This is a genomic window from Mesorhizobium onobrychidis (assembly GCF_024707545.1).
Taxonomy (GTDB): domain Bacteria; phylum Pseudomonadota; class Alphaproteobacteria; order Rhizobiales; family Rhizobiaceae; genus Mesorhizobium; species Mesorhizobium onobrychidis.
In genome coordinates, this window is the sequence record NZ_CP062229.1 from 3,152,140 (window position 1) to 3,261,929 (window position 109,790).

The following is a 109,790-nucleotide window of genomic DNA, read 5'->3' on the forward strand; positions in this document are numbered from 1 at the left end:
CCGCTGGAGGGCGGCATCACGCCGGACAGGATCTTGAGCAGCGTCGACTTGCCGGCGCCGTTCTCGCCGAGCAGGCCGAGGATTTCGCCGGGCCGAACCTCGAGCGAGACATCGCTCAGCGCGGTCACGCCGGCGAAGCGCTTGGTCACGCCCTCGACGGCGAGGAGGGCGGGGGATGGCGATGGCGCAGTGGCTTCGGCTGGCAAAGGATGCTCCTTCGATGCAGTTGTTCACGCCGCGCTTGAACACCCCCCTCTGTCCTGCCGGACATCTCCCCCTCAAGGGGGGAGATTGGATGTCATGGCCGCTTTCGCTAATCTTCGGCGTTGAAGAGAGGGCGGCGCGTTGAAACTGCCAATCTCCCCCCTTGAGGGGGAGATGGCCGGCAGGCCAGAGGGGGGTGCTGTCCCGCCGGCTTCGCAGTCTACTTCGTCTCGCCGAGCCGCTCGGCTTTGTCGAGATTGTCCTTGCCGATGACGATCGGCGTCAGCAGCACGAGTTTTTCCTTCGGCTCGGTCTTGTCCTTGGCATAGGCGACGGCGATCTGCACCGCAGTGCGCGACTGCTCTCCGGGGAACTGTTCGACGGTGCCGGCCAGCTTGCCGTCGCGCACGGCGACCAGCGCTTCGGGAAGCGCATCGAAGCCGTAGATCTTGACGTCGGTGAAGTTGCGCGCCGCGCAGGCTTCAACCGCGCCAAGCGCCATGTCGTCATTGGCGCAGATGATCGCGTCGGGCTTGCCGTTGGCGGCAAGGCCGGCCTCGGTGACGGACAGCGCCTCGGCGCGGGCGAAGTTGGCGGTCTGCTCGAAGACGATCTGGTATTTGTCCTTCAGCGGATCGAGCACGTTGTGCACGCCCTTGTTGCGGTCGATCGCCGGGCCGGCGCCGGGCTGGCCCTGCAGATGGAAGATCTTGGCGCCGTTCGGGAACGCCGCCACCATGGCCTGCGCCTCGGCCTCGCCGCCCTTGACATTGTCGGCGCCGACATGGGCGAGGATGCCTTCCACGCCGTCGACGCGGCGGTCGATTGTGACGACGGGAATGCCGGCCTGGACCGCCTGCTCGATGGCCGGCGCCAGCGCGTTGACGTCAAGCGGCGAGATGACGATGGCGTCGACCTTCTGCACGAGCGCCGCCTCGATGTCGGCGGTCTGCTTGGGCGCCGAGTTCTGGCCGTCGCTCTCGGTCAGGTTGACGCCTTGCGCCTGCGCCTCCGCCTTGATCTGGTTCAGCATGTGAACGAAGAACGGAAAGCCGAGGCTCGGCACCGAACCCAGAATGGTCAGCTTGTCCTGGGCGAAAGCCAGTTGCGGAGCGGCCAGCGCCATTGTGCCGATCGCCACGGACGACAGCAGGAATTCACGTCTGTTGATCAATTTAGTCTCCTCCACATGAGCGCATGACCCCGAAACCGGAATGGGTCTTTGGCAGGTTCATGCGTCGATCCAGAAATGGAGTGTCCTTTGAGCGCCCAAGGGGACGCAACGGCGCTCCAGCCGGTCCACCGCGACGTTCTCCTCCGCTCGGCGCCGGCGCGCGGATGCTAGCCAAGGCCGGAGGTTTGCGCAAGAACGCCCAACGCCGCCGGTGCGGCTCTCAGGCCTTTGATCTTGATGGCGGTGGGTCCGCGCGCTTCACGTCGCCAGCGCGCGGTTGATCACGCTGACGCGTATGGCGCAGAGGTTGCGCCCCGACAATCTCTCAGTTTGCCACCGCCGGCTTGCTGATTTTGTCGGTCGTCAGCGACAGCAAGGTGATTGATCCAAATACGACCGCAGCACCGACTGCTCCGACCGGCGACAGCCGCTCGCCCAAAAATATGGCAGCGCCAATCGCTCCGAACACGCTCTCCGCGCTGACGATCACCGCGGCATGGCTGGCGGATGTGAAGCGTTGAGCGACCGTCTGGATGCCGAAGGCGGCCCCGGTCGAGAAGATGCCGAGCACGGCGAGTTCCGGGCCTGCATCGCTGATGGCTGCCAGCGACAGATTACCCTGGAGGGCGCCGAGCGGCAGGGTGAGCACGGCGGCGCCGAGAAATTGCGCGGCAGCCGCCGCGACCGGCGCGCCGTGGGTCTGCATGTGGCGACCAAGCTCCACCATCCAAAGCGCGTAGCACGCGGCCGAAAGTATCGCAGCGACATCGCCCTGGCTGAAGCTGGTGGTCAAGCCTCCGGACAGCAGCAGGACACCGGCCACTGTCATGGCAGCCGCAAGCCCGCCAACAGCAGTCGGGCGCTCGCCAATCAGCAACCAGGCCGCGAGCGGTGTCATCACCGTTGCGGTGCTCACCAGGAAGCTCGCATTGGTAACCGAGGTGTCGAGATAGGAGACCTGCTGGATGATGATCGAAATTGAAAACAGAACGCTGACTTTGGCGAGGCTCATCCAGTAGCCGGGCCCGGATTTCCTTCCCCATTCGAGCATCGTCAGCGGCGCGACCATGAGCCCCGCGATCAGGCAGCGCATGCCCACGGCGCTGAGCGGATCGAGATGATCCAGCACAGTCTTCTGCGCAACATTACCGAAGCCCCAAAAGGCAGCAGCAAGCAGAAGCAGACAGTTAGCCTGCACCTTCGACATATCGATGTCTCGACAAAGCTTGCGCCGCAAAGGGCGGATCGCTGGTTGCTAGCGGGCGGCGAGCTTGTCCCACCGTTTGCAATAAAGGCGGACGCCGACGGGGACGATCTCATAGCCGGCGTCGTTCAACTGGAGCTTCATCTCCTCGAAATGCCGCTTTGAGCCGCTGACGATCGATTCAGGCGTGTAGTCCCAGCCGTTGTGGGCGGCGTTGGCCAGAACGTCGGCATAGACGCGCATGCTCGTGATTTTCACATCCGATTCCAGCACCTGCCTGCATCCTCTTGCGAACAACGGCGACTGGACGGCGGAAAGACTCAAGATCGTGCATGCCAGCATTATCGAAACAGGACGCATGAAAACCTCCCCTGATAGCAGCTTGTTGCCGCAAGCGAGCTTGCAATTTGTGCGCCTGCGGCGGGATCGGGCAGATGCAGTATTCGGCCTCCTGCATTTGTAGTATTCTGTCCTGGGACGGGTTCCACCATGACGGTCAACGACGCCTCGAAAGCGCAGACGCTCGATGCCTTGTCGGGTCGCGAGCGCGCGGTCGCGGAAAAATTCGCAACCGGAATGACCTATCGCGAAATCGGCAATGCACTTTTCATTGCCCCAACCACTGTTCGCACCCACCTTGCGGCCATCTACGAAAAACTTGGCGTGCGTACCAAGATCGGGCTCGCGGCGTATTTTGCCGGCGCTTCCGGCGCTCGGCCGGACGGGCTGTCACCCCTGCCGGACGCTCCGCCGGTGCTCGCCATATTTCCGATCGAATGCCTGAATTCCGAAGAGCGCTGGCGCCGCTTTGCCGACGGCCTGTCGTCGGACATCACCATCGACCTGGCGCGATACGCGGGCTTGCCTGTCATCGCCTTCCACACGATGAAATCACTGGGCAGCAAGCCGGCCGATTTCGCGGCGGACGGCAAGGCGCTCGGCGTCACCTATTTCGTATCGGGCCAGTTGCGTGCGGACGACCAGAGGATTCGCTTGACGATAGAGCTTGCTGATGCCCGTAGCGGCGTCAGCCTGTGGAGGGAGCGCTACGATCGCCGGGTCGAGGACATTTTCGCGCTGCAGGACAGCCTGACCGAAAGCATCATCAATGTGTTCGCCGGCAGTTACGGAACGCTGGCCACGGTCGGCCGCAATGCTGTTCGCCGCAAGCCGCCGGCCAGCTTGCGGGCCTATGATTTTTATCTGCTTGCCCTCGAACAGCACACTACGTTCAGCCGCGCCGGGAATGTCGAGGCGATCCGCCTATTTTCACGCGCGCTGGAGCTTGATCCTACCTTCGCCAACTGCTGGGCCGAACTCGCTTACGCCTATTCGATCGAGGCCTGCAACGGCTTTGGCGACGACGTGCTGACGTCGATCGAGAGCTGGCGGACGGCGGCCGAAAACGCTTTGCGCCTCGACCCGACGGACAGCTGCGCTCACGCATGCCTTGGCAATGTCAGGGCATGCCTTGGCGATCTCGAAGGAGCGGAGCGCGCGCACCGGCACGCTCTCGAATACGGCTCCAACCACGCCGGCATACTGCCGCTGCTGGCCGGCAGCAAGGCGCTTGTCGTCGGCGATCCGGCCGAGGCGATCCCGCTCATCGAGCGTGCCATGCGCCTCAATCCATTGGCCCCGCCCTGGTATTTCGGCATGCAAGGCCGCATCCTGTTCGTCGCCGGCAGACACGGGCAGGCCATTGCGGCGCTCCACAGGAGTTCGCCGGAGTCGCCGGACGTGCTGATGTTCCTGGCGCTTTCGCATGCGGCCATGGGCGAGGCCGGCGAGGCGGCGCGCCCCGCGGCCCGCTTGAGAGCCGAATTTCCAGGCTTTTCGGTCGAACGCTTCATCACAGGCTATCCGGTGACCAACCGGGACGCGTTGCTTGCCATCCGCCACGCTGCCGAACTGGCGAAGCTGCCGTAGATGCCACCTACCGGTCGATCGTCACCATGACGCGCTCGTTGTAGCGCTCACCCGCGACCTTGCCCGGCGCCAGCGCGTCGTCGAGCGCCTGCATTGCGACGGCGTCGAGCTTGATCGCGGCAGCGGCGACATTCTCCTCGAGGTACTTTCTGCGCTTGGTGCCGGGGATCGGCACGATGTCGAGCCCGAAATCGCTGCCCTTGTGCAGCAGCCAGGCCAGCGCGATCTGGCCCGGCTTGACGCCCTTGGCCGCCGCGATGTCGCGGACAATTCCGGCCGCCTGCACATTGGCGTCGTAGTTGGCGCCCTGGTAGCGCGGATCGCCGCGGCGGAAGTCGCCTTCCGGATAGTCTTCGGCGCGCTTGACGTCGCCGGTGAGAAAGCCGCGGCCAAGCGGCGCGAACGGCACCAGGCCAATGCCGAGTTCGCTGAGCAACGGGATGATTTCCGGTTCCAGATTGCGTTCCCACAGCGAATATTCGCTCTGCACCGCCGACACCGGATGCACGGCATGCGCCCGGCGGATGTTGGCGGCACCCGCCTCCGACAGGCCGAAGAAGCGCACCTTGCCTTCGGTGATTAGTTTGCTGACAGCACCCGCCACATCCTCGATCGGCACCGCCGGGTCAACGCGGTGCTGGTAGAGCAGGTCGATATGGTCGGTGGCGAGCCGGCTGAGCGAGCCGTCCACCGCCTCACGGATATGCTCGGGCCGGCTGTTGCGGTCAGTGCCGATCTGCTTGCCGTTTTCGATACGGAAGCCGAATTTGGTGGCGATCGTCACCTCGTGGCGCCGGCCCTTCAGGGCGTGGCCGAGCAGTGCCTCATTGGTGTGCGGGCCATAGACTTCCGCCGTATCGAGGAAGGTGCAGCCGAGCTCGATGGCGCGGTGTAGGGTGGCGATCGATTCAGCTTCGTCGGCCGGACCGTAGGACTGGCTCATGCCCATGCAGCCGAGGCCAATCACCGATACCTGCAGCCCCTGGCTGCCCAGCTTGCGTGTGCTCAAGGTCATGGATGAGATCTCCGGATAAGCGACAGGGTTCGTGGGCGTCAGGGCTATTGCGTCAGCATCATATAGAGCTCCCGCTCGGTTTCCACAGTCACTCGGCTCTGGGCCGGCCGCACGATCGCGTGAGCGTCGGAGGGAGGAGGATCGAATGGTGAATGGTGAATGGTGAGTGGTGAGTAGTGAGTAGTGAGTAGTGAGTAGTGATTTCGTCACGTCTTGTGTGCAATCTTCACCATTCACCACTTACCTCTCGCGAGTCGCCGGGTGCTGCGCGCCGGCGGCTGTCTCTCAAGCGTTGCCAAAGACCTGCCTGTAGATCGCCTCGATTCGTTCGGCCTCTTCATCGGTCAGCGCGGCGAAGTCCTTTTCCCGGGCACGATTCGACAGGCGGCCGCCATTTTGATGCAGGAAGTGGAAGAGGAGATTGATCAGCTGCTCCGGCATGTCGATGAAGGCGTCGACCTGCTGCCGGAACTGATCGTAGCGGCGCAGGAACTCGGTTTCGTTGGGAAGGTCCTGCTCGATCGTTCTCTGGACGCAGGCATAGAGAAATTCGGCGTGCGGTGTTGCGTCAAAGAACCGATAATAATCGCCGGTGTCGTTCAGGACACGGACGTTGAATTGCGGCGTCGGCTCCCATTCGACCAGTGGTAGCAGGCGCTGCGAATAGCTCTTGAGCACCCGCCGGTACTCGTCGATTTGTTCAAGTATCGCGGCGGAGACGGGAAATACGACGCCAGGTGGGTTGAAACCGCGCGCGGCAAGGACGTGGTGGATCAGGTAGCGATGGATGCGGCCGTTCCCGTCTTCGAACGGGTGGATATAGATAAAGCCGAAGGCGAGGATCGCGGCGGCGATCACCGCATCGATGCCTTGCGCCCGACCGCGGTCGAATGCAACCATTCCATCGACCAGCGATGCCAAGTCTTCGGGCCGGGCGCTGATGTGATCTGGCAGCGGCATGCGGTTGTCGCGATCATGCTCGCCGATGAAACCGCCCTCCTGCCGAAAGCCGAGCTTCACAAAACGGGCGTCGCCGAGAACAATCCTTTGCAGGCGCAGCAACTCATCGCGATCGAGCGGCTGACGGCCGGCCTCGCCAATAGCGCGGCCCCAGCGCTGAATGCGGTCTTGTGGCGGCCGCTCACCCTCGATTGCGTAGCTGGACCGCGAGTCCTTGAGCAGGAGGAACGCTGCGGTTCTTGCGAGAAGATCGCGCGACACGCCCGCAATGATGTCTTGCGCACGCCTGGGCAGGTCGAGGCCAATGAATTGATCGAGAACCTCGGTGCGAAACACCAGAGGACAGAAATCCGGCGTTCCAGGCAAATTGTCTTTCACGCGGTAGCGTGGAGCGGTCTTCTCCTGCGCTGCCCACTGCAGCCCGGGATCGACGACCGGGATGTAGCGTCCGGCGGTCGCGTCGGGGAGATCCAGTCGGGTACCCTTCAGCCACTCATAGAGGAACCAGATGCGGCGGGCGTAACTGCCGGTCGGACTTTTGCGCACGAGCGCTTCGATGGCGGCGGGACCTGTCTCCAGGAACAGCCGCTTGAGGACAGCAAGGTCGAGGCCCTCATATTTCAGAGCGAAAGTAAGGTGGCCTTCGAGTGTCGGTTGGGGGGCGTGGCGCGGCGTCATGATGCGCCAGCCGTCCTTCTCGGTGATACGGTGATGCTCGCCGGTCGCGGAAAGCATGCGGGGCAGCGGGACAGCGAGCTTGTAAGCGTCAATCAACGCGCTGTACCCGGCCGGGGTTGCCGTTTCAGGAAGGCGCATTTCCTGAAAAACGGTCACCGGCCCTGAAAATCGATGCTCACTCAGTTCGGTCATGAAATTTGGGTCTCGGATCTGAAAAGTTGAGCCGCAGATCACATTCTGTGAAAAATGATACTATCATATGAAAATTGATCCCATGAAGTAGATTTCGTGAAATATGAGAAAATTGCAATGATCTGATTACTGCCCGGCCGTCAATCACAGTAGATGATCCGTCTCGCCATCCGATCATGCGCGAAATTGACACGACACCCGGTCTCGGCCATCCTTAGACAGCCGCCTTTTCTGCGGCGGCGTGTGTATGAGCGAGTCCATGGCCAGTTCCGTCACCAGCCAGAATTCCAAGCGTGCCGCGGTGCGCAAGGCGCTCGACCGCCACAAGGTCTATATCACCGCACAGAGCTTTTCCGCCGGCGCCTACAAGGCGCGTGTCCTCGTCGATGGCGAGGCCTACTGGGTCGACGAATTCCGGCTGAGCCAGCTCCAGCAGGGTCTGTCGCCGGCCGAGCTCGAACTGACGCCGGCCACCGACGATTGAGCCCGTGACATCCATCCCTTCGTCATCCCAGGGCGGAGCAGGAGCGAAGCGACGTCGCGGAGACCCTGGGATCCATGCCGTGACATCGGAGCGCCGCTGCGATCGAATTTTGATGCTGGCGGGACAGCGCCCCCCTCTGTCCTGCCGGACATCTCCCCCACATGGGGGGAGATCGGATGTCGCGACGCTTTCGCCAATCCCCGACGTTGCAAAGAGGGTGCCCACAGTGACACTGCCAATCTCCCCCCTCGTGGGGGAGATGTCCGGCAGGACAGAGGGGGGCGCGAAGGAATGAGACGCCGGTTCCTGACTGCCGCGCGCTTCGGTCTTTGACATGCCAGCTCCCTCCAAACTCAGGGCCTATCGCGCCAAGCGCGAATTCAGCAAGACGCCGGAACCCGCCGGCGGGCTGGTTGCCGGAGAAGGCAACCGCTTCGTCGTGCACAAACACCATGCCACTGCCGACCACTACGACCTTCGCCTGCAGGTCGGCGATGTGCTGAAGAGCTGGGCGGTGCCTCGCGGCCCGTCGCTCAACCCCGCCGACAAGCGGCTGGCGGTCGAGACCGAGGACCACCCGCTCGAATATATCGACTTCGAAGGCGTCATTCCCGAGGGCGAATATGGCGGCGGGCCGATGATCGTCTGGGACACCGGCGTCTGGGCGCCGATGGACGACGTCGAAAAGAGTTTGCGCACCGGCTCCTTCAAGTTCCGTCTCGCCGGCGAGAAGCTGAATGGCGGCTGGATGCTGGCGCGGCTGAAGGGCAAGCCCGGGGAGGATGAGGGCAAGAAGAACTGGCTGCTGTTCAAGGAGCGCGACCTCGCCGCCGATCCAGGGCTCGACATACTTGCCGAGCGGCCGGAAAGCGTCAAATCGGGACGGCGCATCGAGGAACTGGTCGAAGCGCCGAAGCCAGTCCCCAAACCTGCGAAAGCGGTCGTGCTGAAGCCTGGCGCTTTGCCGGGTGCGATCAAGGCGCCGCCGCCTTCCCGCATCGAGCCGCAACTGGCGACGACCGTGGCAAAGCCGCCGGGCGGCGGCGGCCCCGCGGACCGTACGGGCGAAATCTGGCTGCACGAAATCAAGTTCGACGGCTATCGCACCATGGCGCATGTGGCTGAGGGCGAGGTGCGGCTGATCACACGCGCCGGCCTCGACTGGACCAGGCGCTATGGCGACCTGCCGCATGCCTTCGCCAGGTTGCCATGCCGTGAGGCTGTCATCGACGGCGAGATCGTCGTGCTCGACGCCAAGGGCATCAGCCGCTTTGCCCTTTTGCAGGATGCGCTGGCCGAAGGCGCCGGCAACAAGCTCCACTTCTATGCCTTCGATCTCTTGCATCTCGACGGCTGGGACCTGAGAAAAGCGCCGCTCGGCCGGCGCAAGGCGCTGCTGTCGCAATTGCTGTCCGGGCTGGGCGCCAACTCCGCCATCCAGTTCAGCGACCACGTCGAAGGCGATGGCCAGGCGCTCTACGACCAGGCCTCCGAGATGGGCCTGGAAGGCGTCGTCTCCAAGCGCGCCACGGCAATCTACCAGAGCGGCCGCACCAAGACCTGGACCAAGATCAAGGCGCTGAACACCGGCGACTTCGTCATCGCCGGCTACACCACCTCCGCTGCAGCCGAGGGATTGGCCGCGCTCGGGCTCGGTGAATTCGAGGATGGCGAACTGCACTATCGCGGCAAGGTCGGCACCGGCTTCGATGCCGCCACCGCCACCGACTTGCTGGCCCGGCTGGAGCCCTTGCGCGCCGGCGCGTCTGCACCCGAAGGGGTTCCGCGCGAGATCATGCGCGAGATGAACTGGGTGCGGCCGCTGCTCTCGGCCCATATCCACTATGCCAACCGGACAACCGATAATGCGCTGCGCCATGCGGTGTTCCGCGGACTGCGCGACGTCGGCCTGTCGACGCCGGTGTCGGCCAAGCGCAAGCGGCTGATCGCCGAGGCCGACCTCGCCACGATCTGGGTGACCAATCCGACGCGACGGCTGTTCGGCAAGACCGGCCCGACCAAGCTCGATATCGCCGTCTACTACGCGCTGGTCGGCGACTTCATGCTGCCCCACATCCTCGGCCGCCCGGTGTCGCTGGTGCGCTGCCCGACCGGCAAACCGCAGGACTGCTTCTTCCAGCGCCATGCCTTCACCGGCATGCCTTCATCGGTGGCGACCTTCGAGGCGACCAACTCCGAGGGCGAGACCAAATCCTATCTGTCGGTCGAGGACGCCAAGGGCTATCTGGCGCTGGCGCAGTTCGGCGTCGTCGAGTTCCACACCTGGGGCACCCATCGCACGCGGCTCGACAAGCCCGACCTGATCGTCTTCGACCTCGACCCGGGCGAGGGGGTTAGCTGGCGCGAGGTGGTCGAGGCGGCGGTGCATATCCGCGCCGAGCTGGAGGCGATGGGGCTTGTGCCGTTCGCCAAAACCTCGGGCGGCAAGGGTATCCACATATCAGTGCCGGTGACGCAAAAACAGAACTGGAAGAAACTGCACCAGGCGACCAGCGCCATCTCCTCGGCGTTGGCCGCCACGGCGCCCGACACCTTCACCACCACCATGGGCAAGGACAACCGCAAGCGGCGCATCTTCATCGATTATCACCGCAATGCGCGCGGCCACACCTCGGCGGCACCTTACTCGCTGCGCGCCCGTACAAACCTGCCGGCCTCGACACCAGTGAGCTGGTCCGATCTGGAATCCATCGACGCTCCGGAAGATTTGAATTATTCTTCGCTGCCGGGCCTTCTGGCCACCTCCGGCGATCCCTGGGCCGACATGGAAGATTTCGCTAGGGATTTGCCGGTATTGTAAGGGCGATGTAGGTTTTGCGCAGCGCCGTTCGTCCTTTGGACGAAGCGCTGCGAACGGTTCGACAGTGCACGGCCGCGTAGGAGAGTTTCATGGCGCCCAGGGCAAGTTGGAAAGGTTACCTCAAGCTCAGTCTCGTCAGCTGTCCGGTCCGGCTGTATCCGGCGACGAGCGCCAGCGAGCGGATCAGCTTCAATCAGCTGCACAAGGACACCCACAACCGCATCAACATGAAGCCGGTCGATCCCGAACTCGGGTTGGTCGAGCGCTCGGACCTGGTCAAGGGCTACGAATACGAAGACAAGCAGTACATCATCATCGACGATGCCGACCTCGAGGCGGTGCGCATCGAATCCAACCACACGATGAACATCGAGGCCTTTGTCGACGAGCGTTCGGTCGACGTGATCTACCAGGACGCGCCGTACTACCTGGCGCCGGATGGCGCGATGGCGGAGGAAACCTTCGCCGTGCTGCGCGAAGCCATGCGCAAGTCCGGCAAGCTGGCGATCGCCCGGCTGGTGCTGTCCAGCCGCGAGCGCGTGGTGACGATCGGCGCGCGTGAGAACGGCATGTTCGTCTGCACCTTGAGGAACCCGAACGAAGTGCGCGGCACGGCGGAGTATTTCGGCAACATCCCGGCCGGCAAGCCCGAGCCGGAAATGCTGCAGCTCGCCGAAGCGCTGATCAAGCAGAAGGAAACCACCTTCGATCCGAAGAACTACGAGGATCGCTACGAGATCGCGCTGATGGCGATGATCCGCGAGAAGCTCAAGGGCCACAAGCCGATCATCGCCGCCGCCCCCGAGCGCGGCAACGTCATCAATCTGATGGATGCGCTGAAGGCCAGCCTGTCGCAGTCGGCCAAGCCGCCGGCCAAGAGCAAGAGCAAGGCCGATGAAGGGGCGAAACCGGCGGCCAAGGGCAAGGCCGCAGCGGCCAAGGAAAATCCGCTCAAGGCCAACCTGCTCAAGGCCGTCGGCAAGAGCAAAGGGTGACAGCGCCTACCGGTATAACCTCCGGCACCGTCTTCGGCACCATCGGTGCGCTGGCGGCGTTTCCGCTTCGGCTGGCGGCGCGTGAGGTCGAGCGCCAGCAGGGCCAGTTGCGGCGCGGCGTCACCAGGCGCACCAACCATGTCGTGTTTGGTCGCACGCTTCTGGCCAAGGCAGGCGATGCCGAGATCGAGCGCCGTGCCGATGCCGAGCGCCGGGCAGGGCGCACCCTTCTCAGCGAAAACGGATTTCTGCGCCTCTTGGGCTTGATGAAGGCGCCGGAGGCCTCGGCGCTGTCACGGCAGTCGCTCATCGACCAGTCGCGGCTAGCCGCCGTCGATCTCGATCTTTTGTCGCTGTTCGATGCCTTTGAGCATGATCGCGAGCCTTATTCCTTCCGCGACCTTATCCTGGCTCGCAAATATGCGGGCCTGATCGCCGGCGGCGCTTCCTGGGGGGCGATCGCCCGCTCCGTCCACCGTTCCGGTCCGGTCGCCTCGCTCACCGCCAAGTCGCTCGCCGTCGGCTCGCAACACGGCCGTCCTGACGCGATCTACCTGGAGGAGGGGCAGAGCGATCTCGACGGGCAATTGCTGTTCGATCTGGACGCGCCTGATGACGACACGCTGGAAGAGTTGTTCGCCGAGGCCGAGGCGGCGGAAGAGGAGGGCCGGCACGACGATGCCGTCGCCCTTTACCAGCGCTGTCTTTCCATCGATCCAAGCGATGCCATCGCCGCCTTCAACCGCGCCAACTGCCTGCGCGGCGCCGGTCGAGTGAACGAGGCCGCACATGACTATGCCCGCGCCATAAAGCTCGATCCGGGTTTCGTCGAAGCCTGGTTCAATCTGGCCGGACTGATGAGCGATGAGGGCCGCGTGGCTTCGGCGCGAAGGCATCTCGTCAAGGCGATCGCGCTGGATGCGAAGTACGCCGATGCGGTGTTCAACCTTGCCAGGCTGGAGTTCGACGCCGGCAATCTCGCCGAGGCGCGGTTGCGCTGGGTGCGGTATCTTGAGCTCGACGCGGAGTCCGAATGGGCGCGCATCGCGGCCAAGGGAATACAATTCGTCGATTTGCAACTCGCGCGCACGGCGGGGTGAGACCAATCATGGCGCTCGACGCAAAGACCATTCGAGCGCGAGTTGTCGAAGAGCTCCATACGCGGGTTGGTGAGAGATGGTTCAGGCCAGATAGCGCCAAGCTTGTTGTCACGTCTGTCGGTAACCTCACCGATTTCGGTATCGAGCTTGATTGCTATACGGACCGCCGATATGGCGAATACGACTGCTCGGTCGCAGCTGTCTTCAAGTGGAAGAAATTTGCCAAGCTATGGAAGGATTTTGACGCCTGGTACGAGGTCAAGGATCCGAGTTCGGCGCAGTTCAAGACCCGAAGCTCGCGACAGCTGAACCGACAATTTCTCAGGGTAGGGTTCGATGCTATTGACGGGAATTTTATCAGCGGTCGTGGCCCGTTCTGGGTAGCAAATGAAGGTGATTTGGATGCCTTCATAAGCCAGTGCGCCGCCGATCTCGATGGCAGGGTTGGCGAATGGATCAGGAGATGGTTCACATGGGCGTCGGCGCTGGATGTGATGGATGGCAATTCGCAATTATGCGGGTCATGGCGAGACACCGCATACTTCTGCCTGCTGGAACAAGTTCACGGTCGTGAGGTTGCTTGCAAATGGGCAGGTGACATTGATGCGACTGGCTGGCCCGGATTGCTGGCCGCTCAGGTCGAGTATCTCCAGTCACAGGTTTGCGGTGGGGCCTCTGTATAAAGGATCGCAATGGTCGCGCTTGAACACCCCCCTCTGGCCTGCCGGCCATCTCCCCCGCAAGGGGGGAGATTGGATGTCGCCATCGTTTTCGCCAATCACCAACGTTGGAAGCTGGGCGGGTCAGAGCTGCTAATCTCCCCCCTTGCGGGGGAGATGGCCGGCAGGCCAGAGGGGGGTGGGGCGGAATGCGGCTTCCGCGGGAAGGCCGCTCCATGACGACCTTCCTCTTCGACGGACCCGACGCCGCCCCCATCACCATCCTTCTCGCTCACGGCGCCGGGGCGCCGATGGACTCGGCTTCGATGGCTGCGACAACCAAAGCGCTGGCTGCCGCCGGCTTCCGCGTTGCGCGCTTCGAATTCCACTACATGGCCGCCCGCCGCTACGGCCACCGCAAGCCGCCGCCGCGGGCCGAGACGGTGAACCCCGAATATATCAAGGCGATCGCCGACCTCAGGGCGAAGGGCGTGAAGGGGCCGCTCGTCATCGGCGGCAAGTCGATGGGCGGGCGCGTCGCCTCGATGATCGCCGACGAGATGTTTGCCAAGGGCGAGATTTCGGGCCTCGTCTGTCTCGGCTATCCCTTTCACCCACCGGCCAAGCCCGAGCAACTGCGGACCAAACATCTCGCCGATCTCAGGACGCCGAGCCTGATCGTCCAAGGCACGCGCGACGAGTTCGGCACCAGGGAAGAGGTCGCGACTTACGGTCTTTCCGATGCCATCGAGGTGATCTGGCTTGAGGACGGCGACCACGACCTGAGGCCGCGTAAGGCGATCTCCGGCTTTTCAACGGCCGATCATCTGAAGACGCTGGCCGAGACGGTGAAGGCGTGGACCGGGCGCATCGTTTGCTGACGCCGGCATGAAGATCGCCTCCTTCAACATCAACAACATCAACAGCCGGCTGCAAAACCTGCTGGCCTGGCTGGCTGTCGCCAAGCCCGACATCGTCTGCCTGCAGGAGCTGAAGGCAAGGGAGACACAGTTTCCGCGCACAGCACTCGCCGCCGCCGGCTATGGCGCGGTCTGGGTGGGGCAGCCGACCTGGAACGGCGTCGCCATACTCGCGCGGGGTTCAGAACCCGTTCTGACCCGCGAGGCGCTGCCCGGCGACGACAGCGACCAGCAGGCCCGCTACATCGAGGCGGCGGTCAACGGCATCGTCGTCGCCTGCCTCTATGCGCCGAACGGCAACCCGCAGCCCGGCCCGAAATTCACCTATAAGCTGGCCTGGCACGAGCGCCTGAACGCGCATGCCGCAGAACTGTTCGACACCGGCCTGCCGGTGGTACTGGCCGGCGACTACAACATCGTGCCCGAGCCGCGCGACATCTACCCGACCCGCTCCTATGACGACAATGCGCTGGTGCAGCCGGAAAGCCGCGCCGCCTTCGCAGCACTGCTCGACCAGGGCTGGACCGACGCGCTGCGCAAGAAGCACCCTAAGGACACGCTCTACACATTCTGGGATTATCGCCGCAACCGCTGGCAGCGCGACGCCGGCCTGCGGCTCGACCATATATTGCTCAGCAAAAAGCTGGCGCGCCGGCTGGCCGGTGCCGGCATCGACCGCGACGTGCGCGGCGAGACCGGCGCCAGCGACCACGCGCCGGTGTGGGTGGAATTGCGGTGAGGGTGGAGCCAATCTCCCCCCAAGTTGTGGGGGAGATTGGCTCCTATCAGACGGGCATCGACAAGCCCGGGGCTGACCGGCATCATTGCGGGCGAAGCGGAAAGCGGCCCGAGGGGGGAGCCCAATGAACAGGTTTGTCGACAGGCTGCTCGCGGTGCTGCTGCTGGCGATCGGCATGCTCTGCTTCACACGTGTGTATTTCGTGGTGGGCGGCGAGGGCGCCGGCGACGCTTTCGCCTCCATGCGCCTGGCTTTTTTCGGAGCGGCGGGCGCTGTCTCAGCCCTTGCAGCCCTGCTGTTCTGGGCCGGCCTGTTGCCGGGCCGATCGACGCTCGATCCGAAGACGCCGCTGTTCGGCAGAGGCGCCGAAACGCAACCCGGCGGACGACCACGCCTGCGGCAGCTCTTCGTCGTCGTTCCGTTCCTTGCCGTACTCGCTCTGGTGGCCGACCAGCTCGGCCCTTGGTCGCGACAGCCACAGGACGCCGGCAAAAGCCTGACCGCCGAGCAACCCGCGCCGGGGCCGCCGAAGGGCGAAGACGTCGCCAGCGCGGAACCGGCACAGCCGCCGGCTCCTGCCTCGCCATCAGAGGTCGCGCTTGCCCCACCACTCTCACCGCCGGAGGCTGCTCCAGCCCCGGCTCCGCCACCGCAGACTGTTGCGCCGCTGCCCCAGGCGCTGCCGCCGCAGCCGACGCAGCCCGACGGCCACCGCGAGCCCGTCGTCTGGCTGGCGGTGGCGCCCGACGGGCACTCGATCCTAAGCGCCAGTACCGACCGCACGATCAAGCTCTGGGATATCGACGGCAAGCGCCTGCTCCGCACTCTCGGCGTCCACAAGGACATGGCGCGGACAGCGCTTTTCCTGCCCGATGGGGCGCGGGCGCTGACGGCCGGCGACGGATGGCGAGATCGTGCTGCGCCAGCTCTCCGATGGCGCTGTGCTGCATGTATTCTCGTCAGGCCAGAACGGTGGTGTCAACAAGCTCGCGATCAGTCCCGACGGCAAACGTGCGGTCAGCGGGCACGACACCGGCAGGGTCATCGTCTGGGATATCGAGAAAGGCTCGGTGCTGCATGTGATGCCGGGGCACGACTGGTCGATCAGCGGGATCGCCGTCTCGCCCGACGGCACACGCGCGATCAGCGGCAGTATCGAGGGCACGCTGAAGCTATGGGACATCGGCACCGGCAAGCAGCTGCGCAGCTGGCACGGGCATGAGCGCGGCCCCTATGGGATCGTGTTCATGGCCGACGGGCGCCATCTGATCACCGGCAGCGGCGATTATACGATCAAGCTCTGGGACCTCGACAGCGGCCGCGAAGTCCGCCGCCTCGAGGGCCATTCGGGTACGGTCTATGCGCTGGCGCTGTCGGCCGACGGCAAGCGGCTGCTGTCCGGCTCGCTCGACGGCACGGCACGGCTGTGGGACATGGAAACCGGCAGTGAGACCGCGCTGTTCGACAGCCGGTCCGGTCCAGTCTACGCCGTGGCGTTCGCCGCCGACGGCACGGTGCTGACCGGCGGCTACGACCGCACCATCCGGGACTGGCCGGCCGGCGGCGGTGATGCGGTGGCGCTGTTCCCGGGCGCGCCGGAGTGATGTGCGAAGGTGGCGCGCGACGCTCGACGTTACAGAAAGGAGCGCCGCCGCCGACGCTGCCAATCTCCCCCCTCGTGGGGGAGATGCCCGGCAGGGCAGAGGGGGGCGCGAAGGATCGCCAGCCTTTGCTCTAACTCATTCTCAACCAGGAACCAGTCTGCGGGCGTTGCTACGAATGGTTGACAGGCCGGCGGGACAGCGCCCCCCTCTGTCCTGCCGGACATCTCCCCCACAAGGGGGGAGATCGGCTGTCACGGCCGCCTCGCCGAAACCCCTTTACGGCATCGGTTTTCGAGGCCAATACCGCCTGAAGACCAAGCGTTGGGGACACCATGACCAATCTCCACATCGTCGAGGCGTCGATCGAACAGCTGCGGCGGGCGCTGGAGGCTGGCACGGTCACTAGCGTCGAGCTGGTCGGCGCCTGTCTGCGCAGGATCGCCAGATATGACCGGCATGGCATCGCCCTCAATGCCGTTCCCGTGCTCAATCCCAAGATGTTCGAGGAGGCCGCCGCGTCCGACCGGCGCCGCAGGAATGGTGCGACGCTCGGGCCGTTGGATGGCATCCCCTATACCGCCAAGGACAGCTACAAGGTGGCGGGCTTGTCGGTGGCCGCCGGCTCGCCGGCCTTCGAGCATCTCACGGCCAACGAGGACGCCTTCACCATTGCGCGGCTGCGGGCCGGCGGCGCGGTGCTGATCGGGCTGACCAACATGCCGCCGATGGCCAATGGCGGCATGCAGCGCGGCGTCTACGGCCGGGCGGAAAGCCCCTACAATGCCGAATACCTGACCGCGGCCTTCGCGTCGGGCTCGTCGAATGGTTCCGGCACCGCGACCGCCGCCAGCTTCGCCGCCTTCGGGCTCGGCGAGGAGACATGGTCGTCCGGCCGGGCGCCGGCGTCGAACAATGCGCTGGTCGCCTACACGCCGTCGCGCGGCATCATTTCCGTGCGCGGCAACTGGCCGCTGGTGCCGACGATGGACGTGGTGGTGCCGCATACGCGCAGCGTGGCCGACATGCTCGAACTGCTCGACGTGATCGTCGCCGACGACCCCGACACAAGAGGCGATTTCTGGCGCGCGCAGCCCTGGGTGGCGCTGCCGAAGAGCTCGGCCGTGCGGCCGCCGCGCTACACCGGGCTCGAGCTGGAGGGGGCGCTGCAAGGCGTGCGGCTCGGCGTGCCCCGCATGTATATCGGCCGCGATATGGAGGCCGACGTTCCGATCCGCGCGTCGGTGCTCGACCTGTGGGAGCAGGCGGCGGCTGATCTGCGGCGGCTCGGCGCTGATGTGGTCGAGGTCGATTTTCCCGTCGTCTCCAACTACGAGCGCGACCGGCCGGGCACCAAAAACATGGTCGATCGCGGGCTGGTTCCGGAAGGATTCGCCGAGCGCGAGATCTGGGACCTGTGCGTCTTCGCCTGGGACGATTTCCTGCGCGCCAATGCCGACCCGGCCATCCCCGATCTCGCCTCGGTCGACGGCGCAAAAATCTTTCCGCAGCCGCCGGGCACGCTGCCGGACCGCTACCAAGACAGCTTCGATGTGGCGGAATATGTCGAACGGGCCAAGCGCGGCGTCACGCCATTCCTGGCCATTCCCGAGCTGGAGGCCGGCCTGAAAGGCCTGGAGGCGACGCGGCGCATCGACTTCGAGGATTGGCTCGACGCACAAGGGCTCGACGCAGTGGTGTTTCCCGCCGTCGCCGATGTCGGTCCGGCCGATGCGGATGTAAACGAGACTTCCGCAGCGCTGGCGTGGCGCAACGGCACCTGGGTCGCCAATGGCAATCTGGTGTGGCGCCATCTCGGTATTCCGACCGTCACCGTGCCGATGGGCACGATGGCCGATATCGGCATGCCGGTCGGCCTCACCTTCGCCGGCAAGGCCTATAACGACACCAAGCTGCTGCGGCTGGCCGGAGACTTCGAGCGTTTTGGCCAGCGCCGCAACCGCCCGCCGCGCACGCCGGAGCTTCCCGACGATGTTTTTTCCGCCCGGCCTTTCGCCCGCCGGCCCGCCGAGGCGCTGCCGCTCACCGTCGCGCTTGCCGCCGAGACGCGCCATGCGGGTGATCAGGACGAGATAACCATCACGCTTGATGTGCATGGCGAGGCCAGAGCCGAGATCAGCGTGAAAGTCCATGTCAACGGCGAGCCCATTCGCATGCAGCGGACCGGCGCGCGCTTCGCCGGGCGTGCGGTCGTACCGGCCAACGAGCATGAGAGGATCCACAGCGTCTGGCGCGGCTCATACGGCTCGATCGTCACTGCTATCGTGCGGCTAGCGGGCGGGAGCGCGGCCGGCGCCTACGCGGTGACCGGTGGAATTGGATGACCACCGCGCTTCGCCTTGTGCTGCGGCATGCAGCACGTCTGCGGCCAGTCCCTCAATCCGCGTCAGTCCGGGTTGCAGGGGTCGGCCTTGGCCGCCGCTGTCTTTTCACCCTCCTGCTGCGCCTCGACATCCTGCTGCGAAGTGGCAAGGTTTTTATCGCCACCGGCTTCCTGGTTGGCAAGCGGCATGGTGTTGGCGTCCTTATTGGCCGGGCCGCCCTCTACCCTGTTACCGGTATTCGCGTCGGTTTCGAGCGGCGCACGCGTTGCGTCTTTTGCGATGCCCGATTGAGCTTCGATCGATGCGGTCGTCTCATGGCAGGTGGCGCTTGCCGTGCCGGCACTCAGGCCGATCATAGAGGTGGCGAGCAAAATAGCGGTAAGCGTCTTCATCTCATGTTTGAGGCTGTCTTTCTAAACTGCCGGCACTATCTGAGGTTCCGCTAATTCGGTTCGAACCTCGAAACGGAACGATCAGCGGGTCCTTCCGGACCGGGAGCCAAGTAATTCGTAAACCAAAAGTTGTGCCGGCGCAGCCGTTACTCGACATGGTACTTGCGTCACCCCTAAAATAATGAGATGCTGGTTTTGGGTTATTGGGTAACGAGTGTTGGGGTAGGGAGAAGGCGTCTCGACTGTCGTAAGTTCCGGGACGGCTTTGAGAATTCATGAAACTCCTGCGGTTCCTGGTGGGCATCCTCACCATGTCGTCTGTCGTGGCGATTTCGACTTATTGGGCAACGGGTTCAATCTGGAAGGCGACCGGCGGGATGATCATTGCCTTGATCGTTTTGCAGGTTGGGTATTTTGTCTGCCTCCTCTGGGCGGCCTATAGGCCCGGCGCGGAAGCCGCAGGAGCTGATCCCCCTGAGAGTATTGACTGGCTCGACCATGGAACTGGTGTCCGGCTCTAGAGCGTTTGCAGCCAAGTGGAATCACTTGGTGTCGTAATAGATGGAGCGGGATGCCAGTTTAGTTTGAACGCATCCGCTCTAGCTGAGACCGGAACCGAAGGCCATCAGTTCGAGACCGGTCCGTTCCGGGAATGTCCATTGGACGTCCCGCAGGGTCAGCCAACCATATATATCAGCCCGGTTCGGACCATTTGGCACGCAACCTCATGCTTTGCGGGCTTCCGCAGGCGCGGCCTACCGCGTATTGGCGCGGGGAAACTCCCTTGGGCACGCGTGAAAAGCATGATTCGACTGGAAAGCATCAGCAAGCAGAACGGCCGGCAGATCGTCTTCATCGAGGCCTCCGCCTCCTTGCAGAAGGGCGAAAAGGTCGGGCTTGTCGGCCCTAACGGCGCCGGCAAGACGACGCTGTTTCGCATGATCAACGGCGAGGAGCAGCCCGACGAGGGCCAGGTCTCGGTCGATCGCGGCGTCACCATCGGCTATTTCAGCCAGGATGTCGGCGACATGGCGGGCCGCAGCGCGGTTGCCGAAGTGATGGACGGCGCCGGGCCGGTGAGCGAAGTGGCGGCCGAGATGGGCGAACTCGAAGCCGCCATGGGCGATCCTGATCGCGGCGATGAGATGGAGGCGATCATCGCCCGCTACGGCGACCTGCAGGCGCGGTTCGAGGAGCTCGACGGCTATGCGCTGGATGGCCGCGCCCGCGAGGTGCTGGACGGCCTCGGCTTCAGCCAGGAGATGATGGACGGCGACGTCGGAAAACTTTCCGGCGGCTGGAAGATGCGCGTGGCGCTGGCCAGGATCCTGCTGATGCGGCCCGACGCCATGCTGCTCGACGAGCCGAGCAACCATCTCGACCTGGAAAGCCTGATCTGGCTGGAGCAGTTCCTGAAGAACTATGACGGCGCGCTGCTGATGACCTCGCACGACCGCGAGTTCATGAACCGCATCGTCAACAAGGTGGTCGAGATCGATGGCGGCTCGCTGACCGCTTACTCCGGCAACTATGAATTCTACCAGCAGCAGCGGGCGATCGCCGACAGGCAGCAGCAGGCGCAGTTCGAGCGCCAGCAGGCGATGCTGGCCAAGGAGATCGCCTTCATCGAGCGCTTCAAGGCGCGCGCCTCGCATGCCGCCCAGGTGCAGAGCCGGGTGAAGAAGCTGGAGAAGATCGACCGCGTCGAGCCGCCCAAGCGCCGCCAAAAAGTGTCGTTCGACTTTCAGCCGGCGCCGCGCTGCGGCGAGGACGTGGTGACACTGAAGAACGTCCACAAGGGCTATGGCAGCCGCTCGATCTACGAGGGGCTGGATTTCCAGGTGCGCCGCCGCGAGCGCTGGTGCGTGATGGGCATCAACGGCGCCGGCAAGTCGACGCTGCTGAAGCTGGTCGCCGGCGCTTCCGAGCCGGACAATGGCACGGTGGCGCGCGGCCCAAGCGTCAGGATGGGCTATTTCGCCCAGCACGCCATGGAAGTGCTGGAGGGCGAGCGCACCGTATTCCAGACGCTGGAGGACGCATTTCCGCAGGCAGGCCAGGCGCCGCTCCGGGCGCTGGCCGGCTGCTTCGGCTTTTCCGGCGACGAGATCGAGAAGAAATGCCGGGTGCTGTCGGGCGGCGAGAAGGCGCGGCTGGTGATGGCGCTGATGCTGTTCGACCCGCCAAACCTGCTGGTGCTGGACGAGCCGACCAACCACCTCGACATCGCCACCAAGGAAATGCTGATCACAGCGCTCTCGCAATATGAGGGCACCATGCTGTTCGTCTCGCACGACCGCCACTTTCTCGCCGCGCTGTTGAACCGCGTGCTGGAACTGACGCCCGAGGGCATCCACACCTATGGCGGCGGCTATACGGAATATGTCGAGCGGACCGGGCAGGAAGCGCCGGGGTTGCGGGGCTAAGCCTGCCGTGAGGGCGCAAAAGGAGCGGCCCGGCGTCGTGGGCCTGAGGGGGGCGGGACTGGCGCCGAGCCTAACCGGTTGGGGGGGTAGATCACCGGCCACATAAATACATACGCTTAAGCTAATGTAAGCGCAAGCTAATGTTATGCGTTAGCGCTTTCCGGCGGTTGTTTCTAATCAATGGATGTTTCCGGCCGGCCGCTTCCTGGCCGCGCGCTTAAACCGGGTGCTGGAACTGGCGCCAGAGGGCATCCGTGGCGGCGACTATACCTGACATGTCAGCGCGCCGGCCAGAGGCACCGGGACTGCGGGGCTGAGGCGCAGAGCGGGGGCGCCGAAGGCGTCTCGATCGCCGGCTTGACCATTCACGAGGCCGGCGACATTGTGGATGGCGAGTTGCTGTTCGCCAGTCCATAACGGTCGTGTGGGAATGGATTTTCGCAACGCCATCGATGAATCGCTGGCCTGGGCCAGCCGATGGTTCGACTACGTCGTCACGCCGTGGTTTTTCTATCAGGCTGCAATCATCGTCACGCTCTTCCTGGTCGCGAAGCTCGCGGCGCAGCGCATCGAACCGCTCCTGGAGGACCGGGCACGCCAGATCAAGGGGCATCCCGGACTGCTGAGGGTTGTCGTTGCCCTGTTGCGGCGCACCGACTGGATCCTGTTCACGGTATTCCTGCTTGCCGCGCTCATTCTCATGCGCGCCATCACCTGGCCAAGCCGGAGCCATTTCATCTATATCTCGCTCTCGCTCTCGCTCGCGTGGCTGTTCGCGTCAGTGCTGTCGCGCATCATCCGCAACCGCCTCGTTGCGCGGGCTCTCGCCTGGCTGACCTGGATCTATGCGGCCCTTGTCATCCTGGGCATCGATGACGACGCCGCGGCTTTCCTGGACGGCCTCGCAATACCGTTGGGTGCGGTTCGCCTTTCGGCGCTCATCGTGCTGAAAGCGGCGCTGCTGCTGATCGCCACGGTTTGGCTTGCGGTGGTCGTCGGCAAGTATATCGATGAGCGCGTCCGGATCTCCGAAGAGCTGACACCTTCGATCCGCGTCCTCGTTGGCAAGGTCGCAAAGATCGGCCTTGTGCTGGTGGCGGGTGCTATCGCCCTGTCTTCCGTCGGTCTCGACCTGACGGCTCTGACGATATTCTCCGGCGCCGTCGGCGTCGGCCTGGCTTTCGGGCTGCAAAAGGTCGTTTCAAATTTCGTCTCCGGCATGATTATCCTTCTCGACAAGTCGATCAAGCCGGGCGACACCATTTCGCTCGAAGGCACCTTCGGCTGGGTACGCGAATTGCGGGCGCGGTTCGTCTCGGTGGTGACGCGCGACGGCCGCGAATTCCTGATCCCGAACGAAGACTTCATCACCCAAAGGGTCATCAACTGGTCGTTCAGCGATAACCTTGTGCGGCTCGACGTCAATTTCGGGGTCTCTTACGACGCCGACCCACATAAGGTCAGCGAACTGGCGATAGCGGCCGCCATGAGCGTCGGCCGGGTCGAAGCGGACCGGCGGCCGGTCTGCTGGCTCACGGACTTCGGCGAGTCCTCGCTCAATTTCGTCCTGCGCTTCTGGATCCACGACCCTCAGCAAGGTCTGACCAACGTGCGCGGAAGGGTACTGCTGGCGCTGTGGGACACTTTTAGGGAAAACGGCATAGACATCCCCTATCCGCATCGCGAGATCATCATGAAGCCGGACGGCGGCGCCGGGAAATCACGCGGGCGCTGATGGGGCAGGGTGCAGCAGGGTCGCGGCGCCGAAGCTGCCAATCTCCCCCACTTGGGGGGGAGATTGGCAGCTTCGCCGATGAGCGCGGCCTTTTCGTCCCTGCCATCCCGGCAACGCTTATTGCCTTCAAGCCCTGGCTTCAATGCTGTATCCAGCCCCGAAATTCAAGGAGCCTTCGATGACCTCACACCTCGACATCCCCGACGCCGGCATGGCGGCCGATGACGAGCGCGCCAGCGCCGGCGACGCCACGTGGCAGGGCGATGTTCGCGTGGGCGTGCGGCATGTGCGCGATCTGGATTCCCTGCCGTTGTCGCTAGCCGAGCGCGCGGCGGCTCAAGCCGCGGCCGCGCGCCACAAGGTTCGTATCCCAAAAGCCTATCTCGACCTGATCGACTGGAGCGACCCCGCCGATCCCATCCGGGCGCAGGTCATCCCGTCGCCCGAGGAGTTGGCCGAGCAGGAAGGCGAGCTCGACGATCCGATCGCCGATCATGCCTTCAGTCCGGTACCGCGATTGACGCATCGCCATGCCGACCGGGTTCTGCTGTTCCCGACCTATCAATGCGCGGTCTATTGCCGGTTCTGCTTTCGCAAGGAGTCGCTGACCTCGATCGGCCGAGGCTATTCGCGCGAGGCGCTGGAGCCGGCCTTCGCTTATATCGAGGCCCACCCTGAAATCCGCGAGGTGATCCTGACCGGCGGCGATCCGCTGTCCCTGCCGGACAAGGCGCTGGCGGAAATCCGTGCCCGCATCGAGGCGGTTTCGCATGTGCGGCTCTTACGCATCCACACGCGCGTGCCCGTCGCGCTGCCCTCGCGCATCACATCAGGGCTGGTTCGCTCGCTGCAGGGCCGGCTGATGGTCACGGTCGTCACCCATTTCAACCACGCGCGGGAGATCACGCCGGCCGCCGAAGCTGCCTGCCGCACGTTGCGGCAAGGCGGCTTCGTGCTGCTCAACCAGAGCGTTCTGCTGAAAGGCGTCAACGACACGGTCGAGGTGCTGGAGGAGCTGTGCCGCGAGCTGATGTACCGCCTCGGCGTCAAACCCTATTACCTGCACCACGGCGACCTTGCGCGCGGCATGGCGCACCGACGCACCACGATCGCCGAGGGACAGGCGCTGGTCAGCGCCTTGCGCGCGCGGCTGTCGGGAATCTGCAATCCCGTCTATGTGCTGGACCTGCCGTATGGTGGAGGCAAGGTGCCGCTCGGCCCGTCCTATGTCGAGGCGCAGGACGGCGAGACGTGGCGGATTCGCGGGCAGGATGGCGAGCTGAGGACCTATACGGAGCTTGTCGGCGACCTCTGAAACCTTGGTTCCTCGCCCCGCGAAGCGGGGAGAGGTGGCTCGGCGAAGCCGAGACGGAGAGGGGTCCTTCGAGAAATGGAGACCTTCCTTTCAGCGCCGGAAGCTCCTGCTGCCGCGCCTGGTTGGAACCGGATCCAATGCCTCGCATTTTAAAGATGACGGGGCAAAGGAGCGCAGGGTGAAAGCTTTATCGGCGGTACTTGGCGGCTTCGTGCTGACGCTTGCGGTTTTCGCCAGCGGATTGGCCTTCGCTGTCTGGATTCTTTCCGCCGAGCCGGTGCGGCAGGCCGCCCCGACCTCCAGCGTCGCCGAACTGTGGCCGAGGGAGCCGCGGAAGGTGAACCCTGCTTCGCAGCGTCTTGAGCGCCTTCCCGCGCGCGAGGTCCCGGAGATCCCGGTTGATCGCACCTCGAAACCTGCCGATGCCGCAGCTTCGGCGCCCATCGTTACCGGCGCTATCCAGCCGGCAGCGGACGAGCAGCACGCGGTGCCCGCCGCCCATGTGGAATGGTGCGCAAGCCGCTACCGCTCCTACAGGCCAAGCGACGACCACTACACATCCTACAGCGGAGAGCAGCGTCCCTGCATCTCGCCCTATTTCGCTGCCGGCCCGGTCGAGCGCGCCGCACAACCTCCCGACGATGGCGCCAGCTATGTCGAGGCGAGCGACACGTGGCCAATGGATGGCGACGTTCCGTCGGATGAGGGCGCATCCTATGGGGACGCCGCCCAGCTTCCGCCCGACCACGTGGAATATTGCTTCAGCCGCTACCGCTCCTATCGGCCGGAAGACAACACCTATCAGCCCTATTCCGGCGGCCCGCGCCGGCAGTGCGAGTAGGGCAGGGGCTGAGCGGCGCCTTGCCCAGGGCTTACACGCAGGCGGTTGGCGAATAGAACGACGTCGCGCACCGTAATAGGCGCGATTCTGTTCGGGTCGTGTGACCGCATTTCCTGGCGACCCGTTCCAGAAGAGGCGCTGGAACTGGTACCCACGGCACCCACACCTGCTGTAGCGGCTATGTCTGACGCAAGGGGCAGGAAGCGCCGGGGAGGGCTGCATTCAAGGGACCGCGCTTAGGCTCACCGTTCTCAAAGTGAAAGAATCGTTTTCATCGATCTGAGATCTTTCAAGAACTGCTCGCGCATCTGCGTCGTATAGATCCGGTCGATCTTTCCCTGGTTTTGCCGTTCGACAATCTTCCTGAGGTCGGAAATGCGCTGCTTCCAAGTCGTGCCGTCAGTCACAAAGAATAGCTTCGTACCGTGGCGCTTGGCATCGATGATCGCATCAAGATCACCGATAATGTCCGTCATCTTTGAGCCAGTCGCGCCATAACCTTTCACCTCAATTACGATCGAAGGACGTGTGCGACTAGGGATCGCAACATCGCATTTGGCCGACTTCCCGTCAGCCCCGGTGAAGGTGCAGCGAGTCTCATAGGCATCGCCGAACACTTCACGGACTAGGGCCTCGACAAAGTTCTCCAGCCCGCGGCCGCGTTTCTGGCCAGAGATAGCCGATCCGCGACCGGCGCGGAGACGCTCGACGAGAATGTCGCTCCAGACCGGCTCATGGTTGATCGTCGTCTCCATCATCACGAGGAGGCCCATGCGCTCGAGAGCATCGAGAAATCCCGCTTGATCAGCTTGGTAGCCTTTGATGCCGATGCCGTTTCCCGACAGTTCCTTGCGGAGCAAGGATTCCATGCTGTCCTTCGACAGCATCAGAAACAGCCGCACGCATAGCAGGCCTTCGGTGAAGTTATCGTTGAGGAGGGCAGCGATGTCGTCGCGGCTGTACTCAGCCTTCTTGGGCAGCGCGCTCAGGCGTGCGATCGCGCTCGCCGCGATGTCGTCCATCCAGTCGACATCGAGCGGGCTCAACCCCTCGACCACCTCATCCAGCGACTGGTCACGATCCTTCATCAGCGCCCAACAATGAGATATTCGGTGGTTTTGGCGCGCCCGACGCCGCCATGGGTTCCGAAATGATATGTGTGGGGTTTTTCGAGCACCCGCACGTCTCGCTTATGCCGCCGCATCAGCCGCTCGAGCTCGTCAAGATCAGGATAGCCGTTCGAGCTATAAGAAAGCGCGATGATACTGTTCGAGAAGCGCGCGAACATCCGGTCGAACGCGTCGATCGCGGTCCGACGGTAACTGAACGGCGTGTGCTTCTTTGCGATCTTTCGGACCTTTGTCGTCATATCGACCGGCTGATCCTGCCAGTAGCTGGATAGCCCTTCAAGGAAATGATAGCGCTTCACGTAGCAATTGTCGTCCGACCGCGGGACATAGGGCGGGTCTAGATAGACTAGATCGATCGACCTCTTTGGCAGGTCGAACAGGTCGGTTTGGAACGCTTGGTTGCGACGGCCATTGTCGAACACAGCCGCGTTGTAGACTTCAATCTGTTCGAGGAAATGCTCCTCGACAGACAGCTTCAGGTCGCGGCGACCATCATCATAGCGCGACAAATCGCCAGAGATTGTGAAGACCCCGCGCGGCTGTCGCTTGAGGCAGGAGCGAAACAGCGCCGCATAGGCTAGCGCTTGCTGATGCAGATTCTCAAGGCCGCGAATATTGTGCGAAAGCCGATCGAGGAACCGCAGATCCTCTGGCGTATAGAAAATGTCTTTGAACGTCCTAATGATGAAGTCGTCGGCGTTGTTGGGCCGCGAGAGCAAGCGCTTGACCGCCCTGCCGTCGAGATGATGCGTGTTGTTCTCTACGGTCGCCCGCGCAACGATCGAGGGAAAGCGCAAAAAGTCCGACGAAACGACGCGCCGATCCATCGCTTTCAAAAGGTAGGCGACGCTGCCGGTTCCTGAAAAGGGATCCATTGCGCTTTCGAAGTCCAGGGTGTTCAAAGCCTCGAAAATCCAAGGCAGAAGCCTTTTCTTCGATCCCATGTAGCGCAACTCGGGATAGCGCATTGCCCGCTCCGGGATTGCATTTTGTAGTGTGCTCGGCAAAACCGGGTCCGCGACGACCCTGAGTTTTCGCGTGGCATAGTGCGCAACAAAAGACATGGAATTGTACCCCTCAATAACTGTATGGCCTAAGCGACGCGACGTGGGAACGAGAACAAAAGTAGAACATAGGCAAGACGATGGCAACTGAACAATTTTCCGGCTGTCCCCAGAACGCAGACTGTTTCCCACCCCGTGCGATGCTCAGCGCGTCCTGCCTGCGCCCCGCGACCGGGAGTCGGCACTCGGGTTCGAACGGCTCACCTATCAATTGTCTGATTCTCGGGTTTACTCAGCCCGCCTGAACGTCACCCGCGTAGACACGGCCCGCTAATAGTGTTGGCTTTATGGACTGAAGCGGGACGAGCAGCAGGCGGTGCCCGCCGCCCATGTGGAATGGTGCGCAAGCCGCTACCGCTCCTACAGACCAAGCGACGACCACTACACACCCTACAGCGGAGAGCAGCGTCCCTGCATCTCGCCCTATTTCGATGCCGGCGCGACCGACCGCGCCGCACAGCCTCCCGACGATGGCGCCAGCTATGTCGAGGCGAACGACACGTGGCCAATGGGTGGCTACGTCCCGTCGGATGAGGGCGCATTGCATGGGGATGGCGCCCAGCTTTCGTCCGACCACGTGGACTATTGCTTCAGCCGCTACCGCTCCTACCGCCCGGAAGACAACACCTACCAGCCCTATTCCGGCGGCCCGCGGAGGCAGTGCGAGTAGGCAGCGCGGGTGGCGGGTTGGCGGCCGCAGTGCATGGCGCCTTGTGCGACCAACGATCACGCAGATTTTTTGGATCGTTCGGGTTGGCGCGGCGTTCATCCGGTACCCAAAGGAGGAATCAACATGGGCGACGACCGGGAAGACAAGATTCGTGAGCGCGCATACCAGATCTGGGAACGTGAAGGCCGCATCCATGGCGATCCCGAGCGGCACTGGCACCGGGCCGAGGCCGAGATCGACAGGGAGGCAGCCCTGCCGCTCACGGCAGGCGATGCCCTGCCGGAAACCCGCGAGGTCGCGAGCTCCGACGTCTTGACGGTGCGCACCGGCATATCGGGCGATCAGGCGCAGGAACTGATCGACAGGCTGGGAAACGACCGGGCGGCGATCGAACAAGCCGCGCGCAACCTCAAGGGGAAGCAGCAGCTCGGGGAGTGACAGATGATCAGAAAACTCAAAGACGGAAAATACCGCCTCTATTCGCGCAAGAAGGACGAAAAGACCGGCAAGCGCCGCAATCTCGGGACATTTGACAGTCGCGAGGCTGCGGAGAAGCACGAACGCGAGGTGCAGTATTTCAAGAGGCATTGAGGGGGCGTGCCGTCGCTTGCCAGGCAGCCGCGCCGGATGCCTGCCTGAGCCTGCGAAGACGGCGGCCACGCATCTCTGCGCCGGGCACTTTACGAGAACATGGTGCGTCCACCAAGCCTTAGTCCGGAAGCAGGTAGCGACGCCCATGGCGGTTGCCCGCGGATTTTAGCACGGTACGCAAATTGTTCAGAACCGTACCTGATGCACCTCGCGCAAGCGGCATCAACCTTTCAGTGACGAAGCGTTCGATTGCGACGTGGCCAAGCGGACTCTCTAAATGCATCACCGCGCCGCTCCCGACGATGGCGCCAGCTATGTCGAAGCAAACGATATCAATTATGGGCGGCAGACTATGAACAGCAAGGCTTTGAGGCAGGCGGTGGCCTATCTTCGGACTTCATCAGCAGCAAACGTTGGCGCCGACAAAGACAGCGAGCGGCGCCAGGGCGAGGCCGTTGAGGCGTTTGCCCGATCAACCGGCTATGAAATCATCGAGAGCTACTACGACGCAGCGGTGAGCGGTGCCGATGCGGTCACAGCGCGCCCCGGTTTTTCCGCAATGCTCGAGCGGCTCCTGTCTAATGGCGTGCGCACCATCCTCGTCGAGACCGCCTCCCGCTTCGCCCGCGATCTGATCGTTCAGGAGACTGGCTACGAGATGCTGAAATCACGTGGGATCGAGCTGATAGCTGTCGACAGTCCCGACAGTTTTGTCGGCAACACCCCGACGGCGAACCTGATCCGTCAAGTGCTCGGCGCGGTCTCGGAGTTTGAGAAAGCGATGCTGGTGGAGAAGCTCAAGGGTGCCCGCGAACGCAAGCGCCGCGAGACCGGCAAGAAAGTCGGTGGGCGCCGAAACTATGCCGAGATCGATGGCGGACTTGAGCTGATTGCGCTCGCAAAGAAGCTGCATCGGTATCCGGTCAATGGCCGCCAACGCACCCTGGCCGACGTCGCTAAGGCGCTGGCTGGGGCGGGATATCTGTCGAGTGCCGGAAAGCCTTACACGCCCACTGCCGTCTCGCGGATGCTGGTATCAAGGAGAAGTGAGCGCACCACGCCACGAAAGGTCGACGCCAAATCATCATCGTCGACGTTCGAACCAATCGCCGCAGAACTGCAACAAGAGGCCGCTGAGCCCGCAACGCGAACACCGCTCGGGTCGCGCTGGTAGCCCCCGGCACCCGCCACGCCGGGGTTCGCCGGTGGCGGGGGTGGGGGTGGGGGTGGGGGTGGCTTGTCGGGCCCAAAAGGAAAGTCGGCGCCCATCTTTCAATGGGCATTGCCTGAACCCGCCGACCCGCGTTGCCAGTGGCCCCGCGATTCGGAGCTTGGCCGAAACGAAGGCGTGCCGTCTAGCAATGTAGGCGTGTATCCGCGCCGCTACGCGGGCATTTCCGCCGCTGCTATCTTTTCCCGGCCAAGGCGCGGAACCGCGCTGGCGGGCCGGATAGGCGGCAAAGCGGGGTCATTACCGCCGCGGTGCCGGAAGGTGCGGCGGGCTTCCCCCGGGGTGAATGGTGCGCGTCAAGCATCTCCGTGGCGATCACAGCCACATACGCCATGCTTCGTTGCTGGGTTTCGGTGACGAGGAGTAGCGTCGTTTCGGCATCAGAGCCGCTTGATGATCCCAACGATGGCCTTGGCCAGCGCTTAGCCCTCATGGCAGCTCGAGATCATAGAGCAACAGGACAGCTTCTTTGCTCGATAACACGCCGTCGCCGGCTAGTCCGACTGTAAGCCCTATGTTCATCAATGCTAATATAGTAATGTGCTGGCGGTCTATAAGCAATGCACGTCCGCGATTGACGACGGCCTGTACTTCTCGACCAGCCTGACCTTGTCGAGGTCGACCGTCACCAGCGGCCCCATGTCGACTGTCACCTTGCCGCCTTCGTCGTCTATGCGCGTGATTTCGCCGGTAAGCTCGATCTGCTGGCCGTGCTTTACCTTTGTGGAATCGCGGATCGAATGCGGGAAGTTGTAAGAGGGGATTGATACGCTAACGCGGTCCTCTGTGACCCGTCTGCGGACGGTGGCCGTGATCGCCACCACATCACCAATCCCAATGCCCCGCGCCATTCCATGAGTCTGGAGCGGCCAGCGCCTCAGTCAAGTGGTAGCTAATATAGGTGACCGCTTCATCCGATCGATGGACGAAGCCCATCAAGGGCCGGTGCTAATTTGATGCATGTCGCGACCTTACTTACCCCCGAGCCACCTTGCTATCGCTATCCTCGCGATCAGCGTCGGCTATGCCGAAGCTACTAGGCGCCGTCACCAGCATCGCCCCCGCAACAGGCGGACATCGGAACGAAGGGCGGATTCGCGAATTCTACTGCTAGATAATTGGAATCGTCGCCCATGAGGCTCGCGACCCTCCACCTTGAAACTGCGAGATACGGCGACGTTTATCGCGCCGCAAGGCTCGCGCTGCTGAGGCAGCAAATGATCCGGCACATCAAGCGCACTGACGCCTCGGCTCAAAAAGTCGAGCAAGCGCTGGCTAGGTTGGCCGAAGCAAACGCACCCATGGACCGGCTCGCGCTGCATCAGTAGGGCCACGCTCATGCACGCCTCCGGAAGCCCGCTGCCTCCCGATGGCGGGCCTTTTAACGGGCGCTATAGGAACAAGATAGCGGGGATCCGGTTTCAGGAGGATGGAGGAAACTGGATATGCAAAACAAAATCAAAGAGCCACCACCGAGGCCCGACCCGAAGAAGAAGACACCTGTTCGTCGCCCCGACAAGGAAGCATCGCCAGAGCCTGAACATGTCGATCCGCCACCGCGAGATGTGCGAGAGGCACCGGCGCCAAATCCAAACGGCGATAAGAATTCCTAACCGCCGGTACGCGACGGGGGCCCGTTGCCTCACGGTGGCGGGCTTCATCGTTTGTGAACGTTAGGAACGGAGTTAGGAACTGTAAGTCTGCAACTTGCAAAGCGCAATGAAATCAATTTGATAGAGCATCATCTGGCGGAGGGAGTGGGATTCGAATCGACTAAGCGTCTTTGGGGGTGCGCGCTCCTGCTTTAGGCGTCTGCCATAAACCACCACCTCGCCCCGCCGAGCACCGCGCGCCACCCCGCGATGGACAGCCTTCAGCATGGGATAGTCTTCTTGAGGGTCGCTCGATCATTCAGGTTGGAAACGGCCCGGCCGGTTCCAACCGGCACAGCGGCCCCAGCCATCGGTCACCTTACACCCGGTGCCGGCTCTCAACCGCATCCAGCTTTTCCTGCAAGTGCCCATTCAGCACGATCATTTCCTTCAGTGCCTTCACCGCATCGCCCTTGTGCTGGGTGATGAACCTATCGGCGATGGACTGAAGGGCGGCCTCCTGGCGGCTGTCCAGCGTCACGATGTGGTCCATGGCGATGCTCCGATCGTTTCTGTTCAAATTGAACAAAACGGGAACAAAAATGTCAAGTGTGAATTGACTCCGTGAGGAATACCTTCCTATTTGTCGGTAGGTGGGGCGGTTGCTCACAAATTCAGGAGAGCCGCGATGGGCAGACGGAAAAGCCGGTTTGACAGGCTGTCGGCGAGGCATGCGGAGGCGATCATCAGGGACGCTCTCAGCCTGCGCAAGACGGTGCTTTCGTCGCAACTGCATCTGAAGGCGCATGGCGAGCTGTTTTGGCAGCTTTGCGGGCTTGTCGAAAAATTGCATGAGGTGATGGGCAGCGTAGCGGAGAAGGAGCCCGATTTCCGGGTGCCGGATCTTGGCCTGCTTCCGCTTCCCGAGGACTACCTGACTCGGAAATGAGCCATGGCCGGGCCGATGGACAGCGTTGGACGTGCCGCGAAGGCCAACATGCTGCTGATCGTGGAGTGCGGTCACTGCTACCATGTCGGCCGCTTCCGGGCCAACGACGTGGCCAAGGTGGTGGGCTGGAACAAGCCGCTGGAGACCATCCGGTTCAAGTGCAAGCGGTGCAGCCGAACGGACGCGACGGTGAAGACCCAGTTTATCGACCAGGACCATCCGCCGAAGGGCTACATCTGGGTGCTGCAGAAGTTCAAGCTTTAGAACAGCGAACCCTGTACCGGCGCCTGTGGCGCCTGCGGCGGAAACTTGATCTGTGTGGCCGGCTTCTCGACGATCACCAGCGCGTCGTCCGCTGCCGTGCGCTGCAGGTGCCTGGCCTCCGACCACGGCGCGGTCAGCCAGGTCTCGGTTTCCTCCTGCGTGGTCAGGATCACCGGCATGGCCTTCTCGTGGATCGGCGCGATCAGGGCGTTCGGCTTGGTGGTCAGAAAACCGTAGAGCTCGAACTCGCGGGGGCCGTCCTTGACCTTGCGCACGCCTTGCCAGCGCGTCCATAGGCCGGCGAAGAAGAACAGCGGCCGCTCCTCGCTCAGCGCGAACCAGTAGTTTTTCTGGATACCGGTATCCGGGTCCTTGTCGCCGGGCGTCGGGCTCGGCTCGGCGAAGCTGGTGAGCGGCACCACGCAGCGGTTTTCGACACCGAGATATTGCTGCCAATGGCCGTATTGCGGGTTGCGGATGTTGGTGGTGCCGTAGTCGGCCTTGCCCTTCACCCGCTCAATCGGCGTCGGCATGCCCCACAGCAGATTGGCCAGCTCGCGCTCACCGTCCGGCGCGTTGCGCACCACCGGGCCGGGCTGGTTGGGGTAGATGTCGATGGAGGGCTCGAGATTGCCGAGGATATCGCGCAAGGCCCGGGTCCACTGGCGGATCGCTTCCTGGCTGGTGGTGATGTTGTAGAGGTTGCACATGTCGAGCCCTCGGGGATGTTCAGGCATCTTGTGGGAAAGGGCAGGCAATTTCCAGCGCTGTCGCTCGGCTGCTGACACGCTACCCCAGCCACCACCACAGCGCGCGATCACCGCCGCCACCCCGGCGATCGACCGTGCCAGACGGATATTCCCGTGCGCAGCGGCGAATCGCGGGCTCCGCTTACGCAACGGACGCCGATTGTGCGCGTTCTACCCATTAGGAGGAGCATGGCGACGGCTGGTCTCATGCGCTCACAATCGGAGGCAAACCATGATGTCTAAGTTCAAAGAAGCCCTTGAGCGCGGGAAGGAAGCCCGTGAGCAAGAGGGGAAGGACCGCAATGAGAAGGCCGAGGGGGTGGACTTCGGCGCGCAAGCCAGGGCCTGGCTAAACGACGTCGTGGTTGCGTCGTTGGAAGCGGCCAAGGCTGACGTGGCGGGCGAGGTGACTGTCGAGATGGACACCACGCCACGCCGCCAAGCCAAAGCATCAACTCCATCTATTCGGTTCAAAGTCTACCGGAAGCGAGGCATGGAGAAGGAGGAAGTCGGAAGGACGTTCACGGTCAACGTTCAGCTGAGTGGGCAAGTGTCAGTCTCTTCGCCCGGGATGGTGGCAAGAGAAGTGGGAAACATAGGGGATAGGACTGACGAGCGGTTCTCTACCTTGCTAGCGGAACTGATCGAGGACGCAGCGAAGGGCACTTGACCAGCAAGGTGTCGAGGAAAGGGCTGGCGATTTCCAGCGCCGTCCGGCTGCTGACACGGTCGGGCCTGTCAGTAAATGGCTTTCTTGATGTCGCGAACACCCCGCCATTAACCTTTCGTTAACCATGGCTGGCTAGCGTTTACCTATCAGTAAGGAATCGCTGTCCGTGACCTTCGCCGCCCCCGTCGAGACCAAATCCATTCGCTTTCGCGCCCGCTCCTTTGTCGCCTTCACGCTCACCCCGGAGGCGCCGCTTTCGGAGTGGCTGGAGAGCCTCGATCGCTGGATCGGCAATTCTCCGGGCTACTTTGCCGGCCGGCCGGTGGTGCTTAACCTCAACACATTAAAGCCTGAGGTCGGCCAGATCGAAACGCTGGTCGCCGAGCTTGGCCTGCGCGGCATCCGCATCTACGCCATCGAGCTCGACGGCAGCACGGCGCTTGAGCCCAATCTGCCGCCCGTGCTGATCGGCGCCAAGGAGGCCACCGCCGGGCTGCTCATGCAGGCCGACAGCAAGGGCAGGCCGGAAGAGGCGGGCAGGGCGGAAGAAGGCAGAGCGGAACCGGGCAAGCAGCCAGAAGACAGGCAGCCGGACGCGCCGGCGACGCTGATGGTCAAGACGCCGATCCGCTCGGGCCAGTCGGTCTTCTACGCGCATGGCGATGTCATCGTGCTGGGCTCCGTCGCCTCCGGTTCCGAGATCGTCGCCGCCGGCTCCATCCACGTTTACGGCACGCTGCGCGGGCGGGCGTCGGCCGGTGTGCTCGGCCATTCGGCGGCGCGCATCTTCTGCCGCAAGAACGAGGCCGAGCTGCTGTCGGTCGACGGCTGGTATTGCACCGCCGAGGAGATGGAGCCGTCCTTGCGCGGAAAAGCGGTCCAGGCGTTTCTCGAAAAGGACACGCTGCGCATCGCGCCGTTCAGCTAACGCACGGCGGTTTTGGGATATCGAAATGAAACAATAACTTAAGCGCATTGCATAAATCAGACGCTTAACAATACCAACAACAATAATGGAGGCATATATGGGCAAGGTAGTGGTGGTCACCTCCGGCAAGGGGGGCGTCGGCAAGACGACCTCGACGGCCGCCCTTGGCGCCGCGGTCGCAAGAACCGGCAAGAAGGTGGCCCTGGTCGACTTCGATGTCGGCTTAAGGAATCTCGATCTGATCATGGGCGCCGAACGGCGGGTGGTGTTTGACCTGGTCAACGTCATCCAGGGAACGGCCAAGCTTTCGCAGGCGCTGATCCGCGACAAGCGGGTCGAGACGCTGTTCCTGCTGCCGGCCTCGCAGACGCGCGACAAGGATGCGCTGACCGAGGAGGGCGTCGGCGAGGTGATCGACAAGCTGCGCTCGGTGTTCGACTACGTCTTCTGCGACAGTCCGGCCGGCATCGAGCGCGGCGCGCAGCTCGCCATGCGCTTTGCCGACGAGGCGGTCATCGTCACCAATCCCGAAGTCAGCTCGGTGCGCGATTCCGATCGCATCATCGGCCTGCTCGATGCGAGAACTGTGAAGGCCGAGCGCGGCGAGCAGATCGCCAAGCACGTGCTGGTCACGCGCTATGATGCGGCGCGCGCGGCACGCGGCGAAATGCTCTCGATCGACGACGTTCTGGAGATCCTGTCGACGCCGCTTTTGGGGATCATTCCCGAGAGCCAGGACGTGCTCAAGGCCTCCAACCTCGGCTCGCCGGTGACGCTCAGCGATCCCACCAATTCCGCCGCCCGCGCCTATATCGAGGCGGCCAAACGGCTCGAGGGCGAGGAACTGCCGGTCGTCGTGCCGTTCGAGCGCAAGGGCTTTCTCGACCGGCTTTTTGGAAGGAGGGCAGCATGAGCCTGTTAGACCTCTTCAAGCGGCGCGGCAGCGCGCCGGTGGCGCGCGAGCGGCTGCAGGTGCTGCTCGCCTATGAGCGCCGCAACCGCAGCCAGCCCGATCTCGTCTCGGTGCTGCGCGAGGAGATCATGGCCGTCATCGCCAGACATGTGCAGATCGACCAGGACTATCTGCAGGTCTCGATGGATCGCGGCGAGACGATGTCGACGCTGGAAATCGACATCCAGATCCCCAACAAGAGCGCAAGGCCGCTGGCGATGTCGGCCTGAGCTCGCAAGGGCCGGGTTTCTCGCCCCCCGCCGCGATCCTTCGCGCCCCCTTTTGGCCGGCCAGAGGGGGGCGCTGTCCCGCCTGCGTATCCAAGAATATCGCCTGAGCTGCAGCCACTGTCAGAGGCTTGCCCACCCGCCCAACCACCACTACCCCAGCCACCACAAAACCCCGCCCAGCACCGCCACCAGCCCCGCGATCGACAGCCCGAGCATGATGTAGGATCCCTTGATGACGTCGCGGATCACCTTCTTGACGCTTGAGCGGTCATTGAGGTTCGGGAACGGCTCCTGCGGTTCCGCCACGCCGAGAAAGCGGCACAACGGCCCCCAGCCTTCGGTCACCGTGAACACCAGAAGCTTTTCCGGCGGAACGGCTGCCTTCACCTCCTCGGTGTAGGCGTTGTAGCGCGCGATCGCCCGCTCGCGGTCGTCCATCACGCCGGCCAGTACACGGCCCCAGATCAGCTTGCGCGACATGTCGCCGAATTTTCGGCCGAACGGCGTCAGCCACTCCAAAACCTTGAACTGCCAGAGATTCTCGGTGAAGTAGATCGTGTCGATCGTGCTGTCGTACCAGCCTTCGGCGCCGCGCGGGTGGAGCGTCAGCAGCACCTTGGCGTCAGGGTATTCGGCCAGCAGCTCCCGCCACACGCAGCAGCCGGGATTGTCGACCGTCGCCGTGTAGTTGGCAAACACCCGGTCCCAGTCGTGCGGCGTGCCGGGCTTGCTGTTCGCTACCTTGCGCCAGAAGTCGAGGTGGCCCTTGTTGGCCTTGTTGAGGATCACTTCCTGCATGTGATAGCAGGGAAGGCCGAGCCTGTTCAGCGCGGCAAAGGTCGACCATGTGCCCGTGCGTCCGAACCCCGCGCCGATTACCTTGAGCGCCATGTGATCCCCCATTCTCCCTGGACTGATATTCTTGTTTTATCGCAGTCCGTAGCGCCCACGTTGCGCCCGGAGCGCCCGGCACGCAACAAATTTCCATCGTGCCTTCCCGCACTAGATCAGCCCTTTTGAATGGAACAGCACCAGCCAGAAAGGTCTCAACCATAGGATGCATTAAGCATGCGCACACTTCTGATCCATGTGCCACTTGCGCAACCATTGAAAGGGTGAAAACGTTGGTCTGGGGTAAATGGGCAAGGGTGGTCGTCGCGGCTGTAGAAGCTCCGGGACGGCCTTGAAAAGCGATGAATTTTCCACAGTTCCTGGTGGGGATGGCCACCGCGTCATTCGTCGTGGCGCTCTCGACTTTTTTGGCAACGGGTTCGATCTGGAAGGCGCTGGGCTGGACGGTTCTTACCTTGATCGTTTCGCAGGTCGGATATTTTGTGTTCGTCATCCGGCTGATCTATGGAACCGGGCGAAAGACACACAGGTAATCCGCGACCCGCGAGTACTGGAGCATTGAGACGGTTTGCGGTTTCGAGATCCAGGTCAGGCCCAGCACCAATATCAACATGCCTAGACCATAATGTTTATCAGATAGACAGCTTGGTCTAAGCCGTTTGAAAGCGGACATGTTCGGTTCTTGGAATGTGCATTGGACGTTCCGTTACTTTAGTCAACCAATATATATTTCCGGATACATATGCCTGGGATTGGGCAGCGCGGAAGCCTGCCTGCGGCTTCTGCAATCCGCCGTCGAGACGGGGCGGGTTGAAGCTGCCGATCTCCCCCACAAGGGGGAGATCAGCGCGTCATCCGCTCAGCTCCGTCGCTCTGCTCACTCCGCCGCCAGCTTGTCCTGCGTCTTGGTGTCGAAATCGCTGGCGTCGTGGCGCTCGTGCAGCTGCATCGCGGGCTCGCCGAAGGCGCGGTTGACCATGCGCCCGCGCTGCACCGCCGGCCGCGCGTCGATCGCGTCTGCCCAGCGCTGCACGTGTCTGTACTCCGTGACCGACAGGAACTCGCCGGCGTCGTTGTACATGCGCCCCTTGGCCAGCCCGCCATACCAGGGCCACACGGCGATATCGGCAATCGTGTAGGCGTCGCCGCCGAGATATTCGCTTTCAGCGAGGCGCCGGTCGAGCACGTCCATCTGGCGCTTGGTCTCCATGGCGAAGCGGTCGATGGCATATTCGATCTTTTCCGGCGCATAGGTATAGAAATGGCCGAAGCCGCCGCCGAGATAGGGCGCCGAGCCCATCTGCCAGAACAGCCACGACAGGGTTTCTGCGCGCGCCGGCTGCTCGGTCGGCAGGAATTCGCCGAATTTTTCGGCCAGATGCACCAGGATCGAGCCGGATTCGAAGACGCGGATCGGCTTTGGCCCGCTGCGGTCCATCAGCGCCGGGATCTTGGAGTTGGGGTTGACCTCGACAAAGCCGCTGCCGAACTGGTCGCCGTCGTTGATCCTGATCAGCCAGGCGTCATATTCGGCGCCTTTGTGGCCGAGCGCCAAGAGCTCCTCCAGCATGATCGTCACCTTGACGCCGTTCGGTGTCGCCTGCGAGTAAAGCTGCAGCGGATGCTTGCCGACCGGCAACTCCTTGTCATGCGTCGGGCCCGCGATCGGCCGGTTGATGCTGGCGAAGGCGCCGCCATTTTCCTTGTTCCAGGTCCATACTTTCGGCGGTGTGTATTGGTTCATCTCGGGAGGCCTTGTGATGTGAGCGGGGAGGGTCTTGGGGGAGGATCAGCTTGCGCGATGGAAGCGGGAGATTCATGGGGCAGGTTCATCTTCACATAGATACAGGTAGTGCGGGCAGCAGGAAGTTCAACTTATATTGAACTATTGTCGAGGTCGGCGCCGCCCCTCATCGCCCTGCCGGGCACTTCTCCCCGTTTAGTGACGGGGAGAAGGGGCTGGCCGCAGCCTCGGCACCCTTTCTGCAACGCTGGAGATTGACCTTTGTGCAATGTTAGAGATCGGCGAAATCTTCGGTGACAGCCCCTTCTCCCCTTCGCTAGACGGCACCCTCTTGAGGGAATAGATCATATATGAAAGGATTTTTAGAGTGGATGAAATATTAGACTTTATAATGACAAAGATTGGTTATTGGATACAGCGCAGAAAAAGCAGCAAAGTTAAGTTTGCCCTATTTATGATTTGGGGACTTTTGTCGTTGTTATTAACGATTATACTAGCCTATCTGCTGTTTGTTCGTGGGTTTACATTCTAAAGCAGTCTCTAGACGGGCAGAAGATGCCGGCAGGCAGATGCGACCGGCGCAAGCCTGCGCGATTGCCCCCGCCCTTGCGCCCCGTCACGTGCGCCATACCTATAGAAGATACCGGGCCTCTGGCGGCCGTCATGAATATTGCCGGGATTGAGAGCATGACCATCGATACGATTTTGCGGTCCATCGTGGCGGTGCGCGCCTCGATCCCGGACGATGCTTTCACCGCCAATGCGCTGGGCACGAGCCGGGAAGGCAGCGGCGTGGTCATTCGCGATAACGGGCTGGTGCTCACCATCGGCTATCTCATCACCGAGGCGGAAGAAGTCTGGCTGACCGACCACAACGGGCGCGTGGTTCCCGCGCACGCGCTCGCCTACGACCAGGAATCGGGCTTCGGCCTGGTGCAGGCGCTGGCGCCGCTCGGCCTGCCTGCGGTGGTCTTTGGCGACGCGGCCAGGGCGATGGCCGGCGACCCGGTGGTGCTCGCCGACGGCATCGGCCAGACGGTCAGCGCGCATATCGTCACCAAGCAGGAATTCGCCGGCTATTGGGAGTATCTCCTGGACGAAGCGATCTTCACCGCGCCCGCCCATCCGTCATGGGGAGGTGCGGCACTTATCGGGCAGGACGGCAGGCTGCTCGGCATCGGTTCGCTGCGCCTGCAGATGAGCCGCGCCGGCGAGATCGCCGACATCAACATGGTGGTGCCGATCGACCTTCTGCCGCCCATTCTCGACGATCTCCTGACACGCGGCCAGGTTGCCAAGCCACCGCGCCCATGGCTCGGAGCCTTCTCCGCCGAAAGCAATGGCGAGGTCGTGGTGATGAGCGTCGCCGAAGGCAGCCCGGCCGCCGAAGCCGGCCTGCGCCAGGGCGACATCATCTCGGATGTCCGCGACGGCGAAGTCGACGGGCTCGCCGATTTCTACCGCAAGCTGTGGCAGAACCCGGCGGGCGCCGAGATCCCGTTGCGGGTTGTGCGCGACGGCCGCGAAACCTGGCTGCGCGTCAAGTCGGCCGACCGCAACAGCTTTCTCAAGAAACCGCAGCTGCAGTGAAGCAGGCGACCTGTCGGATCCTCCCGATGCGGGGCGCTGCCCTCATTCGCCGCAGGCGCTGAAGCCGGCGCTGGTGTCCCACTCCGCGAAGGGGATGATCTTCCCCTCGACAGAGACGGTTGCGTGCGCGGTAGTGCCGTCCTCCCTCATCCTGCTGCTTTTGCCCTTGCCGGTCAAAACATTGTAATCGCAGTCGCTTGCGACATTGTCCTCAAGGTAGTCGTGATAGTCATAGGCAAAGCCGGCGACGATGAAGACGCCGTCGCGGTAAGCGAGCGTCAGCGTGTGGTTGGTCCGCTTGCTGCCGACCGGCATTGCCGGCAGATACAGTTTGATCGAGCCGTTGGGCAGCGCGGTCAGCTCCGGCTCGGTGTCGGAGGCCTCGTAGCCGGGCCGGTCGTAACCGTTCCACTCGCCGAGAATCTGCCCACGCACGACGCCGGCAGGACGCAAAAAGTTGTGCTCGCGATCCCTGAGGAAGAAGTACATGTCCATCGGGTCGCTGGGCTGGGTCTCGACGATCATCACAAGGTCGGTGCCGCCGTCGCCATTCCAGTCGCCGGTCAGCGCGGTGATGATCTTCTGAGTTTCTATCGGTTCCGCCAGGGCCATAGTTGGCGCCAGCAGCATCAGGCCGAACAGCATCGCTCGCATGGCAATATGTCCCCAGTTGAGCCCGCCGTGTCTATTATGGGCCAGTTCTGCCGGGAGATTCCTACAGTACGACGGGAAGAACCGCCATGGGCTGGGGCGGGGACAGCGACGCTGCCAATCTCCCCCCAAGTGGGGGAGATGCCCGGCAGGGCAGAGGGGGGCGCTGTCCCGCCGGCCTTCAACCCTTTGCAACTGCACCTCATGTCAATTCTCGGTTGGTCATGAGGTAACGAGACGATGGCGATCCTTCGCGCCCCCCTCTGTCCTGCCGGGCATCTCCCCCACTAGGGGGGAGATTGGCAGCTTCGCTGTCCCGCCAGCCTTGCAACAAGGCCACTGTTGCTCCATTCGATCGGAGCTGAGCAGCGATAAGGAGGAAACCGATGACGACCGCAAAAAGGCGGACCCGCTGATGGCGCCGGTCAAGGTCGATCTTGCCAAGGTGCGCGAATTCAGCGATGCCGACAGCTTCTATACCTGGGTCGGCCAGCACCACGACACCGCGACAGAAGTCTGGATCAAGATCCACAAGGTCGGTTCGGGGCTACCTTCGATCACGCCCAAGGAGGCTATCGACGTGGTGCTGTGCTGGGGCTGGATCGACGCCGTGCGCAAGGGGCTCGACGACAAGAGCTATTTGCAGCGCTACACGCCGCGCGGCCGGAAGAGCATCTGGAGCCAGATCAACGTCGACAACGTCGCCCGGCTGATCGAGGAGGGCCGGATGACCGAGCATGGGCTCAAACAGGTCGAGGCGGCGAAGGCCGACGGGCGCTGGGCGCGCGCCTATGGAAGCGGCAAGGACATGAAAATCCCCGTGGATCTCCAGGCGGCAATAGACGTCGAGCCCAAGGCCAAGGCGATGCTGGCAACGCTCAGCGCGCAGAACCGTTTCGCGCTCGCCTTCCGCATCCACAATATGAAGACCGAGGCTGGGCGCAAGATGAAGATCGCCGCCTTCGTCGAGATGCTGAAGCGCGGCGAGACGATCTACCCGCAAGGGAAGAAGTGAGGGTTTGTGGCTGGCGCCGTCGCGGCCGTGGCTGCGATGGCGGATCGTCGTCGCGCGTACGCTCAAGGTCAACGATGAACGCGGTGCCTGCCGCCGGCCTTGAAGCCACGTCCATCTCCTCCATTTAATTCGCAATAGCGCGCAACTTTCCGAGGAAGCGCCAGGAGTTGCTGGCCTCTGACAAACCAGGTGGCCGCCCGTTCGGTTTTGGCGGGCAGCCTTAACAATCGAGCGTCTTCCTCGTTATCAGACGAAGGGAGAACCAAAATGGCAAAGGTCGTTTGCGTCCTCTATGACGATCCGGTTGACGGTTACCCGTCAAATTATGCCCGGGATGGGCTGCCGAAGCTCGACCGCTATCCCGGCGGGCAAACGCTTCCCACGCCGAAGGCCATCGACTTCGAACCGGGCGTTCTGCTCGGCAGCGTGTCGGGCGAGCTCGGCCTGCGGCCTTATCTGGAAAGCGCCGGGCACAGCCTGGTCGTGACCTCGGACAAGGACGGTCCCGACAGCGTTTTCGAACGTGAACTCGGTGACGCCGAAATCGTCATCTCGCAGCCGTTCTGGCCGGCCTATCTGACCAAGGAACGGATCGCCAAGGCAAACAAACTGAAGCTTGCGATCACCGCCGGCATCGGATCCGACCATGTCGATCTGCAGGCCGCGATGGACCGCGGCATCACCGTCGCCGAGGTGACCTACTGCAACTCGATCAGCGTGTCCGAGCATGTGGTGATGATGATCCTGGCGCTGGTGCGAAACTATATCCCGTCCTACCAGTGGGTCATCAAAGGCGGCTGGAATATCGCCGACTGTGTCGCGCGCTCCTACGATGTCGAAGGCATGCAGATCGGAACTGTCGGCGCCGGCCGGATCGGCAGCGCGGTGCTGCGCCGGCTGCAGCCGTTCGACGTCACACTGCACTACACCGACCGCCACCGCCTGCCCGAGGCGGTCGAGAAGGAGCTTGGCGTCACCTTCCACCCAGACCCGGCGTCGATGGTCGGCATCTGCGACGTGGTGACGATCAACGCCCCGCTGCATCCGGAGACGGAGAACCTGTTCGACGAGGCGATGATCGCCAGGATGAAACGCGGCGCCTATCTGGTGAACACGGCGCGCGGCAAGATCTGCAATCGTGACGCTGTCGCCGGTGCGCTGGAGAGCGGCCAGCTCGCGGGCTATGCCGGCGACGTCTGGTTCCCGCAGCCGGCGCCCAAGGACCATCCGTGGCGATCGATGCCGCATCACGGCATGACGCCGCATATTTCGGGATCGTCGCTCTCCGCCCAGGCGCGCTATGCCGCCGGCACGCGCGAAATCCTGGAGTGCTGGTTCGAAGGCCGGCCGATCCGCGAGGACTACCTGATCGTCGACGGCGGCAAGCTGGCCGGCGCCGGCGCCCATTCCTATAGCGCAGGCGACGCCACAAGCGGTTCGGAAGAGGCGGCGCGCTTCAAGGCCAAGGCGTGATCCAACAAGGCCTGATCCAGGCGGGATCAGGTCTGCCGCAGGTCGAACGCGGCGGCTCGCGGGGGCTAGGCAATGGGCCGGATGGCCTCCGCGTTCCTCGCGTTGCAGCGACCGGGCAGGGCCAACAGGGCTGTCATCGGTAACGGTTTCTTCTTTGCTTTGCCGCACAATGGCTGCGGCGGGGCGGGCGAAGTCCAGGGCATGGCTAACAAGAAGAATCGCGATGGAGAGTTCTGGGAGCTGGCGCTCGAACGCGCGCATCTTGGCGTCTGGGACTGGGATCTCAGGAGCGGCGACTGTTTCTACTCGGCGATGTGGTCGCAAATGCTCGGCTATGGCGAGGGTGAGCTCGTCGAGGCGAGCGATCTCTGGCTGCAGCTGACGCATCCCGACGATCGCGAGCGGGCGGTGGCCAGCGGCGAACGCCACATTGCCGGCCTGACCGATTCGATCGAGACCGAGCTCAGGCTGAAGCACAAATCCGGTCACTGGGTATGGGTTCTCGATCGCGGCGGGGTGGTCGAACGCGATGTCGAAGGCCGGCCGGTCCGGCTGATGGGCGTCCAGACCGACATCACCAAGCAGAAGCAAGCGGAAGCAGAGCTCGAACAGGTCAATGTCCGCTTTCGCCTGGCATTGGCCGCCAGCGGCACCGGCATCTGGCATCACGATCTTGCCGCACGCAAAAGCTACTGGGACGAGCGCACGCGGGAAATCTTCGGGCTTGTCGCCGAAACCGACGAGGTGTCGCAAGACCTCTGGCACAGCTATCTGCATCCGGACGACAGGGCCGACGCCGAGCGAGCCCACTTGGCGCCGCTGCAAACCCAAAAGGTCGTCGCCGTGCAATACCGCATCATCAAGCGGGACGGCGACATCAGACATGTTGAATCGCTGATACGGTTCATCGCCGACGCCCAGTCGTCGGGCCAGATCCTGGGCACGGTGCGCGACATCACCGAGGCGAAGCAACGCGACCAGGAACTTGCCCATGCGGCCCGCCATGACGGCCTGACCGGCCTTTTGAACCGCGCCGCATTCGACCGGCTGCTGGCCCAGCATATCGCAACGGCGCGCCCGCTCGCGGTGTTCTACGTCGATCTCGACTACTTCAAGGCCTTGAACGACTTCGCCGGCCACGCCGCCGGCGACCTCGCGCTGAAGCGCGTCGCCGAGCGCATTCTGGGCTGTCTGCCGCCGTCGGTGCATGCCGCGCGCCTCGGCGGCGACGAGTTCGCGCTGCTGGTGCCTGATTGCGACGCAGCGCAAGCCGAGCGTCTCGCCGGCGCCGTTCTCGCGGCGGTTCGCGATGCCGATCTCGGCTCGATGGCGGCGTCGCGCAAGCTTGCGGCCAGCATCGGCATCGCCTTTGTCGCCGATGAGAATACCGCGGTGGCCGACGCGCTCGCCTGCGCCGACGACGCCTGCTATGCGGCCAAGGCCGCCGGGCGCAATCGCTTCGCGGTGTTCTCCCCTGAGACAACATCCGGGGGCCTCAATGCGGCGCGGCTGGCGGCCGACACCGTCGATGCCATGGAAGACGGAAGGCTGAAACTGTTCGGCCAGGAAATCCATCGGCTCGGACAACCCTGGCAAGAGAACCGCCATGTCGAGGTCCTGGCGCGGCTCGCCGGGCGCAACGGGGGGCTGATCCCGCCGGGCGAGTTCATCCCGGCGGCTGAGCGGTTCGGCATTGCCTCGCGGCTCGATCGCTGGATCATCAGGACGGCGCTCTCGCTTCATGGTCCCGCGCTGAAGTCAGGGGCGCTCACGCTCGGCTTCAACCTGTCGGCACAGACGCTGAGCGATCCGCAGCTTTGGGATTTCGTCGACGCCGTCATCGATGAGACCGGGGCGCCGCATTCCGGCATCGGCTTCGAGATCACGGAAACCGCCGCGGTCACCAATTTCACTGCTGCCGAAGAGTTCGTCCGCAAGGCGCGCGAGCGGCGCTGCCGCGTCAGCCTCGATGATTTCGGGGCGGGCATGAGCTCGTTCGAATATCTCCGGCGCTTTCCCGTCGACACGATCAAGATCGACGGTTCCTTCATCGAGCATATTGCGAAGAGCCGTTTCGACCGCGAAATCGTCTCAGCCATAGCGGGCATAGCCAGAAGCCTCGGCTGCTCCGTGGTGGCGGAGAAGATCGAAGAGCAGGATGCGCTCGACATCCTCAGGGATATGGGCGTTGCCTTCGGCCAAGGATTTCTGCTGCACCAGCCGGAGCCGCTGCAAGCGATCGTTACGCGGGCGAGCGGGCGAGCGGCTTTGCCAGCCGGACGGCGAGCGTAGCATCCGCTGGCCGGATGCGAGGCTGCAGGACCCTCGGTTCAAGCCCGACGGCGTGCTTTTGGGCGACATGCATTAACAGCGGCGAGAAAGCTCGGAAAAACCGTTCCAGCACCCACCCGCTCGTGTTGGTCAGGGCTTTCCCGGCGGGCGATACCGGACCGACTTCGCCTTGCCGAGGGCTTGCATGGTTTCTTCGACGCTTAGGAGAACGGTGGTCTCGTACGAGCTGAGCGCGCCTCCCGCACCAATGGCAAGCGCGACAGATGCCATCGAAACGTTGTCTGGCGCCTCCCACAGATTCCAGCCATCGTGCTCTCCGAAGGCGTACCAGAACCCGTGCAGCTTTCCGCCGACCGACTCGATGTAGGTGCGGGCTGCCTCGCGTCTATCCTCGGGGTTTTCGATCAGACGCGCCCAGGTCTCGGGCGTATAGCTGAATCGTGAGAGATACATGGGCATGGTTCGCCTCCAGGCCGATCCCGGCGGCTCGGCGTCGAGGGATCGAGGGGGGACTGGCGCCGAGCCTAACCGGCTTGGGTAGTTCACCGGCTGACGAAATATGCGCTCAAGCTAATGCAAGAGCAACATCCATGAATCGGCGCTCCGAGGTCGATTTGCCGGCAACCGAGCGCCATGCTTTTCGCCCAATGCACTTGTCGGGCTAATTCTTCCGCTTGCCGCTGGACGGCGTCGTCGTGCTCACCCAGCCTTGCGATTCGCGCATGATCTTCAGCGCTTCATCCGGCGCCAGGCCGCACCTTCCCAAAACGGGAAATTTCGCACATCCGGCAGAAACCGGCCGGAAATCAGGCGGGCATGGTCAAGCCGCGGTCCGGGTCGACGCCGCCGGATGCGGATCAGGCGTTGCGGCTCGCCATATGCGCATCGAGCTTCTTCCTCGAAGGCCCGTACCGCTTGATGATCGTCGCGGCCTCGCTCGGCGGTATGCCGTATTTTTTCGCAAAAGCCGCAACGTCGTAAGGCTCCTCGCCGGAGGCCGGTTTGCGGTCCTGCTTGGTCTTGGATTTGTCGTCTGCCATGTCGTCCTCCGTCACATCCGGTGGTTATAGGGCTCCTTGGTCGGCCCGACCACCTTGCCAGTGAAAAGGACGGCACACCCGGTCCGATCGGTTGCCTGGCGCGGGCGATGCTGGTTCCCGCTCATGGACTCGAACCACGATTCACGCCTTCAAAGGGCGCTGTCCTACCATTAGACGAAGCGGGAATAGAGGAAGTGGACGCTGTCTAACACTTTCTCATCCGCGCATGAAGCCGCTTCATGCCGTCATCTGCGTGAGCGCGAGAATACCGCCTTTGCAGCAGGACCCGTTAGAAGATAGGGTCAGTCGCGATGATTAAAACCGACCTCTCCGGCGTCTACCGAGACTACATTGCCTGCCTCAATAAGCAGGACTGGGAGAAGCTGGGACAGTTCGTTGATGATGAGGTGATCCACAATAGGCGGCGGCTCGGCTTGTCAGGTTATCGCGAAATGCTGGAGACAGACTTTGCTGAAATCCCGGACCTTTATTTCAACGTCCGGATGTTGATTTCCGATCCGCCTTATATAGCGAGCCGGCTTGACTTCGATTGTACCCCGAAAGGAACATTCCTCGGCCTCCCTGTGAGCGGGAGGAGAGTTTCCTTTGCCGAGAATGTTATCTATGAATTTCGGGACAAAAAGATTGTACAAGTATGGTCTGTTATAGACAAGGCGGCTATCGAAGCTCAGCTTTAGCGCGAGGGATTTTCGCGTAACTTGTCTCGAAGCAGTCTTCACCCTGCTGGCTTAATAGTCCGTGAGCCTAGACTCGTGTTATCGCCAACAGCCACGCCAGAAGTTCCAGCAACAATAGAAACAGGGCAAGCTGTAGCGACATGCGCAGGCGCTGAATGATCCGCCAGTTGCTGGCCATGTCGGTCTTGATGCGGAGCGCAAGCGCGCGGTGCATCACATCCATGGTTCCGGAAGGGTTTTTATCGACAAAGTCCTGGAGCAGTCCGCTTCCGGCCCCAAATGCTGACGGTCGGCAACGCGCCGCATGTCGGCCGTAGAGGTCAGCTTTGCCACCGCCCTGAAGCAGACATCGCTGGCGATCACTCTGGAGGTCGCGGTTGCGCCAATTGCCGACTTCCCCGGCGCTTCTCAAGAGCCGACCTTCGCGCGATGACCTGGAGTCGGAATGCGGAAAAGCCGAATTTGCCTGCTGCGCGCCCTTATGATCGTGTCGTAGGACTACGAGTGTGCGACGAGCCATGCTATCAAGCTACATCCCTTTCTCGCCCTGGCCCCTGGCGCTGATGTTGGTTGCCTTGTGCGCTGCGCTCGAAGCGTGGCTGTCCGGGCCGACGCCCTTTCGCTTTTTGGCATCGCTCAAACAACCGCGCTGGGCACTGCCGATTTGGGGATGGATGATCGTGGCGGGGCGTTCTATACGATCATGACCTTTGGAGTCGCCGCGATGCTACAGGCCCAGGAGCGAGGCGCGGCGGCGCTCGTGATGGTAATAGCTGTTATGGTCACCGACGGCGTCTGGAACTACCTATTGTTTCGCCGCAGACGCCTCGACTGGGCCTACTGGTATTTGTTTCCCTACACGGTGCTGGTGGCGACAACGACGATTGCAGTCTTCACGATCGATGTGCCGGCAGGCGGACTGATCGCGATTTATCTCGCGTTCTTACCCTATGACTTCGCATGGACCAAAGCCTTGGCGACACTGAACCCGGACCTCGCCCATGACTCTGGGCAGTAAGGAAGGGCCGCTGCCCACCGGCGTTGATGAAGCCCAACAATCGACCCTTCCCGGACATCAGTCTGGCCGGCGGACCGGCATACGACGCACGATTCTGGTAAGGTCTTTAAAGAACGGGCAGGTGTGAGGGTTGAATGAGCTTCGAACTAGCGATGCTTGTGGCGAGTTGCGTGCTCTGTTTGATCCAAATTGTTGTCTCCTCGCACGCAGCCAGCCTTCAGCGAGGTTATCGTTGGACGGCCAGCTCTCGTGACGCCGAAGTCTCTCCGCTCACGGGCGTAGCAGGACGCCTGGAAAGAGCACTTCGAAACTTACTTGAGACGTTCCCGGTGTTTGTGGTGGCGGTCTTCCTTGTTCACGTGCTCGGTCGTGAGAGCGCCCTCAGCCAATGGGGAGCTGGTCTCTATTTTTCCGCCAGAGTGGTTTATCTTCTACTCTACGCAGCGGGCGTTCCTTTGCTCCGGTCGCTCGTCTGGAATGCCGCGTTCGTTGGAATTGTCCTTCTTTTGCTCGCGTCAGTCTGGCCCGAGCTATAGTGCCCGCATGCCGACGGCCGTCACGAGCCGAACTTCCGCCTAGGTTTGCGTCATGCGGTGACCCGTAGAAGGCGATCCTAAGAGTCTAAACCTTTCAATCCAATAGCTCGCTCAATAAGATGGGCGGTATCGAAGCGTTTCTCCACTCGCTCCCCCATTTCGCGTCCCGATATTCGTAATCGAGGAGATAGCTGCCACCACAAATAGTCGACTGCAATGTTCGCGTTGTTGAAAAGGCCGGGCTGACGCGATGCACCTGCGCGCCTTCTTTCCGCAGGAGATGCCGCTGCGTTTTGCCTTGGCGGGTCTGGAACTTGACGCCCGATACGGTGACTTCAAAGGCGGCCACTTCACCGGCTTCAGGCCCAACCAGATTTATGTGACTCGAGCAGCAACGAACGGCAGCTGATATGATTTTATCCGATCGATCGGTCGCCTCTTGGTCATCACACTCAGCGCGCGACCGAGGTAATTCTGGCCGTTCTCTTTTCTGCTAACGTGCCGGTGGCGTCGAAGGGCTGAGGCGGATTAACCGGAGAAGCGCAGCAGCGCCTCATGGAGGACTGGCCACATTGGGAGTGAGAGCATGATCGAGACGCGCGATTTCGACATCTTATCGCCGGGCTTCCACGCAAACCCCTTCCTCACGGTTGACCGAATGCGAGCCGAAGGTCCAGTCGTTTGCATGAAGCTGCCGATTGTCGGACGCACATGGCTCGCCGTGACGCATGACGCCTGCGCAACGTTGTTGAAGGATCACGAGAGCTTCGCGCGCGACCCCGCCAACGCGGGGAGCAGGACACAGGTGCGGATACTCAGATTCTTGCCAAGGACGATCAGCCTTCTGGCGCTGAACATGCTCGGCCACGACGACCCTGAGCACCGCCGCCTGCGCGGGCTCGTCGACCAGGCGTTCCAGCGCCGAACGATCGAGGCCATGAAGCCGATGATCACCCAAATAGCCGATCGGCTTCTCGACAAGCTGGAGGGGAGACCGAAGGTCGATCTCATGGCCGAGTTCTGTCGCGATCTGCCCCTCTCGGTCATTTGCGCGATGCTCGGCCTGCCGGAACAGGATCACGATCGGTTCAAGAGCTGGCTGGGCGGGCTAAAGGACACTGCCAATGTCGGCGCGGTCATCCGCGCCATTCCCGGCGTGATCAGCGTTGTCCGCTATCTTCGCCGCGTCTCGCGACCTGGAGGGGGAGCCTTGCCTGACGGATTGATCGCCGCGCTGCGCGATGCTGAATCTGACGGGCAGAAGCTCAGTGAGGACGAACTAGTCTCGATGATTTTCCTGCTCTTCGGTGCTGGGCAGGAAACCACCACCCATCTGATTTCCGGCGGGCTCTTTGCATTGCTATCGCATGAGGATCAAAGCCGCAGGCTGCAGAGCAAACTAAGCCTGATGCCCACCTGCGTCGAAGAATGTCTGCGCTACGTATCGCCAGTGCAAATGACCAAGCCACGCTTTGCGACCCGCGACATGGTCTGGCAGGAACGGCAATTCCGCCGCGGCGACATGTTCGCCGGATTCCTGGCGGCGGCAAATTGCGATCCTGCCAAGTTTGAGGATCCCCACCGTTTCGACATCACGCGCCACCCGAACCCGCACCTCTCCTTCGGCACAGGCGCGCATTTCTGCCTCGGTTTCCAACTAGCTCGGGCGGAGGCCGCTATCGCCCTCGAGCGCATCGTCACGCGCTTCCCAGACATGCGCCTCGACAACAGGGCGGGGAAAATCGAGTGGCGCAAGCGCCTTGGCATCCGCGCCCTCGCACAGTTGCCCGTGCGACTTGTGGCATGAGGTGTGTGCCGGTTGACCGCATCCAACCTCACTAGGCACCAGAGCCATGCTGGCGGCAGGTGCCTGGGAGCGTCTACTACAGTCGTCCAAAGTTGAGGCGGCGGGACGGTCATTGCGGCAATTCTGATGCCATTGCAGTATTTGCTGGTTTTTTCGGAGCGGATCATCTCCGGTGCCTGGGACGCCAACGTTAACATTGAGGTGCCGAAGGTCGAGACACCGTCAGTGCCGGATACACCTGCGCCAGCGCAGTAAAGGTCCGCCTTGGCCTCTCGCCAAGGTTCCGGCGAACGTCCGCTATCTGAAGGTCCGCTTCTGATAGTCCGAGCCTCGAAGCTCCCAATCCGCATCCGGCCCATATCGAGACGTTCAATACCTGGGTGTTGAGCGTCGACTCCTGGCGCGACCGAGCCGGCCGGCGCATGGGCTCGGATTATACCGCGATGGAGCGTTCAACGTCTCAGTCGGGTGGAAAGTTGCCAAAAGGGTTGGCTGTCGGACGACCTAATCGTGCCGACAGCGGAAATCTTGACCGAGCATTGATCGTCGATCCTGGTACCGTTTCAAGACCAGCAGCCACTAGCACGATATTTCGTGGGCCGCGATCAGTCGCCCCGCCTTCCGTGATTGCGTATGTCCTCGATCCAGCGAGCACGTTTCTTTTCATCGCCAAATGAGAGGCCAAAAAACTTTCGCGAATTGGCTTGATTCCGGCGAAGCTCAAGATGCTACGCTCGAAACCGCGAACACCGTAAGCGCCGAAATACCAGCGATAAAGGAGCACCGGCATTCCCATGGTGACGATGAGGCGAGCGGAGCGCCCGGCGAGTAGCCGCTTCGCGAGCCGCCCTCTTTGTACCGCCTCTTCGACTATGGGATCTTTATATCTTGGGGCTCCCACACGAATGGAATTTTTATGCGTATCGACCTAGGTTTGCGTCATGCGGCGACCGCTGCATGGAGTTGAACAATGGCCGCTGTTAATCCGAAACTGCGACGAGACATCAAACTGTTGCCGGATGCCGATCCGCTTTTGGACTTAGCGTTATCGGAGGCTCCAGCTGCAGTGCGCTACCTTGCTTCGTTTGTGATGACCGCCATCGCGGCGGCACTGGCTGTTGGTATTCATAGCCAAGTGATGATCCCGAACCTCTCCCTCGTATTTGTGGTGCCGGTGATCATAGCGGCCGTTGGCTTGGGTTTGGGGCCTTCCCTCTGTTCGGCGATACTTGGTGCTCTCGCCTACAATTTCTTCCTGACTGAGCCTCGCTACACGCTGATCGTCGACGACCCGGCAAACGTCTGGGCGATTGGACTGCTTTTTGTCGTCGGACTTATCGTCAGTGGCGTTGCATTTACATCCCGGCGCCGTGCAACTGAAGCGGCACTCCTGAAGAGGCAGGCAACATTGCTGCAAGGCTACAGTCGCGACGCCGCCGGGATCGATAATGCTAAGGCGATCGTCTCGATCACCTGCCAAACACTTGCAGCGCTTTTTCAAGTTCCTGTCGTCGTCATTCTTGTTTTGGATGGCAAAGTAGTTTCCGTCGAGAAAGTCGGCGACGTAGAGCCCCAGGAGGCCGAATTCGAGGCGGCGCGATCGTCGTTGGCAACGGGACTTGTCGTGAGCGCCGGAGTCCACCCGGCGTTGGCCTCGCGCTTTGACTTTTGGCCTGTAACGACAACGGCAGGGGGCCCGCGTGCCGCCATTGGGCTCGCATTTGACCCCGTTGACCGGCCTCCGGAGCCTTCCATGCTAGTCGATATCGTGGGCCGCTTCTTGGCCCTGGCCCTTGATCGTCAATATTTCCGGCATGCTCGACTGTAAATAGACCCAGGAAGGCCGACAGCCAGCAAACGACCGCAAGCTACCGACAGCGTGTTGAAGAAGTTGTCTGCGCTGCAAGGGATCGACTTAAAGTAAAATCTCATTCCTTACTGAGCACCCCTCAGGAATGAGGATTCGCGATTGAGGTAATTGAGGAACGCAATGTTATCAACGCACATACTAATCTTCCACTGAACTTTCACCCAGTGGCGATTTGAGTCTCGACAACAGCGAGGTATCTCGCGTTCACCACTTCGACAACGAACGTTTTGCTTTGCGCTGCAAGGGGGCGGGACCCCGCCCTATCCGAAGGAGTAAGTTCATGGGCAATGCCGATATAGGCAACGGCGGGGATGCAACAGCACAGCCCGCGGCGCATGACGTCCACTCCCAGCAGAGCCTGCGAATACTGATTCTGGGCGCGCTCGGCGTGGTCTATGGCGATATCGGCACCAGCCCGATCTATGCGTTCCGCGAGGCGTTGCGTGCTTCGGCCGGCGGCAACGTCGCCGACCGTGGCGACATCCTCGGCGTGCTGTCGCTGATCATCTGGTCTCTGACGATCACCGTCACCATCAAATACATCATGTTTGTGCTCCGTGCCGACAACCGTGGCGAGGGCGGGGTGCTGTCGCTGATGGCGTTGGCGCGCGGCAGTTTCCCGAAGCGGTCGGCGGTGATTCTCGGCATCGGCATCGTCGGCGCTTCGCTTTTCTTCGGCGACGCGGTCATCACGCCGGCGATCTCGGTGCTTTCGGCGGTCGAAGGCATGAATGTCGTAACGCCCACGTTCCAGCCCTATGTGGTGCCGCTGACGCTGGTCATCCTGGCGATCCTGTTCGCGGTACAGCGGTTCGGCACCGGCGGCGTGGGATTGGTGTTCGGGCCTGTTACGGCGCTGTGGTTCCTGGCCATCGGCCTTTCCGGCCTCAACCACATCATGGACGACCCGGAAATCCTGCTGGCAATCAGCCCGCATTATATCGTGTCGTTCCTGGTCAACTCGCCCGATGTCGCCTTCGTCACGGTTGGTGCGGTCTTTCTCGCCGTCACCGGCGCCGAGGCGCTCTATGCCGATCTCGGCCATTTCGGGCGCAAGCCGATCGTGCTCGCCTGGCTGGCGATCGTGTTCCCTTGCCTGTTGCTCAACTATGTCGGGCAAGGCGCCTTCGTGCTGGCAAATGGCGGCGTTGTCGGTCATCCGTTCTTCGAGATGAACCAGGGCTGGACGCTCATTCCCATGGTGGTGCTGGCAACCGCCGCAACCGTGATCGCCAGCCAGGCGGTGATTTCCGGCGCCTTCTCGCTGACCAGGCAAGCGGTGCAGCTCAACATGCTGCCGCGTTTCGTGATCCTGCATACGTCGGAAAAACAGTCGGGCCAGATCTACCTGCCGCGCGTCAACCTGTTGCTGGCGCTGGTGGTGATGCTGCTGGTGGTCGGCTTCGGCGAATCCAGCAGACTGGCCTCGGCTTACGGTATTTCGGTGACCGGCAACATGCTGGTGACGAACATACTGCTTTTTGTCGTCATGACGCGTATCTGGAAGTGGCCGCTCGGCGTCGCGGTTGCCTTGATGGCGGTGTTCGTCTTCATCGATACCGGCTTCTTTGCAGCCAGCATCGTCAAGGTGTTCGACGGCGGCTGGGCCTCGCTTGCCATTGCCGCAGTTATCGTGATGACCATGTGGACTTGGATAAGAGGCACCAGGTACCTGTTCGAAAAAACCCGCAGGAACGAGATTCCGCTCGATTTCCTTGCCGGCAACCTGGCGAAAAAGAAGCCGCAGTTGGTGTCCGGAACGGCAGTGTTCCTGACCAGCGATCCGATCAGCGCGCCGACCGCGCTCATGCACAGCCTGAAGCACTACAAGGTGTTGCACGAGCAGAACGTCATCCTGTCGGTGGTGACGGCGCCGCAGCCGGTGGTGCCCGACAGCGAACGGGTCAAGATGGAGACGGTCAACGAGCTGTTCATGCGAGTGACACTGACCTTCGGCTACATGGAGCAGCCGAACATCCCTCGCGCGCTGGCGATCTGCCGCAAACAGGGCTGGAAGTTCGACATTATGACGACGTCGTTCTTCCTGTCGCGACGTTCGCTCAAGGCCTCGCCCAATTCCGGCATGCCTCTGTGGCAGGACCGGCTGTTCATCGGCCTGGCGCGGACGGCGGCCGACGCCACTGAGTATTTCCAGATCCCGACTGGACGCGTGGTCGAGATCGGAACACAGGTAGCGATCTGATCCGACTGAGTTGCTCCCGTCGAACGGCCTACCTGCCAGGCAACCGCCTAAACTAAAATAGAGGCCGACCACCATGAACGCGTGCGCGAGGCGCTGGCAAGGCGGCTGAAAATCGAGCGTAAAGGCGAAACCAACGCGAGCTATATGCTTAGGGTCGCCAATGCCTACGCACAGGCGCCTGCGCTGCGCGCTGCATCGGATCCCCTCAGAGCGGTCGGCGAAGAGGCCATCGCGCCATACAGCGGCATGCCCTCGGTCTCGATGCGCCCTCGCTGCGTCGCCTGCAACAGGGCATACCGCAGGCGAAGCTGCGCCACGGCGACATGCCGCGGGAAATCCGCACGAGCGCGTATGGACCGCTTTCTAAGCCGAGATCGCTCCCTTGAGGGCCAACTTTCCCTCATTGGCGCGAAAGGGGGCGGCGAACCCCAGTCCCGAGGTTCGCCGCCCTGGCTACACAAGACGCTGTCGGATGATCCCAACCCCCCGCTTCTTCTGTGGATGAACTTCACCAGCACCGGGCAGCGCGCTCGTCGCCATGCTGCAGTCGTTTCCGAAATATTAGTCAGCGTGGAACATTAGCAGGTTCTAATGATTGTTTGTGACCAGCGGGCTCCGCCCCCCGGTGCCTGCTGCAGACCGGGCCACAAGCCCGATCGGGCCCGCGCCAGCGCCAGCCAGTCCCACAGCCCCAGCCCATCCAGGAGGGCTCTGCCGCCGAGGAGAGAACTTACGAACGCGGTTGCAAAGACCAGATTGCCCGCTCGCGTATCGAGGCTCTCCACCACGTTCTGCTGATGCAGAAGACCTCGCACCGCCTCGGCATAAACAAAGGCCAGGCGGGGGTCGGATGCCGCGGCGGGAGTGGTTTTCTCCCACCGATGAAGAGTGCTCGGCCATGAGGTGTCGTTCCACGTTCCGATATGAACCACGATATGAACAATGGCAGCTGCCTGACTACCGCCTGTCAAGACCCCGGCCTTGACGCCTGAACACACTGCCCCAGATTACGCGGCGGAGTTTCAGATATGCGATACGACTTGCAGGGGCGCAAATTCCTGGAACGGCATTTCGGCATTGTTATTGCAATTGGCCTGGTTGCAGGGCTGTCGGCCCTGGCCGCGCTTGGCTACACGCCTTAAACCCCGGATTTAGCACCCAAATCCCTAATGTAAGCGAAAAGTAACGGTGCCACGCAACCAGACCGGCGCCACGTGCATTTCAATGCATGACGATGTTTCGCCCCGATAGCCCTGCAAAATGCTGCGCTTATTGCGGCGGGCGCGACCATGACTACGAGAACTGCCCGAAGTGGAAAGCTGACGTCGAACAGCAGAAGGACCAGCGCGTCGGTCCGGCCCCAAGCCCGGCATGACGGATCGACAAGCCCGACAAAAACGCAGCCTGAACCATCCCGCTGATCGGCTCCAACAAACACCAGCCGCTGCCGACCCGTTATCGCTTCTGCTGCGTATGACCAACGGCATTGGCGAAAGAAATGTCACCCTTGATCTCGCGCATGGCCATCGACGTGATCGTCCGGCGCACGCCGGGCAGGCGGCTGAGCTCGACGCGCAGCATCCTGTCCAGCGCCATCATGTCGACCGTCACGATCTGCAGGAGATAGTCGGCCTCGCCTGTCGTGGCGTGGCAGCGCCGGATCAGCGGGTGCGCCTGGACTGCGGCCTCGAAGGCTTCGGAAAGCTCGAAATCGATCGACACCTGGATGAAGGCTTCGATGCCGAAGCCGAGTTTTGCCGGGTCGATCCGTGTCGAGTAGCCGCGGATGATGCCGGCGTCCTCCAGCGCCTTGACCCGCTTCCAGCACGGCGTCTTGCTTAAGCCGACCTCGTCGGCGAGCACCGCGAAGGAGGTACGCGCGTCGCGTTCCAGCGCTGCGACGATCTTCCGGTCGAGAGCATCCAGCATCGAACGTTCTCCAGGACGGCGCCATAAATGGAATTTCGTCCTTCAATTCTCGCTATTTGAATAACAGAAGGGAACAATATTCAAGCCAAAACCGCTTATTCTCCAGGCTCGGACCGAACAGATGCCCTGAACCGACGGGCCGGGCAAAGGAGCAGCTGCCATGCACAAGCCGGATTATTATGCCCGCATCGAAGCGCCCGAGATGCGCGACTACGGCGTCTACCTCCAATGCGACAAGCTTCTCGCCTGCCAGAAGCCGCTGGCCGAGATGGTGAATGCCGACGAGCTGCAGTTCCAGATCGTGCATCAGGTCGAAGAGCTGTGGATGAAGCTCATCACCTACACGCTGGTCGATGTCGTCGACTTCCTCGAACAGCAGAACACGCATCGCGTCGTCACGCTGATGGGGCGCGTGCATCGGCTGATGCGCATGATGACGGTGCAGCTCGACCTGCTCGAAACCATGTCGCCCAAGGAATACCAGGAGATTCGGCTGGAGCTCGGCAATGGCAGCGGCCAGGAATCGCCAGGCTTCAAGCTCTTGCTGCGCATGCCGCCGGACCTGTGGCGCGCCTTCCAGGCGTCCTATCTCGATGGTCGCGGGCTCTCGGTCGAGGATGTCTACGATATCAGGTATGATCACGGCGACAGCTATGTCGTCGCCGAGGCGCTGATCGAATTCGACGAGCTGTTCCAGAAATTCCGCGCCAATCATCTCTACCTCATCCACCGTTCGATCGGGCTGGGCTCGAAATCGCTGAAAGGCCGGCCGGTCGAACTGCTGCAGGCCGGCGCCCTTCATCGCTTCTTCCCGGAGCTGTGGGACATACGCTGCGACATGACCGACCGCTGGGGCAGTCAGTATGGGACGGTGCGGGATCCGATCAGCCACCCGGAGGCGAAGGTAGGATAAGGCATAGACGCCGCGATCCCTTCTCCCCTTGTGAGAGAAGGTGGATCGGCGCGCAGGACCGAGCCGGATGAGGGGTGTTGGACGGAATGCGGCATGCCAAGCTGGAGCAGCCCTCATCCGACCGAGCGGAGCCTGTCCTCGGGCTTGCCGGAGGCAAAACCCGTGGGCTCGGCCACCTTCTCCCACAAGGGGAGAAGGGGAGGCGCCGCGCGAACCTCGAGGACTCTAGTCCTGGAAGCTCGCGCCCTTTGAGTCAAAGCTATTTGAATCCTGATGTCGGGTTTGCGGCTCGTGTATCGTCCTTGGGGCGAAACCCGTCGCAACCCCGGAGGACATCATGTCGTTGGAATCCGCTCAATCACCCGTTCAAACGCCGTGGCAAACCGCGGCAATCCTCATTGGCCGCCTGATCTTCGCGGCCGTCTTCCTGATGGCGGTGACCTTCAAGTTCATCGACATGGGCGCCACCGCGGGCTACATCGCCGCCGCCGGATTTCCGTTCCCGCTGTTTCTGGCCTGGTGCGCGGCCCTGCTCGAGGTCGTCCTCGTGCTGTGCTTCCTGACCGGCGCTTTTTTCGCACCGGCCGCGCTTGTCGCCGCCGCCTATGTGCTGTTCCTCGCCTTTGCCTTCCACGGCCCGTCGCACTGGGCCGGCAATCAGGCCGAGTTCGGCTTCTTCGTCGATCACTTCACCTTCGTTGCCGGGCTGCTGTTTGCCGCCGTGCATGGGCCGGGCCGCGTGCTGACGCTGAAGCTTGGGTCTGCAAGCTGATCCAGATCCTTCGGTCGGCTCGCCGCCTTTGATGCGGGGAGGCGATGTCACATCTGGTCGTTGTAGGGTTCCTTCATCTGGCCGACCATGCGCGCCAGTTTCGAGAACGACGGCATGTCCGCCTCCGGCTGGCACTGATTGGCCAGTTCCAGCAGCCGGATCGGGAAGTTGACGGCATCGCGGCTCGACGCCGACATGCCTTCGGATCGCTCCTCGCTGGTCTCGCTGGCTTCGGCCTTGCGCAAGGCGATGTCTATATCCTCGACCGACAGCACGCCCTTGCGAACAAGGACCTGATTGATCGATGCGACGGCCATCAGCAGGCCCTCGAGTTGCAGATTGGCGACATTCATGGCTTTGCTCCCATTGACAAAATTGCAAACGCGCGAACGCCGGTTCCGATCCGGACAGCTGCAGCATATCGCGGCGGGCGGCCGAATTTTAGGCCGGCCCACGAGATTTCGCTTGCTTTGTGACGGCAGCTATGCTAGGAATATAGTCATGGTGCTGATTTGCGCCAACGACCCGCCCGCCGAGGCGGGGTTTTTGTTTTTTGCCTTCTCGAAGGTTTATGCCTGTGTTGCCGATATCAAATGTCGGCGGGACAGCACCCCCCTTTGTCCTGCCGGACATCTCCCCCTCAAGGGGGGAGATTGGCTGTTGCATCGTTTCGCCAATCGCCTGCCTTTGCAGGAAGAACGCGGCGAGTGAAGCTGCTGATCTCCCCCCTTGAGGGGGAGATGTCCGGCAGGACAGAGGGGGGCGCGAAGGATCGCGACGCGTGTGATCGTCACTTTCGCCAACACATTTCTTGAAGCGTGCCATAGCGCGCACTGCTCACCAGAGACCCCATGTCCAAGCGTTACGCAACCATCATCACCGACGATGACGGCCGCGAGGTCGTCAGTGCCATCGGCGAATTCGAAGGCGCGCCCGATGCCCGCCACGGCCGGGTCGAGCCGGTCGCCGCCGGTGTGCGGATCGGCATGGTCCGGGGCGTCGACGCGGCCGGCGGCTTTGGGTTTCCGCAAGCGGGCGTCAGCGCCGGTGCGGTGAGCATCGCCAGGGCGGCGCTCAAAGCCGCGTCAGGCGCCGGCAAGTCCGGCAGCGCGGCTGGGGCAAAGGGCGATGCGGCAAACCGGCCGCGGAAGCCAACGCGTGCAAAGCCCGGCAAGCGGGCGCGCAAGAAACCTACGCGCCCGGCCAAGAAAACAGCGAAGCCGGCGATGTCCGCCGGGATGATGGGGTAGGGCATGGCCGAGGATTCTTTCGACGACGAACCGCCTGATGTGACGGAACGGCCCTCCGGCCGGCCGAGGCGGGCGAAGAAAACGCTGGCCGATGGTTTTCTGGAAGCCATCCGCGCCGATTTCCGGGCGCATGGCGCCGGCGTCATCGCCGAGGTCCGTACCGAAAAGCCCGACCAGTATCTGAAGATCGTGCTGTCGGTGCTGCCCAAGGATTTGCACGTCAACATCAACAGTCTGGATGTATTGAGCGATGACGAAATCAGGCAGCGCATCCGCGGCCTCGAAGCCGTCCTCCGGCCATTCCTCGGGAAACCGGGCCTCGGGAAACCGGGTCCCACCAAGCCGGGGCTCGACGGCGAAGACCGAGTATCTGAGCCTGCTCAGGGAATTGGACCGCAGGCGCCGCACTAACCAGCTTGCCGCCTACCGGCCCTATCTCAGGCAGGCCGAGTTCCATGCGGCGGGCGCGACCAACCGCGAGCGGCTGTTCATGGCCGGCAACCAGCTCGGCAAGACAAGAGCCGGCGGTGCTGAATGGGCGATGCATCTCACCGGCCGCTATCCTGAGTGGTGGCAAGGCAAGGTTTTCGACACGTCCGTGCGGCTATGGGCGGCCGGCGTCACCGCCGAGGGCACGCGCGATAACCCGCAGCGCATCCTGATCGGCCCGCCGCAGCAGCCGGCGGCGTGGGGCACCGGCATGATCCCGGCCGGCGCCATTCTCAGCACCATCATGGGGCGCGGCGCGCCGCATGGGCTGGACAGCGTCGTGGTGCGCCATGGCGGCGGTGGCGATGTCCAGGCCGATGAATCGGTGCTGTCGTTCAAGAGTTACGAGAAGGGCCGCGAGAAATGGCAGGGCGAGACGCTGCACGGCGTCTGGTTCGACGAAGAGCCGCCGCTCGACATCTATTCCGAAGGCCTGACCCGTACTAACGCGACAGGCGGCATCACCATCGTCACCTTCACGCCGCTGCTCGGCATGTCGGAGGTGGTGCTGTTGTTTTTGTCGGCGGAGGAGGTGGAGGGAATGGGGAGGTGGTGAGGTGGGATGGAGCTTTCCCTCACCTGTCGCGTTCCTTCGCGCCCCCCTCTGTCCTGCCGGACATCTCCCCCACTTGGGGGGAGATCGGATGCCACCCCGGCTTTCGCCAATCTCCAACGGTTGTAGGCAAGCGGGACGCGGAAGCTGCCAATCTCCCCCCTCGTGGGGGAGATGTCCGGCAGGACAGAGGGGGGCGCTGTCCCGCCATCCAAAAAGTCCTTGGCCGAACAACACCATACGCCCTGCCTCTGCCAAAACGATTCAAGCCGCGAGGGCGCTCCAATGACCCGCCACGTCACCTTGATGACCATCGACGATGCCGAGCATTATACGCCGCAGCAGCGAGCCGCGATCATATCAGCCTATCCCGCGCATGAGCGCGAGGCGCGGGCCAAGGGCATTCCGGTGCTCGGCTCCGGCCGCATCTTTCCGGTGGCGGAAGAATTGATCGCCTGCGAGCCGTTCCGGCTGCCGCGCTACTGGCCGCGGCTCGGCGCGCTGGATTTCGGCTGGGACCATCCGTCTGCAGCGGTCGAACTCGCCTGGGATACCGAGACCGATGTCGTCTACGTCGCCAAAGCCTGCCGCGCGTCGCAGCAAACGCCGGCCATGCAGGCGCTGACCTTGAAACCGTGGGGCGAATGGCTGCCCTGGGCATGGCCGCGCGACGGCCGCCGCGAGACGCTGGAAGGTGCGGGCGTGGCACTTGCCCGGCAATATGCGGCGCATGGGCTGAACATGCTCGCCGGCCATGCGCAGTTCGCCGACGGTTCGGTGTCGGTCGAGGCCGGGCTGATGGAGATGCTCGACCGCATGCAGAGCGGCCGCTTCAAGGTGTTTTCGACGCTTTTGCCCTGGTTCGAGGAGTTCCGTCTCTATCACCGTAGGGACGGCCAGGTGGTGAAGCTGCGCGACGATCTGATGGCGGCGACACGCTATGGCGTGATGATGCTGAGGGAAGCGGTGGTCGACCCGGCGGAGTTCAAGGCGGTGCGGCCAAAGGCGGGGCAGAGCGATCCGCTGAGGGCGTTTCGGTGACTCGAAGGCAACCACATACCATGGTCGCCTCATGACCGTCCGCATCGTCCCCGCCACATTGCGCGACCTTTCCTACATCGCCGCCAATCTACGGCCAGAAGACCGGGCCGAGATCGACTGCCAGTTCGACGAATGGTCGCCGGCGCTGCTGGCGCTGACGGCGCTGCAGGGGTTTGCCTATGTCGCCGAGCTGGACGGCAATCCGGAAACCGGCTTTGGCGCCGCCGAACAGCGCGGCGGCTTATGGGTCGCCTGGAGTTGGGGCACGCACCGCATGAGGCGCTGCGTGCCTGGGATCACGGCGTTCTTTCACGCCGTGCTCGGGCCTGACGTGGCCGCGCGTGGCGCCTGGCGGGTCGAGGCGCGGGCGCTCGCCGCCAATGAATTGGCGCTGCGCTGGCTCGCCCGGCTGGGCGCCACGCAACGCTGCCGCCTGCCGGGCTATGGCAGGAACGGCGAAGATTTTTTGCTCTACGACTGGACAAGAGAAAGCTGGAACCATGTGCCTTTTTCAAAAGCCGCCGGCGCTGAAGCCGCTGCCACCGACACCGACCATTGCCGACAAGGACGTGCAGGCGCGAGAAGCCGCACTCAGGGCTGAGCTCGAACAGCGCCAGGGCACCGCCGGCACAGTCAAGACTGACCTGTCGCCGAGCGAACTCACCGGCCAGCGCCGCGTGCTGCTGGGGGTATGACGTGGCGACAAGGGCAGCGCCAAGTAGACCCCCCTCTGTCCTGCCGGACATCTCCCCCTCAAGGGGGGAGATCGGCAGCTTCAGCCCCCACGCCCTTATTTTACAACGTTGGAAATTGGCGAAAGCCGAGGCGAAATCCAATCTCCCCCCTTGTGGGGGAGATGCCAAGTGGTGGCAAAGAGGGCAGGGCAGAGGGGGGCGTGAAGGAACGCCGCACTTGGTGATTTTCGACCGAAAATGGCGAGCGGCTCAACCGTGATTTGGCGGATAGGCCGGCGGGACAGCGCCCTCCTCTGGCCTGCCGGCCATCTCCCCCACAAGGGGGGAGATTGGCAGCTTCGGCCGCTCACCCCGGCTTGCGTGCGAACGCCCACACCATCAGCGGGTATTCCTCGTCGTTGCTGAGGTCGCGCCATAGGCCGTAGGCGCGGACGGGGCCGCCGATATGGGCTTTTGCGCAGGCTTTGTTGCCCCAGCTGAACACCTGGATTTCCGCCTGGGGGAAGCCGCCTTCGACCAGCACCTGCTTGAGGCCGGCGGCGGTCCAGCGGTTGTAGTCGTGCGGCCTGGCATGCACCCTGAACAGGAACGGTGTCGCCACCATCGCCCAGCCGCCCGGCCGGGTCATGGCATGGATATTCTGTACCGCGGCGAGCGGGCGCTGCACATGTTCCAGCACCTGGTCGGCGATGACGACGGAATATTGCCGGTCGGTGCGGTCCTTGCAGATGTCGAAGTCGGGGAAATCGACCGACGTATAGTTGGAGCACATCGTCTTCCAGTGGCGGTTCCAGCCGGGCGAGATCTCGATCACGTCAGAGGATTTGCGGCCGTCCGCCTCAAGAAACGCGGTGAACGCCTCGATCTGCCTGATGCGCAGCCAATTGCGGGAATCGTAGCCGAGCAGCTGCTTTGCAACTTGCTTGCTTCGCCTCTTCAGGGCGCCGGGTAGGCTTTCCGTCATTGTCAAATCGATCTCCTTAAATCCCCGCCGCGCCCCCTTGAACATCGCAAAAGCGAACAAAATTCGACCTGGCCTTGGCAATATCTGGGCTTCGAACAGGCTGATACCACCGAAGAAAGAATGCCATGACGAGCGATTCCCGCGCCCACGATATCCTGTCGCGACAGGCGGAACTCGAGACAGAGCGCAGCCAGTATGAGGTTGTCTGGGAGGCGGTGTCCGAATTCTGCGACCCCGACGCGCCCGACGTCTGGAGCGGGCGCCGGCAATCCGGCGCGGCTACGCAGGCCGAGCGGCAGGAGCGGCGCGGCGCCCGCGTCTACGCCAACACCATCAACTCGGCTGCAAACCGGCTGGCCGCCGGGCTGGAAAGCCTGATCATCCCGCAGTCGGAAAAATGGCACGGGCTGTCGACCGCCGCCATGAATGACGAGGAGACCGACGAGGAGAAGGAGTGGGCGGAGGCGCTTCGCGATTTCCTGTTTGCGCTGCGCTATTCCGCCAATTCGAATTTCGTGCCGGCGACGCAGGCCTGCCTGCGCAACGTCGTGCGCTACGGCCCGGCCTATCTCTACGCCGAGGAGGGCTTTGGCGGCACGCTGATCCGCTATGCCTCGATCCCGGTGGTCGAGGGCTATCTCTGCCGCAACCGCTGGGGTCAGGTCGACATTTTCCACCGCCGCTACGAGCGCACGGCGCGCCAGTCGGCGCAGCTGCTCGGCTATGAGAAACTGCCGGCGCGGATCAAAATGCTGGTCGACGACCCGGCAAAATGCGAGACCAAAATTTCGCTGATCCAGTGCATCCAGCCGCGCGACGAGCGCAAGATGTACCGGTTGGGCGGATCCTATCAGTATCTCGACACGGCCTTCGCTTCCTATCACGTCATCGAGGACGAGGAGGTCATCGTCAGGGAGAGCGGTTTCCGCTCCTTCCCGGTGTCGTGCTTCAACTGGCGCCGCTATGAGGGCGACCCCTATGGCATCTCGCCGACCATCGAGGCGTTGACCACCGTGCGCGAGGAAAACGCCGTGCGCCGCTCGGGCCTCAGGGCGCTGCAGCAGATCACCGATCCGGCGACCGCGTCGAAGGCACGGCTCGACTATGTGCCGGTGCTCAATCCCGGCGAGAACTATCCGGGCCTGATCGACGACAATGGCCGGCCGCTGATTGCGCCGATCGTCACCGGGCAGAACCCGACCTATGCATTCGACTACGCGGAAAGCCGGGCCGAGGAGATCCGCGACATGATGTTCGTAAACCTGTTCCAGACGCTGGTGCAGAACCCGCAAATGACGGCCACGGAAGCGCTGATCCGGCAGGAGGAGAAGGGCGCGCTGCTCGGGCCCTCCGGCTCGATCATCCAGGCCGGCTTTGCCGCGAATCTCGACCGCGAGCTCGGTATCCTCGAGGACAAAGGATTATATGAGGAAGACAGCCGGTTCCTGCCGCCGGCGAGCCTTGCGGGCAAGGCGGTGCGGCCGACCTTCACCGGGCCGCTCGACGTGCTGCGCCGCTCGGCCGAGGCGCGCGACACCATCCAGGTCGTCACCACGGCCATGCAGATGGCGCAGTTCGACCCCGGCGTCATGGACAATATCGACGGCGACGAGGCGCTAAAGATCGTGCAGAGCGCCGGCCGCAGCCCGCAACGCATTTTTCGCCGCCACGACGAGGTGGCTGATATTCGCGATGCCAGAGCCAAAGCTCAAGCTGCACAGGCCGGCATGGCGGCGATCGCCACCGCCGGCAAGGTGGCCGGGGATGCTGTGCCCGCCGCCGTGCAGGCGCGTGACAGCGGCCTGCTCGACGGTCTCAGCGGGCTGATGCCGCAGGGCGGCGAGGGCGGCGGCGCATGAGCGGCAAACGCTTCGCCCATTCGAGCCAGGCCGGCGGCCCGGCCAAGGCGCAGGACGCGCTGACCAAGGCCTATCTCAGGGTGTTCTCAGGCCAGGACGGCGAGATGGTGCTGGCCGACCTGACGGCGGCGACCGGCTATTACCGCCGCCCGTCCTATGGCGAGTGGCTGGCCAAGACGAAGACGCCGAACGGCTTCGAACTGCACAGCGCACTGAGCAATGCGCGCGCCGAAGTGGTGCAGCACATCATGGGGTTCCTGACGCTGGACGGTGAGCGGCTGGCGGCGCTGGAGCAGGCGGCGCGGCTGGAGGGGAGGTAGGGGTGGTTCGCCGAAAGATCGGCTGTCAGCGTTGCTTCCGCCAATCACGATGCTCCTAAGAGAAGCGGTGCCGGCGAAGCTGACAATCTCCCCCCTTGTGGGGGAGATGTCCGGCAGGACAGAGGGGGGCGCTGTCCCGCCGGCGTATCAAGTCGCAACTGCGAGCCCTGCCTCGATCACAATGTGCTGGCAGACATTGTCGATGTCGCGAATGACGTCGTCGTTCCAGAAGCGCAGGATGGTCCAGCCGTCTTGTTCAAGACGCTTTGTTCTTGCCTCATCGCCTGCATTGGCGTCGGCATGCTGCGAACCATCGACTTCGATGACGAGCTTCTTGTCCGGGCAAGCGAAGTCAACAATGTAACCGGCAATCGGAAATTGTCGGCGGAAGCCAAGCCCCATCAGCCGATGCGCGCGAAGCTCGTTCCAAAGCTTCAGCTCAGCACCGGTCATCGCCTTCCGCATCGATTTGGCATTTGCGCGATTTCGCGGAGGCAATGGCGTGTGAGGCATTTGGTCAATGCTCGGTCGCTATTGAGGTTGGCGCTCTACGGCGCCCCCCTCTGTCCTGCCGGACATCTCCCCCACTTGGGGGGAGATCGGCCGTCGCCGCTGATTTCGCAAATCGCCGACAAGAAAGGAGCCGGTGCTGGTGTTCGCCGGAACACCCCTCATCCGGCCGCGGAGCCTGTCCTCGGGCTTGCCGGAGGCAAGACCCGTGGGCGGCCACCTTCTCCCACAAGGGGAGAAGGGAAGACCGTCGCACTATCGCTCAATAATCGCCGCGGTAGTAGCGGTCGTCGCAAGGTGCGGTGTAGATGCGGCCGTAGCGATCCTGATAGCGGCAAAGCTGTTCGCCGCGCCGCTGCGGCGTGGTCGCGCTGCCCACGACCGCCCCCAGCAGGGCGCCGCTGGCTGCACCGATAACCGTGCTCTTGGTGTCGCGGCCCAGGGCCTGACCGACGAGAGCACCGCCAGCGCCGCCGACCAGGGCCCCCGTGGTGGCTCTTTGCTGCCCTTCGGTCTGTGCACATCCTGCCAGCGCGGCAGTCACAAGCAGGGCGGCAATGGCTTTGTACATGGTCATCGTCTGATACTCCGTTGAAGCCTATGAACTAATACACTGGCTGGTTTTGCCAAGTGTTTGCCAAGTGCGGACGCATTGCGGCGGAACAGCGGCAACCACTTGTCACGAAATGAGACATGGTTTCTTTCGTCTTGACGGCGAGTGCCTCCGACTCGGAAAGATCATAGTCAAACAAGACCATAGAGTCAGGCTCTGTCGAAATGAATCAGGCTCCGGCGGTAACGATTCGACCCGCCCAGCCGATCCCTCACATCCAAAAGCAAGAAGCCCGGCTGAATCGGCCAGTGCCTTTCCATTTCCAAACAACAAAAGGAATATTTCTCATGACAAATCTGGCAGACGCCGGGTCCGTGGTGGCTTTGCCACCGGCGGGCAACCTTGCACGGCCACCGGCCGCCGGGGACAATGGGTCCGCCCCGCCGGCTGCAGAAAGTTGGTTTGACGGTCTTTCCGAAGGCAACCGCAAGCTCGCTGAAACCAAGGGCTGGACCAAGCCTGAAAGCCTCGATCAGGTTTTCACATCCTATGCGGAGCTGGAACGGCAGCAGGGCGAAAGCCTGCGCATTCCCGCGGCGGACGCACCTGCGGAAGACTGGGACAGGTTCCATGCCCGGTTGCCTGAGGCGATGCGTCCGCTGACATCGCCTGACAAGGTCGAGTACAGGCGCCCCGACGGGCTTCCCGAAGACTTCGCCTATTCGGACGAGCTCGCCAATGCGTCCAAGGCCTGGGCGGTCGAGGCCGGCGCCACGCCGAAGGTGGCGCAGGCCTATCACGACCGCTTCGTCGGCTACATGGCCGAGCAGGCCCAGGTGCAGCAGATTGCCCTTGCCCGTTCGGTCGAGGCCACTCACGACGACCTGGTCAGGGAGTGGGGACCGACCGACAGCGACGGCTTTCGCCAGAGACTGGAGGTCGCCAACCGGGCGATGAAGAAGCTCGGCCTGGTCGATGCCTACAAGGCGAAGGGCATCCTCCTGCCTGACGGGGCCTTGACCGATCCGCAGATCGCCAAGGCGTTTCACGCCGTCGGCGAGGCGATGTTCAGGGAAGACACGATCGACGGCGGTGCGGCTTTGAGCGGAGGCAATCCCTTCAAGCGCAACGCCGCCGGCGAACGCAACCTGACCGATATCTCAGCCCTCGTCAAAAGCGATCCCGCCCGCGCCCGGCGGCTGGCACGCGAGGCCGGCGAAAACCCCGATCTGTGGATGCCTAACAACCCCCTCTAAAGCTGTGTCGATATTCAGGTGATGCCGGCCTGCAAACGACGGCTTTCTGCGCTTCCGGTGCTCACGGACCCAAATGTCCGCTCCGCTCCGGTTCTCGAAAGCCATCGTTTTCGGCTCGGCCTGACCTGAATCTCAACACACCTTCTCCGCCCATCAACCCCTGAAGGAAAGACAAAATGGCAGACGCCTATACCCGCATCGCGGACGCGATCGTTCCGTCCGTCTATGCACAATACTCGTTCGAGGAGCACGTCCAGTCGCTCGAGATCTACCAGGCCGGGATTCTGTTTTCCGACCCGGCCATCGCCTCGAAGCTCTCCATGGGCGGGCGTTCCGTCGACATGCCCGGCTGGAAGGATCTCGGCAACGACCCGTCCGAGCCGGTCAATGACGATCCGGCCGACTCGATCGAATTGAAGAAGATCGGCGCCCGCCGCGAGGTCGCCGCCCGAAATGTCCGCGCCCAGGCCTGGGGCATCCCGGACCTGACCTCGATCCTGGCCGGCGACGACCCGCAGAAACTCATTGTCCGCCGCCAGACCGACTACTGGCAGCGCGCCAACAAGCTGACGCTGCTCGGCATCCTGAAGGGCGTGGTGGCCGACAACCTCGCCAATGATGCCGGCGATCTGGTGCGCGTCACCGGCGCCTCCATCGTCGACACCGACATCATCGAGGCTGCCTATCTGATGGGCGACCGCGCCGACAAGTTCAAGACGATCTGGATGCACTCCAAGCAGATGAAGGCGCTGAAGCTCGCCGACCTCATCGACTATGTGCCGCCGTCTGAGCAGGGCGGGCCGCTGATCCCCTATTACATGGGGCTGCGGGCTGTCGTCGACGACGACATCCCGGTCGCAGCGGGCGTCTATACGGCGTTCATGTTCAAGGACAAGGCGATCCTGTGGAACGAGCTGCCGGTCAACACCGAAGGCGGGCCGCTGGAGTTCGACCGCAAGCCGCGCCAGGGCCATGGCGGCGGCGTCACCGAAATGGTCGGCCGCCGGCATTTTGTCCCGCATGTGCCCGGCACCCGCTTCCTCGACGCCTCCTCGGCCGGCGAATTCGCCACCGATGCCGAGCTGGCGCTGGCGGCGAACTGGGACCGCACGGCGTCGAGCGTCAAGAACATGACGTTCATTGCGCTGAAGACGACCGAAGCCTGATAGGACCGGAAGGGGCGGGGTAAAGAACTCCCGCCCTCTCTGGACGCTCGGTCGGCCAATGTGGCGAATCCCAAATTCACGCGCTGTGCTGCATTAAACTGATATGAGATTTGGATCTGGCCACATTGTTGTTGTTGCACGTTGATGAATCGCCGTCACCAAACGGTTACACAAGAGGACGATGCTGCCTTGTCTTGGCAGGGGAGGTAACCATGGATATGACATACAAGGCAGTTCAGGACGTGCTTCGAAAAGCGGGCGTTGTCATAAGCAAAAAGGGCGAACTTCACCGCATAAACTTCTTCAGCGGTCTGGAAAACACCGCCTACTACACGACAAGTCTTCAGGAAGCCCGGGATAGGGGTTTGGCGATGGCGAAAGGCGCCGGAAGGCTGCGAGCAAGCGCCTTTGCCAAGTCGGCCGACACAGGGCGGCGGACAAGCGCACGCGTCGGCTGACGCCGCAGGAATGCAACTCATCGCCGCGTTGCGCGGCGATTATAACGTGGGCGCACGCCACTAGTTTCCTGCGAATCGCGTTCCGTCGCGCCCCCCTCTGTCCTGCCCTCTTTGCCAAAGCTTGGCATCTCCCCCACGAGTGGGGAGATTGGCTGTCACCGCCGCTTTCGCCAACATTCAACATTGCAGGACTAAGCGGAGCGCTAAAACCGCCAATCTCCCCCCGTGTGGGGGAGATGTCCGGCAGGACAGAGGGGGGCGCGACGGAACGCGACCCCATCATCACTCACCCCCAAAAATCCTCAGCCGCTACGAAGCGGCTTTTTGCTGTGGGCCCATGCCCTGCTTTTTCCGATCCACACAGACGGAGCCCAAAACCATGGCCATCACCCCGCTCGACATCGCCAACATGGCCCTTGGCGTTCTCGACGAGGCGCCGATCGACAGCCTCGACCAGGACGTGAAAGCGGCGCGCGTGCTCAATCTGCATTTCGACCTGACCCGCGAGGCGGAGCTGACGAAACACGCCTGGGTGTTCGCAATCCTGGCGGCCGCAGTCGCCGGGTCCGATACCGGCAGCGGCGCGGGCACGCTGAACTTTGCCTATGAATTGCCCGTGGACTGCCTGCGGCCTTTGCCGCTGACCCATAATGGCGAGCCGGATGGCGTGCCGATCTCGTGGCGCCAGGAAGCCGGATTGATCTACTCGGACCAGTCCAGCCCACGCCTCATCCGCTACATCGCCAACCTCACCGATCCGAACGACTGGGACGCATTGTTCACGGAAGTGCTGGTTGCGGCCCTTGCCATCAAGATCGCGCATCCGCTGACCCACAAGGCGGGCATGATCGACATTGCCCGCGGTGCCTATGACCGGGCGCTCGACGCGGCGTTCCAGTCCAACGCCATCCAGCGTGGCGGCAGGTTTTCAACGACGTCCTGGGCGATCCAGCGCGGCGGGTTTGTGCGCTGATGACGACGCTCTATCCGGTCCAGGACACATTCGTTCGTGGCGAAATCTCGCCGCGCCTGCATGCGCGCGCCTCGCTCGACCTTTACCGCGCGGCGCTCTCCCGGTGCGAAAACTTTGTCACCTTGCCGCATGGCGGTATCCGCAAGCGCGGCGGGTCGTATTTCGTCGGCGAGGCCAAGTATTCGTCGAAGAAGACGCGCGGCATACCGTTCATCTTCTCGGCAGACCAGGCCTATATGCTGGAGTTCGGCGACCTCTACATCCGCGTCTATGCCTATGGCGCCCGCGTCGGCACGGTGGAAGTGGCGACACCCTATCTCGAAGCCGATCTGTTCGACCTGCAATTCGTCCATCCGCCGACCAGATGTGGATCACCCACGCGGACTACCCGCCGCAGGTTCTCACCCGCACGGCGCACACCACATGGACGCTGGCCGAGTTCGTCTTTCTCGACGGCCCCTATGACGACATCAACACAACCGCGACCAACATGGCGCCTGCCGAGACCGGCGCCGTCCATCCTGTTATGACCAACAATACCGCTCCAGGCGGCACTGTTGCGGACAGCAGCGGCGCGGCCAACGCCTACAAGGTGTTCGACCGGGACAATGGGTCAAACCTTTCGCTCGGCACGACCACCGGCTTCGTGTCTTATGACTTCGCCGGTACAGCGACCAAGGTCTGTGACGGCTACTGGCTTCGCGCGCAATCCATTGGCGGCACAAGGGCACCGGTCGCCTGGGACTTCCAGGGTTTTGACGGCACCAACTGGATCTCGCTTGACAGCCGGACAGCGGAAACCGTCTGGTCGCGCGGCGAGGTGCGCTTCTACGAATTTCAGAATGAGACGGCCTACCAGTCCTATCGGCTGAACATCACCGGCTCCGAGGACGACACCAATGTTACGATCGCGGAAATGGGATGGCATGAGGATGGCGATACACAGACGCCATTCGATCTCACGGCGTCCTCGATCGTCGGCATCAATGACGGCACCGGTTTCCAGGCATCAGATGTCGGCCGCGCCATTCGGCTGCTCGGCTCGGATGCCATCTGGCGCTGGGCGCGCATCACGAGCCGCACCAGCACGACTGTGGTCAAAGTCAGGCTGTATGGGCGTGCGCTTCCCAATCTCAGCCCGATTGCGCGCTGGCGTCTCGGCACTTTCGTTCCCGGAAAGTACGTCGAAAGCGGTTCGCTGTACGAGGAGCGGCTGGCCTTCAGCCGAAAATTCTCCGTCTACGCATCCGCAACCGGCGACTTCGACAATTTCGCGCTCGGCGAGGAAGATGACGACGCGCTGGAGTTCGTCCAGGCCGGCGGCGGCCAGGCCAACGATATCACATGGATTGCGGAATCCGATGGGGCTCTGCTGATCGGAACGCTTGGCGGCGTCCGCGCGCTGTCGGGTTCGGGCATCGACGAGGCGTTGACGCCGTCGTCCTTCAAAAACCGTCGGTCCCGCACGTTCGGCTGCGCCAAGGTCCGTCCGGTGGATGCCGGTCAGTCGTTCCTTTACGTGACGCGCTCCCGCAAATCGATCGCCGAACTGACCCAGAGCGCCACCGGCCGCTTCACGTCGGATGATGTCGGACAGATTTCCGAGCATATTCCGAAGAAGGGCGTCGTCGAACTGGCGTTCCAGACCGATCCCGATCCGCTGCTGTGGTTCCCGCTGGATAACGGAGAATTCGGCGGCTACACGCACCAGCCTTCCCAGGAAGTCCGCGGCATGCACCGGCATCGCATCGCCGGAACTTTCTCCGGTTCTGACTGGGGCATCGTTGAAAGCGCCGTGGTCACGCCGGGGCAGGATGGCAATGATGATCTTTGGCTGTTCGTCAAGCGCACCATCGGCGGTACGACCAGGCGCACTATCGAAATCAAGACCGTTCCGTTCGAATATGGCGAGATCGCCGACGCGTTCGAAGTCGATTGCGGCCTGACCTACACCGGCGCGGCCGTGGGGGTGGTCACAGGCCTGGGTCATCTCGAAGGCGAAACCGTCGACGCTCTGGCGGATGGTAAGGTCTACAAGGGCCTTGTCGTGGCTGCCGGAGCGGTTTCCTTGCCCGGTGGGGCAACGGCGGCCAAATGGCAGGTCGGGCTACCCTATGAGGCCGGCGCCGACACGCTGGAGCTCGATGTCGGCGGCAAGGACGGGTCGACCGTCGGGCGTCGAAAGAAAGTCGCCAAGGTCATCCTTTCCCTGTTGGAAGCCGATACGACCGGGCTGGAAATCACGTCGTTGATGCGCGGTCGGTGGGAGCCGGTTCGTATCCCCTCGATCGTCTCGCCCGACGGCATGGCCAATCTGTTCACCGGCAATGTCGAGGTGCCGATCGACGACAGCTGGGAAGGGCAGGGGCGGGTGAGAATTCGCCACACCAACCCGACGCCGTGCACCATCCGGGCGTTCACGCCGGTGTTTGATGCCGAGCCGTAGGCCCTCAACACCAACGTAGCGTTCCCGCCCACCCCCCTCTGTCCTGCCGGACATGTCCGGCAGGACAGAGGGGGTGCTGTCCCTCCGGCCTTGGCTAATTCTGCCTCCAAAAAGGACCCTCCCGTGACCCCAATCCCCCATGAAAAGCGCCGCGCCGCCGCCGCGCAAAGTGAAGCCTGCGTCGACATCGCAGCACTTGCCGACGAGATCAGGGCAAACGCCGCTTCCCTCGACGAGCGCTGGCGCATGGCCCAGTGGCTGATAGAACAGCTGCGCCAGCAATTGTTCGACGCCGATGCCTTGCGCCGTGCCGTCGCCACCGCCAACAGCCAGTTCGACGCCGCCGGCGTTGCCGACCTGAAAATCAACCTGACCGCCATCCGGCGCGCCGCCATAGCTGGGCGGCGAGCGGCAGCACCCGCTCGTCTCAGCGCGGCAGCGATCCAGGCCGACAGACTGCTTCTGTCCCTCCTCAGCCCCGGCGGCGCGCTCGACCCGCGCCCGGCGCTCGGCGCGCCGGTCGGAGGCATCGCGGGCAGATTTTCGCTTCGTGGCCGAGGCCGCGGCTGACCATGTGCACACTTGCCCTTATCGGCCTTTCGGTCGGCGGCGCGCTGGTCGAGGGCCAGCAGTCGAGGCAGATGGCCGACTATCAGGCCAAGGCCTATGAACAGCAGGCGCGGGCCGACGCGCAAGCCGCGGCCTTCGAACAGGGCCAGGAGCGCCACAAGCAGGATCTTCTGCAAGCGCAGGCGCGCGCCCAGGCCGGCGCCTCGGGCGTCGCCATCGCAGGCTCGCCGACCGAGGTGCTGGCGGCCAATGCCAGGCAGGGCCAGCTCGACATCAAGGCGATCCAGTACGGCTCGCAGCTGCGCCAGAACAATCTGACCACGCAGGCGGCGATCTCGCGTTTTTCCGGCAGGCAGGCGGCGGCGGCCTCGATCTTCAAGGCCGGCGGCAACCTCGTGTCCGGCCTTTCCGGCCTCTACGACCCGAGCAAGGCGGTGACATTCGGCAAGAGCGCCTTTCCGCCGGCGCCGGGCGGAGGGCTTTACTGATGGCTACCATCCCCCTCCAGCTTGCCCAGCGCCGGCTCGACACCGGCAATGTGGTTTCCTATCCCGGCGGCTCGCCGGTCGGCGCCGCCATGCAAGGCTTTGGCGCCGAGCTCTCGGCTGTCGCCGAGCGGTTCAGGCAGCAGAAGCAGCAGCAGGACGCCTTCGACGCCGAGGTCATCGGCCGCGAGTTGAGCGGGCAGATCGCCCAGGCCGAAAACGAGGCGATCCGGAATGCGCCGGCCGACGGTCGCGGCCTGCATGACAGCATGTACGGCCAGATCGATCCGCGCACCGACGGCGTCGTCAAGTCCGGCCTGTTCGACAAGATCTTCGACAGCACCGTGCCGAAAGTGCCGGAGAGCGAACGCGCCAACTTCATCAGGAAAAAAGAGGCTTTAAGGCTGGCCGGCTCGGCACGCATGGCCGCACAGCAATATGCGCGCCGCCAGGACTATGAGCAGACCGAATGGTCCAAGGCGCAGGACTCCTACACGAGCGCCATCGCGCAGAGCGATCCGGACGACACCGCAGCGTTCGAGGCGATCAGGCAGAGCGGGTTTGGCTTCATCGCCAAGATGGGCAACCCGGTCGCCAGGCAAGCGGCCGAAACTGCCTGGCGCAGCAACACGGCAAAAGCGCTCGCCCAGGCGATGATCGCCAAGGATCCGGGCCGCGCTGTTGAACTGCTTGCCGCCGAGCCTGCAGCGAAGGCCACCGAAGGCGCGATCAACGGTGAAACCACCGGCGCTGAAGGCGGCACCAATCTGTCGGCGAAAAACCCGAATTGGTCCGCTTCGGGCGATGACCGCCTTGCTGATCTCAGGCCCGACGATAGGGCTGCGCTCGCCTGGCTGGCCGGCGCCTCGGTGGCGCAAAACTGATGTCCGCAACCAGGCGGCCGGGCTGGATTTTCTCGTTACCTGTCCCTGTTGCATTGGCCGCAGGCTTTTTCACGGGAAAACCCAAAGTTCCTGAAATCGCCGCTGGCAATGCGCGCAGGGATGTGGTCGTTTCCAGGGCGATAAGAGACCGTTTGGAAACTCTACTATGGCGGCCATCTGATGGCGTTTTCTGCGCTTCCGGTGCTCACGGACCAGCGCATGACCCCGGAAACCGATTTCGGTTTCCCGGAAAGGATCATGCGCAAATGCAAAGTGTTAGAGCGTCCTTTGCGCGTCCAATTGGACGCGCAGCGCTCTAATGTCCGCTGCGCGCCGGTTCTCGAAACCACCACCATATGACTCGCCAGAGCGAATTTCGAAACAGTCTCTAAGAGCGACGGCGGCCTTTCTTACGACACAGGCTTGTGGTTCTGGATTTGAAATTCCCAAGCGCTGATGCGATCATTGGAACGGAAATCCACCTGGCCCATCCAGGCTTTTCAGATGAAGGACTGAACCTACCTTGTTGCGCTTAGAGTCTTATCCGATGCTGGCAAGGATCGTTTTTCCGGTCACGTTGGCCGGCGTTCTCCTGCTCACTCTTCTGCCGGCGCGGTTCTTGCCGGATTTCGGCACGGCCGTCTCGCTTTACGATGACAAGTTGCATCACGCCATCGCCTTCGCGGTGCTGGCGGCGTTGGGAAGCCTCGGCTGGCCGGAACACAAGGCAAAGCTGGTTGTTGTCCTCGCCTTCACCGGCGCGGCGATCGAGGTTCTTCAGGGCTCGCAACTGATAGGGCGCGATCTGGATGGGTTCGACTGGGTTGCCGACTGCGCCGGCATGGCGTGCGGGCTGACAATCGCCGGCTGGACAAAGAGGCGCGTTGGGAGGCGCGTTGGCGGATTGCCATAGGCCGCAACGGGTTTTTTCTCTCGAGACAACACCGCCGGCCTGATCCGCGCCCGGGGCCGGCCTGAAATCATAGAGCACTTTCAAGCCTCGCTTTCGCGGGGCTTTTTCATGGAGAAGCCTGATGGCTCGACCTGCAACTGCCGCCGTTCGACTTCTGACCGGCGAACGCGAACCCGTGCGCCTGGCGACCACGGCCAATATCCTCCTTCGTGGCCTGCAGGCCATCGACGGCGTGCCGTGCGAGGTTGGCGACCGCGTGCTGGTCAAGGACCAGGCCGACCAAAGGCAGAACGGCATCTACACGGTGAGCGAGGGCGAATGGTTTCGCGCCGCCGACGCCCGCACCGCCCGCACCTTGCAGAAGGGAACGACGGTTCACACCCAGGTCGGGTCGGTCAATGCCGGTCGGGTGTTTGAATTCAGCGCTGACGAGCCGGTGGTGGGCAGCGATGCCATCGCCATTGCCCCGTTCGTGCCGCCCGACATTGCGGAGGTGGTCGAGGATGTCGAATCGCTGCGCGACGCAACGCAGGTGCTGAAGGAAGCCACTGAGGCCAGTGCCGGCCAGGCAGCCGCCAGCGCTGCCAGCTCTGTCGCCAATGCTGGACAAACCGCCGCCGATGTCGTCACCACCGCGGCCAACCTGGCCAACGCGCAGGCGGCACGCGACGCGTCGCTGTATGGCAAGGGCATTTTCCCGACGACGGCGGCGGCGATCGGCTTTGGTGTCGTTGGTAGCGGTGCGATCACGGCGGGGGCCGGTGGCGCCAACGGCACGTTCGATTTGGCGTTTACCGGCGGCGCCGGTTCGGGCGCGGCCGGTCGCTTCGTTGTCGCGGGCGGCGCGCTGACGCAGATCCTGATCACGGCGCCCGGCTCCTACACGGCGGCGCCGACATTCAGCTTTGCGGCGTCTGCTGGGCTTGCCGGGGCCAGCGCTTCGGCGGTTTTGGGCCGGAATGTCGATGTCGGCCAATATTTCTGGACCGAAGTTTCGACCGGAGTGCTTGGACTGTACAATGTGACGGCCGGGCCGGTTGCGACCGATACCGGCATCAGGGCGGCAACGTCCGCGCTGCTTTCGAGCATCGATACTATAGCGATGCTCGAAGGGCTGAGTGTGCCCACCGCCAAGCTCACGGAGGCGGCTGGGTCTGTCAGTCCATCCGTCTATCGGTCCTACTCTTTTGTGGCCGGCGACACGATTGAACATGTCGTCGTTGCGAGGGCGGCGGAACGCGGTTCCCTTCAGCTTATCCATGCCGCTGCTGGTGCGGCTTACACGGCCAACTTCGATCTCGAACAAGGGGTCGTCGCAAGCAGCTCCGGCGCGAACATCGTGAGCGCCTCCATCACGGACCTAGGCTCCGGATGGTATGAGTGCAAGGCCGTCGTTCTGGTCGCGGCGAACGTTACGAACAACGTGCAAGCCCGCATGTCGGCCTCTGGTGCCCTGCCATACGCAGCCGATGGCGTGAGCGGAATGTATATCCGCAGCATCGTGCTGCGCAAACAGGGCCTGACTGCTAACCTGTTCCCGAGCAGCCACCCGGCCAATGCTGCCTTCACCAAACAGAGCGTCACGGTCACCAGCACGACCAGCCCGAACGAGCCGGGCCTGGTCTCTCTCCCTCCGATTGTCGATGACCTCGACGTGCTCGTCAGAGGCCGGATGACGGCATCGAAGGTCGTTGAGCCGGCTGTTTCGGGAAGTCCCTCTATCTATCAGGCGAAATCTGTCGTCCTCGGCGATCTCATTGTCTGGGAGGTGATCGCCAAGAGGGCCGAACGAAAGCGGCTAAACCTTTTCTCCAACTCCGGGGCGAGCATCGACTGTACTTTCGACCTGGAATTAGGAACGGTTGCGCAAGGAGGCGCGGCGGTCACCGCCTCGAGCTGTTTGGCTCTCGGTAATGGCTGGTACAAGTGCCGGGTCGAGGCGACCGCTTCGGCCTCGGCGTCCTCGAATTGGCAACACCGCATTTTCAAAGATACGGGGGCGCATCCCTACGTCGGCGACGGCGTATCCGGTCTCTATATCCAGCGATCATCTTTCAGCCTCAACGGAGGGGCGAACATTTTCGGGTCGGCCGAGAACCTTTCCTCTGCCGGGTGGACTAAGAGCGCTGGTCTGACGGTCGTTGCCGACGCCGCCCTTTATCTCGGCTTGCTGGCCGACCCAACCGCCATTGGCGGCGATTCATACGACGACGGCTCGGCGGCGCTTGTCGGGAAAAAGTGGGCGGCGCTCGGCTCTAGCATCACAATCGGTGCCTACTATGCGCCTCTGCTCGCCGGCCAGACGGGCATGGTCCTGACTAATCTTGGCGTCAGCGGCTCGGCGCTGGGGCTTAGCACTACCGCATACCCGAGCTACGGAATGTCCAATAGGATCATCGACATTCCGGTCGACACGGAGCTAGTCACCCTAGAGCCCGGTCCGAACGCCTTTGGTGCGCAGGAGGCGCCTCTCGGTGCCTTTGGCGATACGACCTATGCCACCCACTATGGATCGCTTTGGGCGGCCTGCATCGCCATTCGGGCGCAGGCACCTAATGCCAAGATCGTCATGATCGGAACGTATAGCGGCGGTCCCGGCCATGCGACCCATCGAATTGGTCGCGTCAACGGCCAGGGCAACACGATGGACCAATTTTTCGAGGCCGAGCGCTATGTGGCACATGCGCTCGGCATTCCGTTCATCGACATTTCCCAGAGCGGCATGGGCTACCTTACGTCGACACTGTACATGTCGGACGAGCTACACCCGAATGCTGCCGGCAGTCTGCGCCATGCCACATACGACGCCGAATGCCTGCGTGAGATGGCGCGGAGGGGCCTGTTCGGTGCCTAGTGGTGAAAGCCTGACGCTTGGCACCCCTCGGAACGGCAAGGTTGGGTGGATTGTGTTGATAAAGTCCGGGTTGCAGCAGTCCTGAAGCACTGATTCAATCTTCGTCGTAAGAGGAGATTGAGTCGATGATGGGCGAGCAAAGTGTGATGCAGGAGGAGCTGTTTTACGGCTTCAGCCTGGAGCGGCATGTGCCGGCGGATCACCTGCTCAGAGCGATCGACCGCTTCGTCGACCTTCCGCCATCCGCCAACATCTGGCGCCCTTCTACAGCCCGATCGGCCGTCCCTCGATCGACCCTGAGCTGCTGATCCGCATGCTGATCGTCGGCTATTGCTTCGGCATCCGCTCGGAGCGCCGGCTGTGCGAGGAGGTACATCTGAACCTGGCCTATCGGTGGTTCTGCCGGCTTGGCCTCGAGGGTGATGTGCCTGACCACTCAACCTTCTCCAAGACCCGCCACGGCCGCTTCCGCGATGCCGACCTGCTGCGCCAACTGTTCGAGACCGTCGTCCGGCGCTGCATAGCTGAAGGGCTCGTCGGCGGCGAAGGCTTTGCGGTCGATGCCAGCATGATCGTCGCCGACGCCCATCGTCAGCGCGGGATCGAAACGGCTGAGGAGCTTAAGCCTGAGGCCAAGCGGGCCGTGGCCGAATATCTCGCCACACTGGATGATGCCGCCTTCGGGGCCGCCACGCCGGTGGAGCCCAAGTTCATCTCTCCTGTCGATCCCGCCGCACGCTGGACTGCCTCCTGGGGCGGCCCGGCCGTCTACGCCTATTGCACCAACTATCTGATCGACGTGGAGCACGCCATCATCGTCGATGTGGAGCCCTCGACCGCCGTACGCCAGGCCGAGGTGACGGCCGCCAAGACCATGATCGAGCGCACCCACGACGATCTCGGCCTCTGGCCAGGGCGGCTGATTGCGGACACCGGCTACGGCTCGGCCGAGATGCTCAACTGGCTGGTGCATGAGCGCGGGATCGAGCCGCACATCCCGGTGTTCGACCACTCCAAGCGCAAGGACGGCACCTTCTCGCGTGAGGATTTCGCCTACGACCATGCAAGCGATACCTACCGCTGCCCGGGCGGAAAGACGCTCAGGCAACGCCAGAAGACCTATCGGGTGCCACACCCTCTCGTCGACGAGAACGGCATGATGCGCTATCGCTCCAGCAAGCTGGATTGCGACGCCTGTGCCCTGAAGCCCCGCTGTTGCCCGAAGGAGCCGGCGCGCAAAGTGCTGCGCTCGATCTATGAGGGCGCGCGCGACATGGCCCGCGACATCGCCAAGACCGACGCCTACCAAACCTCACGCTATCAACGGAAGAAGGTGGAGATGCTGTTCGCGCACCTCAAGCGCATCCTGAAGCTCGACAGACTGCGATTGCGCGGCCCCTGTGGTGCCCGCGATGAGTTTCACCTCGCAGCCATCGCCCAGAACCTCAGGAAATTGGCCAAGATCTGCACTACCCGGACACCAATCCCAGCCACTTAGGGCAAGGAGGCCGCCTCGACCCAATCGCAACTCGTCGCGGCGAAGGAACGCCCGGCTTAATCACCGACTTCTTCAACACAATCGGTGGAAAGTTCACGTTGCTGCCCTTGATCTGAACGCGCAGGAAGCGCCATCAGCGGAAGTCCAGGTGACCCGTGGCACTTCGCCGCTAGGTATCGAGATCTTGAGCCGTCATGGCAAGCCTGCCTTGCGCAGTCCATCGAGGACATGGGCGATGTCTTCGGGCCGCTTCCAAGGGCAATTGTATTTGAATTCCCACCTCAGGTAATCGGACACGTCGGCGGCTGGGTCGCCGACCCAGCTTCCCCGTAACTCCTCGACATATTGCATAGCGTGTCGGCGCGCTTGTTCGATTCGGCCGGCATGCGCGTACGCAGCGGAAACAATCTCGCGATTCTCGGGGACCTCAGGCAACTGGTCGAATAGTGCGATTGCCTCATCATTGTGATGCGCGAAGAAATGGGCCACCGCCAAATCGAACAGATCGGCGTCGGAATGGCCTGGATTGTGGTGGATCACGGCCTCGGCCAGCTCAATGGCCCGCTCCGCCTGACCGAAAATGGACAGAGCCGTCACGTAACTCATCGCGATGTCGACGTTGTGAGGATTGAGGGCGTAGGCACGCTCGATGAGGTGTTCGCCTTCTACAAAGCTGCCGCTGTCCAACAGAACATAGCCGAGGGCAAGGAGCGAATCCGCGTCCGAACCATCGAGTGACACTCCCTTTTGGGCATACCTTTGCGCGGATGCCATCGCCCTTGCTCGAGCGTCGAAATCTCCTCGGGTGTTGACGGCTAAGAGGGTATAACTAGCGCCTAACTTGCCATAGGCGCGCGCATACTGCGGATCCGTTTCTATCGCTTTTTGGAAAAATTCAATGGCGCGTTTCACATTTTCGCGCATTCGAGGCAGTCCGTAGCATTCCATCCCCATCAAGAAGCAGTCATACGCCTGCCAGCTTGAGGGCGGCTTCCTTTTGGCGCGCATCGTAGTGGCATTTATGATGTGTCCTGACAAAGTCGCCACGATCATTCCGATTATCTCGTCCTGGACGTCGAAGATGCCCTGAATGTCGCGGTCGTAGCGTTCTGCCCAGACGTGGGTGCCGGTTGCAGTATCGATGAGCTGAGCGGTAATGCGGACGCGGCTCCCCAGCTTGCGCACGCTACCTTCAAGCAGGTATTGCACCCCCAACTCGCGACCGATCTGCTGCAGGTTCACTGCCTTGTCGCGATAGACAAATGAGGAGTTCCGCCCAGTGACCGATAGTTCGCGGAATCGGGAGAGTTCAATGATGATGTCATCAGTGATTCCATCGGCGAAGTACGCTTGCTCGGGGTCACCGCTCATGTTGACGAGCGGCAGCACGGCGATAGAAGGTTTGTCCGTTACTGCTCTGGGCGTGGTAACAGACACGCGTCCCGTGCCAGTGACCCGGTAGACGCGCACCGGCTCGGCAATATTCTTCAATGTTTGAGTCCCCAGGTCCTCAAAGCCTGCCTTGACCTTGTTCCTGACGTAGTCGAAGACAGTCCCAGAGACTAGGACGCTCCCCGGTTCGGCGACCCCCTCGAGACGCGCCGCGATGTTAATGCCGTCACCGTAGAGGTCGCTGCCCTCGACTATGATGTCACCCAGGTTGACCCCTATGCGTAACGCGATGCGCCGAGCCTCCGGCAGATCGCTGTTCGCGCTGGCCATGTCATGCTGAAGATCGACCGCGCATTGCACGGCATTGACCGCGCTGCCGAATTCGACAAGGACACCGTCGCCGGTGACCTTGAAGATGCGGCCATGGTACCGGGCAACGAGGGGCTCCAGCACCTCCCTCCGCCGTGCCTTTAGCGTTGCGAGCGTGCCGGACTCGTCCTGCCCCATGAGCAGGCTGTACCCGACCACATCGGCAGCCAGGATGGCAGCGAGGCGGCGTTGGGGGCGTTCGTCGGCCATACCGCGCCTTCATTGAATGCGCTGCACGAAATTGTATTGATGCCCCATTCAAGAGTCTATCCGGAATGTGCCTTGGGGAACGGGTCAATCGCGTCGTTGCGTGCTCCACCCCCGAACGACCGGAACGGGGTCAAGTTTTGCCGTAGGCTGAGCTCGATGGAAGGGCAGAGAAGGGTCGATTCTTGCTGTCCACCGGTACCAAGTGTCAGACTTTCACCACTAGCGAGGCTGCGCCACCATCGCGATTGCCTCCTCCACCAGCGGATTCCAATAAAGGTAGCCGGCAGGCGAGAGGTGGACGCCGTCCCGGAACCCATCATCATAGGGAACGCCAGCCTGCGACATCGCTGTCTCAAATTGCGAGGCAATGTCGAGGATTTGCGCGTTTTTGACGCTTCGTATTTCCTTGTTTTGCAGCGCGATTAGGTCTCGATTGAAGCGAGGCACTAACGTTCCGGCCGATGCTATTTCGGTGATCGTCAGCAGCACCAGCGGCCTATCCCCTACGGAGTGGGCCAAGGCGTCCAATGCCGATCGGAAGTAACGCTGGCGCGAGCCGAGGTCGTCGCCTTCGCTTGCCTGAGCGTCGTTGACACCGATGCTGACGACCGCACCCGCGACTTTGTTCCACAAGAAAGCGCCCTTGATCCGACTTATAGCAGCCAAAACGTCAGCAATTCGTGAGCCGCCATAAGCGCCTCTTGCGACACTTGGATTCCCGATACCGGCCTGCGACGCCTCGATCAGGCTGTCGCCCAGAAGCAAAAGTTTTTGCGAACTAGCTCTTTTCAGGGCATCAAGAAGCTCGGCCTCGCGGTCCGCCCTGGATGTTCCCAGAATTTTGCGCAATGTCAGTTTGGATTTTGAGACAACTTTCCCGAATGTCATGCACGCGCTCCCCAAACGGCTGCTAGACCTGGACGAATGGCATATGCTTGACAGCGTCCCACTGCTGTTCCGGTGTGGTATCTGACCACTTTCCCCTCAGCACGGACGGCTTCCATGCTGCCTTCGGATCAAGTGACCCGGTTTTGGTGAAAAACGCATTGATCCCACCATCAGAAACTGCCGCTAGGCCGTAGCCATGCGCACCGCAGAGCTTTGCCAGTGCCGCCAGCGAAGCGCCATGATACCATCCACTCGCATGCTTCTTTGTACGATCAAACGCAGGGTCATATACGGTAGAAATCGATCGGTCCAAAAAGCTCGGATTGTATTCGATCGAGATAACGGACGGTTCGATGTCTAGAAGCTTCTCAAGAAACCAGTAGTCGTTGCCGTCAATGTCTATCGATAGCACCCCCAGCTTTGGGAAAGCTGTTCGAATGAAGTCCAGATTATTCAAATCGAGGAAACGTTCCTCGATACGAATACTCGCCGGAAGCACCGCTCGCGCGTCTGCTATCTGGCGGCTGTTCCCGTCGATCAGCAATCCCTGAAACGAGCCTATCAACGCCGCGCAGTTAAATTGGATCGGGTGGAAGCCGAACTCAATGAATGTCTTCGGCGCCCCTGTCTCCTTGGCGAGCCTCATCAGAATTTGGCCTTCGTCAGACTGGCCGCCTATACCCTTCGCAATCATTGACCGATAATAAGCGCGCCTTAGAGGCGTGATCTTCTTTATAATCTTGAGCATCAATAATATCCCATTTAGTCGTGGGCCCAGGCTTGCGGCGTCTCTTTGCGGCAACCAGTTGAGCTTTGCAAGTTCACGCCGACGAATTCCCTCGTTAGGTTCAAGGTGTCGACTGGGTGCTGTCTGGCTTCTGCTTTGTTGACCACCAGATGAAGTACAGCGAGCCCACTTTTATGACCGGCACGCGCCGATCGCGCTCGCGGGTTCTCAATTCATCGAACACATTGTGGAGAGGGGATAGCCCGATGCCGTTCCCAAATCAGCGCAACGGTAAAGCGATGACTACGCCCGAAGAGGACCGGGCTCAAGCCGCTGATCGAGTGGATGCATTGCCGATAGGCCGTGCAGGATTACCGCCGACCATGGTGAAGGGCGCCACATCTTTCGTCACGACAGATCCTGCGCCGACGACTGCGCCCTTGCCGATCGTCACGCCCTTGAGGATGATGACATTGAAGCCAATAAAGACGTTGTTTTCAATTCTCACTGGCGCGATGGTGATATTCGACCAGTCCTTCTTTCCCCGATGCCAGTCGGCGACATCGGCCTTCCGATTCTGCCATCCGGTAGCGTGCGAGTTGTGATCAACGACTGTGGTGCCCCAGCTTATGATCACGTCATCGCCGATTTCGATCCTCTCGGCCGCGACGAGGTGGCTGTTGCCGATATAGCAGCGCCGGCCGATTGTGATCTGCGCTTCGGGCCGGTCGAACGAGAAATAGCAGTTGATAATCCCATCTTCGCCGATCGCGTGGCGACCGCGACGGGCCGTTCGGACGCTCTGGGTGTTCATCTTTGTGCCGGCGCCGGCACTGACGCCTGCCAAGCGCAGCAGGAAGGGTGGCACAAATGGCATAGTCAGTGTCTTTCGTAACGCGTCTGGTGCTGCCTCTCGGCGATTTTCGATCGGTCGCAAAGGCTGTGGCTAAATTTTGCGCTGGCCTTGCCAAGGCACGCTACAGAGCCGGATTGGGCTGTAGCTTCGGTTTCGTTTTGCCCGACTCAAAGTACCGCTGAATTCGCTTCTCGATGAGAATGTGCGCCAGGTAACCAACTGCGATCCCGACCAGAGAACTGATTATTGCGGCTACACTGGTGGGCAGCCACGGCATTGCTTTGGCAAGAACCAAAAGGGTGGCAGGCATGCATGGTTGATGGAAGAGAAAGATCGAATACGATGCGTCGCCGAGCGCGAGACCAAGTCGACTCTCGCGCGTGGTCTTAGTGCCAACAGCAACTAGCATAGCAACAAGTAGCAATGGTGCTATCGAAAGCACCATTGTCAGTGTCCTGATCTCCAGGCCAAAATACACAACAAACGCCCGTATACCCAAAGATAAAAGGATCAGGCTGAATATCTGACCCGAGAATGAGTAGGTCGGCTTCCATTTGCGCATTGATAGTGCGAGCAGGACGCCAATTCCAAACTCGATATTGAACGGGCTAAAAATGAACGAAGCCAAGCTATCGGTCTCTTCCGATGCACCTGTAAGTAGATATCGCGCTAACGGCAAAGCCGTCCAAAGCAAAATAAACCGCCAGAACTTCGGGCGAAGGAGAAAGCAGAGCGCGAAAATAGCGTAGAAAACGACTTCGTACCGGATTGTCCAAGCAACTGAGGGTACTACCTCCCCCACAGGCCATATCGTGAGGGCGCGAAGCGATCCCCAAAAATCAGGCTGGGCGCCGGACATTATGAGCGCGACATTATAAAACGCCACGGCAAGATAGAGCATTGGCAGCAGGCGGACCGCTCGCCTGAACAGAAATTCCAGCGGTGTATACCTCGGGGCGCCAGTCGCGGAATTTGTGGCCGTCACCACCATAATGAAGCCGCTCATCATGAAGAAGAAATCGACTTCTCCGCCGCCGCTCGTGAAAAACGTTGTGAGCATTCCTGGGCCGAAATACTTGTCCAGAGAAGCGGCGCTTACGTTGTGAGTGACAACGACCAGCACAGTGGCTATCGCCCGAAGATAGTGCAATCCAGAGATTGTCGGGACTTTTTTGATCATAAAAAAAACCTAAGCCGCTCGAATGGCGTCGACGAGCACGAGGGTCGCGCCCCGGGCCAAGTGTATCCTTAACAAGCCCCATTTGCCCCCAAACCCACCCGTTCTCTAGCCGATGTCGGTGATCGCCGCTAGATGTGGATTACCTCATGAACTACTATTTGGTTTCGCGTCAGAGGGCACCCGCCACATGCTGCCGATCTTTCCTCTGCGCATCCGAAAGACTGGCGGAACCACCGTCAGATGGCGCTTCACCATTCGCTCGGAACTTGCATGCCGACCGTGTCGATCGGTCGAGACGCCCTTCAAAATCGCCAAGAGATTTCGCTCGTTTCGGAGAAGGGCTCTCCCGGTGGATGCTGTCCGCGCCAACAGTCTCAGGCGCAAAAATCCAACGGAACGTTCTGGAAAGAATGTCGCGGGTGATGCCGGATCGGCCAGGCAATATCGGATGAGTGGTCCAGTAAATTTTCAACGGGGCCGAGGCCGTAGCCGGCGCCAGAGGCGAAATGGCTGTGGCTAACGACGGCTATCTTGCGGCTTGTCGTGAGGCTGGCTGTTCGACCACCAGATAAAATACAGCGAACCAATCTTCATGACCGGCACGCGACGCTCGCGTTCGCGCACCCGCAATTCGCGATAGACTTTCATCTTCAGGGTGCCGCCCGGCAATTTGATACGCAGTGCCATCGGTTCAACTCCCGCCGGCAAGGCAATGATGATGTGCAATGCAGCAATTAGAGAACTTCCCCCGGGGAAGAGTCAACAGCCGATGGGTTTTTTTGACTCTTCCCGGGAAGGGGTTCGAGCGCAGGCGCCCGATGAGATTCAGGGCGTCAGACGCGTCGCCCGGGGTTGGTCCGGATCGTCCGGTGCACCCGGCTGGCCGATTAAAGGACGCGGCCGGTTCGACCACCAGGTGAAATAGACCGAACCGATCTTGACGACAGGAATGCGGCGGCTGCGTTCGCGCCCGCGCAATTCCCGATACACCTTCATCTTCAAGGTGCCGCCCGGCAACTTGATCCGAACCGCCATCAGCCCAACCCCCATTGTGCAGCGCAGCAACTAGAGAGCTTCCGTGGCGTAAAAGTCAACAAACCGGTCATTGACTATTTCTGGACTATTTCTGGGACTGTTTCCAGAAGGGCCCCGGGCGCAGGCTCGGAATCATCGTTTTGGCGGGCGCCCGGACATGCTGCTCGGCCACCAGACGATGAAGTAGTCTCCGACCCGCCAGACCGGGACTTGGCGCTTCTGCTCGCGGCGGCGCAGCTCGTCCTTTTTCTTGATCTTCAGTGTCCCGCCCGGAAGCCTGATCCTTATTGTCACGTGCCCTCCCGGTGTCCCCCGGGGTATGAACGGTTCCTGGGGGCAGTTTCATCCCGGCCAAGCGATTTCGGTTCAGGCGGCAGGACGGATCGAGCTGTTCTCAAGTGGTCAACACCGTCACTTGAAGAAGTCCGCCATGCCCTGGATGGCCAGGAACGCATAGAGGATCGGCCCGGCGACCAGCCCGCAATAGAGGCACAGGATCGCTGCCAGCGCCACAAGCAGCGGCTTGTCGCGGCCGACCGCGCACAGTTCGGCCTTCACCGTCCAGCGCGCCGTTCCTTCATCTTGCGACATGGGCCGCTGTCCTCCCCTTTGGGGTTCATTTCACACAATCGCTTGCAAACATCAACCGGCCCGCGAGGGCGGAAAGGACACGACCATGGACATGACGTTCAAGGGCGCCGCCAGGCGCCTGGACGACCTCGATCTGCCAAAACTTGGCGCCAGGATCGGCGTCGGCGAGGACGAGATCCACGCCTTTCTCGATGTCGAAACCAGCGGGCATGGCTTCGACGCCGATGGCCGGCCGATCATCCTGTTCGAGCCGCATGTCTTTTTCCGCAACCTGGCGGGGGCGAAGCGGGCGCAAGCCGTCGCGGCCGGACTTGCCTATGCCAGGTGGGGCGAAAAGCCTTATCCCCGGGACAGCTATCCGCGCCTGAAAGCCGCCTGCGCGATCGACGAGACGGCGGCGTTCAGATCGGCGTCATGGGGCCTCGGCCAGGTGCTCGGCGAGAATTTCAAGGCGGCCGGCTTCCTCACCGTGCAGGCCATGGTCGAAGCCATGATGGAGGACGAGGCGCTGCAACTGGCGGCGGCGGTCAATTTCATCGCCGCCAACCGGCTCGACGGCAAATTGCGCAATCATGACTGGGCCGGCTTTGCCAAGGGTTACAACGGCGCATCCTACAGGAAGAACGCCTATGATATCAGGCTTGCCGAGGCGTTCCGCAAATGGTCCGGGATCAAGGACACGCCGTGGCCGCCCGCCGCCCCAGCGCGGCCGCCAGCGCCTGTTCCGATCCCGCAGGCTCCGCAACCGGACATTCTTGCGCCTTCAGGGCCAAAGCACGAGCCGGGCGAGGCTGGCGTCCGGCCCGGACCGTTGCCCGGACCGCTGTCCGGATTCTGGGCCGCAGTCCTAGCCTCCTTGGTCGCCGCAATCCTCTCTTTGTTTCGAAAGGTAAAGCCATGACGTGGTTCAATACCAATGCCGCGCACAATCTGATCAATGTGCTGATCCTGCTGCTCACCGGCCTGGTCGGCTTCGACTGGACGCTGTTCGGCATCGACGCGGCCCTGGCGCTCAAGATCACCGGGGTGCTGACCCTGCTCAAGATCGTGATGAATGTGGTCCGCGACGGCGTTGCCGGCCTCGTCAGGAGACAGCCTGCCGTGGAGGGCAATTGAGATGTGGGCGCTTTCCATGCTGAGCGCGCTCGCCGGCAATACGACGATCATGGCGATCCTTGCCGCGCTGGCCGGCGGCATCGGCCTGTTTGTTGCCGGCGGCATCAGCCGGGCCAACAAGGATACGGCCAGGCGAGCGGCGGAAAAACTCGCCGCCGCGCAGGATCGCCTCGAAATGGACCGCGAGGCGACCGATGCCGAACGCGCGGCGCGCGACCTGCCGGACGAAGCCGCACGGCGGGAGGCGATGCGATGGGCAAGGCACTGATGATCGGTCTGCTGCTCGAGGGCCTGTTGCTCGCCGGATGCACAACGCCGGTTTCGCCGGCGCGTCAGGTCTGGTGCGACCAGAACCAGGCGCGCCGTCCCTCCGCCGTCGTCGTCGCCGCCATGACGCGGCCCGAGCTCGACGAGGTGAACGCCTACAACGCGAAGGGCGCCAGATGGTGCGGGTGGAAGCCATGATACAGGAGTTTCTCGATGCTCTCGGCATCAAGGCGCCGGTGGTGGTCGCCGGCCTTTCCGGCGGCATTCTGCGCGCCTTGTCGCGCCACCGCTACAAGGTCCGCGAGATGGTGGCGTCGCCGATCTGCGGCGCGCTGGCGGCGGCCTACCTGACATTGCCGGTGGTGCATTATATCCGCGCGGGCCTGCCTTTGCCGTCGCCCGACGACGACACCACGACGCTGGCCGCGGCATTCCTCATCGGCGTCTCGGCGATGTGGATCTCGGACATCGTCTTCGAGGTGGTGGTGAGGCGGTTCAAGCCGGAGACGAAGGAGTGAGATCGCGCCTGTCTTAAAGCGCGTAGCGTTTGACCGGCCTCATGCGACGCGCTTTAGGTTGTTGTTTTATGCATGTCGTTATCGCAAAACCGCTGCACACTTTTGCGCGACATGCATTATTGCGCCGCAGCGACAGCCTCTTGCGGGAGACCCGGGTGAAGGTTGCGGAACCACGGGCGGAGATGCGCGTTGGGGCACGACCCTTGAAAGGATCTATCATGCCAGCCCGCCCAATCGTCTTGACAGCCGCGGCGATCCTGCTCGCCGTCACAAGCATGGCTTACGGCCGGCCGGATGCGCGCACCATGACATGCGACGAGACGCGGCAGCTGATCCACAGCCGGCGCGCGATCGTCCTGACCACCGGCCGCAACACCTATGATCGATATGTCCGCCAATACGGCAATGAGTGCGACTGGCCCGAAGCGCCCGTCACCTCCTACATCAGGACGCTTGACCGTCAATGTCGGGTCCATCGATGCGAGGAACCGGTTCTCGGATTGCGATGATGCGCCATTAAAGTCCGGGATCAAACACCTAGGGTCTGCGCCGCGTCGCTTCGCTCCTTGCTTCGCCCTAGGATGACGAAGGTGTAGTAGCGTATGGCTAATCGCCAGCGTTGGAGATTGGTGCTAGTGGTGAAAGTCTGACGCTTGGTACCCGGCGACAACTGCCGCAATGGGTGGAAACGTCACGTTACTGCCGTTGATCTGAACCGGAGGAAGCGCCACGAGGTACCGTTTGGCCGATGCTCTACGAACGGCTCCTTCCCGAGCGTTTCTCTGCCCTTCCTTCGCAGGGATTCTCGGACGACCTGAGGACGCTATTCCATTTGCCGTGTCGGCTCGGTACCTTTGCCCTCGGCATCCCTGCTCAGATATTCGGGCGACCCTTGTAGCCATGCCCGTCGATTGGTCAGTCGGCCATGCAGAGACCTGAAACGCGTTATGCCCGAAGCGGCGATATAGCGATCGCCTACCAGGTGGTCGGCGATGGGCCGATTGATCTGCTGTATGCTCCGGGCTGGCTCACCAATGTCGAATACACTTGGGAAAGCCCCGAATACACGCGCTTCTTGAAAAAGCTCGCTCGATTTTCCCGACTGATCCTGTTCGACAAGCGCGGTATGGGCATGTCCGACCGCGATGTCGGCTTTCCGACGCTTGATCAAAGGACCGAGGACATCAAGGCCGTTCTCGATGCGGTCGGTTCTTCGGGGGCAGCGCTCTTCGGAGTCTCCGAAGGTGGCAACATGGCCTCGCTTTTTGCCGCCACTCATCCCGAATGGGTAAGCGCGCTGATACTGTATGGCTCCCACGCGCGCAGCAAGTGGGCCGAAGACTACCCCTTAGGTCGGTGGACCGAGGACGACATCGAGCGCTATGTGGGGTCGCTCCTCGAGAATTGGGGCCGTCCTTTCGATCTGGACGCCGGCGCACCGAGCGTGGCGGGTGACCCTGTCGTACAGAACTGGTTTGCTGCCTACCTTCGATTTTCGGCTAGCCCTCGGGCCGCTGAACTGATTACCCGGCTCGGCTTCGAGATCGACATTCGCGCGATCCTCCCCGCCATTAAGGTGCCGACGCTCGTCCTCCATCGCGCGGGCGACCGCTGGCACGCGCCGGAGGAGGCACGTTATCTCGCCGAGCGCATTCCCGACGCCAAGCTGCGCATTTTGCCGGGCGAGGATCATCTGCCCTGGTATGGCGATCTGGACCGGCTGGTCGGCGAGATCGAAGAATTCCTCACCGGTACGAGAACTAGCGCAAACTACGACAGGGCGCTGATAACCGTGCTCATGACGGACATCGTCGACTCGACCGTGACTCTGAGCGCCATGGGCGACGAGCGCTGGCACGCGATCCTCGAGCAACTCGACATCAACGTGAGCCGCCATGTTGCGGCCTTTCGCGGCCGAAAGGTCAAGCACACCGGCGACGGCTACATGCTCGCGTTTTCCGGGCCAACCGCAGCCATCGAATGCGCCCAGAGGCTGGCGCGCGATGCGGACGCTCTCGGGCTGAAATTGCGGACCGGCATCCACACTGGCGAGTGCGAGCGCCGCGGCGACGACCTGAGCGGGCTCGCGGTGCATTTGGCAGCGAGGATCATGGCCGAATCAGCGCCAGGCGCGATCTCTACCTCGAGAACCGTGAAGGACCTGGCTGTCGGCTCCGGCGTGAGTTTCACATTTGCCGGACACCGGAAGATGAAAGGCATTCCCGAGAGCTGGGAGGTCTACACATTGTCGGGCTGAACCGCGCCTTTCGCTGCCTCCCACAACGGCTGGCTCTCGGGCCGCGAAGGACTAGGAACCCACCCAATCGTAACTTTGTCGTCAGGCCTGGAAATGTCTCAATCGGCCATTGCTTCTAGTAGAACTTTCTCAAACCAAGGGTCCCAAAGGGGTCGTCTCCCGCAACACCGGTCGGTACCAAGTGTTAGATTCTCACCACTAGAAGCAGCCGACGCCTGATCCAAGGTCTCTTTGCGCGACGTCTCTTCGCGCGACCACCAAGGTGGGCCGATGCGCTAAAAGCCGAAGGTTGCGGAACCACGGGCGAAGGTGCGCGTTGGGCACGACCCTTGAGAGGATCTATCATGCCAGCTCGCCCAATCGTCTCGACAGCCGCAGCGATCCTGCTCGCCGCCACAAGCATGGCTTACGGCCGGCCGGATGCGCGCACCATGACATGCGACGAGGCGCAGCAGCTGATCCAGAGCCGGCGCGCGATCGTCCTGACCACCGGCCGCAACACCTATGATCGATATGTCCGCCAATACGGCAATGAGTGCGACTGGCCCGAAGTGCCCGTCACCTCCTACATCAGGACGCTTGACGGTCAATGTCGGGTCCATCGATGCGAGGAACCGGTTTTCGATTTCCCGGACTAGTTCCTCTGTGCAGAGAAAGGGAATGCTATGGTCGCTGCCCGACCAGACCGCAGCCGCCAAACAAACGCTGGCGATTTGCCGCAGGCCACCACACCTTCGTCATCCTAGGGCGGAGCAGGAGCGAAGCGACGTCGCGCAGACCCTGGGATCCATTCCGTGACATCAGCCGAAGAATGCAGCGGCCAAGAACGGCGCTTGCATCCGCGACGGCGCCAGCTACCCTTCCACCATGACCGGCTATTCCTATATGACCGCGAGCCGGAAGCGCGGCACGATCTACATCGGCGTCACCAACGATCTCGGCCGCCGCCTACCGGAGCACAAATCCGGCCAGGGCTCGCGCTTCACCAGCCGCTACGGCGTGCAGCGTCTGGTCTGGTACGCGGAACATTTCGACATTTCGCGACGCCATCCAGCGCGAGACGTCGCTGAAGCGTTGGCCGCGCCAATGGAGGATCGACCTGATCGAGAAGACCAATCCAGAATGGTTTGAGCTTTTTCGCGGAACCGGGTGGTAGCGTTCGGTTCTGGTCCGCTGGAGCACTGCCGCGAGGTAACGGAATGGATCCCAGGGTCTGCGCCGCGTCGCTTCGCTCCTTGCTCCGCCCTAGGATGACGAAGGCGCAGGGGGCTTACGGCTAATCGCAAAAGTTGGAGATTGGTGCTAGTGGTCAAAATCTGACGCTTGGTACCCGAAACGGAATACCGCTGCCGACCCGTTGCAGACTTTCCCGATCTGTAATCGCTTGTGCAAATTTTGAGCCTTTGTGGACGTCCGTGTCCAAGGGCCGGTCGGCAGAAATGAGCGGGAAGCGGACGTCGCCATATTTTGTTCAGAGGTCTGGATTTGCGCTATCTGCAGCCGGCCGGACGGCCCGCAGAGACACGTGCACTAATCTGCCTATGGGTGTACCCTTCGCGACGGCGCCGCCAGCCGCACACTGGCATTCTCCCGAGGAGGTATTCCCATGACCGCGTACAAAGTCGGTTATCTCATTGGCAGCCTCGCCAAGGGCTCACTCAACCGGAAGCTGGCCAAGGCGCTCGTGAACCTAGCGCCAGCCGAGCTCTCGATGGCCGAAATCCCGTTCAAGGACCTGCCGCTCTACAGCTACGACTACGACGCGGATTTCCCTCCGCCGGCAAGGGCCCTCAAGGATGCGCTCGCCGCAGTCGAAGCCGTGTTGTTCGTCACGCCGGAGTACAACCGCTCGATCCCAGGTGGGCTCAAAAACGCGATCGACTGGGCGAGCCGACCCTACGGCCAGAATTCGTTCACCCGAAAACCGTCGGCGATCATCGGCACCTCGCCGGGTATGCTCGGGACTGCGCTGGCGCAGCAAAGCCTTCGCGGCGTTCTTGCCTTCTGCAACTCCCCGCTGATGAACGCGATCGAGGCCTACATCCAGTTCAAACCCGGCCTGATCACCGACGACGGCGAGGTCACCGACCCCTCGACTGAGGAGTTCCTGCGCGACTACATGATGCAATTCCACCGCTTCATTACTCTGGTCTATACCGCCCTTCCCAGACCGGAGCCAATTCCTGCTAAAGAAGGCCAAGAAGGACCGCGATAAGCGACAATAACCGCTCGGGCTTACCGATTTGTTTCATGAGCCGGGTTTGTCAAATATATAATCGCCCGACAATCATCGCCGCCGTCGAACGAGGGCACCAAGTGTTAGCCAGTCCCGGGTTTTGTTCGATGCGGAAGAAGGCGGGTGCTAACCGTCCTGCGGTCAGTTGAACTTCAGTAGTCCGAGGCATTCATTGTCTACGGTTTGGGCGTCGGTACCAAATAACCGCAATGGGAGTGAAACGGACCGTAAAGCACTGCCCCTCGAAGTTCTCCACGTGGCGCATAGGCGCAGTGTCAGGCTGGTCAGGCGGACGACCGCTTCCCACCCTGAGCGGGCTTACGGCCCCGGAACCAAGCGTCAGATTTTGACCACTAGAAGCAGCCGGCGCCTGATCCAGGTCTCGTCGCGCGACCACCAAGGTGGGCCGATGCTCTAGAAGCCGAAGAATTGCCAGCCGACCAGATAGCCAAGCGCGACGACCACCAGGGGAAACAGGGCCGGCGCCAGCTGGCTGAAGACGGAACGCCTTGCCGGCTCCTTGCGGGCATTCCTGACGGCGTTTCCGAGATTTTTGGTCATGGTCCAATATAGTAGCAATCGCTGATTAACGATTCCCCAACATGCTGCGCCCGCCCCGGAAACGGGGCGGTTTTTTCGCGTCTTCCACGGAACTCGTCGCCATTGCCGCTCAAAACTGTCGTGCCGGTCGATTAACCCGGCATGGAGCCGGGCGCGTTGCCGCATGCGGGAACCAATCGCCGCCCACCTGCTTTGGCAAGGAGGTGATCCTTCGCGGGAGAGGAGTTCGACATGAAACCTTTCGCATTGTTGCCGAACGCGTTGATCATGGGCGTGCTAGGCGCACTGGCGTTGGCGGCGCCGGCTGCCGCCCAGGCGGATAGCCAGACACAAGACCAGCCGCCTGCCGGCCACTGCCAGGCCCAGCCGCAGAACGGCCAGCAGCAGGAGCCGCCCGCCAACAACGGTGCCGGCAACAGTCTGACCGACACGCTTGATCCCTGCAACGGCGTGCTGCAGCCGCCGCCGACCGGCGATCAGGGCATGGCCGCGCCGCCGCCGGACCAAGGCAGGACACCGGTGCTCAAGCCCGGCGAGGTGCCGCCGCAGCCGCCGAAACAATAGGTTGGAGCATTTGCCGTCCAGGCACCTGAGCGTGCCCCGACGCCGGCAGGCTTTTTTGCCGCTGGGCGGAACGTTAGCTCTCACTAAATGTTCATCCCGAAGCAGTCGATATCACCCCCCTCCGGTATCGCTGCTGATCGGGCAAACCGATCGGCCCGCGTGCCTGCAACAGGAACGCGGGCCACTGCGGTCGGTCGCAGCAACGCATCCGGCGGCGCCACTGCGGCGCCGATTAGCCGCCGCTCACGGAACAAGAAGGTTGCGTGAGCGTTTCCAAAGAGGGCCCGCCGTCCCGATTGTGATCTAATGTTGCCACCCGTGGAAGGCGAAGTCCGCCAACAAGAACAGGAGAAGACGATGAAGATCCACCTTGTTCCTGCCGCCGCCGGGCTGGTTCTGCTCACCGGTGTCGGCGTGGCCACCGCAGACCAGGTGATTGTCACGCCCGAGCAGCAGACGGTCATCCGCGAATATGTGGACAGGCACCCGCTGGCGTCGATCAGCCTTCTGGGAGTGGAGCTCAACATCGGTTCCAGCGTGCCCGAAACGGTTGAACTTCACCCGATCGAAGTTCCCGACGTGCAATACAGATACGTGGTCGTCGACGATCGCACCGTGCTGGTCGATCCCGGCACGCGCAGGATCGTGCAGGTCATTGACTGACCTTCACCCGCCGCTCTCTCGGGAAGACGCGAGAGGAGCGGCGGCTCGCCGGCAGGCAGCCGGCTGTTGATCGTCTGTGTCGCGGGAAGGAGCCAATTCCATGTTGCCGCATGTCGAGTCACGCAATGTGGCCGCATCTGTCGACAAGCTGCTTGCTGAACGGGGCACTGCCCTGTTGTCGATGAAGGAGTTGATTGCAGCCGTGCGTGAGCGAACTGGAACGGAGCGCTCGGACGCCGATCTGGCGGGGCTGATCACCAAGAAGGCGGCACTCCTCGGTGTCGCGGTTCTGTCCGACTAGGGCTGAAGCCCCCAAGACGTTGATCCGAACGCATGACGTCGATCCGAACTTGGGCTAAGACAGCTGTTGCCCAAGGCCTTGAACCGAACCGATGGAGGCAACAGTGACGGACGACAGGCAGGAACGCATTCGCCGGCGGGCTCACGCGATCTGGGAACAGTCCGGCCGGCCCGACGGCGCGCATCAGCAGCACTGGGACCAGGCCACTGCCGAGGTCGACGGTGAGGAGAGCAGGCCGAAAGCCAAGACGGCTCGACCGAAGGAGCCGGCGGCCGCCAAGGCCAAGCCCAAGGACACTAAGCCAAAGGACACGGACACCAAGCCAAAGACTGCTCGGCCGCGCAAAGATTCGGCGAGCTAGGCATATACAGCGCTTTGGCCGCGGGACGAAGCTCTGTCCGTGCCGCGGCCGAAAAGCGTGAGTTCCCGAAATCGATCTCGGCTACTTGCCGCAATGGTTGTCGTTGACGGTCGGTGAGACCGTGCCGGGAGCCTTGTGCGTGGCATCAGGCATCGCGCCCTGCGGACCTATTGCGCAGTTCCGATCGGCATTGGAATTCATGCCGTCAGGGTCCGCAATGATGCTACCGGTAATCCCGGGATCGACAGCATCCGGCTCGGCCAGGTTCGGATCGATCGGGGCCGGGTCCGTTACGACGCTTCTGTCGCTGCCGGTACCCATGTCAGCGTCTGGGTCGCTGGCATTCTGGGCCATCGCAGAAGTGGCCAGACCAGCGGCGAGCACGGACGCCGCGAGAATCTTCGTAAGCATGGTTTGCCTCCATTTGTCTCCATTTTTTCGGTTGTCGCCGCATCGCGACTACAGAAAAAACCGCTCGGGGGTGGTGAAGGTTCCCATAAAATTCCAGCCTGCGACGAACCGTCGTGATCAGCAGGGCAATCTTGCCCGGGATGCCGGGAACCCAAAAACGTGCTGGCCACGAGCCGTTGACATGACTGCCATGTCACGATATTGAACAGGATTATACAGGTTTACTGAACAGGTATTCCATGGCTCGTCGCACGGCTCCGTCGTCTCCCGGAACGGGTAAGCCCGAACGGATCGCCACCGTCCTCGAACACGAGATCCGCTCCGGCGTGCTCGGCTTCGGCGACCGCCTGCAGAGCGAGAACGAGCTCGTCCAGCGCTTCTCCGTCAGCCGCAACACCATCCGCAAGGGTCTCGAGGAATTGTCGAGCCGCGGGCTGATCACCACCAAGGTCGGCATCGGCTCGTTCGTCACCTTCGACGGCATGCCGGTCGACGATGCCGTCGGCTGGTCGCGGGCGCTGGCCAATGCCGGCGCCAACGCCGACACGCGCACGCTCAGGCTCGAAGTCATGCAGGATGCCGAGCTCGCTGCCAGGCTCGGCGTCGAAAGCCCGTTCTTCATCGCCGTCGACCGGGTGCGCTCCAACGCCGATGACGGCCATGCCATCTCGATCGAGCGCAGCCGCCTGCCGCTGTCGCCCGAACTGGAGGACGTGCCGCTGCGCGGCCTGCGCGAGGGCTCGCTGCACCAGACGCTGCGCTGGGCGGGGCTTGTCCCCGATCACGGCGAGGAGTGGGCCGATATCGAGATGCTGAGCGCCGAGGACGCGGCCATTCTCGATTGCGCGCCCGGCGCGCCGTTCCTGCGCACGCGGCGATTGACGCGCGCCGCCGATGGCCGCGCCATCGAATATGTCACCAGCCTGCTCAATCCGGCGCATTTCGCCCTTCACCTGGAGTTCTGAGCATGGACACGGCCGCGGCGATCGACCGGGCGATGGGTGCGCTTATCGGCGGTGCGCTGGGCGATGCGCTCGGCATGCCGACGCAGCTTTTGTCGCCGGCCCGCATCGCCGAGCTCTACGGCCACATCGAGGATTTCGTCGCGCCCGTCGCCGATCATCCGGTGTCGAAGGGCCTGGCCGCCGGCACTGTTACCGACGACACCGAACAGGCGCTGCTGCTCGGTCGTGTCCTGGTTATTTCAGGCGACAACTTCGATCACACGCGCTGGGTCAACGCGCTGCTCGACTGGGAGCGAGAGGTCAAGGCGCGCGGCAGCTATGACCTGCTCGGCCCGTCGACCAAGCGCGCCATCGATGCCATCAATGACGGTGTGCCAGCCGAGGAGGCGGGGCGCAGCGGCGATACCAATGGCGCGGCGATGCGCATCGCGCCGGTCGGCATCATGATGCCGCTGGAGCCGCTCAACGCGCTGGTCGCCAAGGTGGCGGAAACCTGCCGCGCCACGCACAACACCTCGATCGCCATTGCCTCGGCCGCAGCCGTCGCTGCCGCGGTCAGCTGCGGTGTTGCCGGCGGCGACTGGCGCGCCGCCTCGGACCGTGCGGTTGTGGCGGCAAGGCAAGGGGCGGCACTCGGACACTGGGTCACCGGCGGCGATATCGCCGCGCGGATCGACTGGGCGAGGAGCCTCGTCCGCGGCGAGGCCGTCACTGACGGCATCCGGCTAATCGTCGACCTGGTCGGCACCGGCGTGGCCAGCCAGGAATCGGTTCCGGCGGCCTTCGCGGTGCTGGAAATAGCCGGCGGCGATCCCTGGCAGGCAGCCGTCTTCAGCGCCAATCTCGGCGGCGACACCGACACGATCGGCGCCATTGCCGCCGGCATGGCAGGCGCTTGCGCCGGCTTTTCCCGATTGCCGCAGGAACACATCGCCCGGCTCAAAGGGCTCGACATGGCGCAGGTGCGCGCGCTCGCCGCCGACCTGGTCGCGGTGCGGATGGCGAAACGCGGTTCAGGCAAGGATGCGGCGGCATGAGCGGGCGTCTCGTCCATATCGGCAGCGCGGTGGTCGACTATGTCTATCGCATCGACGCCTTGCCGGCGCCCGGCACCGAAAAGACCGCATCGAGCTTTGCCCAGGTCGCCGGCGGCGGCTTCAACATGATGGTCGCGGCCAGCCGCACCGGCATGAAGGTCGTCTTCGGCGGCCAGCTCGGCAGCGGACTGAATGGCGACTTCCTGCGCGCCGCTTTTGCCGCCGAAGGGATCGCAACGCTGACGCCGCCATCACCCGTGATGGACAGCGGCAATTGCGTCGCCATGATCAGCGGCGACGCCGAGCGCACCTTCGTGTCATGGCCTGGCGCCGAGAGCGTGCTCAGCCTCGGCATGATGGCGCCGGTCCGGGTCGCGCCGGGGGATTGGGTGTTCGCCTCCGGCTACACGCTGAGCTATCCCGGGAGCCGCGACGCGCTGGCCGACTGGATCGAGACGCTGCCGGCGGAAATTCCCTTCGTCTTCGATCCGACGCCTGTCATATCGGAGATTCCGCGCGCCATTCTCGACCGGGTGCTGGCGCACACGAGCTGGCTGAGCTGCAACACAATGGAAGCGGGCGAGATTGCCGGGCCCGGCGATGTCGAGGCCATTGCTGCCCGGCTTCTTTCCAATCACTGCCCGACCGCCGAGGCGGTCATCATCCGCGCCGGGGCGAAAGGCTGCTTCGTGCGGCTGGCTGACGGCACCGCGCAGGCCGTGCCCGGTTTCAAGGTCTCCGCCGTCGATACCAACGGCGCCGGCGACACGCATATCGGCGCCTTCGTCAGCGCGCTGTCGCGCGGCGTGCCGCCCTTCGAAGCGGCAAGTTACGCCAATGCGGCGGCGGCGCTCTCGGTCACCCGCCATGGCGGATCGTCGGCGCCGACCGACCAGGAGATCCAGACATTCCTCGGCCATGACGATCGATCGACGACCGTGCACGGCCGGAAGCAAGAGGCCCATTTCTGACAGCCTAAATGACGTAACAAGCCCCGCCAACCGGGCAAAACAATGAGAGGAACGAACATGCGCATGCCCAAACTGACTGCTTTTCTGACGGCAACCGCCGTCTTCGCTTCGGCACTCACGCTGGCCGCCAGGGCCGACGAAGTGCATGTGCTCAACTGGAAGGGCTACGGCGCCGACGAGCCCTGGGCCATCGCGGCCTTCGAGAAGGCGACCGGCAACAAGGTCGTCAACGACTTCTTCAATTCCGAACAGGAAATGCTGACCAAGCTCAGGACCAATCCCGGCCTCTACGACGTCGTCATGATCAACGCCGCCTTCAACGACCAGGCCATGGCGGAAAAACTGATCCAGCCGATCGATGTCTCGAAGATTCCCAACTATGCCGACATCAGCCCGGACAAGGCAGGCTCGCCCATGCTCGCCCGCGATGGCAAGGTCTATGGCGTGCCATGGGTATGGGGCTTGACCGCGCTCGCCATCAACGAGAAATCCTTCGAGACGCCGCCGACCAGCATCACCGAGATGTGGAACGAGGCGCATAAGGGCCGCGTGGTCATTCGCGACGATGCCGTCGAAGCGGTTCAGTTCGGCGCCATCGCCACCGGCCAGAACATCAACGACATCAAGGATATGGAAGCGGTCAAGGCGAAGCTGACCTCGCTGATGCCGCAGGTCAAGACATTCTGGAGCTCGGAGAACGATTGGAACCAGATGGTCGCCTCCAACCAGATCGACATCGGCACCTATTGGAGCGGCTCGGCCGACCGGGCCAAGACGCATTTCAAGCTGCCGGTCGCGCTGGTCATCCCGCAGGAAGGCGCCGTCGCCTGGCTCGACGCCTTTTCCATTCCGGTCGGCTCCAAAAACGTCGCCGGCGCCGAGGCCTTCATCAACTACATGATCGATCCCGGCTTCTACGTCGAGTGGGTCACCAAGGTCGGCGCGCCGGTCTCGGCCAACACCAAGGCGGTTGCAGCCCTTCCCGAAGATGCCTTCAACCGCAAGGTGATGGGTGACCCGGCGGTGGCCAAGCGCATCCAGTTCCAGGCGCCGATCACCGATGCGCAGCGCGAGGCTTATCTGGCGCTGTGGCAGGAACTCAAGGTCAACGTGAAGTAACGGCCGGCTTTTCGGGAGGAGCATATGGCTGGACAGGTCGCGACCGGTTCGAGGAGCGGATTGCGATCGGCGTTGCCGTTGCTCCTGCCTGCCTATCTCTGGCTGACGGTGGCGATCTTTTTGCCGCTGTCGGCCATGGTCTTCTTCTCCTTCATGACCGAATTGCCCCTGGCAGGGAAGGCGTGGGCGTTCACGCTCGACAACTACGCCACCTTCTTCTCAGAGCGACTGTATCCGACGCTGCTGCTGGCCTCGCTCAGGCTCGGGCTCGAGGTGACGCTGTGGTGCGTCGTCATCGGCTATCCCGCGGCCTATGTGCTGGCCAAGGTGCTGAAGGGGCGCAGCCGCGAGGCGATCTTCCTGCTCGTCATCCTGCCGTTCTGGTCGAACGGGCTGGTGCGCATCTTCTCCTGGGCGATGGTGCTGCGCGAGGGCGGCATTCTCGACACCGCGCTCAACGCCGTGCTGCCGTTCAACATCAACATCGACCTGATGTATTCCTATCCGGCCGTCATCATCGGGCTGGTGCACTCCTATGTGCCCTACATGGTGCTGACCTGTTATCTCACGCTGCAGGCGATCGACGATTCTCTGATCGAGGCAGGGCGCTCGCTCGGCGCCTCAAGACTGCAAATGCTGAAACGGGTGATCATCCCGCTGTCCATGCCGGGGCTGGTCGCCGGTGCGGCGCTGATCTTTGTTCCCGTCGTCGGCTCCTTCATGGAACCGCGCATCCTCGGCGGCCGCACCGGCACCTTCTACGGCACGGTCATCGAGGATCAGTTCGTCGCCGTCTTCAACTGGCCGCTAGGCGCTGCCTTGTCCTTTATCCTGCTGGCCGTCGTGCTGGTCATCCTGGCGTTGGCGTCACCGGTGCTCAGGAGGCCTGCGTGATGGCGACGACCCGTATCCTGGAATGGTGTGGCCGCCTCTACATCTGGCTGCTGCTCGCCTTCCTCTACCTCCCGATCATCATCATGGCGCTGATGTCGTTCAACGTCTCGCCCTTCTACCAATTGCCGTTCGAATGGACGACTGAGTGGTACGCTTCGTTGTGGCAGAACGACCAGCTGATATCGGCCACCTGGAACAGCATAGAGATCGCCATCATCACCACCATCATCTGTACGGTGCTCGGCTCGGCGGCATCGCTGGCGCTCTACCGCTATGAATTTCGCGGCAAGAAAGTCCTGCAAGCGCTGCTGTTTCCACCGATCGCCATTCCGTGGCTGATCACCGGCACGGCGATGCTGATCTTCTTCTTCGGCGTCGGCATCGGGCGTGGGCTGTTCGCGATCCTGCTCGGCCATGTGGCGCTGGCGCTGCCCTATGTCATCGTCGTCGTCTCGGCCCGGCTGCAGACATTTGCGCCGGAGCTGGAAGAGGCGGCGCGTTCGCTCGGCGCCAACCAGTGGCAGGTGACTTCGCGCGTGACGCTGCCCTGGATCATGCCGGGCGTCATCGCCGGCGGGCTGTTCGCCTTTGCCGTGTCGTTCGACCAGTTCGTGGTGTCCTACTTCCTGTCGACGCCGGGCCAGACAACATTGCCGGTCGAAATCTACGCCGCGATCCGCAAGGGTTTTACGCCGGAGATCAATGCCGTCTCGACGATCATCATCGTCGTCTCAATGGCGCTGATGTTGCTTACGGCACGGTTCTTCAAATTCGGCGGAGAGAAATAATGGCCGGCGTGCAGGTATCGAATTTGTCGCGCAGTTTCGGCGCGCACAAGGCACTGGACGACGTGTCCATCGATTTCGCCGACGGTGGTTTCTATGCACTGCTCGGGCCCTCGGGCAGCGGCAAGACCACGCTGCTGCGGCAGATTGCCGGTTTCGATTTTCCCGACTCCGGCCGAATCGCGATCGGCGGCGAGAGCGTCGAGCGGGTGCCGGTCGAGAAGCGGCGCATCGGCATGGTGTTCCAGAACTATGCGCTGTTTCCCAATATGAGCGTGGCCGACAATGTCGCGTTCGGCCCGTCGGTGCGTGGCGAGGCTAAGGCAACGATAGCCAGCGAGGTGCAGCGCGCGCTCGACCTGGTGCAGCTCGGCAAGCTTGGTGGCCGCCGGCCGCATCAGCTGTCCGGCGGCCAGCGCCAGCGCGTCGCGCTGGCGCGCGCCATCGTCACCAAGCCGCGCGTGCTTTTGCTCGACGAGCCGCTGGGCGCGCTCGACAAAGCGTTGCGCGTCGACATGCAGATCGAGCTGAAACGCATCCAGCGCGAGATCGGCATCACCACCATCTTCGTCACCCACGACCAGGAAGAAGCGCTGACGATGAGCGACCGCATCGGCATCCTGCGCGACGGTCGGCTGGTGCAGGAAGGACCGCCGGAGGAGATCTACGACAGCCCGAAGAGCGAGTTCGCCGCCACCTTCCTCGGCGACGCCAACATCTTTCGCGGCGAGACCACCGGCACCGGTATCCGCTTGCCCGACGGCACGGCGATCGCCGCCGGGGCAGGCGCGGCGCTTGCCGCCGGCGCCGAGGCCAGCTGCGCGGTGCGGCCCGAACGCATCCGCATCGCCACCGATTCAGGGACGTCTGATCCGAACGCCAATATGCTCCGGGGGCAGGTTTCCAAGCGCATCTTCGCCGGCAACAACAGCACCTATTTTGTCGATCGCGACGGCCAGACGCTCAAGGTCATTGTGCAGAACACCGGCATTGAAAGGTTGGCGGAGGGGCAAAAAGTGGTGCTGCGCTGGTCGCCGGAGAGCACGGTGCTGATCGCTGCGAGCTAACTCGAAAGTTGGCGATCCATCCCACCCCCCTGCCCGGTAGGGCAGAGGGGGGTGCTGTCCCGCTATCTGTCGAGCATAATGGGGCACCGGAGCATGCCGATGACGCTTGAACTCAGTGCGGGCGACCAGTTGATGCTGCAGGGCGAGCACGGCCCGGCCGTGGCCGCCGCGATGAAGATCCTGGTCGCCTTTTCCAACGCGGTCGGCGCGCGCAAGTTGTTGGACATTGCCGGAGCCCATATCGACGGCTGCCTCTATCACGGCCAAGCCGGTCTCGATTTCGTCGAAAGGCTGGTCGAAGGCGGCGGTCGCGTGCTTGTGCCGACGACGCTGAATGTCGGCTCGTTCGACCTCATCCATCCCGAACTGGTGAAGATGCCGCCGTCGCAAGAGGCGCCGGCACGCCGTCTGATGAAGGCGCATCTGGAGCTCGGCTGCCGGGCGACCTTCACCTGCGCGCCCTATCAGACCCGGTTCCGCCCGGCTTTCGGTGAGCAGATCGCCTGGGGCGAGTCCAACGCCATCGTCTTCGCCAATTCGGTGATCGGAGCGCGGACCAACCGTTATGGTGATTTCATCGATCTGTGCTGCGCGATGACCGGGCGCGCGCCGGCCTGGGGGCTGCATCTGAGCGATAATCGACGCGGCCAGATCCTGTTCGAGCTGACCGGTTCTTTCGAGCCTACCGACGCCCTGTTCGTTGGCGTCGGGCTGATCATCGGGCAGGCGAGTGGCGACCGCATTCCTGTCATATCGGGCCTGCCGCAGCCGCGTGACGAGGACCAGCTGAAGGCGCTGGGTGCGGCGGCAGCAACGGCGGGCGCCGTGGCGCTTTTCCATGCGGTCGGCATCACGCCGGAGGCAAAGACGCTCGACGAGGCGTTTCGCGGCATGGCGCCGGAGGCGACGATCCGGATCTCTCGCGCCGACATCGACCATGCGCTGGCCAGGCTGTCCAGCGTCCCCGACGGCGCGCCGCTTGCAGCCGTGTCGCTTGGCACGCCGCATTTTTCGCACGAGGAATGGATGCGCCTGCTGCCGATGCTGCGCGAGATCGCGCCGGGCAGGGGCGTTCCGATCTATGTCAACACCGGGCGCGCGACGCTGACGCGCCTTCAGGACGAGGGCGAGCTGGACGATGCGCAAAAGTTCAGCCTCATTCCGGTGACCGATACCTGCACCTATGTCACCACCATCCTCGAGCGTCTCGACGGCGTGGTGATGACCAATTCCGGCAAATGGGCACATTACGCGCCCGGCAATATCGGCGTCTCGGTGGTGTTCGGCGATATGGAAGATTGCGTCCGCTCGGCAGCGGCCGGGCATGTCGTGCGGAGCGCGCCATGAAAGGGCTGGAAAAGTCGGTCTTGAAGAGAGTTGGCACGTTCCAGCTTGCCGGCGAAGCGCAAGGCTCGGCGCTGGTGCTGTCGCAAGCGCTCAGTTTCTGGGGCGGCCTGGATATCGAAACGGGCGAAATCATCGACCACTCGCATCCTGGTCTTGGCCAAAATGTCGCCGGCAAGATCCTGGTGATGGCATCCGCGCGGGGATCGTCGTCCTCGTCTTCGGTTCTGGCCGAGGCGATCCGCCGGGGCACGGCACCGGCCGGCATTATTCTGGAGCGGCCCGATCCGATCCTGGCCGTCGGCGCCATCGTCGCCGAATTCCTCTACGACATCCGTATGCCGCTGGTCGTTTGCGACACATCGGGCATTGTATCCGGCGACCGGATCGCCATCGACATTGACGAGGATGCGCAAGCGATAGTGAGCCTGACCTAGCCGGCCATCAGTCCGGCAGCACCGAGGCGCCAATAGGCTGCGGCCAACGTCTGGTCGCGGCCAAGCCCGAGCGTGTCGCGCCAGTGCTCGCGAACGATCCTCGCGGGCAGCCGCTTCCGCCGCGAACCAGCCGAATGCCGAACCGTTTGGCATGCGGAGGCGATCCGGTCCTTCTCGTCCCCGAAGACAACAGCCCGCACGGCATTGAGCTCAAGATTACCCTGATCGCCGCAGCGCCACAGGCCGCACTTGCTGGCGCGGCCTCTGATATCCCTGAGCCTCCGTTCAGATCTCCGGGATGCTTTCCCTGAAAATCACCTGCAGCCTCGGCTGGTGCAACTCGTAGGGCAAGCCCCTGATCGCGTGGGTCAAGGTGTTGAGCGCTTCGCGGGCCTCGACGCGCGGGTTCTGGTCGATGACCGCGTCGAGCGTGCCGTCGAGTAAAAGGTCCTTGGTGCCGTCCGTCACTTCGTGGCCGAGAAACACGGTCGACAGCGCCCGGCCTCGCTCCTTGAGTGCGCGAGCGATGCCGGTGTTGCCGGCGCCGACATTGTAGATCGCGGCCAGGTCCGGGTGCCGGTCCAGCAGAGCGGAGGCCTCCAAATAGGCCTTTTCCCGGTCGTCGAGCATCTCGCGCATCTCAACGATCTGCAGATTGGGCGAGTCTTCAGTCAGGATGTGGCGGAAGCCCATCTCGCGCTCCTCATGGCCGCGATAGGAGAGCGAGCCGGCGAACAGCGCGACCTTGCCCGGACGATCGGCGGCCATGAAGCGGTTGAGCAGGTAGCCGGCGAGCCGGCCGGCGGCGCGGTTGTCGATGCCGATATAGGCGACCCTCGGCACGTGCAGGATATCGGATGCGAGGGTGACGACCTTGACGCCGCTGGCCGATAGCGAGCGGATCGCCTCGCGGACCGTCGGATGGTCGAGCGCGATGACGCCGACGCCTTGCGTCTGGCCGCGCAATTCCTGCAGCAGGCGGGCAAGCCGGTCGGGATTGAAGCCTTCGATCGTGGCGACGCGCACATCGAGGTCCGGTCTTGACTGCGCCTGCGCCTCGATGTGCCGGTGCAGCATCTTGATGAAGGAATTGGTGCCGGCGGGCAGGGCGAAGTCGAGCCGTATGACATCGCCGCGCGGTGCATTGCGCGGGATCGGGCCGTTCGAATTTTCAGCGATGTAGCCTAGCCGCTGCGCCGTTTCCAGCACGACCTCGCGGGTGCGCGCCCTGACCCCGGCGCGGTTGTTGAGCACACGGTCGACCGTCGCGGCTGAAACGCCGGCTTCCCGGGCTATGTCTGTCAGGGTGGACCGCACAGTCGATCACCTCATTGCTGGTGCGCTACAGGCGCATCAAAATCGCGGATTAGCGGATCGGATGGCGGACGACGATTTCATTGTCATCCGCGATTCTGATGGGAAATGATGTATCCGGCCTTAGCCGATGCGCAAGCCGGCGCGCTACACCAAATCGTCGAGCCGGGCCGAAAAGGATCGGCGCGGCGCTCGGTTCCCTCAAATTCAAGCACTAGGTGCCGTGGGCTGACCTCGCTGGACTGCATCCTCTCCCTCATTTGCGATGTTATGACGTGTTTTGATTATTTATGATGTTGACAGCCTTCCCATAGTGCCGTCAATATCCATCATGAGGGCCGTGGAGGAACAAGGCCCTCGAGGGAGGACTTCCAATGTCTGATATGATCCGCATGTCGCGGCGCCGTTTGCTGGCGTCCGGTGGAAAGGCGGCCGTGCTTGTTGCCGCCGCAGGTATCGCACCGAAATTCATCCGTCCCAGCCGCGCTTATGCGGCCGACGCGCTGGCGCCGGGCATGATCGGCGGCCCGACCGGCTTCGACGGCTCGGAGCGCTATCAGTATGGTCCCGACACGCCGGAAGGCCGCGCCATCGAGGCGGCCAAGGCGATGAAGGGTGCCGGCAAGGCGCCGGCCAAGATCGTGCTCGGCCTGTCCGACGGCTCGATCGGGCAGTTGACGCAGCCGTTTCCCGCCGGCGCGCCCTCGATCAAGGATCTGTGGGAGAAGGAAACCGGCATTCCGCTCGAGATCGTCGGCGTGCCGAACGGCCAGGAATTCACCAAGACGATGCAGGACATCTCCACCAAGGGTGGAGCCTATGACATCTACGCGGTCGAATGGAACCGTCTCGGCGACCTAGCCGAAACCGGCGGCATCCTGAAGCTCGACGACTTCGTCGCCCAGTACAAGCCGGAATGGGACGATCCCGAGCGCGGCTATGTCAACGGCGCCAAGGGCGTCTCGTTGCTCAACCAGTATCGCGGCTCGACCTATGGCGTGTCGCTGGACGGCGATTTCCAGACCTGGGTCTATCGCATCGATCTGTTCGGCGCCGCGGCCGAGAAGAAAGCCTTCTCCGACAAGCATGGCTACGAACTAGCGCCGCCGAGGACCTGGAAACAGCATGACGAGATCGCGGCCTTCTTCCAGCGCCCCGACAAGGGCCTGTTCGGCTCGACCGATCTGCGCAACCAGGGTTGGGGCTACACCAACTGGTATCAGCGTTATGTCTCAATGGCTTCGCCCAATCAGTTCCTGTTCGACGACACCGGCAAGCCGCTGATCAATTCAGAGCAAGGCGTCGCTGCGACCAACGAGTACATCGCCTCGCTGGCCCATCATTCACCGGATGCGATCTCCTGGGGCTGGCCGGAGCAGTACGGCAATTTCGCCAAGGGCGGCGCCGCCATGACCTGCGCCTTCTCCAACCTGCCGAAATTCCTCGACAATGCCGGCAACAAGGATTCAGCTGTCACCGGCAAGATCGGCTCGATGCTGCCGCCCGGCCGCGAGATCGACGGCAAGCTGATCAGCCGTTCGGTGCTGTGGCTCAATCTGTCGGCTTCAGTCTCCTCGCAGGCCAAGAATCCGGAGGCCTGCTACCTGTTCCTGCAGTGGCTCGGATCGAGCCGCATTTATGCCTGGATGACCGCCAATCCGGGCGGCTATTTCGATCCGTTCCGGCTGTCGGATTTCTCCGACCGGCTGGTCCGCCAGACCTATCACGCCTATCACATGGATGTGGTGCGCGAGACGGTCGCCCGCACCGTGCCGACCATCAACTATCCCGGCGCCACCGCCTTCCACAATGCGCTGGACGAGAACCTCGTTGCCGCGTTGACCAAGGCCAAGACCGCCGAGCAGGCGATGGTCGACACCGAGGCCGAGTGGAAGAAGATCGCCCGCCGCACCGGCGAGGAGAAGCTTCTCGAAGCCATCAAGACCAACAAGGAGGCCTGGCCCACCGTTCTCGATCCGATCAGCTGATCCTCCTCCCAGGATGCGAATGGGAGGGAGGAGTTTGCACTTCCCCTCCGCAAACGATGGTACCAGCAAAGCTGCAAGATGAAGCGTTCCGTGCCTTTTGAAATATTCCGCTATGCAGCGATCCTTGCTGCTATGGCGGTGACGCTGGTGCCGATCCTGTGGATGGTCTCGATGGCCTTCAAGCCGATCGCCGAATGGTCGGCGACCGGCGCCGAGCTCACCTGGTGGCCGAAGAACCCGACGCTCAGCAATTTCCGCTTCGTCTTCGGTGAGTCGACCAACAACCTCATCGTCGCGCTCGACCGCACCGCCCTGAAGCCGATCCTGTCGTCGCTGCTGTCGGCGGTGTTCGGAACGGCGATCGCCATGTCGGCGGGCACCGCGGCGGCCTACGGGCTGTCGCGCTTCGGCTCGGGCCAGAACCTGCCGCTGGCGCTGATCCAGCTCCGCCTGTTTCCGCCGATGGCGGTGATGACC

The 109,790-nt window shown here is 62.6% G+C and carries 118 protein-coding genes, 1 tRNA gene and 4 pseudogenes (2 of these 123 only partly in view); 85 read left to right on the forward strand and 38 right to left on the reverse strand.

Features of this window, described 5'->3' with window-relative positions; all coding sequences use genetic code 11:
* The 4 genes from IHQ72_RS15700 to IHQ72_RS15715 all read right to left on the reverse strand — a co-directional run.
* On the reverse strand, positions 1-206 hold the 5' portion of the coding sequence (locus IHQ72_RS15700; RefSeq protein WP_258123248.1) for a sugar ABC transporter ATP-binding protein. Its footprint begins 1,369 nt before the window's first position; 206 of the gene's 1,575 nt are visible here — the first part of the coding sequence; it begins with the start codon at positions 204-206; its stop codon lies off the left edge, out of view.
* A gap of 218 nt (positions 207-424) precedes the next feature.
* Positions 425-1,375, reverse strand: coding sequence for a substrate-binding domain-containing protein (locus tag IHQ72_RS15705; RefSeq protein WP_258123853.1), 951 nt, complete (start codon positions 1,373-1,375; stop codon positions 425-427).
* A 328-nt stretch (positions 1,376-1,703) separates the two neighbouring features.
* On the reverse strand, positions 1,704-2,585 hold the full coding sequence (locus tag IHQ72_RS15710; RefSeq protein ID WP_258123249.1) for a DMT family transporter: 882 nt from the start codon (positions 2,583-2,585) through the stop codon (positions 1,704-1,706).
* Positions 2,586-2,633: 48 nt separating this feature from the next.
* Positions 2,634-2,840 carry a hypothetical protein gene (locus IHQ72_RS15715; RefSeq protein WP_258123250.1) on the reverse strand — a complete coding sequence of 69 codons (207 nt, stop codon included), beginning with the start codon at positions 2,838-2,840 and terminating at the stop codon, positions 2,634-2,636.
* Between IHQ72_RS15715 and IHQ72_RS15720 the strand changes: the two genes are divergently transcribed.
* On the forward strand, positions 2,824-3,045 hold the full coding sequence (locus IHQ72_RS15720) for a hypothetical protein (RefSeq protein ID WP_258123251.1): 222 nt from the start codon (positions 2,824-2,826) through the stop codon (positions 3,043-3,045). The genes IHQ72_RS15715 and IHQ72_RS15720 overlap by 17 nt on opposite strands.
* A 26-nt stretch (positions 3,046-3,071) precedes the next feature.
* Complete coding sequence (locus IHQ72_RS15725) at positions 3,072-4,511, forward strand: LuxR C-terminal-related transcriptional regulator (RefSeq protein WP_258123252.1); 1,440 nt, start codon at positions 3,072-3,074, stop codon at positions 4,509-4,511.
* A gap of 7 nt (positions 4,512-4,518) precedes the next feature.
* Here IHQ72_RS15725 and IHQ72_RS15730 read toward each other — a convergent pair whose 3' ends face one another.
* Together IHQ72_RS15730 and IHQ72_RS15735 are read right to left on the reverse strand one after the other, a co-directional pair.
* Positions 4,519-5,526: an aldo/keto reductase gene (locus IHQ72_RS15730; protein WP_258123253.1), complete on the reverse strand. Its 1,008-nt coding sequence runs from the start codon at positions 5,524-5,526 to the stop codon at positions 4,519-4,521.
* A gap of 285 nt (positions 5,527-5,811) precedes the next feature.
* Positions 5,812-7,356, reverse strand: a complete 1,545-nt coding sequence (locus tag IHQ72_RS15735; RefSeq protein WP_258123254.1) for a Fic family protein — start codon at positions 7,354-7,356, stop codon at positions 5,812-5,814.
* 259 nt (positions 7,357-7,615) lie between these two features.
* Here IHQ72_RS15735 and IHQ72_RS15740 point away from each other — a divergent pair, with 259 nt between their 5' ends.
* The 7 genes from IHQ72_RS15740 to IHQ72_RS15770 all read left to right on the forward strand — a co-directional run bounded on the left by IHQ72_RS15740 (position 7,616) and on the right by IHQ72_RS15770 (position 15,074).
* On the forward strand, positions 7,616-7,840 hold the full coding sequence (locus tag IHQ72_RS15740) for a hypothetical protein (RefSeq protein ID WP_029351283.1): 225 nt from the start codon (positions 7,616-7,618) through the stop codon (positions 7,838-7,840).
* Positions 7,841-8,174: 334 nt separating this feature from the next.
* Positions 8,175-10,661, forward strand: coding sequence for a DNA ligase D (gene ligD, locus IHQ72_RS15745; RefSeq protein WP_258123255.1), 2,487 nt, complete (start codon positions 8,175-8,177; stop codon positions 10,659-10,661).
* An 89-nt stretch (positions 10,662-10,750) separates the two neighbouring features.
* Positions 10,751-11,656: a non-homologous end joining protein Ku gene (ku, locus tag IHQ72_RS15750; RefSeq protein WP_258123256.1), complete on the forward strand. Its 906-nt coding sequence runs from the start codon at positions 10,751-10,753 to the stop codon at positions 11,654-11,656.
* Positions 11,653-12,756: a tetratricopeptide repeat protein gene (locus IHQ72_RS15755; protein ID WP_258123257.1), complete on the forward strand. Its 1,104-nt coding sequence runs from the start codon at positions 11,653-11,655 to the stop codon at positions 12,754-12,756. Before ku ends, IHQ72_RS15755 begins: the two co-directional genes overlap by 4 nt.
* 8 nt (positions 12,757-12,764) lie before the next feature.
* Positions 12,765-13,439: a hypothetical protein gene (locus IHQ72_RS15760; protein WP_258123258.1), complete on the forward strand. Its 675-nt coding sequence runs from the start codon at positions 12,765-12,767 to the stop codon at positions 13,437-13,439.
* 212 nt (positions 13,440-13,651) lie between these two features.
* Positions 13,652-14,296, forward strand: a complete 645-nt coding sequence (locus tag IHQ72_RS15765) for an alpha/beta hydrolase family protein (protein WP_258123259.1) — start codon at positions 13,652-13,654, stop codon at positions 14,294-14,296.
* 7 nt (positions 14,297-14,303) lie between these two features.
* Positions 14,304-15,074, forward strand: coding sequence for an exodeoxyribonuclease III (locus IHQ72_RS15770; protein WP_258123260.1), 771 nt, complete (start codon positions 14,304-14,306; stop codon positions 15,072-15,074).
* 277 nt (positions 15,075-15,351) lie between these two features.
* Here the strand turns inward: IHQ72_RS15770 and IHQ72_RS15775 are convergent, their stop codons facing one another.
* The gene (locus IHQ72_RS15775; protein ID WP_258124099.1) at positions 15,352-15,585 is read right to left on the reverse strand and encodes a hypothetical protein; all 234 of its coding nucleotides are present in this window, start codon (positions 15,583-15,585) and stop codon (positions 15,352-15,354) included.
* A 403-nt stretch (positions 15,586-15,988) separates the two neighbouring features.
* On the opposite strand from IHQ72_RS15775, the gene IHQ72_RS15780 reads away from it, so the two are divergent.
* The gene (locus tag IHQ72_RS15780) at positions 15,989-16,678 is read left to right on the forward strand and encodes a WD40 repeat domain-containing protein (RefSeq protein ID WP_258123261.1); all 690 of its coding nucleotides are present in this window, start codon (positions 15,989-15,991) and stop codon (positions 16,676-16,678) included.
* A 332-nt stretch (positions 16,679-17,010) separates the two neighbouring features.
* Positions 17,011-19,020, forward strand: a complete 2,010-nt coding sequence (locus tag IHQ72_RS15785) for an amidase (RefSeq protein WP_258123263.1) — start codon at positions 17,011-17,013, stop codon at positions 19,018-19,020.
* A gap of 62 nt (positions 19,021-19,082) precedes the next feature.
* On the opposite strand, the gene IHQ72_RS15790 is transcribed toward IHQ72_RS15785, so the two are convergent.
* The gene (locus tag IHQ72_RS15790) at positions 19,083-19,412 is read right to left on the reverse strand and encodes a hypothetical protein (RefSeq protein ID WP_258123264.1); all 330 of its coding nucleotides are present in this window, start codon (positions 19,410-19,412) and stop codon (positions 19,083-19,085) included.
* 275 nt (positions 19,413-19,687) lie between these two features.
* On the opposite strand from IHQ72_RS15790, the gene IHQ72_RS15795 reads away from it, so the two are divergent.
* The 5 genes from IHQ72_RS15795 (at position 19,688) to IHQ72_RS15815 (ending at position 25,729) form a co-directional block, all read left to right on the forward strand.
* Complete coding sequence (locus tag IHQ72_RS15795) at positions 19,688-19,933, forward strand: exopolysaccharide production repressor protein (protein ID WP_258123266.1); 246 nt, start codon at positions 19,688-19,690, stop codon at positions 19,931-19,933.
* A gap of 282 nt (positions 19,934-20,215) precedes the next feature.
* Positions 20,216-21,838, forward strand: a complete 1,623-nt coding sequence (locus IHQ72_RS15800; RefSeq protein WP_258123267.1) for an ABC-F family ATP-binding cassette domain-containing protein — start codon at positions 20,216-20,218, stop codon at positions 21,836-21,838.
* A gap of 430 nt (positions 21,839-22,268) precedes the next feature.
* Positions 22,269-23,573 (forward strand): mechanosensitive ion channel family protein, encoded by a 1,305-nt coding sequence (locus IHQ72_RS15805; RefSeq protein ID WP_258123272.1) that lies wholly within the window; start codon positions 22,269-22,271, stop codon positions 23,571-23,573.
* 178 nt (positions 23,574-23,751) lie between these two features.
* Complete coding sequence (locus tag IHQ72_RS15810) at positions 23,752-24,888, forward strand: KamA family radical SAM protein (RefSeq protein WP_258123273.1); 1,137 nt, start codon at positions 23,752-23,754, stop codon at positions 24,886-24,888.
* A 178-nt stretch (positions 24,889-25,066) separates the two neighbouring features.
* Positions 25,067-25,729 (forward strand): BA14K family protein, encoded by a 663-nt coding sequence (locus IHQ72_RS15815; protein ID WP_258123275.1) that lies wholly within the window; start codon positions 25,067-25,069, stop codon positions 25,727-25,729.
* A gap of 251 nt (positions 25,730-25,980) precedes the next feature.
* On the opposite strand, the gene IHQ72_RS15820 is transcribed toward IHQ72_RS15815, so the two are convergent.
* Together IHQ72_RS15820 and IHQ72_RS15825 are read right to left on the reverse strand one after the other, a co-directional pair.
* Positions 25,981-26,817: a DpnII family type II restriction endonuclease gene (locus IHQ72_RS15820; RefSeq protein WP_258123276.1), complete on the reverse strand. Its 837-nt coding sequence runs from the start codon at positions 26,815-26,817 to the stop codon at positions 25,981-25,983.
* Positions 26,817-28,055: a DNA adenine methylase gene (locus IHQ72_RS15825; RefSeq protein WP_258123277.1), complete on the reverse strand. Its 1,239-nt coding sequence runs from the start codon at positions 28,053-28,055 to the stop codon at positions 26,817-26,819. The genes IHQ72_RS15820 and IHQ72_RS15825 overlap by 1 nt, the downstream gene beginning before the upstream one ends.
* A gap of 196 nt (positions 28,056-28,251) precedes the next feature.
* Between IHQ72_RS15825 and IHQ72_RS15830 the strand changes: the two are divergent.
* The 4 genes and pseudogenes from IHQ72_RS15830 to IHQ72_RS15845 form a co-directional block, all read left to right on the forward strand.
* A pseudogene (locus tag IHQ72_RS15830) lies at positions 28,252-28,593 on the forward strand (BA14K family protein); the annotation flags it as partial.
* 123 nt (positions 28,594-28,716) lie between these two features.
* The gene (locus tag IHQ72_RS15835; RefSeq protein ID WP_258123279.1) at positions 28,717-29,031 is read left to right on the forward strand and encodes a DUF2934 domain-containing protein; all 315 of its coding nucleotides are present in this window, start codon (positions 28,717-28,719) and stop codon (positions 29,029-29,031) included.
* A gap of 3 nt (positions 29,032-29,034) precedes the next feature.
* Positions 29,035-29,184 (forward strand): hypothetical protein, encoded by a 150-nt coding sequence (locus IHQ72_RS15840; protein WP_127204769.1) that lies wholly within the window; start codon positions 29,035-29,037, stop codon positions 29,182-29,184.
* A 277-nt stretch (positions 29,185-29,461) separates the two neighbouring features.
* On the forward strand, positions 29,462-30,358 hold the full coding sequence (locus IHQ72_RS15845; protein WP_258123282.1) for a recombinase family protein: 897 nt from the start codon (positions 29,462-29,464) through the stop codon (positions 30,356-30,358).
* Positions 30,359-30,966: 608 nt separating this feature from the next.
* Here IHQ72_RS15845 and IHQ72_RS15850 read toward each other — a convergent pair.
* A complete protein-coding gene (locus IHQ72_RS15850; protein WP_258123283.1) occupies positions 30,967-31,266 on the reverse strand; it encodes a hypothetical protein in 300 nt (99 codons plus the stop codon).
* 1,120 nt (positions 31,267-32,386) lie between these two features.
* The gene (locus IHQ72_RS15855; RefSeq protein WP_258123284.1) at positions 32,387-32,560 is read right to left on the reverse strand and encodes a hypothetical protein; all 174 of its coding nucleotides are present in this window, start codon (positions 32,558-32,560) and stop codon (positions 32,387-32,389) included.
* Between the two features lie 135 nt (positions 32,561-32,695).
* Between IHQ72_RS15855 and IHQ72_RS15860 the strand changes: the two genes are divergently transcribed.
* Both IHQ72_RS15860 and IHQ72_RS15865 read left to right on the forward strand, forming a co-directional pair.
* Positions 32,696-32,956, forward strand: coding sequence for a hypothetical protein (locus IHQ72_RS15860; protein ID WP_258123285.1), 261 nt, complete (start codon positions 32,696-32,698; stop codon positions 32,954-32,956).
* A gap of 3 nt (positions 32,957-32,959) precedes the next feature.
* Positions 32,960-33,220 carry a hypothetical protein gene (locus IHQ72_RS15865; RefSeq protein WP_258123286.1) on the forward strand — a complete coding sequence of 87 codons (261 nt, stop codon included), beginning with the start codon at positions 32,960-32,962 and terminating at the stop codon, positions 33,218-33,220.
* On the opposite strand, the gene IHQ72_RS15870 is transcribed toward IHQ72_RS15865, so the two are convergent.
* A complete protein-coding gene (locus IHQ72_RS15870; RefSeq protein ID WP_258123854.1) occupies positions 33,217-33,930 on the reverse strand; it encodes an SOS response-associated peptidase in 714 nt (237 codons plus the stop codon). The genes IHQ72_RS15865 and IHQ72_RS15870 overlap by 4 nt on opposite strands.
* 271 nt (positions 33,931-34,201) lie before the next feature.
* Here IHQ72_RS15870 and IHQ72_RS15875 point away from each other — a divergent pair, with 271 nt between their 5' ends.
* The 4 genes from IHQ72_RS15875 (at position 34,202) to minE (ending at position 36,749) form a co-directional block, all read left to right on the forward strand.
* On the forward strand, positions 34,202-34,639 hold the full coding sequence (locus IHQ72_RS15875) for a hypothetical protein (RefSeq protein WP_258123287.1): 438 nt from the start codon (positions 34,202-34,204) through the stop codon (positions 34,637-34,639).
* Between the two features lie 166 nt (positions 34,640-34,805).
* On the forward strand, positions 34,806-35,567 hold the full coding sequence (minC, locus tag IHQ72_RS15880) for a septum site-determining protein MinC (protein ID WP_258123288.1): 762 nt from the start codon (positions 34,806-34,808) through the stop codon (positions 35,565-35,567).
* Between the two features lie 97 nt (positions 35,568-35,664).
* Positions 35,665-36,480: a septum site-determining protein MinD gene (gene minD, locus IHQ72_RS15885; RefSeq protein WP_126043131.1), complete on the forward strand. Its 816-nt coding sequence runs from the start codon at positions 35,665-35,667 to the stop codon at positions 36,478-36,480.
* Complete coding sequence (gene minE, locus IHQ72_RS15890) at positions 36,477-36,749, forward strand: cell division topological specificity factor MinE (RefSeq protein WP_023803855.1); 273 nt, start codon at positions 36,477-36,479, stop codon at positions 36,747-36,749. The genes minD and minE overlap by 4 nt, the downstream gene beginning before the upstream one ends.
* 150 nt (positions 36,750-36,899) lie before the next feature.
* Here the strand turns inward: minE and IHQ72_RS15895 are convergent, their stop codons facing one another.
* Complete coding sequence (locus IHQ72_RS15895; RefSeq protein ID WP_258123290.1) at positions 36,900-37,640, reverse strand: sulfotransferase family protein; 741 nt, start codon at positions 37,638-37,640, stop codon at positions 36,900-36,902.
* Between the two features lie 302 nt (positions 37,641-37,942).
* Between IHQ72_RS15895 and IHQ72_RS15900 the strand changes: the two genes are divergently transcribed.
* Complete coding sequence (locus tag IHQ72_RS15900) at positions 37,943-38,134, forward strand: exopolysaccharide production repressor protein (protein WP_258123291.1); 192 nt, start codon at positions 37,943-37,945, stop codon at positions 38,132-38,134.
* A gap of 344 nt (positions 38,135-38,478) precedes the next feature.
* Here IHQ72_RS15900 and yghU read toward each other — a convergent pair whose 3' ends face one another.
* The gene (gene yghU / locus IHQ72_RS15905; RefSeq protein ID WP_192362643.1) at positions 38,479-39,345 is read right to left on the reverse strand and encodes a glutathione-dependent disulfide-bond oxidoreductase; all 867 of its coding nucleotides are present in this window, start codon (positions 39,343-39,345) and stop codon (positions 38,479-38,481) included.
* Positions 39,346-40,032: 687 nt separating this feature from the next.
* Between yghU and IHQ72_RS15910 the strand changes: the two genes are divergently transcribed.
* Positions 40,033-40,935 (forward strand): S1C family serine protease, encoded by a 903-nt coding sequence (locus IHQ72_RS15910; RefSeq protein WP_258123292.1) that lies wholly within the window; start codon positions 40,033-40,035, stop codon positions 40,933-40,935.
* Between the two features lie 42 nt (positions 40,936-40,977).
* Here the strand turns inward: IHQ72_RS15910 and IHQ72_RS15915 are convergent, their stop codons facing one another.
* On the reverse strand, positions 40,978-41,589 hold the full coding sequence (locus IHQ72_RS15915) for a hypothetical protein (protein ID WP_258123293.1): 612 nt from the start codon (positions 41,587-41,589) through the stop codon (positions 40,978-40,980).
* A gap of 412 nt (positions 41,590-42,001) precedes the next feature.
* Here IHQ72_RS15915 and IHQ72_RS15920 point away from each other — a divergent pair, with 412 nt between their 5' ends.
* From IHQ72_RS15920 to IHQ72_RS15930, 3 genes are all read left to right on the forward strand, one after another.
* On the forward strand, positions 42,002-42,601 hold the full coding sequence (locus tag IHQ72_RS15920) for a YdeI/OmpD-associated family protein (RefSeq protein ID WP_258123294.1): 600 nt from the start codon (positions 42,002-42,004) through the stop codon (positions 42,599-42,601).
* 267 nt (positions 42,602-42,868) lie between these two features.
* Positions 42,869-44,074 carry an NAD-dependent formate dehydrogenase gene (locus IHQ72_RS15925; protein ID WP_258123295.1) on the forward strand — a complete coding sequence of 402 codons (1,206 nt, stop codon included), beginning with the start codon at positions 42,869-42,871 and terminating at the stop codon, positions 44,072-44,074.
* A gap of 201 nt (positions 44,075-44,275) precedes the next feature.
* Entirely contained in the window at positions 44,276-46,366 is a 2,091-nt protein-coding gene (locus tag IHQ72_RS15930) for an EAL domain-containing protein (RefSeq protein WP_258123296.1), read from the forward strand.
* Positions 46,367-46,495: 129 nt separating this feature from the next.
* Here the strand turns inward: IHQ72_RS15930 and IHQ72_RS15935 are convergent, their stop codons facing one another.
* From IHQ72_RS15935 to IHQ72_RS15945, 3 genes are all read right to left on the reverse strand, one after another.
* The gene (locus tag IHQ72_RS15935; protein ID WP_165848547.1) at positions 46,496-46,825 is read right to left on the reverse strand and encodes a GYD domain-containing protein; all 330 of its coding nucleotides are present in this window, start codon (positions 46,823-46,825) and stop codon (positions 46,496-46,498) included.
* A 398-nt stretch (positions 46,826-47,223) separates the two neighbouring features.
* Positions 47,224-47,406, reverse strand: coding sequence for a DUF3606 domain-containing protein (locus IHQ72_RS15940; RefSeq protein WP_258123297.1), 183 nt, complete (start codon positions 47,404-47,406; stop codon positions 47,224-47,226).
* A 111-nt stretch (positions 47,407-47,517) separates the two neighbouring features.
* Positions 47,518-47,591, reverse strand: a tRNA-Gln gene (locus IHQ72_RS15945).
* A gap of 126 nt (positions 47,592-47,717) precedes the next feature.
* On the opposite strand from IHQ72_RS15945, the gene IHQ72_RS15950 reads away from it, so the two are divergent.
* Complete coding sequence (locus IHQ72_RS15950) at positions 47,718-48,104, forward strand: ester cyclase (RefSeq protein WP_258123298.1); 387 nt, start codon at positions 47,718-47,720, stop codon at positions 48,102-48,104.
* A gap of 67 nt (positions 48,105-48,171) precedes the next feature.
* Here the strand turns inward: IHQ72_RS15950 and IHQ72_RS15955 are convergent, their stop codons facing one another.
* A complete protein-coding gene (locus tag IHQ72_RS15955) occupies positions 48,172-48,516 on the reverse strand; it encodes a hypothetical protein (RefSeq protein WP_258123299.1) in 345 nt (114 codons plus the stop codon).
* 183 nt (positions 48,517-48,699) lie between these two features.
* Here IHQ72_RS15955 and IHQ72_RS15960 point away from each other — a divergent pair, with 183 nt between their 5' ends.
* The 6 genes from IHQ72_RS15960 to IHQ72_RS15985 all read left to right on the forward strand — a co-directional run bounded on the left by IHQ72_RS15960 (position 48,700) and on the right by IHQ72_RS15985 (position 55,538).
* Entirely contained in the window at positions 48,700-49,122 is a 423-nt protein-coding gene (locus tag IHQ72_RS15960; RefSeq protein ID WP_258123300.1) for a tryptophan-rich sensory protein, read from the forward strand.
* 134 nt (positions 49,123-49,256) lie between these two features.
* On the forward strand, positions 49,257-49,658 hold the full coding sequence (locus tag IHQ72_RS15965; protein WP_258123301.1) for an MAPEG family protein: 402 nt from the start codon (positions 49,257-49,259) through the stop codon (positions 49,656-49,658).
* A gap of 250 nt (positions 49,659-49,908) precedes the next feature.
* Positions 49,909-50,067, forward strand: a complete 159-nt coding sequence (locus IHQ72_RS15970) for a hypothetical protein (protein ID WP_258123302.1) — start codon at positions 49,909-49,911, stop codon at positions 50,065-50,067.
* 528 nt (positions 50,068-50,595) lie between these two features.
* Positions 50,596-51,465, forward strand: coding sequence for a cytochrome P450 (locus tag IHQ72_RS15975; RefSeq protein WP_258123303.1), 870 nt, complete (start codon positions 50,596-50,598; stop codon positions 51,463-51,465).
* A 970-nt stretch (positions 51,466-52,435) separates the two neighbouring features.
* Positions 52,436-53,293 (forward strand): DUF4118 domain-containing protein, encoded by an 858-nt coding sequence (locus IHQ72_RS15980; RefSeq protein ID WP_258123304.1) that lies wholly within the window; start codon positions 52,436-52,438, stop codon positions 53,291-53,293.
* Positions 53,294-53,630: 337 nt separating this feature from the next.
* Positions 53,631-55,538, forward strand: a complete 1,908-nt coding sequence (locus IHQ72_RS15985) for a potassium transporter Kup (RefSeq protein WP_441338651.1) — start codon at positions 53,631-53,633, stop codon at positions 55,536-55,538.
* Between the two features lie 1,455 nt (positions 55,539-56,993).
* Here the strand turns inward: IHQ72_RS15985 and IHQ72_RS15990 are convergent.
* Positions 56,994-57,467: an Lrp/AsnC family transcriptional regulator gene (locus tag IHQ72_RS15990; RefSeq protein WP_029351781.1), complete on the reverse strand. Its 474-nt coding sequence runs from the start codon at positions 57,465-57,467 to the stop codon at positions 56,994-56,996.
* A 160-nt stretch (positions 57,468-57,627) separates the two neighbouring features.
* Between IHQ72_RS15990 and IHQ72_RS15995 the strand changes: the two genes are divergently transcribed.
* Both IHQ72_RS15995 and IHQ72_RS16000 read left to right on the forward strand, forming a co-directional pair.
* On the forward strand, positions 57,628-58,380 hold the full coding sequence (locus IHQ72_RS15995; RefSeq protein WP_258123306.1) for a tryptophan 2,3-dioxygenase family protein: 753 nt from the start codon (positions 57,628-57,630) through the stop codon (positions 58,378-58,380).
* 337 nt (positions 58,381-58,717) lie between these two features.
* A complete protein-coding gene (locus IHQ72_RS16000; protein ID WP_258123307.1) occupies positions 58,718-59,152 on the forward strand; it encodes a DoxX family protein in 435 nt (144 codons plus the stop codon).
* Positions 59,153-59,199: 47 nt separating this feature from the next.
* On the opposite strand, the gene IHQ72_RS16005 is transcribed toward IHQ72_RS16000, so the two are convergent.
* Positions 59,200-59,505 (reverse strand): hypothetical protein, encoded by a 306-nt coding sequence (locus IHQ72_RS16005; RefSeq protein ID WP_258123308.1) that lies wholly within the window; start codon positions 59,503-59,505, stop codon positions 59,200-59,202.
* Between the two features lie 148 nt (positions 59,506-59,653).
* Here IHQ72_RS16005 and IHQ72_RS16010 point away from each other — a divergent pair, with 148 nt between their 5' ends.
* The 6 genes and pseudogenes from IHQ72_RS16010 (at position 59,654) to IHQ72_RS16035 (ending at position 63,086) form a co-directional block, all read left to right on the forward strand.
* On the forward strand, positions 59,654-59,863 hold the full coding sequence (locus IHQ72_RS16010) for a hypothetical protein (protein ID WP_258123309.1): 210 nt from the start codon (positions 59,654-59,656) through the stop codon (positions 59,861-59,863).
* A gap of 140 nt (positions 59,864-60,003) precedes the next feature.
* The gene (locus IHQ72_RS16015; protein ID WP_258123310.1) at positions 60,004-60,402 is read left to right on the forward strand and encodes a hypothetical protein; all 399 of its coding nucleotides are present in this window, start codon (positions 60,004-60,006) and stop codon (positions 60,400-60,402) included.
* Between the two features lie 3 nt (positions 60,403-60,405).
* Positions 60,406-60,813 (forward strand): hypothetical protein, encoded by a 408-nt coding sequence (locus IHQ72_RS16020; protein ID WP_258123311.1) that lies wholly within the window; start codon positions 60,406-60,408, stop codon positions 60,811-60,813.
* A pseudogene (locus tag IHQ72_RS16025) lies at positions 60,773-61,411 on the forward strand (terminase large subunit domain-containing protein); the annotation flags it as partial. The gene IHQ72_RS16020 and the pseudogene IHQ72_RS16025, both read left to right, overlap by 41 nt.
* Before the next feature lie 318 nt (positions 61,412-61,729).
* A complete protein-coding gene (locus tag IHQ72_RS16030; protein ID WP_374120364.1) occupies positions 61,730-62,485 on the forward strand; it encodes a phage terminase large subunit family protein in 756 nt (251 codons plus the stop codon).
* A gap of 31 nt (positions 62,486-62,516) precedes the next feature.
* The gene (locus IHQ72_RS16035; RefSeq protein WP_258123313.1) at positions 62,517-63,086 is read left to right on the forward strand and encodes a hypothetical protein; all 570 of its coding nucleotides are present in this window, start codon (positions 62,517-62,519) and stop codon (positions 63,084-63,086) included.
* Positions 63,087-63,526: 440 nt separating this feature from the next.
* Here IHQ72_RS16035 and IHQ72_RS16040 read toward each other — a convergent pair whose 3' ends face one another.
* Positions 63,527-64,144 (reverse strand): methyltransferase domain-containing protein, encoded by a 618-nt coding sequence (locus tag IHQ72_RS16040; RefSeq protein ID WP_258123314.1) that lies wholly within the window; start codon positions 64,142-64,144, stop codon positions 63,527-63,529.
* Between the two features lie 125 nt (positions 64,145-64,269).
* Between IHQ72_RS16040 and IHQ72_RS16045 the strand changes: the two genes are divergently transcribed.
* Positions 64,270-66,003 carry a portal protein gene (locus IHQ72_RS16045; RefSeq protein WP_258123315.1) on the forward strand — a complete coding sequence of 578 codons (1,734 nt, stop codon included), beginning with the start codon at positions 64,270-64,272 and terminating at the stop codon, positions 66,001-66,003.
* Positions 66,000-66,323 (forward strand): Bbp19 family protein, encoded by a 324-nt coding sequence (locus IHQ72_RS16050; protein WP_258123316.1) that lies wholly within the window; start codon positions 66,000-66,002, stop codon positions 66,321-66,323. Before IHQ72_RS16045 ends, IHQ72_RS16050 begins: the two co-directional genes overlap by 4 nt.
* A 147-nt stretch (positions 66,324-66,470) precedes the next feature.
* On the opposite strand, the gene IHQ72_RS16055 is transcribed toward IHQ72_RS16050, so the two are convergent.
* Positions 66,471-66,836: an endonuclease domain-containing protein gene (locus IHQ72_RS16055; RefSeq protein WP_258123317.1), complete on the reverse strand. Its 366-nt coding sequence runs from the start codon at positions 66,834-66,836 to the stop codon at positions 66,471-66,473.
* 259 nt (positions 66,837-67,095) lie between these two features.
* Positions 67,096-67,410, reverse strand: a complete 315-nt coding sequence (locus IHQ72_RS16060) for a YMGG-like glycine zipper-containing protein (protein WP_095490674.1) — start codon at positions 67,408-67,410, stop codon at positions 67,096-67,098.
* 323 nt (positions 67,411-67,733) lie between these two features.
* On the opposite strand from IHQ72_RS16060, the gene IHQ72_RS16065 reads away from it, so the two are divergent.
* The 12 genes and pseudogenes from IHQ72_RS16065 (at position 67,734) to IHQ72_RS16120 (ending at position 80,889) form a co-directional block, all read left to right on the forward strand.
* Positions 67,734-68,642: a hypothetical protein gene (locus IHQ72_RS16065; RefSeq protein WP_258123318.1), complete on the forward strand. Its 909-nt coding sequence runs from the start codon at positions 67,734-67,736 to the stop codon at positions 68,640-68,642.
* Positions 68,643-68,818: 176 nt separating this feature from the next.
* Positions 68,819-69,808 carry a hypothetical protein gene (locus tag IHQ72_RS16070; RefSeq protein WP_029351750.1) on the forward strand — a complete coding sequence of 330 codons (990 nt, stop codon included), beginning with the start codon at positions 68,819-68,821 and terminating at the stop codon, positions 69,806-69,808.
* A 212-nt stretch (positions 69,809-70,020) separates the two neighbouring features.
* Positions 70,021-70,266 (forward strand): hypothetical protein, encoded by a 246-nt coding sequence (locus IHQ72_RS16075; protein WP_258123319.1) that lies wholly within the window; start codon positions 70,021-70,023, stop codon positions 70,264-70,266.
* A 379-nt stretch (positions 70,267-70,645) separates the two neighbouring features.
* The gene (locus tag IHQ72_RS16080) at positions 70,646-71,239 is read left to right on the forward strand and encodes a phage connector family protein (RefSeq protein ID WP_258123320.1); all 594 of its coding nucleotides are present in this window, start codon (positions 70,646-70,648) and stop codon (positions 71,237-71,239) included.
* 364 nt (positions 71,240-71,603) lie between these two features.
* Positions 71,604-73,685, forward strand: coding sequence for a phage tail protein (locus IHQ72_RS16085; RefSeq protein WP_258123321.1), 2,082 nt, complete (start codon positions 71,604-71,606; stop codon positions 73,683-73,685).
* Between the two features lie 123 nt (positions 73,686-73,808).
* A complete protein-coding gene (locus IHQ72_RS16090; RefSeq protein ID WP_258123322.1) occupies positions 73,809-74,255 on the forward strand; it encodes a hypothetical protein in 447 nt (148 codons plus the stop codon).
* A gap of 2 nt (positions 74,256-74,257) precedes the next feature.
* Positions 74,258-74,743: a hypothetical protein gene (locus IHQ72_RS16095; RefSeq protein WP_258123323.1), complete on the forward strand. Its 486-nt coding sequence runs from the start codon at positions 74,258-74,260 to the stop codon at positions 74,741-74,743.
* Positions 74,743-75,624 (forward strand): hypothetical protein, encoded by an 882-nt coding sequence (locus tag IHQ72_RS16100; protein WP_258123324.1) that lies wholly within the window; start codon positions 74,743-74,745, stop codon positions 75,622-75,624. Before IHQ72_RS16095 ends, IHQ72_RS16100 begins: the two co-directional genes overlap by 1 nt.
* Before the next feature lie 180 nt (positions 75,625-75,804).
* Complete coding sequence (locus IHQ72_RS16105) at positions 75,805-75,984, forward strand: hypothetical protein (protein WP_254027029.1); 180 nt, start codon at positions 75,805-75,807, stop codon at positions 75,982-75,984.
* Between the two features lie 187 nt (positions 75,985-76,171).
* Positions 76,172-76,537, forward strand: coding sequence for a VanZ family protein (locus IHQ72_RS16110; RefSeq protein WP_258123325.1), 366 nt, complete (start codon positions 76,172-76,174; stop codon positions 76,535-76,537).
* A 121-nt stretch (positions 76,538-76,658) separates the two neighbouring features.
* Positions 76,659-79,391 (forward strand): SGNH/GDSL hydrolase family protein, encoded by a 2,733-nt coding sequence (locus IHQ72_RS16115; RefSeq protein WP_258123326.1) that lies wholly within the window; start codon positions 76,659-76,661, stop codon positions 79,389-79,391.
* A gap of 125 nt (positions 79,392-79,516) precedes the next feature.
* A pseudogene (locus IHQ72_RS16120) lies at positions 79,517-80,889 on the forward strand (transposase).
* Between the two features lie 192 nt (positions 80,890-81,081).
* Here IHQ72_RS16120 and IHQ72_RS16125 read toward each other — a convergent pair.
* The 9 genes from IHQ72_RS16125 to IHQ72_RS16165 form a co-directional block, all read right to left on the reverse strand.
* Complete coding sequence (locus IHQ72_RS16125) at positions 81,082-82,860, reverse strand: adenylate/guanylate cyclase domain-containing protein (RefSeq protein WP_258123327.1); 1,779 nt, start codon at positions 82,858-82,860, stop codon at positions 81,082-81,084.
* Between the two features lie 219 nt (positions 82,861-83,079).
* Positions 83,080-83,748 (reverse strand): SGNH/GDSL hydrolase family protein, encoded by a 669-nt coding sequence (locus IHQ72_RS16130; protein ID WP_258123328.1) that lies wholly within the window; start codon positions 83,746-83,748, stop codon positions 83,080-83,082.
* A 22-nt stretch (positions 83,749-83,770) separates the two neighbouring features.
* The gene (locus tag IHQ72_RS16135) at positions 83,771-84,496 is read right to left on the reverse strand and encodes a hypothetical protein (RefSeq protein WP_258123329.1); all 726 of its coding nucleotides are present in this window, start codon (positions 84,494-84,496) and stop codon (positions 83,771-83,773) included.
* A 304-nt stretch (positions 84,497-84,800) separates the two neighbouring features.
* Positions 84,801-85,352, reverse strand: coding sequence for an acyltransferase (locus IHQ72_RS16140; RefSeq protein ID WP_258123855.1), 552 nt, complete (start codon positions 85,350-85,352; stop codon positions 84,801-84,803).
* 100 nt (positions 85,353-85,452) lie between these two features.
* A complete protein-coding gene (locus tag IHQ72_RS16145; protein ID WP_258123330.1) occupies positions 85,453-86,511 on the reverse strand; it encodes an acyltransferase family protein in 1,059 nt (352 codons plus the stop codon).
* A gap of 516 nt (positions 86,512-87,027) precedes the next feature.
* Positions 87,028-87,198: a hypothetical protein gene (locus IHQ72_RS16150; RefSeq protein WP_258123331.1), complete on the reverse strand. Its 171-nt coding sequence runs from the start codon at positions 87,196-87,198 to the stop codon at positions 87,028-87,030.
* 138 nt (positions 87,199-87,336) lie between these two features.
* The gene (locus IHQ72_RS16155) at positions 87,337-87,546 is read right to left on the reverse strand and encodes a hypothetical protein (RefSeq protein ID WP_258123332.1); all 210 of its coding nucleotides are present in this window, start codon (positions 87,544-87,546) and stop codon (positions 87,337-87,339) included.
* Between the two features lie 132 nt (positions 87,547-87,678).
* The gene (locus IHQ72_RS16160) at positions 87,679-87,840 is read right to left on the reverse strand and encodes a hypothetical protein (RefSeq protein WP_258123333.1); all 162 of its coding nucleotides are present in this window, start codon (positions 87,838-87,840) and stop codon (positions 87,679-87,681) included.
* A 117-nt stretch (positions 87,841-87,957) separates the two neighbouring features.
* Positions 87,958-88,137 carry a hypothetical protein gene (locus tag IHQ72_RS16165; RefSeq protein WP_029351723.1) on the reverse strand — a complete coding sequence of 60 codons (180 nt, stop codon included), beginning with the start codon at positions 88,135-88,137 and terminating at the stop codon, positions 87,958-87,960.
* A gap of 85 nt (positions 88,138-88,222) precedes the next feature.
* On the opposite strand from IHQ72_RS16165, the gene IHQ72_RS16170 reads away from it, so the two are divergent.
* The 10 genes and pseudogenes from IHQ72_RS16170 to IHQ72_RS16215 all read left to right on the forward strand — a co-directional run bounded on the left by IHQ72_RS16170 (position 88,223) and on the right by IHQ72_RS16215 (position 94,510).
* Positions 88,223-89,038, forward strand: coding sequence for an N-acetylmuramidase family protein (locus IHQ72_RS16170; protein ID WP_258123334.1), 816 nt, complete (start codon positions 88,223-88,225; stop codon positions 89,036-89,038).
* On the forward strand, positions 89,035-89,253 hold the full coding sequence (locus IHQ72_RS16175; RefSeq protein WP_258123335.1) for a hypothetical protein: 219 nt from the start codon (positions 89,035-89,037) through the stop codon (positions 89,251-89,253). The genes IHQ72_RS16170 and IHQ72_RS16175 overlap by 4 nt, the downstream gene beginning before the upstream one ends.
* A gap of 1 nt (position 89,254) precedes the next feature.
* Positions 89,255-89,521 (forward strand): hypothetical protein, encoded by a 267-nt coding sequence (locus IHQ72_RS16180; protein WP_258123336.1) that lies wholly within the window; start codon positions 89,255-89,257, stop codon positions 89,519-89,521.
* Positions 89,506-89,718: a hypothetical protein gene (locus IHQ72_RS16185; RefSeq protein ID WP_258123337.1), complete on the forward strand. Its 213-nt coding sequence runs from the start codon at positions 89,506-89,508 to the stop codon at positions 89,716-89,718. The genes IHQ72_RS16180 and IHQ72_RS16185 overlap by 16 nt, the downstream gene beginning before the upstream one ends.
* On the forward strand, positions 89,697-90,038 hold the full coding sequence (locus tag IHQ72_RS16190; protein WP_258123338.1) for a hypothetical protein: 342 nt from the start codon (positions 89,697-89,699) through the stop codon (positions 90,036-90,038). The genes IHQ72_RS16185 and IHQ72_RS16190 overlap by 22 nt, the downstream gene beginning before the upstream one ends.
* A 218-nt stretch (positions 90,039-90,256) precedes the next feature.
* Positions 90,257-90,547, forward strand: a complete 291-nt coding sequence (locus IHQ72_RS16195; RefSeq protein ID WP_258123339.1) for a hypothetical protein — start codon at positions 90,257-90,259, stop codon at positions 90,545-90,547.
* A 416-nt stretch (positions 90,548-90,963) separates the two neighbouring features.
* Positions 90,964-92,295 (forward strand): adenylate/guanylate cyclase domain-containing protein, encoded by a 1,332-nt coding sequence (locus tag IHQ72_RS16200; protein WP_258123340.1) that lies wholly within the window; start codon positions 90,964-90,966, stop codon positions 92,293-92,295.
* Positions 92,296-92,639: 344 nt separating this feature from the next.
* Positions 92,640-92,933, forward strand: coding sequence for a hypothetical protein (locus IHQ72_RS16205; RefSeq protein ID WP_258123341.1), 294 nt, complete (start codon positions 92,640-92,642; stop codon positions 92,931-92,933).
* A gap of 229 nt (positions 92,934-93,162) precedes the next feature.
* Positions 93,163-93,451: pseudogene (locus IHQ72_RS16210) on the forward strand (GIY-YIG nuclease family protein).
* Positions 93,452-93,901: 450 nt separating this feature from the next.
* The gene (locus tag IHQ72_RS16215; RefSeq protein ID WP_258123342.1) at positions 93,902-94,510 is read left to right on the forward strand and encodes an NADPH-dependent FMN reductase; all 609 of its coding nucleotides are present in this window, start codon (positions 93,902-93,904) and stop codon (positions 94,508-94,510) included.
* Positions 94,511-94,945: 435 nt separating this feature from the next.
* Here IHQ72_RS16215 and IHQ72_RS16220 read toward each other — a convergent pair whose 3' ends face one another.
* Positions 94,946-95,092: a hypothetical protein gene (locus IHQ72_RS16220; RefSeq protein ID WP_258123343.1), complete on the reverse strand. Its 147-nt coding sequence runs from the start codon at positions 95,090-95,092 to the stop codon at positions 94,946-94,948.
* Between the two features lie 231 nt (positions 95,093-95,323).
* On the opposite strand from IHQ72_RS16220, the gene IHQ72_RS16225 reads away from it, so the two are divergent.
* From IHQ72_RS16225 to IHQ72_RS16240, 4 genes are all read left to right on the forward strand, one after another.
* Positions 95,324-95,656, forward strand: coding sequence for a hypothetical protein (locus IHQ72_RS16225; RefSeq protein ID WP_258123344.1), 333 nt, complete (start codon positions 95,324-95,326; stop codon positions 95,654-95,656).
* 357 nt (positions 95,657-96,013) lie between these two features.
* Positions 96,014-96,319, forward strand: coding sequence for a DUF1236 domain-containing protein (locus IHQ72_RS16230; RefSeq protein WP_258123345.1), 306 nt, complete (start codon positions 96,014-96,016; stop codon positions 96,317-96,319).
* Positions 96,320-96,419: 100 nt separating this feature from the next.
* Positions 96,420-96,620 (forward strand): hypothetical protein, encoded by a 201-nt coding sequence (locus IHQ72_RS16235; protein ID WP_127212224.1) that lies wholly within the window; start codon positions 96,420-96,422, stop codon positions 96,618-96,620.
* 103 nt (positions 96,621-96,723) lie between these two features.
* Complete coding sequence (locus IHQ72_RS16240) at positions 96,724-96,981, forward strand: DUF2934 domain-containing protein (RefSeq protein WP_258123346.1); 258 nt, start codon at positions 96,724-96,726, stop codon at positions 96,979-96,981.
* Positions 96,982-97,062: 81 nt separating this feature from the next.
* On the opposite strand, the gene IHQ72_RS16245 is transcribed toward IHQ72_RS16240, so the two are convergent.
* Entirely contained in the window at positions 97,063-97,392 is a 330-nt protein-coding gene (locus IHQ72_RS16245; RefSeq protein WP_258123347.1) for a hypothetical protein, read from the reverse strand.
* Positions 97,393-97,631: 239 nt separating this feature from the next.
* Here IHQ72_RS16245 and IHQ72_RS16250 point away from each other — a divergent pair, with 239 nt between their 5' ends.
* The 9 genes from IHQ72_RS16250 (at position 97,632) to IHQ72_RS16290 (ending at position 106,011) form a co-directional block, all read left to right on the forward strand.
* Positions 97,632-98,357 (forward strand): GntR family transcriptional regulator, encoded by a 726-nt coding sequence (locus IHQ72_RS16250; RefSeq protein ID WP_258123348.1) that lies wholly within the window; start codon positions 97,632-97,634, stop codon positions 98,355-98,357.
* A 2-nt stretch (positions 98,358-98,359) separates the two neighbouring features.
* Complete coding sequence (locus IHQ72_RS16255; protein ID WP_258123349.1) at positions 98,360-99,394, forward strand: ADP-ribosylglycohydrolase family protein; 1,035 nt, start codon at positions 98,360-98,362, stop codon at positions 99,392-99,394.
* Complete coding sequence (locus tag IHQ72_RS16260; RefSeq protein WP_258123350.1) at positions 99,391-100,365, forward strand: PfkB family carbohydrate kinase; 975 nt, start codon at positions 99,391-99,393, stop codon at positions 100,363-100,365. Before IHQ72_RS16255 ends, IHQ72_RS16260 begins: the two co-directional genes overlap by 4 nt.
* A gap of 57 nt (positions 100,366-100,422) precedes the next feature.
* Positions 100,423-101,484 carry an ABC transporter substrate-binding protein gene (locus IHQ72_RS16265; RefSeq protein WP_309508887.1) on the forward strand — a complete coding sequence of 354 codons (1,062 nt, stop codon included), beginning with the start codon at positions 100,423-100,425 and terminating at the stop codon, positions 101,482-101,484.
* Between the two features lie 24 nt (positions 101,485-101,508).
* Positions 101,509-102,378, forward strand: a complete 870-nt coding sequence (locus tag IHQ72_RS16270; RefSeq protein ID WP_258123352.1) for an ABC transporter permease — start codon at positions 101,509-101,511, stop codon at positions 102,376-102,378.
* Positions 102,378-103,166 carry an ABC transporter permease gene (locus IHQ72_RS16275; protein ID WP_258123353.1) on the forward strand — a complete coding sequence of 263 codons (789 nt, stop codon included), beginning with the start codon at positions 102,378-102,380 and terminating at the stop codon, positions 103,164-103,166. The genes IHQ72_RS16270 and IHQ72_RS16275 overlap by 1 nt, the downstream gene beginning before the upstream one ends.
* A complete protein-coding gene (locus IHQ72_RS16280; RefSeq protein ID WP_258123354.1) occupies positions 103,166-104,230 on the forward strand; it encodes an ABC transporter ATP-binding protein in 1,065 nt (354 codons plus the stop codon). The genes IHQ72_RS16275 and IHQ72_RS16280 overlap by 1 nt, the downstream gene beginning before the upstream one ends.
* Positions 104,231-104,329: 99 nt before the next feature.
* Entirely contained in the window at positions 104,330-105,577 is a 1,248-nt protein-coding gene (locus IHQ72_RS16285; RefSeq protein ID WP_258123355.1) for an aconitase X, read from the forward strand.
* A complete protein-coding gene (locus IHQ72_RS16290) occupies positions 105,574-106,011 on the forward strand; it encodes an aconitase X swivel domain-containing protein (protein ID WP_258123356.1) in 438 nt (145 codons plus the stop codon). The genes IHQ72_RS16285 and IHQ72_RS16290 overlap by 4 nt, the downstream gene beginning before the upstream one ends.
* On the opposite strand, the gene IHQ72_RS16295 is transcribed toward IHQ72_RS16290, so the two are convergent.
* Positions 106,008-106,211, reverse strand: coding sequence for a hypothetical protein (locus IHQ72_RS16295; RefSeq protein ID WP_258123357.1), 204 nt, complete (start codon positions 106,209-106,211; stop codon positions 106,008-106,010). The two genes, IHQ72_RS16290 and IHQ72_RS16295, sit on opposite strands and share 4 nt — an antisense overlap.
* Positions 106,212-106,296: 85 nt before the next feature.
* Positions 106,297-107,328: a LacI family DNA-binding transcriptional regulator gene (locus tag IHQ72_RS16300; protein ID WP_258123358.1), complete on the reverse strand. Its 1,032-nt coding sequence runs from the start codon at positions 107,326-107,328 to the stop codon at positions 106,297-106,299.
* Positions 107,329-107,699: 371 nt separating this feature from the next.
* Here IHQ72_RS16300 and IHQ72_RS16305 point away from each other — a divergent pair, with 371 nt between their 5' ends.
* Positions 107,700-109,313 (forward strand): extracellular solute-binding protein, encoded by a 1,614-nt coding sequence (locus tag IHQ72_RS16305; protein WP_258123359.1) that lies wholly within the window; start codon positions 107,700-107,702, stop codon positions 109,311-109,313.
* A 90-nt stretch (positions 109,314-109,403) separates the two neighbouring features.
* A protein-coding gene (locus tag IHQ72_RS16310; RefSeq protein WP_258123360.1) for a carbohydrate ABC transporter permease crosses the window boundary here: on the forward strand, positions 109,404-109,790 show its beginning. The gene runs 462 nt beyond the window's last position; the window shows 387 of its 849 coding nt (coding positions 1-387); the start codon lies at positions 109,404-109,406; its stop codon lies beyond the right edge, outside the window.

What these genes read in the sequence shown, in the direction of transcription:
- IHQ72_RS15710 (WP_258123249.1), bottom strand. Translation starts at nt 2,585, where the DNA reads ATGTCGAAGGTGCAGGCTAACTGTCTGCTTCTGCTTGCTGCTGCCTTT.
- IHQ72_RS15720 (WP_258123251.1), top strand. Translation starts at nt 2,824, where the DNA reads ATGCTCGTGATTTTCACATCCGATTCCAGCACCTGCCTGCATCCTCTT.
- IHQ72_RS15725 (WP_258123252.1), top strand. Translation starts at nt 3,072, where the DNA reads ATGACGGTCAACGACGCCTCGAAAGCGCAGACGCTCGATGCCTTGTCG.
- IHQ72_RS15730 (WP_258123253.1), bottom strand. Translation starts at nt 5,526, where the DNA reads ATGACCTTGAGCACACGCAAGCTGGGCAGCCAGGGGCTGCAGGTATCG.
- IHQ72_RS15735 (WP_258123254.1), bottom strand. Translation starts at nt 7,356, where the DNA reads ATGACCGAACTGAGTGAGCATCGATTTTCAGGGCCGGTGACCGTTTTT.
- IHQ72_RS15740 (WP_029351283.1), top strand. Translation starts at nt 7,616, where the DNA reads ATGGCCAGTTCCGTCACCAGCCAGAATTCCAAGCGTGCCGCGGTGCGC.
- ligD (WP_258123255.1), top strand. Translation starts at nt 8,175, where the DNA reads ATGCCAGCTCCCTCCAAACTCAGGGCCTATCGCGCCAAGCGCGAATTC.
- ku (WP_258123256.1), top strand. Translation starts at nt 10,751, where the DNA reads ATGGCGCCCAGGGCAAGTTGGAAAGGTTACCTCAAGCTCAGTCTCGTC.
- IHQ72_RS15760 (WP_258123258.1), top strand. Translation starts at nt 12,765, where the DNA reads ATGGCGCTCGACGCAAAGACCATTCGAGCGCGAGTTGTCGAAGAGCTC.
- IHQ72_RS15765 (WP_258123259.1), top strand. Translation starts at nt 13,652, where the DNA reads ATGACGACCTTCCTCTTCGACGGACCCGACGCCGCCCCCATCACCATC.
- IHQ72_RS15770 (WP_258123260.1), top strand. Translation starts at nt 14,304, where the DNA reads ATGAAGATCGCCTCCTTCAACATCAACAACATCAACAGCCGGCTGCAA.
- IHQ72_RS15785 (WP_258123263.1), top strand. Translation starts at nt 17,011, where the DNA reads ATGACCAATCTCCACATCGTCGAGGCGTCGATCGAACAGCTGCGGCGG.
- IHQ72_RS15790 (WP_258123264.1), bottom strand. Translation starts at nt 19,412, where the DNA reads ATGAAGACGCTTACCGCTATTTTGCTCGCCACCTCTATGATCGGCCTG.
- IHQ72_RS15795 (WP_258123266.1), top strand. Translation starts at nt 19,688, where the DNA reads ATGAAACTCCTGCGGTTCCTGGTGGGCATCCTCACCATGTCGTCTGTC.
- IHQ72_RS15800 (WP_258123267.1), top strand. Translation starts at nt 20,216, where the DNA reads ATGATTCGACTGGAAAGCATCAGCAAGCAGAACGGCCGGCAGATCGTC.
- IHQ72_RS15805 (WP_258123272.1), top strand. Translation starts at nt 22,269, where the DNA reads ATGGATTTTCGCAACGCCATCGATGAATCGCTGGCCTGGGCCAGCCGA.
- IHQ72_RS15810 (WP_258123273.1), top strand. Translation starts at nt 23,752, where the DNA reads ATGACCTCACACCTCGACATCCCCGACGCCGGCATGGCGGCCGATGAC.
- IHQ72_RS15820 (WP_258123276.1), bottom strand. Translation starts at nt 26,817, where the DNA reads ATGAAGGATCGTGACCAGTCGCTGGATGAGGTGGTCGAGGGGTTGAGC.
- IHQ72_RS15835 (WP_258123279.1), top strand. Translation starts at nt 28,717, where the DNA reads ATGGGCGACGACCGGGAAGACAAGATTCGTGAGCGCGCATACCAGATC.
- IHQ72_RS15840 (WP_127204769.1), top strand. Translation starts at nt 29,035, where the DNA reads ATGATCAGAAAACTCAAAGACGGAAAATACCGCCTCTATTCGCGCAAG.
- IHQ72_RS15845 (WP_258123282.1), top strand. Translation starts at nt 29,462, where the DNA reads ATGCATCACCGCGCCGCTCCCGACGATGGCGCCAGCTATGTCGAAGCA.
- IHQ72_RS15850 (WP_258123283.1), bottom strand. Translation starts at nt 31,266, where the DNA reads ATGGCGCGGGGCATTGGGATTGGTGATGTGGTGGCGATCACGGCCACC.
- IHQ72_RS15855 (WP_258123284.1), bottom strand. Translation starts at nt 32,560, where the DNA reads ATGGACCACATCGTGACGCTGGACAGCCGCCAGGAGGCCGCCCTTCAG.
- IHQ72_RS15860 (WP_258123285.1), top strand. Translation starts at nt 32,696, where the DNA reads ATGGGCAGACGGAAAAGCCGGTTTGACAGGCTGTCGGCGAGGCATGCG.
- IHQ72_RS15865 (WP_258123286.1), top strand. Translation starts at nt 32,960, where the DNA reads ATGGCCGGGCCGATGGACAGCGTTGGACGTGCCGCGAAGGCCAACATG.
- IHQ72_RS15870 (WP_258123854.1), bottom strand. Translation starts at nt 33,930, where the DNA reads ATGTGCAACCTCTACAACATCACCACCAGCCAGGAAGCGATCCGCCAG.
- IHQ72_RS15875 (WP_258123287.1), top strand. Translation starts at nt 34,202, where the DNA reads ATGATGTCTAAGTTCAAAGAAGCCCTTGAGCGCGGGAAGGAAGCCCGT.
- minD (WP_126043131.1), top strand. Translation starts at nt 35,665, where the DNA reads ATGGGCAAGGTAGTGGTGGTCACCTCCGGCAAGGGGGGCGTCGGCAAG.
- minE (WP_023803855.1), top strand. Translation starts at nt 36,477, where the DNA reads ATGAGCCTGTTAGACCTCTTCAAGCGGCGCGGCAGCGCGCCGGTGGCG.
- IHQ72_RS15895 (WP_258123290.1), bottom strand. Translation starts at nt 37,640, where the DNA reads ATGGCGCTCAAGGTAATCGGCGCGGGGTTCGGACGCACGGGCACATGG.
- IHQ72_RS15900 (WP_258123291.1), top strand. Translation starts at nt 37,943, where the DNA reads ATGAATTTTCCACAGTTCCTGGTGGGGATGGCCACCGCGTCATTCGTC.
- yghU (WP_192362643.1), bottom strand. Translation starts at nt 39,345, where the DNA reads ATGAACCAATACACACCGCCGAAAGTATGGACCTGGAACAAGGAAAAT.
- IHQ72_RS15910 (WP_258123292.1), top strand. Translation starts at nt 40,033, where the DNA reads ATGACCATCGATACGATTTTGCGGTCCATCGTGGCGGTGCGCGCCTCG.
- IHQ72_RS15915 (WP_258123293.1), bottom strand. Translation starts at nt 41,589, where the DNA reads ATGCGAGCGATGCTGTTCGGCCTGATGCTGCTGGCGCCAACTATGGCC.
- IHQ72_RS15920 (WP_258123294.1), top strand. Translation starts at nt 42,002, where the DNA reads ATGGCGCCGGTCAAGGTCGATCTTGCCAAGGTGCGCGAATTCAGCGAT.
- IHQ72_RS15925 (WP_258123295.1), top strand. Translation starts at nt 42,869, where the DNA reads ATGGCAAAGGTCGTTTGCGTCCTCTATGACGATCCGGTTGACGGTTAC.
- IHQ72_RS15930 (WP_258123296.1), top strand. Translation starts at nt 44,276, where the DNA reads ATGGCTAACAAGAAGAATCGCGATGGAGAGTTCTGGGAGCTGGCGCTC.
- IHQ72_RS15935 (WP_165848547.1), bottom strand. Translation starts at nt 46,825, where the DNA reads ATGCCCATGTATCTCTCACGATTCAGCTATACGCCCGAGACCTGGGCG.
- IHQ72_RS15940 (WP_258123297.1), bottom strand. Translation starts at nt 47,406, where the DNA reads ATGGCAGACGACAAATCCAAGACCAAGCAGGACCGCAAACCGGCCTCC.
- IHQ72_RS15950 (WP_258123298.1), top strand. Translation starts at nt 47,718, where the DNA reads ATGATTAAAACCGACCTCTCCGGCGTCTACCGAGACTACATTGCCTGC.
- IHQ72_RS15965 (WP_258123301.1), top strand. Translation starts at nt 49,257, where the DNA reads ATGAGCTTCGAACTAGCGATGCTTGTGGCGAGTTGCGTGCTCTGTTTG.
- IHQ72_RS15970 (WP_258123302.1), top strand. Translation starts at nt 49,909, where the DNA reads ATGCACCTGCGCGCCTTCTTTCCGCAGGAGATGCCGCTGCGTTTTGCC.
- IHQ72_RS15975 (WP_258123303.1), top strand. Translation starts at nt 50,596, where the DNA reads ATGAAGCCGATGATCACCCAAATAGCCGATCGGCTTCTCGACAAGCTG.
- IHQ72_RS15980 (WP_258123304.1), top strand. Translation starts at nt 52,436, where the DNA reads ATGGCCGCTGTTAATCCGAAACTGCGACGAGACATCAAACTGTTGCCG.
- IHQ72_RS15990 (WP_029351781.1), bottom strand. Translation starts at nt 57,467, where the DNA reads ATGCTGGATGCTCTCGACCGGAAGATCGTCGCAGCGCTGGAACGCGAC.
- IHQ72_RS15995 (WP_258123306.1), top strand. Translation starts at nt 57,628, where the DNA reads ATGCACAAGCCGGATTATTATGCCCGCATCGAAGCGCCCGAGATGCGC.
- IHQ72_RS16000 (WP_258123307.1), top strand. Translation starts at nt 58,718, where the DNA reads ATGTCGTTGGAATCCGCTCAATCACCCGTTCAAACGCCGTGGCAAACC.
- IHQ72_RS16005 (WP_258123308.1), bottom strand. Translation starts at nt 59,505, where the DNA reads ATGAATGTCGCCAATCTGCAACTCGAGGGCCTGCTGATGGCCGTCGCA.
- IHQ72_RS16010 (WP_258123309.1), top strand. Translation starts at nt 59,654, where the DNA reads ATGGTGCTGATTTGCGCCAACGACCCGCCCGCCGAGGCGGGGTTTTTG.
- IHQ72_RS16015 (WP_258123310.1), top strand. Translation starts at nt 60,004, where the DNA reads ATGTCCAAGCGTTACGCAACCATCATCACCGACGATGACGGCCGCGAG.
- IHQ72_RS16020 (WP_258123311.1), top strand. Translation starts at nt 60,406, where the DNA reads ATGGCCGAGGATTCTTTCGACGACGAACCGCCTGATGTGACGGAACGG.
- IHQ72_RS16030 (WP_374120364.1), top strand. Translation starts at nt 61,730, where the DNA reads ATGACCCGCCACGTCACCTTGATGACCATCGACGATGCCGAGCATTAT.
- IHQ72_RS16035 (WP_258123313.1), top strand. Translation starts at nt 62,517, where the DNA reads ATGACCGTCCGCATCGTCCCCGCCACATTGCGCGACCTTTCCTACATC.
- IHQ72_RS16040 (WP_258123314.1), bottom strand. Translation starts at nt 64,144, where the DNA reads ATGACGGAAAGCCTACCCGGCGCCCTGAAGAGGCGAAGCAAGCAAGTT.
- IHQ72_RS16045 (WP_258123315.1), top strand. Translation starts at nt 64,270, where the DNA reads ATGACGAGCGATTCCCGCGCCCACGATATCCTGTCGCGACAGGCGGAA.
- IHQ72_RS16050 (WP_258123316.1), top strand. Translation starts at nt 66,000, where the DNA reads ATGAGCGGCAAACGCTTCGCCCATTCGAGCCAGGCCGGCGGCCCGGCC.
- IHQ72_RS16055 (WP_258123317.1), bottom strand. Translation starts at nt 66,836, where the DNA reads ATGCCTCACACGCCATTGCCTCCGCGAAATCGCGCAAATGCCAAATCG.
- IHQ72_RS16060 (WP_095490674.1), bottom strand. Translation starts at nt 67,410, where the DNA reads ATGACCATGTACAAAGCCATTGCCGCCCTGCTTGTGACTGCCGCGCTG.
- IHQ72_RS16065 (WP_258123318.1), top strand. Translation starts at nt 67,734, where the DNA reads ATGACAAATCTGGCAGACGCCGGGTCCGTGGTGGCTTTGCCACCGGCG.
- IHQ72_RS16070 (WP_029351750.1), top strand. Translation starts at nt 68,819, where the DNA reads ATGGCAGACGCCTATACCCGCATCGCGGACGCGATCGTTCCGTCCGTC.
- IHQ72_RS16075 (WP_258123319.1), top strand. Translation starts at nt 70,021, where the DNA reads ATGGATATGACATACAAGGCAGTTCAGGACGTGCTTCGAAAAGCGGGC.
- IHQ72_RS16080 (WP_258123320.1), top strand. Translation starts at nt 70,646, where the DNA reads ATGGCCATCACCCCGCTCGACATCGCCAACATGGCCCTTGGCGTTCTC.
- IHQ72_RS16085 (WP_258123321.1), top strand. Translation starts at nt 71,604, where the DNA reads ATGTGGATCACCCACGCGGACTACCCGCCGCAGGTTCTCACCCGCACG.
- IHQ72_RS16095 (WP_258123323.1), top strand. Translation starts at nt 74,258, where the DNA reads ATGTGCACACTTGCCCTTATCGGCCTTTCGGTCGGCGGCGCGCTGGTC.
- IHQ72_RS16100 (WP_258123324.1), top strand. Translation starts at nt 74,743, where the DNA reads ATGGCTACCATCCCCCTCCAGCTTGCCCAGCGCCGGCTCGACACCGGC.
- IHQ72_RS16105 (WP_254027029.1), top strand. Translation starts at nt 75,805, where the DNA reads ATGGCGTTTTCTGCGCTTCCGGTGCTCACGGACCAGCGCATGACCCCG.
- IHQ72_RS16110 (WP_258123325.1), top strand. Translation starts at nt 76,172, where the DNA reads ATGCTGGCAAGGATCGTTTTTCCGGTCACGTTGGCCGGCGTTCTCCTG.
- IHQ72_RS16115 (WP_258123326.1), top strand. Translation starts at nt 76,659, where the DNA reads ATGGCTCGACCTGCAACTGCCGCCGTTCGACTTCTGACCGGCGAACGC.
- IHQ72_RS16125 (WP_258123327.1), bottom strand. Translation starts at nt 82,860, where the DNA reads ATGGCCGACGAACGCCCCCAACGCCGCCTCGCTGCCATCCTGGCTGCC.
- IHQ72_RS16130 (WP_258123328.1), bottom strand. Translation starts at nt 83,748, where the DNA reads ATGACATTCGGGAAAGTTGTCTCAAAATCCAAACTGACATTGCGCAAA.
- IHQ72_RS16135 (WP_258123329.1), bottom strand. Translation starts at nt 84,496, where the DNA reads ATGCTCAAGATTATAAAGAAGATCACGCCTCTAAGGCGCGCTTATTAT.
- IHQ72_RS16140 (WP_258123855.1), bottom strand. Translation starts at nt 85,352, where the DNA reads ATGCCATTTGTGCCACCCTTCCTGCTGCGCTTGGCAGGCGTCAGTGCC.
- IHQ72_RS16145 (WP_258123330.1), bottom strand. Translation starts at nt 86,511, where the DNA reads ATGATCAAAAAAGTCCCGACAATCTCTGGATTGCACTATCTTCGGGCG.
- IHQ72_RS16150 (WP_258123331.1), bottom strand. Translation starts at nt 87,198, where the DNA reads ATGGCACTGCGTATCAAATTGCCGGGCGGCACCCTGAAGATGAAAGTC.
- IHQ72_RS16155 (WP_258123332.1), bottom strand. Translation starts at nt 87,546, where the DNA reads ATGGCGGTTCGGATCAAGTTGCCGGGCGGCACCTTGAAGATGAAGGTG.
- IHQ72_RS16165 (WP_029351723.1), bottom strand. Translation starts at nt 88,137, where the DNA reads ATGTCGCAAGATGAAGGAACGGCGCGCTGGACGGTGAAGGCCGAACTG.
- IHQ72_RS16170 (WP_258123334.1), top strand. Translation starts at nt 88,223, where the DNA reads ATGGACATGACGTTCAAGGGCGCCGCCAGGCGCCTGGACGACCTCGAT.
- IHQ72_RS16175 (WP_258123335.1), top strand. Translation starts at nt 89,035, where the DNA reads ATGACGTGGTTCAATACCAATGCCGCGCACAATCTGATCAATGTGCTG.
- IHQ72_RS16180 (WP_258123336.1), top strand. Translation starts at nt 89,255, where the DNA reads ATGTGGGCGCTTTCCATGCTGAGCGCGCTCGCCGGCAATACGACGATC.
- IHQ72_RS16185 (WP_258123337.1), top strand. Translation starts at nt 89,506, where the DNA reads ATGGGCAAGGCACTGATGATCGGTCTGCTGCTCGAGGGCCTGTTGCTC.
- IHQ72_RS16190 (WP_258123338.1), top strand. Translation starts at nt 89,697, where the DNA reads ATGGTGCGGGTGGAAGCCATGATACAGGAGTTTCTCGATGCTCTCGGC.
- IHQ72_RS16195 (WP_258123339.1), top strand. Translation starts at nt 90,257, where the DNA reads ATGCCAGCCCGCCCAATCGTCTTGACAGCCGCGGCGATCCTGCTCGCC.
- IHQ72_RS16200 (WP_258123340.1), top strand. Translation starts at nt 90,964, where the DNA reads ATGCAGAGACCTGAAACGCGTTATGCCCGAAGCGGCGATATAGCGATC.
- IHQ72_RS16205 (WP_258123341.1), top strand. Translation starts at nt 92,640, where the DNA reads ATGCCAGCTCGCCCAATCGTCTCGACAGCCGCAGCGATCCTGCTCGCC.
- IHQ72_RS16215 (WP_258123342.1), top strand. Translation starts at nt 93,902, where the DNA reads ATGACCGCGTACAAAGTCGGTTATCTCATTGGCAGCCTCGCCAAGGGC.
- IHQ72_RS16220 (WP_258123343.1), bottom strand. Translation starts at nt 95,092, where the DNA reads ATGACCAAAAATCTCGGAAACGCCGTCAGGAATGCCCGCAAGGAGCCG.
- IHQ72_RS16225 (WP_258123344.1), top strand. Translation starts at nt 95,324, where the DNA reads ATGAAACCTTTCGCATTGTTGCCGAACGCGTTGATCATGGGCGTGCTA.
- IHQ72_RS16230 (WP_258123345.1), top strand. Translation starts at nt 96,014, where the DNA reads ATGAAGATCCACCTTGTTCCTGCCGCCGCCGGGCTGGTTCTGCTCACC.
- IHQ72_RS16235 (WP_127212224.1), top strand. Translation starts at nt 96,420, where the DNA reads ATGTTGCCGCATGTCGAGTCACGCAATGTGGCCGCATCTGTCGACAAG.
- IHQ72_RS16245 (WP_258123347.1), bottom strand. Translation starts at nt 97,392, where the DNA reads ATGCTTACGAAGATTCTCGCGGCGTCCGTGCTCGCCGCTGGTCTGGCC.
- IHQ72_RS16250 (WP_258123348.1), top strand. Translation starts at nt 97,632, where the DNA reads ATGGCTCGTCGCACGGCTCCGTCGTCTCCCGGAACGGGTAAGCCCGAA.
- IHQ72_RS16255 (WP_258123349.1), top strand. Translation starts at nt 98,360, where the DNA reads ATGGACACGGCCGCGGCGATCGACCGGGCGATGGGTGCGCTTATCGGC.
- IHQ72_RS16260 (WP_258123350.1), top strand. Translation starts at nt 99,391, where the DNA reads ATGAGCGGGCGTCTCGTCCATATCGGCAGCGCGGTGGTCGACTATGTC.
- IHQ72_RS16265 (WP_309508887.1), top strand. Translation starts at nt 100,423, where the DNA reads ATGCGCATGCCCAAACTGACTGCTTTTCTGACGGCAACCGCCGTCTTC.
- IHQ72_RS16270 (WP_258123352.1), top strand. Translation starts at nt 101,509, where the DNA reads ATGGCTGGACAGGTCGCGACCGGTTCGAGGAGCGGATTGCGATCGGCG.
- IHQ72_RS16275 (WP_258123353.1), top strand. Translation starts at nt 102,378, where the DNA reads ATGGCGACGACCCGTATCCTGGAATGGTGTGGCCGCCTCTACATCTGG.
- IHQ72_RS16280 (WP_258123354.1), top strand. Translation starts at nt 103,166, where the DNA reads ATGGCCGGCGTGCAGGTATCGAATTTGTCGCGCAGTTTCGGCGCGCAC.
- IHQ72_RS16285 (WP_258123355.1), top strand. Translation starts at nt 104,330, where the DNA reads ATGACGCTTGAACTCAGTGCGGGCGACCAGTTGATGCTGCAGGGCGAG.
- IHQ72_RS16290 (WP_258123356.1), top strand. Translation starts at nt 105,574, where the DNA reads ATGAAAGGGCTGGAAAAGTCGGTCTTGAAGAGAGTTGGCACGTTCCAG.
- IHQ72_RS16305 (WP_258123359.1), top strand. Translation starts at nt 107,700, where the DNA reads ATGTCTGATATGATCCGCATGTCGCGGCGCCGTTTGCTGGCGTCCGGT.